Here is a 110,703-nt window from a genome sequence, read left to right on the forward strand (position 1 = left end):
ATCAGCAGCGTCGACGCCCCGTTCTTTCGCGCCGCACGCTCGGCCGCGAGGCCGGCGGTGCCGGCCCCGATCACCGCGACGTCGCACTGCATCGCCTTCGCCATCATGCGCCGCCGATCTTGATCGACTTCACGTTGACGAACTCCTTCAGCCCCTCGGGCCCGTGCTCGCGGCCATAGCCGGAGTTCTTGACCCCGCCGAAGGGCAGGTCGGGCGAGGCGACGTCGAAGCTGTTGATGAACACCATGCCGGTGTCGAAATGCTTCGCCGCCAGCTCGCGCGCCCTGGCCACGTCGCGGCTGAAGATGCCGCCGCCCAGGCCGTAGCGGCTGCCATTGGCGATGCGCATCGCGTCCTCGTCATCCTTCGCGCGGATGATCGCGGCGGCGGGGCCGAACAGCTCGTCGTCATGGGCCGGCTGGCCCGGGGCGACGTCGACCAGCACGGTTGCGGGGTAGAACCAGCCGGTGCGGTCGGGAACCTCGCCGCCGACCAGGACGCGCGCACCCTTGGCGACGCTCTCCTCGACCTGGCGGTGGAGCTGGTCGCGCTGGCGGCGGCTGACCAGCGGGCCGAGCTGGGTCGCGCTGTCGGTCGGGTCGCCGATGCGGATCGCCGCGAAGCTTTCGGCATAGGCCTTCACGAAGGCGTCGTAATTCCTGTCGGTGACGATGAAGCGCTTGGCATTCACGCAGGTCTGGCCGTTATTGTAGAGGCGGCCGGCGACGCAGGTCTTCACCGCGAGATCGAGATCGGCATCGTCGAGCACCAGATAGGCGTCGTTCGAGCCCAGCTCGAGCACCGTCTTCTTGACGACCTCGGCCGCCTTGACCGCGACGGCGCGGCCGGCGCGATCGCTGCCGGTCAGGGTGACGCCGCGCACCAGGTCGTTCTCGATGATCGCGTCCGACTGGTCGTGCGTGATGACCAGCACGCCGAACAGGCCCTTGGGCAGGCCGGCGCGTTCGAATACATCGCGCAGGAACAGCCCGCTGCCGGTGCAATTCTCGGCATGTTTCAGCAGCACGCCATTGCCCGCCATCAGGCTGGCGATCGAATAGCGCACCGCCTGATAGGCGGGGAAGTTCCAGGGCTGGATGCCGTAGATCACGCCGAGCGGCGCGTGCGTGACATAGGCGGTGGCGCCGCCGCCCTCGCGCGTCTCGTCGGCGAGCACGCTCGGCCCGTGCTTGGCGGTATAGTCGCAGATCGCGGCGACCAGATCGACCTCGTCGCGGCTGTCGCCGATCAGCTTGCCGACCTCGCGCGTAATCAGCCGGGCGAAGTCCTCCTTCGCATCGCGCAGGCCCTGCGCGATGGCCGAGATCACGCGGGCGCGGTCGTCGAGGCTGCGCAGCCGCCAGTCGAGGAACGCGTCATGGCTGGCCTGGACGATGCCGGCGGCTTCCTCGTCCGACATGTAGCTATAGGTCTCGATCACCTGCTCGGTCAGCGGATCGATCGTGTGGAACCGGGTGTCGCTCATCAGGATGTCTTTCGGGATGGGAAGGGGGAACGGGCCGGTCAGCGGTGCCGCGACCGGTGCGCGGCGAGCGTCTTTTCGACATCGGCCAGCGCGCGGGTGACTTCGGAGCGCCAGCCCTGGGCGGGCAGGCGGCGGACCGCCGAATGGGCGGCGCACACGATCGGCGTGCCGTCCCAGCGACGCGCAAGGTCGCGCGCCCAGGCGGCAAAGGCATCGGCGGCATCGGCGCCGGGCGCCAGCGCCTTGCCGAGCATCGGGTGAAAGCGCAGGCGGGACTGGGGCAGGATCCTGCCGAGCAGCCCCGGCGCGGCGAGGACGTTGAGCGTGTCGTCGACATGGACGATCTCGCTGGCGCGGTGCCGCACCAGCACCGATGCGGCATGGACGCTGTCATCGTCGGTGACGAGCCGGAGCCCGTCGGGGACGGCGAACTCCAGGTCTTCGGCGAACTCGGCCTGGGTTGCCGCGTCCTCGATCACCCCGGTTTCCCAGGGCAGTTCGGGCACCTGGTCGCGGTGGCGCTGCGTCCCGATCAGCCGGGCATGCGGCACGAGACGATGCGCCGCCTGGCAGTGCAGCGTGTGGAAGGGATGGACGTTGATGATCGCCTCGATCGCGGCGCCATTGTCGGTCAGCGCCAGAAGGCCGGCCTTGTCGTCGTCGCTGACCGAATAGCTGTCGAGCAGCAGGAACCGACCATTGGCGCGCCGGATCAGCGACATCTGGGTGCCGACATCGAGGATGCCGCCGATCCTGAAGCTGCCGCGAAAATTCCAGAAATCGTCGGCGAGCTGCTGCATCGATCACCTTGCTGTCAGGGGTCAACCGACCCGCAGGCCGCTGTCGGTCAAAAGCCCTGACGCGATCAGAAGGTTCCTTGCGGGCGATTTGATTGTGCGCAATATTCTTGTGAGTGGCTTTGTGCGGATTTCAGGCTATCGTCATGGAGATGCAGCGTCTTTCCCCAGATTTCCTCGGCCGGGCCGGCACTGAAGCTGCGCGACGGGCATGAGCGCGGCAGGACTTGACGCGCCGGTCGAGGCCGACCCGCTGGCGCTCGATCGCCAGCTCTGCTTCCAATTCTATGCGGCGAGCAACCTGATCAATCGCCTCTACGCGCCGGTCCTGCGTGAGTTGGGCCTCACCTATCCGCAATATCTGGTGATGCTGGTGCTGTGGGAAGGCGATGGCGTGTCGGTCGGCGCGCTGGGCCGGCGGCTGCATCTCGACAGCGGCACGATCACGCCGCTGCTCAAGCGCATGGAGGCGCTCGGGCTGGTGCGGCGCGAGCGCGACCGTAGCGACGAGCGCCGGGTCCAGGTCCGGCTGACCGAGGCCGGCCGCGACCTTCGCGCCCGCGCGGTCAGCGTTCCCGCGACCATGTCGCGCGGTCGGGACGCGGGCGAGCTCGATGCGCTTCGCGAAACGATCAGCGGGCTGGTCGGCCTGCTTGCCGAGGCGCAGCCCGCTCGCGGATAGAGGCGCAGCGCCCGAGCGCAGATGGCTTGCCCGCACGCACCCGATTCCACGCGATCAGTGCGCCTGGGTCGCCGCGTCCGTCACTGCCTCGCAACCGGCGGTGCAGGGCGGTTCGCCCGGCTGGGGCTTGCGGACCGCGACCGAATAGGTGAGCCGGTCGGGCGACGCCTTGCGGATCGTGATCTCGATGTCGCGGATGGCGATGCCGGGCTGTCCCAGCGGCAGCGTCTCGGTCTGGCCCGAGCCGGGATGGACGAGGTCGTCGATCGAATAGCCGCGGATCTCGAACCGGATCTCGCCGTCCTTTATCCCCTGAAAGGCGATGTCGTAGATGCGGCCGACCTCGATTGCGGGATAGTCGGCCGGGTCGGGGATCTGCGCGCCCCTGGAATAGTCGCGCGGCGGCACGAGCGGCTGGCCGACCGCGACGGTCTGCACCGTCCCGAAGGTCGCGGGGGGCGGCGCGTTCGACCGGATCACCGGCGTCTCGGGCGACGCAGCCATCCGGTCATGGAGGGCGCGTGGCGACATGCCGTTGCCGGTCGTGCCGAGCAGGGCATCGGTGAAGGCTGCGTCGTCGATCCGCAGCGGGAAGAAGCCGGCGCGCTCGCGTGCGGCGGGATCGGCGCAGGCGAACTCGAGCTGGGCGCGATCGATCGGGGTGGCGGGTGGGGCCATCTCCGCATCGGCGCGGGTCGAGGTGTCGATCACCTGATCGTCGGCGCCGAACCGCTGGATGCCGACCCAGCCGATGCGCGAGCGCGCGCAATCGACCTGCACGAAATCGAGCGTCATCGCGACCGGGTCGCCCGGGCGGCGGATGACCTGCCGGGCGGCAAAGCGGACGACCCCGCCGTCGCGCTCGATCGAGCCGATATCGACGAACACCGCGGAATGGTCGTCGCGCCCGGCATACCACCAGGGCGCAGCACCGGCCGGGGCGGCGGCCAGCAGGCCGACCGCCAGAAGGAGCAGCGGATATCGGCCGCGCCCGGACGGCGAAGGGGGGCTGCGGTCAGGCAAGCACGCGCACCGCGAACGCGGCGGCGGCGGCGAGGCCGCCCTGGTCCACGCTGTGGCCGATGCCGGGCGAGGCATGCGTCTCGACCGCGACGCCGACCGCGGCGAGGTCTTTCCCGGCCAGGTCCATCGAGCGGAAGGGGACGACATCGTCCTGGGTGCCGTGGATCAGCAGGACCGGCGGGCGGCTCTTGATTTCGGCCTCGAGCGTTTCGGGGGCGACCAGCATCCCGGACATGCCGATGATCCCGGCGACCGGGTCGTCGCGGCGCAGGCCGACATGGAGCGCCATCATCGTGCCCTGGCTGAACCCGACGAGCAGGACGCGGTCGGCGGTCAGGCCGGCCGTCTCCATCTCGCGGGTGATGAAGCCATCGAGCGTGGGCGCGGCAGCCGCGGCGCCGGCAGCGCGCTCGGCCATCGAGAAGGTCTCGATCGGCCACCATTGATAGGCGGCGGCCATGCGCGGCAGCTGCGACGGGGCGTTGGGCGCGACGAAGGCGGCGCCCGGCAGCGACGGCTGGATCATCCGCGCCAGCGAGATCAGGTCGTCGCCATTCGACCCATAGCCATGGATGAGGATGACGAGCGCGTTCGGCGTCGAGCCGGACAGCGGGGCGAGGCGGGGACCGTCGAGCGACATGAGAACCTTTCAACCGGGACGCCGCCGACCGGGCGCCTTCGACGCGGATGCGTGACGTGCGGTGTCGAGGATGGCGCAGAGCATGGCAACCGCAAATCCGGTGACCGGTGCAGCGGGCGTCGCCGACACGTGCTCTCAGGTCGAGTGGAACCCAGCTGACCGCCTTGCCGCAACCGGTCAGGCATCGCGGCGACGGGGCGGGCGGAACGGGAGTCGCCCCGAATTCGACCAGATTCCAGTCGCCCCGAATTGGACCAGATTCCAGATGTCAAATTTGAGGGCGGGAGGATTAGCCGATCGACAAGCGAGGATCGGGCTGCGAGGGAATGACAAGCGGTTGAGGGCATCCGCTATCGACCGGGGGATATATGAAAATTTCGATCAAGCGGGCCGCGCCCGTGGCACTGGCTCTTGTGCTTGCCGCGTGCGACGGGGGTGGATCAGGCGGCGGAGTTCAGCCCGCGCCGACCCCCACACCGACACCTATCACTACGCTCAACGTCACCTTGTCGAAGTCATCCGGTGAAACCAGCTTCGCCGATGACGAAAAGGTGCCGCCGTTCGAATTTGATGCGGCCGTTGTTGGCGCGACGGCAGATCCGGTCATCGCCGACCTGCAATATGATCGCACCCGTTTCACTCTTGATAGCGACCTGGCTCGCGGGGCCGATGGAAAATATCGAGTCCGCCTGATACCGATCGCGACGCTCGCGTCCGGCGCTTACGCCGGGACCGTCACATTCCGGTTATGCCGCGATGCAGCCTGCTCGATCGTCTATCCCGGGTCGACGCAGAGCTTCAGCTATCGCTTTACGGCGCGCCTGGCTGACTGGACGACGTTTCAACGAAATGCTGCGCACAATGGTTATGTCCGCTCCACCTTCGACCCAGCGGTGTTTCGCAAGGCTTGGGACTATAAGCCTGCAAACGTCACATACATGAGCACGGTCAGTAGCGCGAATGGGCTGATCTACGTCGGCACGGGCAACGCAGATGGCACGTCGAGTGTCCGCGCCTTGGCGGCGGCCAACGCCGACGAGCGATGGGCGTACAATATGGGCGTAAAGTATTCTTGGAGCGGACCGGCAATCGGCAAGGGGAAAGTGCTGTTAACCAGCATGGTGTCCTCGTCGGATTCTAACCAGATCGTGTCCGTCGATGCAGTGACAGGCCAATATTCTGGTCCGAACATGCGGTTTGCGTCGCAATGGTCCAATTTCCTCCCGCCAACGCCCTATGGCGATGAACTCTACATGTCGGCCGGCTATTACGGCAATGTGCTCTACGGCTTCAGCCTGCTCGGAGAATCCTGGTGGTCGTCGATGGCCGGCGGTGGCCAGATCTGGGACGGCCAGACGCCTGCCGTCGATGCCGACAATGTCTATTACTATTCGGGCCCGGGAGTGGACGTCTATGATCGCATCACCCACAGGCTGCAGCGTCGCCTGGTGAACCCGTTCTTCGATACGATCGGCTATTCATATTACGGTTCGCCAATTCTTGGGATGAACCGAAACGTCCTTGTGTACTCCGGACATCGTAGATCCGAGACGCCGTCGATCCTCGTCAATTGGCTGATTGATACGCGCACGCACACGTGGCGCAGTGTGGATGCCTACTCGACCACTCCGGGCGTCGGCGGCGGGTCGGTCTATCTCGCACGCAACGCCCCCTCCCGGCTCGATGCGCTCGACGAGGTGACGGGGGCAGTGCGATGGTCGTGGACCCCGCCCGCATCCGAGCGCTTCGTCGGTAACACGATCGTCACCGCGACCCTCGTCTTCGTTAGCACCGACAAGGCGATCTATGCGATACCGCTGCAGGGGACCTCGCACGCCCCCGCATGGTCTGCTCCCTCAAGCGGTGAAATGGCTCTCACCGCCGATGGTCTGCTCGTCGTTACGCACCAGGAAGGCGGGTACACCCCAAGGTCGCTAGTCGCATATCGGCTCCAATAGGAGGCAGGTCTGCCCTGATAGCGGGAGAGAGGTCAGCCTCGGTCGAGCGTCTTGCTCAGACGCACCAGCGTCGGATCATCGTCGATCGGATGGCGCTCGAATCCCATTTCGTGCTCGATCGCGATGGCCGAGCGGTTTTCGCGGTCCTCGATCGCCTCGAGCGTGCGATAGCCGCGATCGCGCGCCTGGGTGACGAGGTGGTCGAGCAGGCTCCAGCCGATGCCGCGCTGCTTCATGTCGCCGCGCAGCGCAATGGCCGCCTCCGCCGTATCGCCGGCCTCCTCCCCCGCCAGCATCGCCGCGGCCAGGATCGAGCCGTCGTCGCCCAGCGCGATCAGGCTGAGACTGCCACCGTCATTGGCACGGATCATGTCGGCGAGGCGATCGCGACTGACCTCGCGAATGCCGGTAAGGAAGCGGAACCGCAGATCCTCCGGCGTCACTTGAGCGAAGAAGGCGGCAAGCCCGGGCTCGTCTTCGGTGCGCGCTGGACGGACATGAAGGCGGACGCCGTCACGGGTGACGAGCAGGTCGGTATTGGGTGTCGTCACTGCAGTTTTCCCTCTGACGATCGATCCTGGCCCGATCTGGCATGGGATGCGTTGATCGGCATCAAGCGGCGAGCCACTCGACAGGTTCCCTAGCGCGATGATAGCCTCGACACGTCCAGTAAAAGGAGCGTGGCGTGACGCGAGTCGGTTGGTCTGCCTGCTGGCTGTTCGCTTGTATCTCGGCGGCGCTCCCGGCCCATGCCCAGAGCCAGTCGCTGCCCCTGCGCGATGCGGAGGTGGCGCTCGCCGGCTACGCGGACTGCGTGGTGACGCGAAAGGCCTATCGCGCGCCGGTGACTACCTTCCTGCGCACCGTGCCCGAGAGTCCCGATTTCAATGGCAATGCGATGAAGGCGGCGGACATGAGCTGCCTGAACGCGGCCGCGGCGCGACAGCGCTCGAAACTGACGCTGCGCATTCAGCCCGAGGCCTATCGTGAGGCGCTGTATCCCGCACTCTACCGGCGCGATTTCGGCAAGAAGGGGCCGCCCACCGGCATTGCCGAACTGCCGCCGCTGCAATTGTCTGGCGAGTTCACCCAGGATGCCGCCGCGCTTCCTGAACCCTATCGCCCCGGTCGGGCGCTGGGCGACTGCGTATCGCGTCAGGCGCCGCAGGCGGTGCATGCGCTGCTGATGGCCAAGCCGGATTCGGCGAAGGAAGATGTCGCCGTCCAGGCGCTGCAACCGGCGCTCGGTGCCTGCTTGCCCGCGGGCAAGTCGTTCAAATTCACCCGCGCCACGCTGCGTGCATGGACCGGCGAGGCGATGTACAAGCTGTCGGTCGCGGCGGCTCCGGTCGATTAGGGCGGGCCGCCGCCCGGCTCAGTTCAGGCGATACGCGGTCATCCCGGTGCTGCCCGTGACGATCAGAAGATTGTCGGGCGAGAGCGCGAGGGCACCGCCGGTTGCCGCGGTCCAGACCACCGGATTGCCGCCGGCGAGCAGATCGATCGCGTAGGTCTCGCGCTCGCTCCCCACGAAGAGGTGGCTCTCGGTGGCAATCACATTGCTGGTGAGCTTCGCCTTGGTCGCGCCGACATCGATCGATGCGGTGACCGATCCGGTAGCCGTGTCGATCACGTCGATGATCGTCGAGTTGGAGCGCGGGGCATAGAGCTTTCCGCCGCGCAGCGCAGGATGGCCGACATAGGTGCCGGATGTTCTCCAGACGAACCTGGTCTGATCGAGCGCGAAGGCGATGATGGCGCTGGGCTGGGTCGATCCGCGATTGTCGGAGAAGGTGAAGATGTTGCCCTTACCATCGAGGATCGGGGCGCCATAATAGGACCCGTAATAGCTGAGGCCGGCGTGCGAGAAGAAGGGATCGGGAATGCTCCGGTACACCGTGCCGTCGGCGCGGTTGAAAATGTTCAACGCCCCGCCACTGTAGAAATAGACATAGCGATCATCGACACCCAGACTCTCGCCTTGCTGGACGATGCCGATGCCGTTTCCGGCGTTGCTCGACCAAGTGGAGATACCGGTGGCCGTGTTATAGGCATAAACGACGTTCCCATAATATCCTGCCTGGTGGAACAGGTCGTCTCCTGCCGGTACGGGGGCGCCCGCCTGGGCGAACTGGCTCGCATAGGACAGGACGCGCAGGACGCGTCCGTCATTCGCGTCGATCACCGGCATCGGGACGGAGCCGGACGAACTGTCCATCACCGCGGAGACCACGCGCCCGTTCGCGTAGCTTGGCGCACTCATATCGTGGGACCGGCCCAGATCGTAGCGCCAGCGAATGGCGCCCGTATCCGCGGCGATCGACCGCGTCTCCACGCGATTCGACGTCGGCTCGGCGTAGAAATTGGCGAACACGCTGCCTGCGCGCGCAGCCACGGCGGACGGCCGCGACGTTCCCGTCGAAACCTGCCAGGTCGCGGCCGCGGGGAACTTGCCGGCATCGTATTTGACCGGAACATAGCCGGTGTGCGCTGCATCGCGCTGAAATGTCGACCAGTCCTTCAACTGGACTGTCAGGTTGACCGTGAAGGTCTGCGTCGAGCCGGGATAGACGGTGCCGCACGCGGCATCGGTGCACAGCCGGAAGGTGACGGTGTTGGCGGTCTGCCCTGCGGGCTGAAACTCGGCCGCAGCCAACTGCACCGCATAGCTGGCGCCGGACGCGACCGCGCTGGTCAGCGCGACGCGCCCGCCGCTGATCTGTACGTCGGGCACCACGGTGCCCGACGGCGTTCCGGTATAGCTGGCGGTGAAGCTGATCGGGCCGCGCGTGCCGCCTTCGGCCAGGCTGTAGTTGGTCGAACTTGCCGACAAGGTGACGGGCAACGTCGAGATCGTGGGCGTTGGCGTTCCGCCGGTGTTTCCGCCGCCGCTACCGGTCCCGCCGCCGCTCCCGCCGCACGCGCCCAGAATAGTCGCGACTCCCAGAAACGCGAAAGAATGCGCGCGCGCCATAATGCCCCCGATAATGCCAAGATTAGCCCCTAAGACCTCGTAAGCGGACGATTTCGAGCGCGCAACGATATTCGCAACCAGGCCCGATGAGGATCTTGGACTCGCCTGACTCATCGCTCCCATTTTGAACCGAAGCGGGCGGGTTGCTTGTAGCTGGCAGAAGAGATCGGCAGACGGGCGTCATGATCCGGCATGCCTGCGTTGCGCTCGCCCTGAGTCTATCATCGGCCTCGCATCGGCTCAGCCAGTGCCGGCGCGGCCTGCCGCGTCCCAACCCATGCTGATCGATCTGGTCGGCGGCGAGGTGCAGTGCGATGACGGCATCGCGGGGCGTCTCGTTCGGCCGATTCACCTTGAACGCCGGCCGGGGCGTCATGCCCTCAGGAAGATGCGGACTGGAAGCTGATGCCGAAGCTCACCTTCCGGCCGGGCTTCGCCGGGCGCCGCGTCGAGGGCTGGGCGGTGATCGGCTATGATATCGCCCCTTGGGGAAAAACCGGCAATGTCCGCGTCCTCGCCGCCGAACCCGCGGCCGCCTTTGGCGATCGGGCACGCGAGATCGCGACGGGCGCGCGTCAGGCGCCCTCGGCCGCCGGGCGGAGCGGGTGCGTGGACATGGTGCACTTTATCATGCCGTCACCGGGAGGCGCTGCGCCGGACGGCGGGGCCGACGCGGACTAGACGCGCGACCTCACACCGCCATCGTGTCGTACACCACGACCTTGCGCCACAAATGGCTGCATTTGGCGACGAAGGCCTGGTGGATCGGGTGGTCCTGATAGATCTTCTGGTCGGCGGTGCTGTCGAAGAACATCAGTTCGGACACGTCGTAGCTGTTGTCGACGACGTCACGCTGCTCCGTTGAGGCGGGGACGCCGATGTGTAGGTCGCGGATCACCTCGATCGCCTTGAGCGTGCGCAGGCCGGCGATCAGTTCGGCGCGGTCGGCGGCGGAGCCGGCGTTGTTGAGCCAGAAGAAGACGTGATGGACCAGCTTCGCACCGGCGGCTTGCGGGGCCGGCGCTGGCGCAGCGGCGGCCGGGGTGGCGGCCAGCGCCGTGCCGCCGGCGATTCCGGCCGCGACCACTGACTTCATCATTCCCCTGCGGTCGGCGTCCATCGCTCGTCTCCTGTGGCTGTCGATCGGGGCACAGGTTTGCGGGGGTGGGGTGGGGTCGGTCAAGGACCTTGGGGTCGGGGGTGGGAAGGCGCGCGCGGTGTACAGGCCTCCCCTTGACCCGCCCGGAGGCGGGAGAGAATTCCGGCGAAGCCATAACCTCCGGTTTGACGCCTGCGAAACATTACCGCTGGCTGGCGCCGCACGGCCCGACCATGGATCGATCCGACCTCTCGCAGCGGCGCGGCCGGCGAGAGGCGAGGGACGGGCAAGGGAGAGGGCGGCATGACGGGGCGGAACGCATCGGCGCGGAGCGAGCGAATGGCGCGGGTTCGCATGGCGCTGGCCAGCCTGCTCCTGCTGGCACTGGCGATTGCCGGGCTGCAGGCGGCACGCGCTCAGGGGGTGGTGTCGGCCGCCGATCCGCGGGCATCCGAGGCAGGCGTCGAGATGCTGCGCGCGGGCGGGAGCGCCGCCGATGCCGCGCTGGCGATGATGCTGACGCTGACCGTGGTCGAGCCGCAGTCGAGCGGGATCGGCGGGGGCGGCTTCTTCGTCCATCACGATGCGGCGCGCGGGCTGATCGACACGATCGACGGGCGCGAGCGGGCCCCGGCGGCGGCGCGGCCCGACCGGTTCCTGGGCGCGGACGGCAAGCCCTTGCCTTATGACCGGGCCTATCCCGGCGGGCTGTCGGTCGGCATTCCCGGCAATATCCGGCTGGCCGAGCAGGCGCATCGCCGCTGGGGCAAGCTGCCCTGGGCGCGGCTGTTCGAGCCGGCGATCCGCCATGCCGAGCAGGGCTATATCGTCTCGCCGATGATGGCGCGGTTCATCGCCGGATCGGCCGGGCGGTGGCGCGATTTTCCCGACACCCAGGCGCTGTATGCCCCCGGCGGGACCCCGCTGCCGGTCGGGGCGACGGTGCGCAACCCGAAGCTGGCGGCGCTGCTGAGGCGGATCGCCGCCGAGGGGCCCGATGCCTTTTACCGCGGCGACAATGCCGGGGCGATCATCGGGGCGGTCGGCGGATCGCGGCTCAACCCGGCGGTGATCACCGCGGCCGACCTGGGCGGCTATACCGCGACGCCGCGCAATGCGGTGTGCGTGCGCTACCGCGTGTACAAGATCTGCGGCATGGGCCCGCCCTCTTCGGGGGCGACGACGGTGTTCGGCATCCTGGGGATGATCGAGCGGTTCGATATCGGCAGCATGGGAGCGGACTCGCCCGATGCCTGGCACGTGGTCGCCGAGGCGATGCGCCTGTCCTATGCCGATCGCGGCCAGTATATCGGCGATCCCGATTTCGTCGCGGTGCCGCTGACCGGGCTGATCGACCCCGCCTATCTGGCGCGGCGGTCGCGGCTGATCCGGATGGACCGCGCGATGCCGTCGGTCCGTCACGGTACGCCGCCGGGCGCCGCCCCGCGCGGCGCACCGACCAAGTCGACCGAGAAGGGCACGACCCATTTCTCGGCGGTGGATGCCGAGGGCAATGTCGTCGCGATGACGTCGACGATCGAGGACATCTGGGGCAGCCAGCTGATGGCGAATGGCATGATGCTGAACAACGAGCTGACCGATTTCAGCCTGGCGCCGGTGCGCGACGGGCTGGCGGTTGCGAACCGGGTGCAGGCAGGAAAGCGGCCGCTGTCGTCGATGTCGCCGACGATCGTCTATGACGCGCAGGACCGACCGATCCTGGCACTGGGATCGGCGGGCGGGCCGCGCATCATCATGCACGTGACCAAGACGCTGATCGGCGTGCTGGACTTCGGCCTGTCCGCCGAAGAGGCGATCGCGCTGCCCAATCTGTTCTTCGACGGGAACACGGTGCTGATGGAGCGCTCGGCGCGGACCGGGCCGATCGTCGCGGGGCTTCGCGCCAAGGGTCACAGCGCGCGCCAGGTGTCGCTGGGATCCAAGGTCAATGCGGTCCAGCGCGTAGGCGATGGCTGGCAGGGCGCCGCCGATCCGCGCAGCGAAGGTACTGCATTGGCGCAATAATCCCGGGTGCCGGACAGGGGCGATCGACACGCCGGGGGGAACGGATGGGCGCGCATCCGGTTGATCCCGATCATCCCCTGTTCGGAGAGCTGAATTGAACAAGATCCTGATCGCGCTCGCACCGATGGTGCTGGTCGCCGGCTGCGGCGAGAATGCCAATGAGGCCGCCGCCGACCGGATGGAGGACAATGCCGAGGCGAACGCCGCCGCCGCCGGGCCTATCCCGGTCGCGCTGGGGCTGAGCGAGGCGCAACTGCTCGATGCCAATCTCGTCGGCGCAAACAATGTCGAGCTGGGCGATGTGAACAGCCTGGTCCGCGGCCCGGCGGGCGCGGTCGAGGGGCTGGTGGTCGAGGTCGAGGACAGCAATCCCGAGCGTCATGTCCAGGTGCCGATCAGCGGCCTGACGGTGGTCACGCGCGGCACCGACACCGACCTGTCGACGACGATGACCCGGGAACAGCTGGCGGCACTGCCCGAGGCGAAGCTGCCGGTCCAGTAAGGTCGGGATCACCGGGCGCTGCAACGGGCGCCCGGTGATCCCAGACGGTCAAGTTACGGAAGCAGGTGGTTCGTCTTCACCGTCTTGCCGTCGGGGCTGACCTCGACAAAGCCGCTTTTCTTGACGTCGTTCGAGGCCAGGCGGCCATCGACGTCGAGGCGCAGCATGTGGGTGCTGGTGAACCGGTCCGGAGAGGCGAGGCGGACGCCCGACCAGGCGTAGCTGCTGTAGACGCCGTCCAGCTTCGGCTTCTGCGCGTCGATCACGCCCTTGAGCGCGGCGGCATTGACCTTGGACAGCGGGATCAGATGATCCTCGAGGTTGAACTTGGTCGCATCGCCGCCCATCACCGTGATCTCGACCGGCTTGGGTGTTCCGAACGTGCCGGTCCTGAGGTCGAGCGAGGTGTCGAGCAGCTTCCGCGGATCGCTGGGGTTCTGATACTGGACCGAGCAGACGGTCATCTGGCCCTTGGGCTCGTCGTCGGTGCTGTCGATCTCGCTGCCGGAGCTGAAGAAGGAGTTGATTTCGGACACCTTAACATCGGCGCCGAGGTGCTTGGCGATGGCGCGGAAGCAAACATCAGGGCCCTCCGAGAAGGTCGGCACATTGGCGCTGGCGGTCTCGGTCGATCCCGCCACGGCCGGCGTAGCGGCGCCCTTGTCGGCGGTCGAATTGGACCCGGCATCGCCGCCGCCGCAGGCGGACAGGCCGAGCGAAAGCCCGACTGCGAGGCAAAGCGCGGTGGACTGCTTCCTGGAAATCATGCGGTACTCCCTCTTTTATGCACCGCGATTAACCTATCATGGTTCGCTTGGTTGCATCGGCGTTCCGTCGCGCGGCTAGCGCAGCTTGTCGCTCGACGGCGTAAGGCCGATCATCGCGCGCAGCCGCCACAGCCGGTCGACCAGCCATCGGTCCACCGGCCCCGACGCCTCGACCAGCGGAAGATCGACGACGAAGGTGCGCGACACCCGGCCGGCGTGCCACTCGGTCTCGGCTCCCGCCGCCGCGCCGTAGAGCTGGAGCATCTCGAGTTCCGCGACCCCGCGGATCGCGCCATATCGGTCGCGCAGTACCAGCCAGCCGGGCGCGTCGCTCGAACCGCCGGGCATGGCGAAGACCATCGGCCGGGGACACAGCGTCAGCGTCCAGGCCCCGTCGGGGCTGCGCTCGGGCGGGATATAGGGTTCGGCGCAGGCCAGCCGACCCTCCGGCATCAGCAGAACACCGGCGATCGCCAGCAGCAGCAGCACGGCAAGTGCGATCCGCCGGGCGCGCGGGCGACGAGAGCGGGGTGGGGCGTCTGGCAGGTCGGCGGTCACGGGATCGTCCGGCGCTAGAGGGCACCGGACGATCTACACCGCGCGCGGGTCGCGGCCAATCGCGCGCGATCCGCCGCTATTTCGACGGGGTCGGCGCAAGCAGCCCGGCGAGTGCACCGATCGCCGCCGATCCGATCGCGATCAGGCCGTCGGGAATGTCGCCCTGGGTCTTGACCAGCGCGATCCACATCTGGGCGGCGATCACCGCGAGGACGCTGACCCCCAGCACCACGACCGTCGCCTTGTAGACGAAGGTGTTGGGGATGACGCTGCGCCGGATCGCTTCGCGTTCGGCATCGGCGACGATTTCCTGCACCTTGGCGGGATCGTCGGCCGCGGCCAGATCGGTCGCGCGTTCCTGAAGCGCCTTCGATAAATTGGTGGCGAAGCTTGCCATGGCGATCGCTCCCGATGTCAGCCGTTGGTGGCGAGGACGAAGCTGCCGAACCGCGCATCGGACCACCAGGGCGATGCGGGCACGCCGCGGGCGAAATTGACGCTGCCGGCCTGCGACTGGACCGGCATGGTCACCCGGCCCGAGGCATCGCGCCGCGCCTTCACCGATGCCGTCTCGGGCGCGATGATGACGATATGGCCCGATCGCGCGAGATCCTTGCGCCGCGCGCAGATCGTCGCGATGCCGCCGCGATTGGCGCAGTCCTGAAGGTCGGTGAGCGAGAAGCTGCGCGTCCAGCCGAAGCGCGGGCCGTAATCGACCAGCCAGTTGTGGATCGCATTCGCGTTCATCTCGCGCACCGTCACGTCATATTGCGCAGCGACGCTCTGCCCCGCCTCCAGCGAGGCGATCGCCTTGTCGGTCCACCACACGCGCGGGAGATAGACGCCCGAGGCATAGGCGAGGTCATAGGCGTAGATGTTGCAATAGGTGCGCCCGCCGCCGGGGCGATAGCGGCGGCTCTGCTCGACCTTGAGCCAGGCGATCAGCGTGTCGAGCGCGGCGGAGGCGTGCGGCAGGTTGCGCGGCATGCCCGCCTCTCCCAGCGGGCTGGCCGAGGCGGGGCCGGCGCGGGTCGAGCCGGCATTGCCCTCTCGCCAATGGACGGGCACGAGGCGCGAGGCGCTGGCGAAGGACACCGCGTCCGCCGGGGCCAGATACTTGCCCGACACCCAGCCGTCGAACGAAGCGCCGTCCAGTTTGCCGGTGACGCGGCACCATTTGCCGCTGCGGTCGTGAATCTCGACCTCGCACCCCTCGGGCAGGACCGCCCGTTCGTTGCCCGGCTCCTGACGGGGTTCCTTGCGCAGGAACAGTCCGTGCGCGGTGACCTTGTAACGCATGAAGAGTCTCCCCGGATTTCGGTCAGGCGACGCCGCGCAGGCTGCGCAGCAATCCCTCGACGACGGTCTTTTCCTCTTCGGCGATGCGCTGGACCGCGGCGTCGAACTGCACGGTCGCGGCATCGCGCCTGGCGATCAGGTCGGCGAGGCGCGCGCGGGTGTCCTCGGCTTCGGCGCCGGCCTTGACGTCCTCGAGCTTGCTCAGCGCCTGGCGCGTCATGGCGATGCCCGGCTCGAATGCGCCCGCAATCTCGTCGCGCTTCATCTGGATCTGGGTGCGCATGCAGGTGAAATAGGTGCTGGCCGAGCCGGCGATCCGCTCGCGCGCAGAGCCGAACAGCGTTTCCTTGGTCGCCGCGATCTCGGCCTGCATCTCGGCCGCCTTGTCCTCGGCGTCCTCCTTCAGCTCTGCGGCCTCGACACTGATGCTCTTCACCGTGATCTGCGGCACGTCGAACTTCAGCTGCTGGGTGCGCATCGCGAATTCGGGCACGTCGAGCTTGAACTCGGTCCGGTCCATCCGGACCTCGGGAATGCCCATGACGATCTCGTGCTGCTGCATGAAGGTCTCAGGCACGTCGGCGTAGATGTTCTTCCACTTGATCTTGAAGCCGTGAAACTCGGGATATTGACCGATCTTCCTGCGCACCATCCGGATCGAAGGCGTGTGGAAGACGATGCGCTTGTCCTTCATCGTCACCTGCGGCAGGTCGAGCGACCAGCTCTGGAGCGTCATCGTCACCTCGGGCAGGTCGAGCGCGATGGTGATCGTCTCCCAGTCGATGTCGACCTCGATGCCCAATTTGGCATCGATTCCGCCGCCGTCGGGCGCATCGTCGCTGATGCGGTCGAATTCGGGCTGGTAGCGGTCGCTGATCGCCCGGATCGAGGTGGAGAGGGCGCCGCCCAGATCCTCGACCAGGGTGTGGAGCGTTTCTCTCTCGGCTTGGCAGGCTTCGGCCATGACGGGTCCTTTCGGTGAACTGAGGTCCTCCGACTAGGCGTCGCGGCGCCCGCCTTGCGTGATGGCGGCGTCGCGGAATCGTGAAAAATGCCCGGCCCGGGCGGCGATGCCATGCGCGTCAGCCGCGCACCGCCGCCTCGAGCGCGTGGGTGAACAACAGGCGGTCCTGCTCGCGGCGCAGCATGTCGATCAGTTGCAACCCGCCCCCGTCGAGCAGCGGCCGGGCCAGGCTGCGCGCCAATGCGTCCTGGCCGGCAAGCTGCGCGGCGACGCACAGGCCGAGATGGGTCGGCGGAAAGTCGGCCGTGGCGCGGTCGGCCTCGATCAGCAGGCGCAGCGCGCGGTGCGGATCGCCCTGTTGAAGCGCGGCATAGCCGATGCCCGTCAGCGTCTGGCCCTGGACACCGCTGAGCGGGTTGATGCGCAGCGCGAGTTCGAGGCGTTCGGTGGCGCGCGCCGGCTCGCCGCGGACGACATCGACCCAGCCGCCCCAGAACAGCGCCGGCTGGTGCGAGGGCAGCAGGTGCAGCGCGCTGGCGATGATCCGGTCGGCCATGTCCATGTCGCCGCGGATGTTGACGAGCGTGCCGGCGCAATAGCCCAGCGCCTCGACATTGTCGGCGCCGTAGCGCATCGCCGCCTGGTAGTAGAGGATGGCCCGGCGCAGCACCGCCTCGCGATCGGGGCTGTGGTGCAGCATCCAGTCGATGCTGTTGCAATAGGCGGCAAGCGAGGTCGCCCAGGGGCATGTCGGGTCGGTCTCGACCAGTTCCATGCTGAGCGCGATTGCCTCCGCGATCGACTCGCGGTCCCAGCTGCGCGAGACGGCGTTGGCGCGCCAATAGCGTTCATAGTCGCCCGAGACCGGTCCGATCCAGCGCAGGCCGCGCTGGCGCTCGGCATGGTCGACCCGTGACCAGATCTGGGGCGCGATCCGCTCGGCGATCTGGTTCTGGAGGGTGAAGCTGCCATCGGCCTCGCCAATGAACGAGCCTGCCCACATTTGCTCGCCCCCCGCCGCCTCGACCAGGGCGACCGAGACGCGCAGCTGGCCCGCATCGCGCAGCACCGACCCCTCGAGCAGATAGCGCACGCCGAGGCGCCGGCCGATCTCGGGCCGGGCGACTTCCTGTTCGGCAAGCAGCCGCGCGGCATTGCTCGACACGATGAAGAGCTGGGGAAAGGCGCTGAGGCAGACGCTGACCTCGTCGGCGATCCCGGCGCCCAGCCAGGCCTGTCCGGCATCGTCGACGACCTGGAAGGGGAGGACGGCAAGCGACGGCTTGGGGGGCAGACGGGGGGCTGCCTCGGCCAGGGCCTCCTCGGCGTGCGGGACGGTGCCGCCGAAGACCTCGCTCGTGCTGGCGGCGGCCGCCGGTTCGGGCATGTCGAGCTCGATCATCGCGCGGACCCGCTCGCGCTCGTCGCGCAGCCAGTCCTCGAACTCGTCGCAGTCGGGCAGATCGAGGCCTTCGAGAAAATCGGCGCGACGGGTGCGGCGATCGGGCGGCCCGAGCCCGAGCGTGAAGATGTCGACATCGATCCGGTCGATGGCGACAGCGACCCGCTTGGTCTCGGTGATCAGCAGATGGCCGGCATCGGAGGCGGCAAGCAGGCCGCGCAGGTTGGACAGTTCGCGCCGCAGACTGTCCTGCGCCTGCTTCTGCCCGCGGCTTCCCCACAGCATCGATTCCAGCTTGCGCCGCGACCGGACCCCGCCGGGCGCGACCACGACCAGCGCGAAGAGCGCCATTCCCTTCTGGCTGCTGATCTCGATCCGTCGGCCCTCAGGCGCGAACAGGCCGAACGGACCCACCAGGTTGAGCCGGTATCGTGTCATCTTTTCCCCCGCGAAAAGCTTATTCCAATTTTCGCCGCGGGCAACTGAGGGGTTTCACGCTTTTCGGACGAGGGCAGCGCCAGGAATCGCCGGAAGATCCGAATTCAAGTCTCACGCCCGTCCGCCAGGAGCATGTCGATGCCGTCCATCCGCTACGACGACCATGTCGCCTGGTCCAACTACCACCTGACGCTGGGCGCGCGGTCGGCGGCGCGGCCGGTCCCGTCGATGACGATCGAGCGGCTGGCCCGGATCGAGGCGGGCGATGTCGCGGCCCAGCCGGGGCTGGCGCGATTTGCGGCCACGGCAGCACCGTTGATGCAGCATCTGGCGACGGTGCGATCGGACCTGGGCGGGCGGAGGCCGCCGGGCCCTGCCGGGATGACCGGGTGCAGCTGGAGCTTCAGCCCGGTGATCGGGACGCCGGCGTCGCAGCTGGCGTGCGACGGGTTGTCGGGGGCGGCGGGGCTGGACGAGGGCGACCGGGATCCCGCCTGCACCGTCGCCGCGGACCGGATCGCACTGGTCAGCGGGGGGACGCGGCTGCGCAAGCTGGTGGACTGGGGCAGGCCGCTGGGGCTGACCCTCATGACGAGCGGGACGCATCTGGGCGCGACCGTGGCGGGATCGGCGGGGACGGCGAGCCACGGGTCGCGGCTGGGCTATGGCGGGATCCAGAACATGGTGCTGGGGATGCACCTGATCACCGGCGCGACCGACCATGTCTGGATCGAACGGTCGTCCGGTCCGGTGCTGAACGCCCAGGGTGCGGCACGGCTGGAGGTGGCGGGGGCGAGGCTGCGCGTCGTTCGCGACGACGACCAGTTCGAGGATGCGCTGGTCCATCTGGGCTCGATGGGGATCGTCAACGGGGTGGCGATGGAGATGGTGCCGATCGAGACCTTCGCGCTGCTGCGGCGGCGGGCGACGCTGGATGCAGCGTGGCTGGACGATCTGGCACAGGGCGAATTCGACCGGGCGGCGGCGCGGCTGCACTGTCCGGTGGTGCCGGCCTTTTACGAGATTACCCTAAACCCCCATGCGCCGTTCGCCGACGAGGCGACGCACCTGATGTACGTGCCGCGCACGGCAAGCGCGCTGCTGCCGCCGGGCGATGCGGACATCGTCCGGCCTGCCGATGCGATCGGCCTGCTGGGCCAGTGGCTGACGCGCAGCGACGCGACCCGCCCGTCCGCCGCGGGGAATGCGCTGGTCGGGGAGCGGGACGATCCCGGCGGCGCCGTCCGGCGTGTGCTGCGCCGGCTGTTGAAGGACGAGAGCTCGGCCTTTGCCTATTATCGCGCGATCGGGAAGTTCGAGGCGAATTCGGGACCGTTCGATCCGGAGGACCCGGCGCGACCGGGCTATGACTGGGGCGCGCTTCACGGGGACGAGATCACCGGCAATACGCCGGGCGCGCTCTACAATGCGTCGTTCGCGATCCCGCGCGACCATCTGGCGGCGGCGATCCCGGCAATCTGCCGTGCCGTTGCGCATCTGGAGCCCTCGTTCGTATTCTCGATCCGCTTCGTCGCGCGGCCGGCGGGGACGCTGGCCTTCACCCGGTTCGAACAGAATGCGGTGATCGAGATCGATGGGCTGTCGGGACTGATCTGTGAAGTCGCGGCGGCGGGGATCGATCCGTCGGAGCCGCATGCGGGCGAGATGCTGGCAGCGCTGCGCGCGCTGTCGACGACGCTGGAGAAGGGCGCCGTCGCCGTGCGCGCCGCACTCGAGGCGGCGCGGATCCCGAGTTCGATGCACTGGGCGAAGCTGGGCGACCTCGACAAGGCGAAGGTGCAGGCCGACTTCGGACATCCGGCCGATCCGGAATCGCTGATCCGCCGGTGGCGCGACACGCGCGACGCGCTGTTGCCCGAGGAGTCGCGCGCGCTGTTCTGGAACGACCATGTGGTCGCGCTGGGGCTGCTCGACCGGATTGGCACGGCGAAGCGCTGAACGCAAAGAGCGTGATGCGTTCGACCGATCGGAAGCGCATCCCGATTCCGGCGCGACCACCGGTCCCGCGATAGCCGTCGGCGACCCGGCCATTGGCCTTGATGAACCCGATAGTCCTGGGGCCGTCCTGTCGTCCGCGATGCCTCGCGGGGATTGCCGGCATGGGTTTGAACGTCTCGATTATGTAGGCACGTTGCTACGTTGTTGCGGCCTGGCAACAGGATGGCAGGCAGCGCGGGAATTCGTTCAAGCGGCCATGATCGCAGGCGAAAATCCGCTTGTCTGCGTGCCGCCGGCTCCCTTTTATCCGCGTTGCCGCCCGTCATTCAGCCGCGATTGATCGCGTTGTCGGACCCGGCGTCAGAACCAGGAGGGGGTTTATGAGTCTCGGCGAATTGAGCGTCGCATTCTTTCTGCAGATTTTCGTCATCGTCGCGGCGTGCCGGGCGATGGGCTGGATCATGAAGCGGTTCTTCGATCAGCCGCAGGTGATCGGCGAGATGATCGCGGGCGTGATCCTGGGGCCGTCGCTGCTCGGCCTGTTCGCGCCCGACATCCAGGCGATGATCTTTCCCAAGGAAAGCAAGCCCGTGCTCTATGTCTGCGCGCAACTTGGCGTGGGACTGTACATGTTCATGGTCGGACTGGGATTTCGCACCGATCACTTCCGGCTGAACGCCAAGAGCGCGGTCGCGGTGTCGCTGTCGGGCATGGCGGCGCCGTTCCTGGTCGCCATCGCGCTGACGCCCTGGCTGGTGAGTCTCGACCTGTTCGGTCCGGGGTTGAGCAATCTTCAGGCGACGTTGTTCATGGGGGCCTGCATCTCGATCACCGCCTTCCCGGTGCTCGCGCGGATCATCCAGGAGCGCGGCCTGACCAAGACGCCGCTCGGCTCGCTGGCGCTCTCTTCCGGCGCGATCGACGATGCCGGTGCCTGGACGGTGCTGGCGATCGTGCTGGCAAGCTTCGGCGGGGGACCTGAGGTCGCGCTCAAGGCGATCGTCGGCGGCGGGCTGTTTGCCGGGTTCATGGTCTTTTTCGGTCCCAGGATGTTCGCGCCGCTGGCGCGCTGGGCAGAGCGCGAGGGCAAGATCACGCCGCCGATGCTGGCGGTGGTGGTGATGCTGTTCGGGCTCAGCGCCTGGGCGATGGATGCGGCGGGACTCCATTCGGTATTCGGGGGCTTCCTGCTGGGCGTGGCGATGCCGCGCGGCCTGCTGACGCGCGAGATCAAGCGGCAGATGGAGCCGTTCACCATCGCGTTGCTGGTGCCGATGTTCTTCGCCTTCTCCGGACTCAACACGCAGCTGACCATGGTCAACAGCTGGGATCTGGCAGCGATCGCGGCAGTGATCCTGGTCGGATCGATCGCGGCCAAGGCGCTGGCCTGCTGGGCGGCGGCGCGGGCGACCGGGCAGGACAATCCGACGGCGATGGCGGTCGGCGCGCTGATGAACGCCCGCGGCCTGATGGAGCTGATCATCATCAATATCGGCCTGCAAAAGGGGATCATCGGGCCGGCATTGTTCTCGATGCTGGTGGTGATGGCGATCGTCACGACGCTGATGGCGTCGCCGCTGTTCGAGCTCGTCTATGGCCGCAAGGCACGAGCCAGCGGCCAGCTGGGCCAGCTCAACGAGGAAGAGGACGAGGAGGACATCCCCGTCCGCGGCGGCGCCCGCACCCGCACCGTCTGAAACCCTGCGGCCCGGTGCCGTTGCGGCACCGGGCCTGCGCTCCGGATCGGAACTGGATATGCAATCAGTCAGGCAACCCGTCGGCGAGCGGCTGGTAAAACGCGTCGTCGTCGCGGGCGGGGGGACCGCCGGATGGGTCACGGCGACCGCGCTGGTACGTCATCTGGGCCCGCTGATCGACATCACCCTGGTCGAATCGGAGGCGATCGGGACGATCGGGGTCGGCGAGTCCACGGTGCCGACCTTCCGTGGCTTCCACAACCTGATGAAGATCGACGAAGCAGGCTTCATGAGCGCCACCCAGGCGACGGTGAAGCTGGGCATCGAATTCAGGAACTGGGGCCGCATCGGCGATCGCTATATCCACCCGTTTGGAACCTATGGACGCAAGTGGAGCTGGATGGCGGATTTCCATCATTTCTGGCTGCACGCCAGTGCGCGGGGATTTGGCGGAGCGCTGAACGACTATTGCCTGGAGTCGGTGGCGGGCGAAGCGGATCGCATGTCGCTCGCGCCGCCGCTGGCACCGAGCTACGCCTATCATATCGATGCCGCGCGCTATGCGCGTGCGTTGCGCAGCCTGGCGGAGCCCGCCGGCGTCCGGCGGATCGAGGGCAAGATCCGGACGGTCGAGCTGAATCCGGAGAGCGGCTTCATCGACGCGCTGGTGCTGGACTCCGGGTCTCGGGTCGAGGGCGACCTGTTCATCGACTGCACCGGGTTTCGATCGCTGCTGCTGGGTGAGGCACTGGGCGTGGCGTTCGAGGATTGGGGGCACTGGATCCGCACCGACAGCGCCGTGGCGGTCCAGTCGACATCGAACGGCCCCGAGCAACCCTATACGTCTGCGATCGCGCACGAGGCGGGGTGGCGCTGGCGCATCCCGCTTCAGCACCGCGACGGCAACGGCTTCGTCTTTGCCAGCGAATATATGTCGTCCGACGAAGCCTGTGCCCGGCTGCTTTCCGAAATCTCGGGCGAACCGCTGTTCGATCCCTGGCTGATCCGGTTCAAGACCGGAACGCGCGCCAAGGCCTGGCACAAGAACTGCCTTGCCCTGGGGCTTGCCGGAGGGTTCATCGAACCGCTGGAATCGACGAGCATCCATCTGATGATGGCGGCGGTGACGCGGTTGATCGAGGATTTCCCCTTCCAGGGCTTCGACCCGGCATTGTTGTCCTATTTCAATGGCAAGTCGCGGCAGGAGTTCGAGAATATCCGCGATTTCATCATCCTCCACTATCATGTGACGGAGCGGGAGGATTCAGGCTTCTGGAATCGGTGCAGGACGATGGCGATTCCCGACAGCCTCAGCGAGCGGCTGGCGCTCTGGGAGGAGACTGGCCGCGCCTATCAGTTGCCGCACGAACTGTTCCGGATCGACAGCTGGGCGGCGGTGCTGCTGGGCCAGCGGCGCCATCCGCGGGGATATCATCATGTGGCGGAGATGATGCCGGAGCAGACACTGCGCGACGAGCTGGCGCGGATGAAGCGCGAGATCGCCGGCCTGGTCGATCGGATGCCCAGCCACCGCGAGTTCCTGAACGCCTATTGTCCGGCCGAAGCACCGGACTGATCGGGCGGAGCGCCGATCGGTCCGGCGGTGCCGCGATCATCCCAGCGGCGCGATTTCGGGATTGAAGGTGATGGTCGAGCGGATCTCGAGCGTGTCGGGGCCGATCGACATCGGGCAGACCACGCCCGGCATCGCGGCGACGTCGAACAATTCGGTGATGAAGCCGTCGAGCTTGATCCATTCGACGATGTCGCCCGAGGCGAGGTTCACGACCAGCACGCCGCACCAAGGCTCGGCGTCGCGCTCGGTCATCGCGGCGTCGAGCGCGAGGCCGGCGAAGGTGCCGTTGCGCGGCTTCGACACCGTCACCAGCGCGTGGCCGTTGTGGATCGACATGCCGCGCAGGAAGCCGGGACAGAAGGCGATGTCGGTCCGGTCGCCGGTCGCCGGATCGACGCGGATGATCTGGCCGCGACCGGAGTCGAGTGCCAGGACATGGTCGCCATAGACGCGCGGGCTGTGCGGCATCGACAGCTGGTCGGTGACGATCCGGTCGGTCTCGACATCGATCAGCACGCCGCCTTCGTGCCGGCGCTCGCGCCAGCCGGTCAGGATGTCGCTGCGGCTGACCGCGGTGACGTAGCGCGGCTTGCCCTTGTCCATCGCCATGCCGTTCAGGTGGCAGCGATCCTCGGGCGCCAGCTTCGAGATGAAGGGCGGCTTCCAGATCGGGCGGAAGCTGTCGTTCAGGTCGAGCGTGGCGAGGCAGCTATATTTGGTGTTCACGAAGATGACGCGGCCGGCTTCGTCGGTGCCGACCTCGTGCACATCGACATCGCCGGTGGTCTGGGCATTGCGCGGCACCAGCACCATGTCGAAATTGCGGTTTCCGAGCTGGCCGGGGCGCAGCATGTTCTCCAGCCGCCAGATCTGGTGCAGCGCGCCGAGATACAGCCGGCCCGGCTTGTACGACACGCCCATCGCGCGGGTGAAATTCTGTTGATTGAACGACACGGTGCCGTTCGGCATCACGCCCACCAGGAACAGCTGTCCGGTCTGGTAGGAGGTGAAGGCCAGGCTCAGCCGGTTGGCGCGCAGCCAGTCGGCAAAGCCGCGCGAGACGGTCAGGTTCGTCGCCGGCTGCTTCGCGGCGGGCGCCGGCGCGTCGGCGGCAGCATTCGGGGCCGCCGGGTCCGGCGTGGGTGCCGTGGTCATATCATGTTCCACTTCCATCGTGGCTGCAGGTAGCAAAAGGGCCCGCGGGTGTGACGCCGCGAGCCCTGTTGTTAGGGGCAGGGCCCCCAAGGTGCAAAGATCAGAACTTGATCCGGATGCCGGCGCGACCGCCGCCACCGCTGTAATCGTCATTATATTCGCCGTGGGCTTCGATGAAGCCGGTGACGCCGCTGGTCGTCACGATGTTCAGGCCCAGCGTGCCCTGGCCATAGGTGCCGAGGCGATCATTGGTCAGGCGAACGGTCTGGCCGCCGCTGGAGAAGAGCAGGCCGTCTTCGCCCTTGAACTCATGAACTGCCGCAGCCCCGGCGTAGAAGACCAGGACCGATCCCCCGCCGATCTCGGACGAGCCGCCGATCCGTGCGCCGGCCTTGCCGCGCAGGCCGGTGAAGTCGTCAAAGTCGAAATCGCCGCCCAGCACGCCGTAGCGATCCACATCGGTGCTGGTGTAGGCGAGGCTCGCCGCCGGCTCGACGAAGAAGCTGTTCGACCCGAAGCGGAAGCCCGCCTCGACCTTGCCGCCCCAGGTCTGTGCCTTGGTATCGAGGTTGAAGCTGGAGAACGGTGCGTTGCCGCGGCTATCGACCCAGGCATAGTCATATTTGGCCAGGCCGTTCAGGAACAGGCCGCCGGCGCGGAAGCCGGCATAGATCGTGCCGTTGACGGCATCCATCTGGAGGCGATCGTTCCCGGCGAAGTGCATCGTCGAGCTGGCGTAGCCGCCCGAGATGCCGACGGTGAAGCCGCCGGTGTCGCTGCGGTTGGACAGGAGATCGAAGCCGATCTGGCCACCGAACGCATCCTGCTTGTAGCCGAGGTCGACGTCATTCTGGGCCAGGCCGTTGAAGCCGAAGCTGCGCGTCTCTTCCCGCTTGTTCACCTCGCCGAACATCTGGAGCCAGATGCGGCCCGAGGAGTCGGTGGTGGGGCTGCCCCAGCCTGCGTCGCGATCGGCGGTGAGATGCGCGGTGATCGCATCGGCCGAGCGGTTCCACAGCGAGGAGAGACCCTCGCCCAGCTTTGCCTGGCGATAGACCGTGGCATTGGGCGCGCTGATCAGCTGATAGGCGAAGCTGGTCGGATTGTAGACCAGGCCATACTGGATCAGCCCGTTGAACTGCGACCCGCTGGAGAGGGTGAAGGCAGTTGCCGTGGACGCGGCGCTTGCCTGGATCAGCGTGGTGGTCGGGATCAGCGTCGCCGGGCCGTTGAGCGGGTTGAGCACCACCGTGGTGCTGCCCGTCGCGGTCGTCACGTTGAGGCGATCGACCGTCGGGGTCGCGCCGAACGCGATGTCCAGGCCCAGCGTGGCTGCACCGCTGCCGGTGTAGCCGCCGATGGTCAGACGGTCGCCCGCAACGCCGTTGCGAAGTTCCACCAGGCCGGAGTTGGCGAAGCTTTCGAGTCCGAGCAGCGAGATGTTCTGCGCCGCCGCGGCCCGGCCGAAGCGGACCGTGCCGCTGTTGGTCAGGAGATCGTTGCCGCCACCGAAGTCGCTGTCGCCGACCAGGGTGAAGGTGCCCGAGTTGGTCAGCGTATCGGCATTGCCGGTCAGCAACAGGCGGCCGGTGATGCTGCCGATGTTGGTGATGGTGGCAGCGCCGCCGCTCGCCTGGATGGCGTAGCCGGTCCCGCCGATGATCGAGCCGCGATTGGTGACCTGGGTGCCGTTCAGCGCGGTGGCGGTGATCGCGTTGGTGCCGCCGCGCACCGTGCCGTTGGCGCCGACCAGGACGCGGGCGATGCCGTCATTGGCCGGATCGCCGACTGCCGGGCCACCGGCTCCGCCGGCGCCCGCCGCGAGGATGGTGATCGCGGTCCCGTTCGTCGAGCGGACCGCGCCGGTCACCGAGACATTGGCGCCGCCGCCGAAGCCGTTTGCGCGGATCGCGGTGGAGTCGGTGCCGCTGACGAGCACCGAACCGGCCGCGACGGTGACGTCGCCGCCGAAGCTGACCGCATCGATGCCGTTGGCCGACGCACCGGTGGTCGAGACCGTGTTCGCGGTCACGTCGACGCTGTAGAAGCCGCCGGCATTGATCGCGTTCGAATCCGCGCCCGCGGTGCGGACCGTATCGACGGTGACCGAGACGCCGCCGCTGGCATAGGCATCGATGCCCGATGCGAGGCCCGTGGTCGTCACGGTACCGGCGGTGATATCGACCGCGCCATAGGAGCTGCGCGCGAAGATGCCGGTCGAGAAGTCGCCGGTGGTGGCGACCGATCCGGTCCCGCTGATCACGACGTCACCGAACACCGCCTCGGCGTTGATGCCGTTGGATTCGACGCCGCTGGTGCGGATCGTGCCGTTGTTGACCACGGTCGCGTTGTTGTCGACGGTCGTGGGGCCGAGGCCGACCGCATAGACGTTGACCCCCGGAGCATAGTCGCCGCTGGTGGCGACGGTGCCGTTCACCGTGACCGATGCGCCATAATAGCCCTGTGCATCGGCTCCGACCGAATAGTCGCCGCTGGTCGTGACGTTGCCGACGGTGATGGCAGTGCTGCCATAACGCGACAGGCCATAGGCGCCCTTCGACGTATCGCCGGTGGTGGTGATGGTGCCCGCGGTGATCGAGACGTCGCCGCCAAAGAGAGAGGCGCCGACGACGCCGGGCGCGTATTGGCCCGCGGTGCTGACGGTGCCGACATCGATGGTGACGTCGCCGATCAGGCTGACGCCATAGACGCCCGCAGCGTCTTCGCCCGTTGTCACGACCGACGTGCCGGAGATGCTCACATCATCGACGCCCTGAGCGAACACGCCGAACGCGTTCGTCCCTGCGGTCGTGATGGCGCCATGGGTGATGTCGATCGTGCCGCCCGCGAACGCCGTGGCATTGATGCCGTCGGCATTGTCGCCAAGGGTGGCGATATTGCCCACATCGATGGTGATGTTGCCGGCAGTGTAGTTGGAGTTGTTCGTCTCGGCCAGGACACCGGCCGCGCCGTCCTCGGTCGTCGCGATGTTGCCCTGGGTGATGTCGATATTGCCGGCGAAGCTGTAGGCGTCGATGCCGGTGCCGCTGGACGAAACCGATCCGGTGCCCGTCACCGCCACATCGCCATAGGCAGCGACGTTGATGCCGGTGCTGCCCAGGCCGGTCGTGGTTACCGATCCGTTATTCGCGACGGTGGCATTGCCGGCGATCGCGAGGACCGCGACGCCGGTCGAGTTGGCACCGCTGGTCGAGACGTCGCCGTTGATCGTCGCGGAGGCATTATAGCCATAGACCGAAACCGCCGGCGAGTTGTCGCCGCTGGTCGATACGTCGTTCACCGTGACGTCGGCATCGTACAGTCCGTTGAACGAACCGGCGTAGACGCCGATCGAACCGTCTCCCGCGGTAGAAACCGTCCCGGTGCTGGTGACCGATGCATTGCCATAATAGCTGAGCGCCACGACGCCGGCCGAATTGGCGCCGGTCGTCGTCACGTCGCCGACGGACACGTCGACATCGCCGAACAGCGAGCGGACGAACAGGCCGCGCGAATTGTCGCCGGTAGTGGTGACCGAACCCGTACCCTCGACCACCGCGCCGTAGATTCCGGTCGCCAGGATGCCGACGCTGTTGTCGCCTGCGGTCGAGACGGTGCCGTTATTGGTGACGGTCACGGTCTGCGCGGCGAAGGCGTCGACGCCGCGCGAGGCGAGGCCCTGGGTCGAGACGTCGCCGTTGATCGTCACGGCGACGGTGTCGCCATCGGCATAGACGGCGGTCGAATTGTCGCCGGCGGTCGAAACGTCGTTGACGGTCAGGGTCACGTCGCCGCCATTGAGAGCGACGCCGACGACGCCGAGCGAGACAGCGCCGGTGGTCGAGACCGACCCGGTCGAATTGACGGTCACGTCGCCGCCGCCCGATGTCAGGACGATCGCACCATAGCTGTTGTCGCCGGTGGTCGAGATCGAGCCGACGTTCAGTGTCGCGTCGCCGCTCGCCTGGACGAAAGCGCCGTTCGAGCCATAGCCCGTGGTGCTGATCGAGCCGGCCGTGACCGTCGCGGAATCGCCATAGAATGACACCGCGCGGACGCCCGTGGAATAGACGCCGGTGGTCGAGACCGCGTCGACCGTGACGTCGATATTGCCATAGATGGCAGTGGCATTGATCGCTGCCGACGTGACGCCGACATACCCACCGTCGGCGGTGGTCGCGACCGTGCCTGCGTTGATCGTCACATCGCCATAGGCCGAATAGGCGACGACGCCGCTGGCGGCGAGGCCGTCCACATTCACCGTGCCGGCGGTGACATCGACGTCGCCGGCGAAGGAATTGGCGTTGATGCCCGCCGATCCATTCCCGGTGACCGTCGTCGTGCCGGCGTCGATCGTGATGTTGCCCGCGTTCGAATTCGCGATGATCCCACCCGAAGCATCGCCGGTCGCGGTGATGCTGTCGGTGTTGATCGTCAGGTCACCGTAATTGGTGAGGCCGAGCACGCCGATCGCGCCGACGCCGGTGACGGCAATCGAGGTGTCGCCGAAGGAATTGAGCGTCACCGCGCCATCATTGAAACCGATCACCGCGACGCCGGGGTTCGTGCTGCTGTCGATCGCCACGCCGCTGCCGAGATTGACCGTCAGGTCGTAAACCGGGGCATTGGGATCGAGGCCCGGATCCTGGAGCGGATCGACGGCCGGTGTCGAATATTCGATTCCGTTGGGATAGGGATTGTCGGCGGCGGTGCAGGTCACCGTGCCCTGGGTCGTGGGGCCGCATTCTTCCTGGGCGTGGGCGGGAATCGCAATCAGTGCGCAGGCCGCGGCACTCGCCAGTGCAGTGCCGGAGAGCAGGCGACGTGATACGCCGCCGCCAGTCTTTGCCAGTTTCGTCATGAAAAACCCCTGTTACTATATCGTGACAGGGGTAAACCGCGAGTCCACGCGTCCGTCAACTGCCGTGGATTAGGCAAGTCGGGTAACCTACGTAATTTCTGTTTCGCTCCGGGTCATGTCGATATCGTAACGATCGCGGTTTTGCTGGAGTCCTGATGGAGAATACTCGAAGCAGCGCTCGCAAAAGGATGAAATGATGCTGTCATTTATTTTTGCGGTGGCGTCCTGCGCAAGCGCTGCACCGCTCGATACTCCGCAGGATCGTGCCGTTCCGACAGTTCAGGCGGCGCCGACGGTGTTCGATGCGGTGGCGCAGCGCATGTCGGATCAGGGCCGGCCGATCTTCCGCCGATATATCGAGCAGGTGCTTCAGCCCAGGGTGCGGGCGGACGCCGATGCCGAGCGGCACTATCGCGTCGCGTTGCGCACCCTGATTGCCGCGCCGACGCTGGATGTCGATGCGGTGGAACGGTTGATCGCCGCGCGTCGCCAGGCAGAGGCGACGCTGACGGCCTCGATCCGCAGCAGCGCCTTCGCGATGATCCGCACGCTTCCGGCCGCCGACCGCAAGCTGGCGCTGACCGCGATCTTCGCCGACGCCCGCATGCCCGCACCGCCCCGGGCAGCGCCGACGCCTCCGCCGGCGAAGTAGGTCCGCCGGCGGCGACTGGCCCGATCAACGGCCCTGTTCAGAAACGGGCGAACAGGTTGACCGCCAGGATATGGTTGATGCGGTCGGGGCCGATCCGGAAGATCGTCTGGTTGAGATAGCCGGGCTCCGCGCTGATGCCCTTCGCAACCGGCACGCTGACGCCGAGGAAGGTGCGGACCTGATCGACGCCGGGATGGCGATCCCATTCGGTCGTGTTCAATCCCACGAACGTCTCGTTCCACACCACCGCACGGACCTTGCCTGCCGACGAGAAGGGGATTTGCGCAGCGAAGCTGCTGGCGCAGGCGCCAGCCGGTGCCGCTCGCATCCGGCCGGAACCGCTGCTCCATGCGTGTCCGGCCGGTCACCGCCAGTCCGGTCCCCGCATCCTGGCGGAAGGTATAGGCGACCTGTTGCCACGCGCGGTGTTCGTCATTCGCGACCGTGCCGGCGAAGCGGGTATGGGCATAGGCATAGCCGGCCGCGGCGGACCAGCCGTTGCCGAGTTTCAGCGTCAGGCTCGGCCGGACCAGCGTCTGGCCCAGCCGCGACACGTCGTCGGTCTGCCGGCCGTGCAGTTCGAGCGTGGCGTCGATCCGGTCGGACAGGGCCGTCGTCGCCGTGACCGAGGCCCAGACCTGTTCGTCCTCGTCGGAAGCGAACGCGGGTGCCGCGCTGGCGAGGGTGAAGGCGACCGCGGCCGATGCGCCGGCCAGGGTGCGGCGCGAGCGCCAGGTGTCGAGCATGAAGCGCGTCTCCTTGAGGCGATCGGCCGATCGCCCGGGTTTCGAGGACTGCGAGGTTCGCAGAAGGGAGGGCGCCCGACCGCACCTCATCGGGACGCACCGGACCCGGCCTTAGCCGGAGACGATTGCGATGTGGAGGGCAACGCGCCGGGCTGTGACCGCGGCGCGAGCAGGCGAGGGGCGCCACCGAACGGGCGCCCCGATCGAGGATGCCGGGAGGCCAGACAGGTCGTCACCCCCTGCCCGTGTCGGTGCTGCCTATTTCGGCATCCCGCTCAGCCCGCTGGCGGAACGCAGCTCCGCACCCTTCAGCCGATAGCCGTCGAGGAACACCAGTTCGACCTGGCGCAGGCGGGTGATGTCCTTCGACACGTCGCCGTCGACCAGGATGATGTCGGCATTTTTGCCGGGTGCGATCGATCCGGCGACGCCGTCCATGCCGGTGATCCGGGCGGGAATGATCGTCGCGGTCTGCAGGGCCTCGGCATTGGTCAGGCCCGCCTGCTGATAGAGTTCGAGCTCGCGCACCAGTTCCAGGCCATAGCCGTCGGTGCCCGCGACGATCCGAACGCCCGCCTTGTGCAGCCGTCCGACGAGGTCGACCATCTTGCGGAAGCTCTTGCGATAATCCTCGCGCGTCAGTCCTTCGGACAGCGGATAGCCCGAGACCTTCCAGCCGCGCGCGACCGAGGGCGGCGCGACCTCGGCGAAGGGCGCATATTCGGGCGGCATCGCGGTGCCGTCCGACGTCATCAGCGGCTCCCAAACGGTCAGCGTCGGGTCGATCACCGTGCCGCGCCGGGCGAGATCGGCGTAGAAGGCCTTGAGCTCGGGCGAGTCCAGGTCGACATCCTTGCCGTAGCGCGCCGGGCCCTCCAGCCGCGCCGCGGTGTTCGCCTTGTCCACCACCGATTGCGGCATCGCCTGCATCATGATGAAGTTGATGTGGGTGACCTCGTCATAGCCGGCCCGCACCGCATCGAGCGGACGCATGCCCGCGGGGACATGGCCATGGACCCACAGGCCCAGCTTGTGCGCCTCGGCAGCCGCGGGGGCGATCCAGGCGGGATTCATCGAGGTGTAGAATTTCACGCCCCACATGCCCGCCGCCTTCACCTTGCGGACGGCCTCGATCGCCTCGGCTTCCGACGAGACGGTCAGCGCGCCCTGGGCGGCGAGCGGGTCCTTGCGGTCGATGATCACCGAGATCCGCCCGTCGGGCGCGAGCAGGTCGCCCGCGGCGCGGCGCTTCAGGATGCTCTCGGCCTCGTCGATCAGCGTGCCCGGGCTGCGATAATTGGTCATGCCGGTGGCGAGGTTCTGGAGCAGGTTCCAGTCGTCGCCGACATGCTGGTGCGCATCCCACAGGCCGGGCAGCAGCGTCTTGCCGCGACCGTCGACCACCGTCGCGCCGGCCGGCGCCTTCACCGAGCCGGCGGCGCCGACCGAGACGACCTTGCCGTCGGCGATCAGCACCGCCCGGTTGGGCAGATAGGTTCCGGCAACCGAATCGAAGAGCAGGACATTGTCGATCAGCGTCGGCGTCCGGTTGGCCGGGCTGAGGAAGCGATGGGCGATGTCGCGGGTCATGTCCGCCGTCGCCTGTTCCTGGATTTCCTTCAGCTTCGGGCCCGCCGCCTCATAGCCCTCGGGCAGCAGCGAGATGCCGCCGGCATTGCCGAAGAACCGGTCATTCTCGTCGAGCCAGACGGGAGAGGGCGAAAAGCCATAGCCGGTGATGAAAGCCAGCTTGACCGTCTTCTTGCCCGCCGGGCCGTCGATCTGCACCGACTTGCCGATCGTCAGGCTGGCATGGCCGGTGGGCAGCAGGTCGATGCCCGCCGGACCGGCGGCGACCAGCGCCTCGACATCCTTTTCGCCCGCGAGCCACGGTCCGCCATAGCTGTTGTAGCGCTTGCCCGCGATCGGCGCGGAGCCGGCATCGACCGAAGTCTTCCACCGGCCGATGCCGTTTGCGTCCACGCTGAATTGTTCGTCGGCGCCGCCGGCATCGGTAAAGCCGCGGATCGCGATCGCCACCGGACGCTTCTGTGCATCCAGCGTCGTCACCTGGTCGGACTCGGTCACCCAGCCGCGCAGCGACATCGACATGCGATAGGCGATGCGCCCGTCGGGCAGCGTCCAGGACCAGACATCGCCATGCTTCCCGGCGGTCGAGCTGATCGTGTAGTGGCGCGCGCCGGCGGGCGCGGTCATCAGCTGATCCTTGGGAGTCTGGGCAAGGGCGGCGACCGGGGCGGTCGCGGCAAGCAGGACGGCGAGAAAGAGTCGGCGCATGGCGGTGGGTCCCCTTAGAGGTGACTCACCTTGGCAAGACGGTTGCCGCCGCGCAACGATCAATCGAGGTCGATGCACCAGCACTGCGCCGGCGATTGCGCGACCGGGCATGCCCTGTCATCCTCGGCGCATGGCTGTGTCGGCACTTCAATCCCTGCGGCGCTCCGGGTGGCTCGGAATATTGGGGCTGTCGATGGCGGTCGGCGCTCTGCCGGTGCGAGCCGGTGGCCGCCACGCCGAGCCGGTGCGCTATTATGCGGTCGGCGCGCGGGCCGAAGGCGCGATCGCCTTCGACATGGAAAGCCTGAGCGAGGAAGGCGGTATCCGGTCGATCCGGGTCTGGGAGTTCAACCCGACCCCGGAGCTGACCGAGACCGGGTTCAAACTGGGCAGGGTGCAGAGGATCGCACTGGATTGCGCCGGCGAACGACTGCGCCTCTACGAGCACGGCGTTTTCGCCGCGATCGACCGTGTAGAGCTTCAGCCCGAGCTGGCGCCTTACTGGCTCGACTATCGCCCCCCGACCGGTGCGCCCGATGCCTCGCTGGCGACGACCGCGTGGCAGCTTCTGTGCCGCGGGCAGGTTCCGGCATCATGGGTCGCCTATGACGCGCTGGACCTGATCGCGAAGGATTACTGGTCGTTTCTGCAGCCGGTCCCCGATCCCGGTCAGGATCCGCATGCGGTGCAGCCGCCGTCCTGGGCAGGGCCCAACGCGACCGAGCCGACCGGGCCGCCGCTGCCAGAGCAGGCCATCCCCTGGTAGCGACGCCTGGCGCCGGGCATGCGGCGCCTAGGGCAGCAGCAGCGACCCGTCGCCATAGGAATAGAAGCGATAGCCGTCGGCGATCGCATGGGCATAGGCCGCCTGCATCCGCTCCAGCCCCATCAGCGCCGACACCAGCATGAACAGGGTCGAGCGCGGCAAGTGGAAATTGGTGATCAGGCCGTCCACGCCCTTGAAGCGATAGCCGGGGGTGATGAAGATCGAGGTGTCGCCCTCGAACGGGCGGATCACATCGTCCTCGCCGGCGGCGCTCTCGATCAGGCGCAAGCTGGTGGTGCCGACCGCGATCACCCGTCCGCCGGCGGCGCGCACGGCGTTGAGGTGATCGGCGGTGGCCGCGTCGATGCGGCCCCATTCGGCGTGCATCCGGTGCGCGTCGGTGTCCTCGGCCTTGACCGGCAGGAAGGTGCCGGCGCCGACATGGAGGGTGAGTGTCGCATGGCCGATCCCGGCGGCGTCGAGCGCGGCGATCAGTTCGGGGGTGAAGTGGAGCGCGGCGGTGGGCGCGGCGACGGCGCCGGGTTCGTCGGCGAACATCGTCTGATAGTCGTCGGCGTCGCGCGCGTCGGTCGGGCGCTTCGAGGCGATATAGGGCGGCAGCGGCATCCGGCCGCAGCGCTCCAGCAGCAGCTCGACCGGCTCGTCTCCGGCAAAGTCGAGCGCGAAGCTGCCGTCCTCGGCCCGGTCGCCGGCAGTGGCGGTGACGCCCTGGCCGAAGTCGATCCTGTCGCCGTCGCGCAGCCGCTTGGCGTTGCGGATGAAGGCGCGCCAGCGGCGCGGCCCCTCGCGCTTGTGGAGCGTCGCGCCGATCTTCGCGTCGCCGCGGCGCCCCTCGAGCTGGGCGGGAATGACGCGGGTGTCGTTGAAGACGAGCAGGTCGCCGGCGCGCAGCAGGCCGGGCAGGTCGGCGACGGTCGCGTCGCGCGTCTCGTCGCCGCGCAGCACCAGCAGCCGCGCGGAATCGCGCGGGCTTGCCGGCCGCAACGCGATCCGCTCGGGCGGGAGATCGAAGTCGAACAGGTCTACATTCATGGGGCGGCGCCCCCGCGCATCACTTGCGCGGGGCAGTCTCGGGCAGGACGACCGGGGTCTCGCCCGGGGGCAGCTGCATCGGCGCCGGCGCCGCATTCTGATAGGCGGGGGGATTGTCCGACTGGATATAGGCGTGGACGATCCGCGTCGGGTTCGCCGGCGGTTCGCCGCGTTCGATCTTGTCGACCCACTCCATGCCGCCGACGACGCGGCCGAACACGGTGTAGTTGCGGTCGAAGCCCAGGCGCGGGCCGAACATGATGAAGAACTGGCTGTTCGCGCTGTTCGGATCCTGCGCGCGGGCGGCCGAGACCGAACCGCGGACATGGGGCAGGTTGTTGAACTCGGCCGGCAGGTTCGGGAGGTCCGAGCCGCCGGTGCCGTTGCCGCGCGGATCGCCGCCCTGCGCCATGCTTTCCGGCGCGTCGATCACGCGGTGGAAGATGGTGTTGTTGTAGAAGCCGCGGCGGGTGAGCGTCTTGATCCGCTCGACCATCTGGGGTGCGGCGTCGGGCCGCAGGCGGACCAGCACGCGGCCGCCGGTCGACAGGTCGAGCACCCAGGTGTTCTCGGGATCGGCGGGAACGACGATCGGTGCGGTGCGGATCTCGGGCTCGGCCGGCTTGGCCGGGGCCGCCGCTGCCGGGGCGGCCTCGGCACCTGCTGCAGGCGCGGGTGCCGGGGTCGGCGTCGGCGTGGGGGCCGGCGCAGGCGCAGGCTCGGCGGGCGCGGGTTCGGTCGGTGCGGGTTGGACCGGCGCAGGCGCGGCGGTGGGTGCCGGCTCCTGCTGGGCGGCTGCGGGCAGGGCAGAGAACATCACGGCCATGGCGGCCATCGTGGCAACGAAACGCATCGACTCTCCAGTTCCCAGATCGGGGGCGGGGGCAGGTCTAGTGCAAGATTGTGGCAGGTCAAAGCCCGCCGGGGCGGGTCAGCTGCCCTTGCGTCCGGTTTCCGCCACACGCTTCACCACGTCGGCCTTCACCTCGGGGCTGACGAACTTGCGGATGTCGCCGCCATAGACGGCGATTTCCTTGACCAGGCGGCTGGCGATCGGCTGAAGCGAGACGTCGGCCATCAGGAAGACCGTCTCGATCCGGCCGTTCAGCTGCTGGTTCATGCCCGCCATCTGATATTCATATTCGAAGTCGGCGACCGCGCGCAGGCCGCGCACGATCATGCTGGCGCCCTGACGCTCGGCAAAGTCCATCAGCAGCGAGTCGAAGCTGACCACCTCGATCCGGCCGGCAAGGTCGGCGGTCTCGCGCACGACCATGGCCATGCGTTCCTCGACAGAGAACATCGGCGACTTGGACGGATTGGTGGTGACCCCGATCACCAGCCGGTCGACCAGCTTCGCGCCGCGGCGGATGATGTCCATATGGCCGAGGGTGATCGGATCGAAGGTGCCCGGATAGACACCGATACGCGTCGTCATTCGCCTGCCTCTCCCCGCCACTCGCGACGGCCGCATTGCTGCGGCTGCGAAGGCTCCGAGTCAAGCATGGCGTATCACGGGCGCGCGGCGTTCCAGTCGACCCGCCCCTCGATTCCCGGCACCCGGCGGAAACTGGAGGCCTGCCAGATCGACCAGGGCCGCGCGGCCCAGTCCGGTTCGAGGAAGATGCCGCGCAGCCACAGGTTGCGCGGGACGCGCGCGCTGACGCTGTAGCCTGCGTCGAACTCGCGGGTCAGGTAGAGGATCACCCGCTGCCCGTAATGCGCCTCGACCGCACGGATGAACACCATCAGCTCGACCAGGAATGCGTCCGGCGTCGGGCGGCCCGCGCAATTGCCGCCGAATTCCAGGTCGATTGCGGGCGGGAGCATCGCGGGCGTCTTCGGAACCGCGGCGATGAAATTGGCGGCCTGGGTGTCGCCGGGGCTGCACAGGGTGAAGAAATGATAGGCGCCGCGCGCAATCTCCGCCTCGCCCGCCGCCGCCCAGTTGCCGGCGAAGCGGCGGTCGCGAAGGTCGCTGCCTTCGCTCGCCTTGATATAGGCGAACTGGACCTGGTCGCTCTCGGCGACCGCGACCCAGTCGATCGCGCCCTGATGGTGCGAGACGTCGATTCCCTGACGCGGATAGCGCGCCGGGTCCGGCCGCCAGCTGATGGCCCATTGCCAGATCGCGACGCCGAGCAGTGCGAGGACCAGCGCGCCGATACCGGCGCGCCGGGGGGTCACTGATCGCGCTCCAGCGTATAGCGGGCGATGTCGCGCAGCACGTCGGCTTCGGGACCATATTGGTGAAGATGCTCGATCGCCTGGTCGACGAGCAGATGCGCCTGTTCGCGGGCGCGATCGACGCCGAGCAGGCTGAGGAACGTCTCCTTGCCGGCGTCGCCGTCCTTGCGCAGCTTCTTGCCCGCCAGCGCCTCGTCGCCCTCGGCATCGAGCAGGTCGTCGGCGATCTGGAAGGCGAGGCCGACGTCGCGGGCATAGCCGCGCAGGCCGGTGCGCCCCTCGACCGGGACGCGGCCGAGGATCGCGCCCATCTCGACGGCGCAGGCGATCAGCGCGCCGGTCTTCATCGCCTGGAGCCGGGTGACGGTGGCCAGGTCGAAGCTCGATTTCTCCGCCTCCAGGTCCATCATCTGGCCGCCGGCCATGCCGGAGGGCCCCGACGCATGGGCAAGCGCGCCGATCAGCTCGACGCGGACGAAGGGATCGCCATGCGTCTCGTCCTCGGCCAGGATCTCGAACGCCAGGGCATGGAGGCAGTCGCCGGCGAGGATCGCCGTCGCCTCGTCGAAGACGCGGTGCACCGTCGGCTTGCCGCGGCGCATATCGTCGTCGTCCATCGCCGGCAGGTCGTCATGGATCAGCGAATAGACATGGATCGCCTCGATCGCGGTCCCGGTGCGGGCGATGCAGACGCGATCGACCCCGAACAGGCGTGCCGTCGCCGACACCAGCAGGGGGCGCAGCCGCTTGCCGCCGCCGATCGCCGCATGGCGCATCGCCTTGTACAGATTGGCGCGCGCGTCGTCCGGCACGGGCAGCAACGCGTCGAACTGGCGATCGATCTCCTCCGAAACCTCGCGCAGCGCGGAGAGCAGGGCGGGGCTTGCTTCGGCCATGGCGGTGCCTCTCAACCGGCGGAGAAGGGCTGGGTCGCGGCCGGACGCCCTTCGGAATCGAGGCGGATCGCCTCGATCCGCGCCTGGGCCGCGTCGAGACGCTCGGCACATTTGCGGCGCAGCTGGTCGCCGCGCTCGTACAGGTCGATCGCTTCCTGCAACGCCGCTTCGCCGCTTTCGAGGCGGCTCACGATACGTTCGAGTTCCTTAAGGGCTTCCTCGAAGGAAAGCCCGGCGATCTGCGCGTCCTCTGCCATGGCGCCGCTATGCGGCAGCGGGGCGGGGAATTGCAACCGGGTGACGCATTAATGGACCGTTTCAGGCGGGCAGCACTTCGGCGATTAGATCCTTTCGGCTCAGCTTGCCGATCATCGTCTTGGGCAGGCTGAGGCGCACCACCACCTCGTCGACGCGCTCATGCTTGCCAAGCTGGGGGTTGAGCCAGGTGCGGATCGCCTCGCCGGTGTCGGCAGCGTCGTCGTGGAGCGTGACATAGGCGCGCGGAAGCTCGCCATGATAGGGATCGGGGATGCCGATGACGAGCGCCTCCTTCACCGCGGGGTGATGGTAGAGCACCGCCTCGATCTGGCTGGGGAAGACCTTGAACCCGCCCACGGCGATCATGTCCTTCAGCCGGTCGACGATGCGGATGAACCCGTCCTCGTCGATCGTCGCGACGTCGCCGGTGCGCAGCCAGTGGTCGTCGACGAAGACCTTGGCATCGGCATCGGGGCGGTTCCAATAGCCCTTCATGATCTGGGGGCCGGAGACGATCAGCTCGCCCGGTTCGCCCGGGGGTACGGAGCGGGTCGGATCCTCCTTGTCGACCAGCCGCACGCGGGTCGAGCGGATCGGCTGGCCGATGGTGCCCGGCTTGTTCATCGCCTCATAGGGGTTGCACGAGACCACGCCCGAGCTTTCCGACAGGCCATAGCCCTCGACCAGCCGGGCGCCCGTCGCCTCCTCGAACCGCGCCTTAAGCTCCGCCGCCAGCGGAGCGCCGCCCGAGATGCAGAAGCGGACCGACTGGAAATCGGCGCGCGCCATGCCCGGCGTGTCGAGCAGCGCCTGGTACATGGTCGGCACGCCGGGCAGTGCGGTCGGGCGGGTGCGGCGCAGCGCGGCCAGCGTCTGCTTCGCATTGAAGCGCGGCAGCATCACGATCTCGCCGCCGGTCACCACGGTGCGGTTGAGCACGCAGGTATTGGCGAAGACGTGGAAGAAGGGCAGCACGCCCATGATCCGGTCGACGCCCTGGCCCGCGCCGGGGTCCATCGCCGCGACCTGGCGCGCATTCGCCGACAGGTTCTGATGCGTCAGCATCGCCCCCTTCGGCGTGCCGGTGGTGCCCCCGGTATATTGGATCAGCGCCAGGTCGCGCTCGGGATCGAGCACCGGCGCGTCGCAGATACCGTCGTTCCGGATCAGCTCGGAAAAGGCGGAGATGCGCGAATCGGCGGGGCGGGGGGCGACTTCGCTGCCGCGGAACAGGCGATAGAAGAGCGACTTGGCGGCCGGCAGCGCGCCCGCGACCGAGCCGACCACCAGGCGTTCGAGATGGCTTTTCTCCAGCACCGCGAGCGCGGTCGGCAGCAAGGCGGTGGCGGAGAGGGTGAAGAGCAGCCTGGTCCCCGAATCGGCGACCTGCTGCGACAGTTCGTCGACCGTGTAGAGCGGCGAGAAGTTCACCACCGTCGCACCCAGTTTCAGGATGCCGTAATAGGCGGCGACATAATGGGGAACGTTGGGCAGGAACAGGCCGATCCGGTCGCCCGGGCCATAGCCCATTGCCCTGAGGCCGCAGGCGACGCGATTCGCGCCGTCCATCGTCTCGCCATAGCTGTACTTCCGGCCGAGGAAATCGAGCAGCGGAGCGTCGGGACGGGCGGTCGCGCTGGCTTCGAACAGCTCGACCATCGACAGCGGCGGAAGAACCTGGTCCCAGGGACCGGGATGAAGATAGGCAGTGCGCCAGGCCGTTTCGGGGTCGCTCATTTACACAGGTGTAAGCAACGACGGCGGGCGTCGCAAGTCGATCAGCGACCGAGCTTCGACGTCCAGGTGTAAAGGAAGGAGAAGCCGATCATGCCGACCTTGATCGCGGCCTGCATCTGGTGCGGGTTCGCATCCTGACGGTCGTGCGTCAGGATTTCGATGCGGGCTTGATGGGACGGTGCGGCCCAGGCAGCGAGCATGAAGGCCGCGACGACAGCGATCATGACGAACTTGCGACGGCCCTTTTCCATGGCGGGTTTCATACGCCCGTGCAGGGATTCCCGCAAGACATCCTCACCGATGAAATGCGGGGTCGTAACGAAAAACCGGGGTCACGCCGCCTTGCGATCGGCGGCGGCGCGGACCCGGTCACGCCCGGCGGACTTGGCATCGAACAGCGCCCGGTCGGCGCCGCGATACAGCGCCTTCCATTCCGCCTCGGTCCGCAAGGGGCCGCTGCAGGTGCCGATGCTGGCGGTCACCCGGACGTCGAACGGCATTCGGGTGCTGCGCAGCCGGGCGAGGATGGTTTCGGCCTCGACCTTCTCGTCGGGGCTGGCCAGGATCGCGAACTCCTCGCCCCCCATTCGCGCGACCAGCGCACCGGTCGGCACGGCGTTGCGCAGCAGGCGGGCGAAGACGCGCAGCACCTCGTCGCCGCCGTCATGGCCCAGCGTGTCGTTGACCTGCTTGAAATGATCGAGATCGGCGATCTGCAGCACCTGTCGGCCCGGGCGACCGATCGCCCGTTCGAGGAAGGCGCGGCGGTTGAGCAGGCCGGTCAACGGGTCGGTATCGGCCAGGCGGCGGGCATATTCCTCGCCCTCCATCGCCCGGTCGCGCTCGCGGCTGAGCAGGCGGATGCGATAGGCGATGGCGACGCTGGACATCAGCGCCTCTGCCGCCATCGCGACGATCGTCGAATTGTCGAGCCAGAAGCTCCACGGGATCAGGTGGAGATTGCCGAGCGTGCGCAGGATCGCGGCGATGATCGGCGCGCCCCAGGCGATCGCGAACACCCACAGATAATTGCTGCGCGCCCGCCACGCCCGCCACAGGGTGGGCAGGACCACGACCGCCAGTCCGGTGAAGACGCAGGTAAAGGTCAGGTCGGCGACACGGACCGCGACATCGGGCGCGAGCAGGAACAGCACGCCCGATCCCGCCATCAGTGCCGCGACGATCTGGGCGGCGCGGCCCAGCCAGCCGCGATAGATGCGATCCTCGAAGAAGGTCCGGGCGAACATGATCGCGGCGCCGCCCACCGCGCCGAGCAGCAGGTAGTTGAGCCGGATGCGATCATTGTTGGCGATGTCGGGGAGCAGCCATGCCAGCGCACCCGATGAGGTGACGCAATAGCCGAACAGGCCCGCGGTCATCGCGCTGTACCACAGCTGGAACCGGTGCCGAAGCGCGACCCACAAGGCGAGGTTGTAGACCAGCAGCGCCAGGCACAGCCCGGCAAAGGCGGCGTAGATCGCGGCCATCAGCAGGTTCGAGCGGACGCTTTCCGCCTGGGTGGCGAGCCGGGGGCCGAGCACGATGCCGCGCATGTTGGCAGCGCCGCGGACATGCCACAGCACGCGGGTGACCTTGGCCGCCCGGCGCGGCAGCGCATGTTCGGCGACGGACCCCAGTTGAAGCCAGGGCGTGATGCCGCGATCGTCGGTCCGGGCCGTGACGATCTTGCCATCGTCATACAGGGTGTGGATGTCGACGCCCGCCTGCCACAGGCTGGTCCAGCGGATGCTGAGCGGCATGCGCGACCGCGAGCGGATTCCGATATCCCGGCTGATCACCCAATAGTCGCCGGGGCCGAGGCGATGCTGCTCGACGCCGCAGTCGAACCGCCCGGGCTGGTGGATCAGCAACGCCGGATCCATCCCGCCGCCGTCGCGAAGCACGCAGACGTCCAGCGGCATCCCCGTATCCCGCTGCGCCGAGGCGGGCGTCGCCGCCAGCAGTCCGGCGCAAAGCAGCCAGGCGCCGATGGCCAGGATCAGTCGAAACCCCATTGGCTCGTGCTAGGCGGGCAATCGTAACATCGGGTTAAGGTCTGGCTGTTGCTGCACGAATTCGCAGGGCAATCGAACGCACGCCGGGGGTTTCGCGATCGCGCCGCATCCGTCTAAAGCGCCGGGCAGCAAGTTCGGGAGCAGGCATGACGGATGGCGAGAAGCAGGCGGTGACCCCCCAGGTCGCGAACGCGCGGCTCGACGTTGTCGACGTGCTGCGGGGATTCGCGCTGGCGGGGCTGTTCCTCGTCCACATGATGGAAAGCTACGAGCTTTACTGGGCGCATCCCGACAAGAGCCGGCTGGTCGATGCGGTCTATCTGCTGCTGATGGGCAAGTCGTTCACCCTGCTCGCTCTGTGCTTCGGCTTCAGCTTCTTCATCCTGATGGACCGCTCGGCGAAACGCGGGGTGGATTTCACCCGGCGCTTCGCCTGGCGGCTGCTGGTGCTGGCCGGGATCGGCTATGTCCACGGGCTGATCTATCGCGGCGACATCATCATGGTCCTGGCAGGCATGGGCTTCCTGCTGCTGCTGGCGAACCGGGTGAAGGACAATCGCCTGCTGATCGCGCTGGCCGTCTTCTGTTTCCTGGGGCCGACGCTGATCGTCCAGTTCCTCGCCGCCAATGCGGGTGCCGCCTGGGCCAACCAGGCCGCGGGATCGTCGGTCGATCCGGGCATGCCGGTCTATCTCTCGGGCAGCTGGCTCGATGTGCTCACGGTCAATCTGTGGCCGGGCCAGGTGCCGAAATTCCTGTTCTTCATCGAATATGGCCGGTTGCCGCAGATCTTCGGCCTGTACCTGCTGGGCATGGTGCTGGGCCGGATCGGCTTCTTCGAGCGCCCGGGCGCGTTCTGGAAGGGGCGGGCGATCGCGCTCGCACTGGCGATCGTCCTGACGCTGGCGCTGTATTTCGAGCGCGAGCCGCTGCGGCTGCTTGCGGGGACGATGGGGTACAACCCGGCGGCACAGCGCGCCTTGTGGACGCTGACGGGCGTGTGGCTCGACCTGGCAGCGACCGCGGTGTGGGCGCTGCTGCTGATCGCATTGTGGCAGGGCTGGGGACGGCGGTTGCTGAGCGTCTTTGCGCCGATGGGGCGGCTGACGCTGACCTTCTACATCGCCCAGTCGGCGATCTTCGTGCCGATCTTCTACGGTTTCGGTCTGGGCGTGCATGACGACTGGGACGCCGCGACGCGCTTCTGGGTCGGCATCACCGCAATCGTCGCGCAGATCCTGCTGGCGAAGTGGTGGCTGGCACGATTCCAGTACGGCCCGATCGAGTGGCTGTGGCGCGCGGCGACCTATACCAGCTGGAAGGTACCGTTCCGGCGGAAGCCGGCATCGGCCTGAATCGGGACGGTTCGCCGATCGAAGGGCGCTGCCGCTCGATCCGTCGATCGCTATGATCGGCAAGATGGAGGAGGCTCGATGATCCGGACGATGTTGCTGGCCGCCGCGCTGATCGCGACCACGGGTGTCGCGCAGGCGCAGCGATGGGAGGACCGCTATGAGAGGCGATCGATCCCGGTCGAGGCGGCCGATCTCGACCTGTCGAACGACGCCGGCATCCGGACGCTGGAGGGGCGGGTCGCAAAGGCGGTCAACCGCATCTGCGGCAGCGACCGCGACTGTCGCGACGAGGCCTGGGCAAGCACCGACGACCAGGTCGCCTGGGCGATCTCCCGCGACCGGTGGACGCGGCGGATGGCCGAGGAGCGCGAAGCGCAACTGCGCGACTGCGGCTGGGACGGGTGCGAGCGGCGCGGCGAAGTAATCTACGAGCCGGTCGAGGACGACTATCCGCCGCCCGCACCGCCGCCACCGCCCGCAGGCGGCGTCCATGTGGTGATCGTGTATTCGACCGCACCCCCGATCGAATATCGCCGGTAGGGACGAAATACGTCCTGCCTGCGCGTCAGCGCAGCCTGGCGATGTTCAGGCCGTCGAGCTTGGCGCGGTCCTTGATCGATTCCTCGCTGCGGGTCAGCGCCTTGGCGATCGACTTCAGCGGCATGCCCTTCTTGGCCAGCGCGTGCAGCTTCTGCAGCTCGTCGGGGCGCCAGGGCTGGCGGTGGCGTTCGAATTTCTCGCTCATCGTACTGCCTTAGCGCAGCGCGGCGATCCAATCGAGACAGGCTTTCGCGACATCTTCCCAGCCAGGCTCGTTCAGCAGGAAATGCGACCGGGCGCCCAGGTCGAGATAGTCGGTATCGGCCGCCGAGCGCCGCTGGATGCGAAAGGCGGCGCGCGACAAATGGGGCGTGACCAGCCGGTCGAGACTGCTGCCGGTGATCAGCAGCGGCCGGGTGCGTCCGCGCGGGTCGATGCGGGTGCCGATGCCGGTCGCGGCCTGATAGAAGATGCGGCCCGGTGCGGGGATGACGAAGCTGTCCCAGGCGGCATCCGACTGGGCGCGCGGCGCGCCATTGGCGAAGCGGCGAAACCAGCGGTCGCGGGTAAAGGCATAGGGCCGGCTCCAGCCCCCCGGCCGCAGCACGATCGGCAGGATCGCGCCGATCGGGACGGGGCCGGGCAGGATCCCGCCGATCGGCACCGGATTGATCGCCAGACCGGCGCGGCCGACCCCGCGATCGAGCAGCATCTGGGTCAGCAGCCCGCCGAAGCTGTGACCCAGCAGGATCGCGCCGGGCGGTATCTGCTGCTGGAGATGGTCGGCGATGCGCCCGACGGTCAGGCTGCCGAAGCCGGGCGGCGGGGCGGCGTTGATCTCGGCGGCGCTGCGCCCGGCAAGGCCGGGCCATGTCGGCAGATGCACGACATGGCCCGCTTCCTCGAACGGTCGGCGGAACGCGTCCCAGCTGGCGGCCGTCACCCAGGCGCCATGGATCAGGGCGATGTCCGCCATGACGGTCTCAGGCCGCCACGGCCTGGCGAATGTCGGCGGTAGCGAAGGCCAGCAGGTCGGCGTTGAACCGGTCCTGCTCGGTCGCGGTCAGGCCGTGGGCACCGCCCTGATAGATCTTCAGTTCGGATCCGGGGACCAGCGGATGCGCCTTAAGTGCGGCAGCACCGATCGGCACGATCTGGTCGTCGTCGCCATGGATGAACAGCGTCGGCACGTCGATGCGCCGGAGGCCTGTGGTGTAATCGACCTCGGAGAATTCGTGGATGCAGTCGAGCTGGCCCTTCAGTCCGCCCATCATCCCCTGAAGCCAGAAGCTTTCCCGCACGCCTTCGGAGATCGTCGCGCCGTCGCGGTTATAGCCGTAGAAGGGAAGCGAGAGGTCGCGGTAGAATTGCGAGCGGTCGTCGAAGGTCCCCTTGCGGATGCCGTCGAACACGTCGATCGGCAGGCCCTCGGGATTGGCGTCGGTCTTCGCCATCAGCGGCGGGACCGCCCCGACCAGCACCATCTTCGCGACGCGATCGGTGCCGTGCCGCCCGACATAATGGGTGATCTCCCCGCCGCCGGTCGAATGGCCGACCAGGATGATGTCGCGCAGGTCGAGCTGGTCGATCAGCGAGGCGAGGTCATCGGCATAGCGGTCCATATGATTGCCGTCCCAGGCCTGGTCGGACCGACCATGGCCGCGGCGGTCATGCGCGATGACGCGAAAGCCGTGCTGGCCCATGAACACCATTTGCGCATCCCAGGCATCTGCGCTGAGCGGCCAGCCATGCGAGAACAGCACCGGCTGTCCGCTGCCATGATCCTTGTAGAAGATAGTCGTGCCATCGTCGGTCGTGATGAACGCCATGATCAGTCTCCTGTACGGTCGTAAAACAGTGCCCGGACGACGGAGAGGGGGCTGTCGTCCGGGCGTTCGCAGGGCGGGCCGGGGGTCAGGCCGCCCTGGAAATCGAGCGCACGCGCGCGGGCCGGGCGTGCTCGACGGCCCAGTCGAGCGCCAGGTCGGCCACCGCCTCCCAGCCCGGATCGATTCCGGTCCAGTGCGAGCGGCCGGCGAGTTCGCGATATTCGGTCGGCGACGGTGCCTGGCGCTGCTTTTCATAGATTGCGCGGACCATCGACGCGTCGGCGATCAGGTCGAGCTCGCCCGAGATCATCAGCAGCGGCGCGCGCTTCGGGTTCTTCCAGTCGATCGCGATCTTGCCGACCACGCCGTTCCAATAGACGCGCCCCGGGGTCGGCACGATGTATCGATCGTACATCGCATCCGCCTGATCCTCAGGCACCGTCTGGGCGAAGCGGGTGCGGAAGAAGCGGCGCGACATCGTCTTCGCCTTTCGCCAGCTGAGCGGATCGAGAAACACCGGCAGCGCCGAGCGGATCGCATGCGGGCCAAGGCCGACCCCCGGGGTGGGGGCAGGGTTGATCGCCACCCCGGCAACCCCCAGGCCCCGGTCGAGCAGATGCTGGACCACGACCGCGCCCAGCGAATGGCCGATCAGGATCGGCTCCTCGGGCAGGGTGCGGATGACGTCCTGACAATGATCGATGATCTGGCTCTGGCCGAGAAACTTCAGCCGGGGATCGGGGCTGGCGCGCAGCAGGGCGGGGTCGCGGTCGTCATAGGGCCAGTCGGGGGCGACAACACGATAGCCCTGCGCCTCGTAGCGTGCCTTGAAGCCTTCCCAGCTCTTCGAATTGAGCCAGGCACCGTGAATGAGCATGATCGTCTTCGACATGGGGCCGGTCCTCCGCTGCTTGGCGGACGGTCAGAACGCTGACCCGTCCATGGCTGCAGAATGATGCAGGCAGGGCGGGGGCGATATCCTACGCGTGGCGCGCGGCGTAACACGTTGGTATGACCGCCTCCGCGCAGGGGCGTAGCGGCGGGTCAGGCGGCGGGGAGCGTCACCGTGAACCGGGCGCCGCGATCGTCGCCGTTTCGCGCGACGATGGTTCCCCCATGCGCCTCGACGATGCTGCGGCAGATCGGCAGGCCCATGCCCATGCCGCTGGCCTTGGTGGTGTAGAAGCTTTCGAACAGCGCGTCGGGCGTATCGCCCAGGCCGGGGCCATTGTCCTCGACAACCAGGACGAGGCAGTCGCCTTGCGAACGGGTGGTGAAGCGCAGATGGGGGTCGGGGGTGCCGGCCTCGGCCATGGCCTGGGCGGCGTTGACCGCGAGGTTGACCAGCACCTGCTGCAACTGGGTGCGGTCGGCCGGCGTGTCGCGCAGGTCGGGCGTCAGGCAGCGCTCGACCGCGACCTGGCGGCCCTGAAGGTCGTGCGCCAGGAACATCAGCGCTTCCTCGACCACGGCGTTGAGCGACAGCGCGATTCGCGCGGGCTCGCGCCGCTCGGCCATGGCGCGGACGCGCGCGATGATGTCGCCGGCGCGTCGCGCATCGGCGACGATCCGCTCGGCAAGCCCGCGCACCTCGTCCAGATCGGGATCGTCGTTGGACAGCCAGCGCGACGCGGCCGATCCGCTGGTGGCGATCGCCGCGAGCGGCTGGTTCACCTCGTGGGCGATCGACGCGGTCAGTTCGCCCAGCATCGACACGCGCGCGGCATGGGCGAATTCGGCCTGCACGCGGCGCAACGCCGCCTCGGCCCCCTTGCGCGCGGAGATGTCGACCACGCCGATCAGCATCACCCCGCGCTTGCGGTTCTCCGGCGAGAGCGAGACCGTGAACAGCACGTCGACCTGGCCGCCGTCGACGCGGTTGAGCCGGGTCTCGGTCACCAGCCAGGGCTGGCGGGTCATCGTCGCGACCAGCGCCTCGATATAGACGGGCTCGCTTTCGCGCGGCCAGAAGGCAGCGATCGACCGCCCCTGGATCTGGTCCATCTCGGTAGCGCCGAACATCTCGAGCGCCTTGGGATTGAGATCGCCGACAAAGGCGTGGTGCATCGTATCGCGCAGGAAATCGCGATTGGCATGGAGGTGGGCGTGCAGGTCGGTCACGCCCTGGTCGCGCAGCGGGATCAGCATGCGCCCGACCCCGGTGAAATCGACTTCCCAGAACCCCACGGCCATCGCCTGGAACATGTTGCGATAGCGATATTCGCTCATCCGCAGCGCATCCTCGGCCGTCTTGCGCGCGGTGATGTCGCGCGCGGTCTCGATGATCCGTACCAGCCGGCCCTCGGCGTCGCGCTCGACCGTCCAGCGCACGTCGAGGATGCGCGGCGCGCCACCGGCCGCGGTGCGGGTCAGTTCGCCCTCCCAGCTGCCCCGGGCATGGAGCTGCGCCTCGAGGTCGGCGATCGGCGTATCATGGGCGGTGGCGAGCAGCGTGTGCAGCTTGCGGCCCAGCGCATCCGCACGGGCGATGCCGTACAGCGCCTCGCTCGCCCGGTTCCACGACAGCACATGGCCCCAGGCGTCGCGCGTCACGACGCTTTCGTGAACCAGGTCGAGGATGTCGGTCCGGCGCCCCACAGCCGTCCTTGTCCGCGACGGCGGCTCAGGAGTCCAGTGCGCGCCGGATGCAGTCGGCCAGCGTGTCGGTGTCGAACGGCTTGCGCAGCAGGCAGCGCACGCCCGCAGCCTCGGCCCGCACGTCGATGCCGCGTTCGGTGCGCGCGGTGACCAGGATCACCGGCAGCCGGCCCTGCATCCGCGTGCTGAGGTCGATGCCGTCGATGCCGGGAAGCTGATAGTCGGAGACGAGACAATCGGCACGCGTCGACGCATCGCCGTCGAGAAACGCCTCTGCCGAGATGAAGCCTTCGCCGTCATAGCCGAGCGACCGGACGAAGCCGATCAGCGCGGGACGAAGCGAGTCGTCGTCCTCGACGATGGCGATCAGGGGTTTGTTGGGCACGCGACCGGACTTTCCATGCGACATGACGGTTCGGATGCCGTCCTGACGCCCTTGTGCGCCTCGGCCGGGGCCGGCGCTATCACGCAATGGTGTTACGGGATTTTACGCGATCCTACCCCAACGCCAGGCCCAGCTTGCCGGCCATGCGCACCAGGTCGGGCAGCGTCCGGGCGCCCATCTTGCGCATCGCCGCACCGCGATGGATCTTTACCGTCACCTCGCTGAGATCGAGTTCGAAGGCGACCTGCTTGTTCAGCTTGCCGGCGGTGACCAGCGTCATCACCTGCCGCTCGCGCGGCGACAGCGTGGCATAGAGCTGGCGCAGCCCGGCTTCGTCGCTCGCCTCGGCGCGGCGTTTCAAATCGCGTTCCATCGCCGTCGCGACGGCATCGAGCATGTCCTGGTCGCGGAACGGCTTCACCAGGAAATCGACTGCCCCCGCCTTCATCGCGCGCACGCTCATCGGGATGTCGCCGTGCCCGCTCATCAGGATCGCCGGCAGCGCGATGCCGAGTTCGTCAAGCCGGTCCTGGAAATCGAGCCCGCTGCTGCCCGGCATCCGCACGTCGAGCACCAGGCAACCCGGCGCATCCTCACGCTCGGCCGCCATGAACTCTGCGACCGACGCATGGCCGCGTGACTGCAGCCCGACCGAACGGAACAGGCTCTGCAGCGCTGCCCGTAGCGAGGCATCGTCGTCGACGACATGGATGATCGCGTTGTCGGCCATCCGTTCCAGATACGGCCAGTCGGATCGGGCCGCAACGCCGCGACCCTTCCGAAAGGCTCCGATACCGGTTAAATCGGGTAAAGCCGTGCACGCCTCCGGCCTACGGGACCCTGTTCAATGCTGATCGCGCAGATCACCGACCTTCATCTCGGCTTCGGGCCGGTCGGACAGGATTATAACGAGACTCGCCTGCTGCGCGTGCTGGAACAGATCGTCGACGGGCCCAACCGGCCCGACCTGATGCTGGCGACGGGCGACCTGTCGGAACATGGCGACCCGGCCAGCTATCGCCGCCTGGCCGAACTGCTCGCGATGTGCCCGTTTCCCTGCCACGTCATTCCCGGCAATCATGACGACCGCACCAGCCTGTCGCGCGCCTTTCCCGACATGCCGACGCCGGGCGGCTTCATGCACTATGCGGTCACCGATCTCGACGGGCTGCGCATCCTGATGCTCGACACGACGGAGCAGGGGCGTACCGGCGGCGCCTTTTGCGCCGCCCGCGCGGACTGGCTGGCCGAGCGCCTGGCCGAGGCGCCCGAGGTGCCGACGCTGATCGCCTTGCATCATCCGCCGATCGATGTCGGGATCGAGTGGCTGCGGACCGATCCCCAGGAGGGCTGGGTGCGGCGGTTCGCCGGTGCGATCGAGGGGCAGTCGCAGGTCAGGGCGATCCTGAGCGGCCATGTCCATCGTCCGATTGTCGGCCGGTGGCGCGGGGCGAGCGTGGCGATCGCTCCGTCAATCGCGCCCGGCGCCGCTCTGGACCTGCGGCCGATGGATATCGAAACGCCCGACCAGCGTGCCCTAGTCGTTGCCGATCGGCCCGGTTATGCGCTGCACCGCTGGCATGACGGGGCGCTGACCAGCTTCTTCGCCTTTGCCGAGGATACTGCGCCGCTCAGCCGGTTCGACGCCCGGACTCAGAGGCTGGTTCGCGAGATGGCGGCGGAGCGACGGTCGGGCTGAGGCGTCAGCGGCGGCGGATCACGAGGTTGCGGATCTCGGTCATGTCCTGGATCGCAAAGCGCACGCCCTCGCGGCCCAGCCCCGATTCCTTGACCCCGCCATAGGGCATGTTGTCGACGCGGTAGCTGGGCACGTCGTTGACGATCACGCCGCCCACTTCCAGCCGGTCCCATGCGTCGAGAACCTGGAACAGGTCGCGGGTGAAGATGCCCGCCTGCAGTCCGAACTTGCTGTCGTTGACGATGTCGAGCGCCTGGTCGAACGTATCGAACGGGATCAGGAACGCGACCGGGCCGAACGCTTCCTCGCGGTTCAGCCGGGTGTCATCCGGTACGCCCTCCAGCAAGGTCGCCTCGAGCATCGCGCCGTCGCGCGATCCGCCGCACAAGATCGTCGCGCCCGCCGCCACCGCGTCCTGGATCCAGCCGTCGAGCCGCGTCGCTTCCTTTTCCGAGATCATCGGGCCGATGAACGTGTCGCGATCCTTGGGATCGCCCGCGACCAGCGTCTTCGTCTTCGCCACCAGCATGTCGCGGAAGCGGTCGTACACCTCGCGGTGGATCAGGATGCGCTGGACGCCGATGCAGGACTGGCCCGACTGGTAGAAGGCGCCGAAGATCGTCCGATCCAGCGCGTCGTCCAGATCGGCGTCGCGGTCGACGATCACCGCGGCGTTGCCGCCCAGTTCGAGCACGACCTTCTTGCGGCCCGCCTTCGCCTTCAGGTCCCAGCCGACCGCGGGCGATCCGGTGAAACTCAGCAGCTTGAGCCGGTCGTCGGTGGTGAACAGGTCGGCGCCCTCGCGGTGCGCGGGCAGGATCGAGAAGGCGCCCCTGGGCAGGTCGGTCTCGGCCAGCACCTCGCCCATGATGATCGCGCCCAGCGGGGTGCGGCTGGCGGGCTTCATCACGAACGGGCAGCCCGCGGCGATGGCGGGCGCGACCTTGTGCGCGGCCAGGTTGAGCGGGAAGTTGAACGGCGAGATGAAGCTGCACGGGCCGATCGGCACGCGCCGCCACATCCCCTGATAGCCCCTGGCCCGCGCCGAGATGTCGAGCGGCTGGACCTCGCCGGTGATCCGAACCGATTCCTCGGCGGCGATGCGGAAGGTGTCGATCAGCCGCGTGACCTCGCCTTCGGAATCCTTGATCGGCTTGCCCGCCTCGACGCACAGCGCGTAGGCGAGCTCCTCGGACCGTTCGGTGAAGCGGTCGACGCAGTGCTGCAGCACCGCCTGGCGCTGATAGCTGGGCAGGCGCGCCATCGGCCCGGCTGCGGCGACCGCGCCGGCGATGCCGGCCTCGATGATCTCGGGCGTCGCCATCGCGACGCGGAACGCGACCTCGCCGGTGAACTTGTCGGTCACCTCCAGGTCCGCATTGGGGAAATGTGCCTCGTTGTTGAGGTACAGCGGATAGCGATCCTTGAGCTGGGTCATGATGCCTAGATCGGTCGCGGACGCGCGCGCGGCAAGGGCATGGACGCAGGCGGAGCGTTGGGGCACGCTTCGCGCCATGGAACTCGCCGCCTATTTCGACCGGATCGGCTATTCCGGGCCGCGCATGCCCGATCTGGCCACGCTGAAGGCGGTGATGCGCGCGCATGTCGCCGCGATCCCGTTCGAGAATATCGACGTGCAGATGGGGGTGCGCAGCTCGACCGCGCTTCCCGGCATCTTCGACAAGCTGGTGGTTCGGCGGCGCGGCGGATGGTGCTACGAGAATAACGGGCTGTTCGGCTGGGCGCTGGGCGAGATGGGGTTCGACGTGCGGCGCGTGTGCGGCGGCGTGATGCGGATCGCCCGGGGCGACGCCGCGCTGGGCAACCATTTGACGCTGATCGTGACCCTCGACGAGGCGCCATGGCTGGTCGATGCCGGGTTCGGCGGATCGCTGGCGGGTCCGATTCCCCTGGCGGAAGCGACGCGGCATTATCCGCCCTTCGCGGTGGCACTGGCGCGGCAGCCCGATGGCTATTGGCGGTTCGAGGAGCGCTATGGGACGGCGGAGCCGTTCAGCTATGATTTCCTGCCCGATCCGGCCGACGAGGCGCTCTTCTCACGCCAGTGCCTGACCCAGCAGACCGATGCGGCTTCGGTGTTCGTCCAGAATCTGGTGGTCCAGCAGCGCCAGGGCGACCGGCATGTCAGCCTGCGCGGTCGCGTGCTGCTCGAGCGGTGGACGGACGGCCAGGCGACGCGGCGGCTCCGGAACGCGGGTGAGTTCGTCGACATGCTGCGCGGGCAATTCGGGCTGGAGGTGCCGGGGGTGGAGCGACTGTGGCCGCGCATCGTCGCGCGCCATGCCGAGCTGTTCCCGGACGAGGCGACGGAAGCGGTCGCCTGACACGGAAACGGCCGGGGCGATGCCCCGGCCGCTGCCTTGCCTGACGCATGGAAAGCGCGGGCTTACTTCTTGAACGGATCCACGAAGCCATAGGTCTTGGCGTGATCGGTGACGCCCTCGGTCTCGGTCGAGACTTCCTCGCCGCGGCTGGCGGCGTCGCGCTCGGCGCGCAGCTGTTCGATCAGTGCCTCGCGGTCGCCTTCCAGGCGATTGTCCGGCTGTGCCTCGATGCCGGCCGCCTTGGCAGCCTTGGCGACGATGCCGTCCAGCTCGCGCTGCGAGGTGAGGCCCAGCGTCACCGGATCCTTGGGCACGATGTTGGCGATGTTCCAGTGGCTGCGGTCGCGGATCGCGGCGATGGTGGTGCGGGTGGTGCCGATCAGCTTGCCGATCGCGCCGTCCGAGATTTCCGGGTGATGGCGCAGGATCCAGGCGATGCCGTCCGGCTTGTCCTGGCGCTTCGACACCGGGGTGTAGCGCGGGCCCTTGGTCCGGCGGACCTGATCGGGGCCCTTCAGCATCTTGAGCTTGTAGTTGGGATCTGCCTGACCCTTCTCGATCTCGTCCATCGTCAGCTCGTGCGCGCGGACGGGATCGCGGCCGGTCAGCTTGGTCGTGGCAGTGTCATCGGCAATCGCCTGGACTTCGAGAATGTGAAGGCCACAGAATTCCGCGATCTGGTCGAACGACAGCGAACTATTGTCGACCAGCCAGGAAGCGGTCGCATGCGGCATCAGCGGCTGGGCCACGGGACGTCTCCGAAACAGCGTAAAACAATAAGGGCCGCCCCTTCCGGAGCGGCCGTCTAGCGCACCGATCTAGTCTGCATTGCCCGCCGGGGCAAGGATTTTGGGCATCGCCAACCTGTCAGGCGGCTTCGGCCTCTTCCCCGATGGGACACAGGGCGTGCAGGAACTGCGCCGCGCTGGCTTCCCAGGTGAAACTGCGGCCATATCGGGCGCAGGCGTCGCGGTCGCGAGTCAGCGCCCCGGCGATCGCCGCGGTGAGGTCGGTGTCGAGCGCGCCGGTCTCGGGCGTGACGATGTCGATCGGGCCGGTCACCGGATAGGCGGCTACCGGCGTGCCGCAGGCCAGCGCCTCGATCATCACCAACCCGAACGTGTCGGTGCGGCTGGGGAACACGAACACGTCGGCGGTGCCATAGGCGGATGCCAGTTCCTCCCCGAACATCGCGCCCAGGAACCTTGCGTCGGGATAGCGCGCCGCCAGCGAGGCACGCGCCGGGCCGTCGCCGATCACCACCCTGGTGCCCGGATGATCGGTCTTCAGAAAGGCTTCCAGATTCTTCTCGACCGCCACCCGGCCGACATAGAGCTGGATCGGCCGCGGGAGGTCGGCCATCGCCGGATGCGGCGCCAGGCCGACGCGGAAATTGCCGAGGTCCACGCCCCGGCCCCAATGCTTCACCTGGGGGAGCTTGTGGTCGATCAGCGACTGACGGATCGACGGCGTCGACGCCAGGATCGCGTAGCTCGGGCCGTGGAACCAGCGGATGTAGCGCCAGATCCATTCCGCCGGGACGCCCGACCGTGCCGAGACATAGTCGGGGAACTGGGTGTGGTAGGCGGTGGTGAACGGACGGTCGTGGCGCAGGCACCAGCGCCGCGCGGCGACGCACAGCGGGCCTTCGGTCGCGAGGTGGATCGCGTTGGGCTGAAACGCCTCCAGCAACGCGCCGACGCTGCCGGTACTGGCCAGCGCCAGGCGGATCTCGGGATAGGTGGGGCAGGGGAGCGAGCGGAACAGGTCGGGCGAGATGACCCGCACGCTGTGCCCATGATCTTCCAGGACGTCGCGAACCGACTGGAGGGTGCGGACCACGCCGTTGACCTGGGGTTCCCAGGCGTCGGTGACGATGGCGATGCGCACGGGCTCGTGTTCCGTCAGGCGGCCGCTCGCGCCTCCGGTTCCCTGGGTCTCTCCCGTGCCGCTACTTCGTCCGCCCAGTGCAGTATCTCCATCCGGCCGTCGAAATGCTCGACCAGTGCGGTGCAGCCTTCGACCCAATCGCCGTCATTATAGTATTCGATCCCGTGGATCGACCGCATATCCGCAGCATGGATATGGCCGGCGACGACGCCGTCGACACCGCGCGCACCGGCCTCGCGCGCGACGATTTCCTCGAACTTCGAGATGAATTCGACCGCGTTCTTGACCTTGGCCTTGGCATATTTGCTGATCGACCAATAGGGGAGCCCCATTCGCGCGCGCGCCCAGTTGAGGCCGCGGTTGAGCGCCATCATCATCTCGTAGGCCGCATCGCCCAGATAGGCGAGCCAGCGGTGCGAGAGCATGACCGCGTCGAACTCGTCGCCGTGCATCACCAGCAGACGGCGGCCGTCGGCAGTCTCGTGGATCGCGGTGCGGTGAATCTCGACCCCGCCGAAGCTCAAGCCGGAGAACTGGCGGAACATCTCGTCATGATTGCCGGGGACATAGATGATCCGCGTCCCGCGATTGGCGCGCTTCAGCACGCGCCAGACGATGTCGTTGTGCGTCGCCGGCCAGTACAGCTTCTTCTTCAGACGCCAGCCGTCGATGATGTCGCCGACCAGGTACAGCGTGTCGCTGTCGACATGGTCGAGAAAGTCGATCAGCAATTCGGCCGCGCAGCCGCGGGTCCCGAGATGGACGTCCGAAATCCAGATCGCACGATAGCGGCGCCGTTCGGTGATGACGCGCTCCGGAATCGACGGTGTCGACGCGGAAAAATCCGCCGGATCCAGCCCGAACGGAAGCCTGGTGATCGTCGCCATGTCTGCGAACCCCAGAGTAACCCTTGCCCTGGCAGCCCTATGGCGATGAATTGTTACAACTCGTCGGCGTGCGCGAGAAAAGGAACCGCCGGGGGGCTAACGGGCATCGGGCTTGTAGCGCCCCAGCGCAGCATTGAAGGTCTGCTTGAGCACGTCGAGCTTCGCACCCGAGCCGGAAATCTTGGTCGGGGTCGGCTCGCCGGCGGGATAGCGGCGGACCACCCCGATCTCGCAGCTGCGATACTTCAGCTGGTTGGCGCGGGTCGTGAGGTAGAACAGCAGCTCGTAGCGCATGAAGACGTCGCGGAACGGCGCGACGCGCGGATCGAGCAGATAGCGGCTGGAATAGGCGCGAAAGCCGTTGGTCGTGTCGCTGTAGCGCTTGCCCGCCGCCAGGCTGAGCAGCGGGGCGTGGATGCCGCGATTGGCGATGGTGCGCTCCAGCGGCGTATTCTCGGCGATGCCGCCGGGGGCGTAGCGCGATCCCTGGACATAGTCGAAGCCGGCCTCGAGCTTCTCGACCATGGTGCGGACCGCATCGACGCCGTCCTTGCCGTTGCCGTCGATCGTGACGATCCCGGCATAGCCCTGCGCCAGGCACCAGCCATAGGCCATGCGCAGCTGCGCGCTCAGCTTGCCCGGGCCGGTCTTGGTCAGCAGCGCCCGAACCCCGACGCTGCGCAGGAAATCGAGGTCGAGCGACCCGTCGGTCGATCCGCCATCGGCGACGACGACATCGACCGGCAACTTTGCCTCGGCAACGCGGCGAAGCTGCCCGCGGATGCGCTCGCCCTCGTTGATGACGGGGATGACGAGGACATGGTCGTGACGGCGTTCGGCGAGCACGACGGTGTCGTGCGCAGGGATCTGCCAGTCGGCGGGGAAGGACGTGTCGGTCATTTGCGTTCCGTGATGTTGGATGAGCCCCGCGGATGCGCCAGACCGTCACCCCGGCCGCAGACATAGTCGTCATGCGCGTCGCGACAGTCGGGTTCGGTGATGCGCATCAGGTCGAACAGGTCGTAGATATTGTCGATCTTGCCGCCCATGATCGAGGTGATCCGCGACGTCGCGGGATGGCGGTGGAACAGGATCGGGCGGCCGTCGTCGCGCTCGTTCTTCAGCAGCACCGTCTTGATGTCGTAGATCGATCGCTCCCAGCGCGCCTCGCGGATCGAGGGCAGGTAGCGCGCCGCGTCCAGCAGCATGTGGCGAAACCGGCTCTCGCGCGCCTCGCCGTCGCGCAGGCGTTGGGCCGGGTCGATATGCGAGCGGCCGGACCAGCTGAGCTGCGGCGTGTAGCGGACATGGGTCAGCGAATAGAGCCCCTCGGCCGGATAGGGCATGGTCGAGAAGAAGGGGCCGTCCATCACCGTGACGCCAAGGCCATCGAGGCTGGGCGGCGGCTGAACCAGCGCCAGTTCTGCAAGCTCGAACTTCAGCGGCGCGGGCGGCAGGTCGGCCAGGTCGAGCAGCTCGTTGATATGGGCATAGGTTACGTTGAAGGCACGCCCCGCCCGGATCACGCTGCCATCGGCAAGCTCGGCGACAACGCGGTCGCCCTGTTCGGACAAGGCGGCGACCGGCTGGCCGTAGAGCGTCTGCACGCCATGCCGGTCGAGCCGGTCGAGCAGCGACGCCTGGAGTCGCGACCAGTCGAACGCATATTCGCGGCATTCGAAGACCGCCTCGATCGCGTCCGGGTCGAACAGGCCGGACTCGCGCTGGTCGGCCAGGCGGATCGGCGCGTCCATGCTGGCGAACATGCGATGGAAGCGCCCCGCGGACACTTTCGAACGGCGCCGCGCGATCGCGTAGAGCATGCGGAAATCGTCGACGACCGCCTCGGGAAAGTCGGCGACGAAGCGGGTGTGCAGCACCTTCGACTTGACGGCGGTGACGAAGCTGCGCGGATAATGGAAGCCGGTATGCACCCGCGCCTGGTTGACGCGCGAGGCACGCGTCAGCGGGGCGGGCTCGGCCTCGACCAGCACCACCTTGTCGCTGATCGAGCGCAGGAACAGGGCGAGGCAGCAGCCATAGAAGCCGCCGCCGATGATCAGATAGTCGGCTTCGATCGCCGAACCGCTCATCGCGGCGCCCGGGCGATGCCGGCGTCGATGTCGACGTTCAGGTCGTCCTGCCGTCCGAACAGGTCGATCGTACCGATCTCGTCGACGATCAGGTCGTCCGCCGCCGGGTCGAGCCGTTCCATGATCTTCTGCATGCCCGTCGACACGCCGAACAGCGCGAAGCCGAGAAAGGCGGCGGTCAGGCTCTGGACGATCGCGGTGCTAAACCAGCCCGGCTGGACATGCGGCATGAACAGCCAGACCGCGACCGAATAGATGGCGAACGCGATGCCGGCAGCGACGGTAAGCAGCGACAGGATGCCCACCGCGGCCAGCACCAGCGGTGCCGAACTGACCAGCAGGCGATAGGCAAGCGCGACGCGCCGGCCCGACTGGCGGGTCGCGCGGCGACGGCGCGGAACCCGCGACACGCGCTGGCGGCGAACGGCGAAGCCCTCGTCCCGCGGCGGAAAGCGCAGCGCCAGGTCGCGTTCGGGATGGGCGAGCAGCCGGTTGAGGATGGCACGCGGAAAGGCGGCGGTCAGCGTGTCGCGCACCGATACGTCGAACCCGGCGGCGGCGCCCAGCATCGCCAGCGGGCCCTCGATCAGGCTGGCCTCGTCATCGGCGCAGACGATCGCGGTGTCGCCGTCGGCGGCCTGATGCGCGAGTTCGACCAGTTGGGCAGGTTCATGCTCGCCGATTCCGGTCAGGATCACGACATCGCCGATCGCCTCGGCCGCGGCCAGCGCGCGGCGGCGGTAGAAACCCGGATGCGCGCGTACCCGGATCCAGCGCAGGTTGCGCAATTCCTCGCCGTGACGGTCGATGCCGGCGGGCGGCATCTGGTCGCCATCGGCGATCAGGATCAGCTCCCAGTAGCGAAAGGCCTGGTCGATCGCCTGCGCGGTCCGGCGCACCGTCTCGAATTCCTCGGCGGTGATCGCACCTGCCGGGAAGCAGACCGAGACCAGCACGTCCGCGCGGCGCTCGCGTGCCGATGTCATCCCTCTGCCCCCGTCAGCCGCTCCAGCGCGCGGTCGAGTTCGCCGATGGCGTCCTCGCCCGGGTTGCGCATCTCGATCGAGACCCAGCGATCATATCCAGCCCCGCGCAGCGCCCGCAACACGGTGTCGGCATGCGCGCGGGTCGCCGGCGCAGGGGCGAGCTGCGGCTCGCTGACATGGACGTGCGACACGACCGGCAGCATCCGTTCGATCAGCGTGCCGATGTCGCCGAACCGGCCGGTCATGTGCAGCGCGCCGATGTCGAAATTCAGCGTGACGCCCGGATGGTCGACTTGCAGCACGAAATTATGGGCAGATTCCATGTCGGTCAGGAAATTGGTGCCATAGGTGCTGGGATTTGGCTCGATCGCGATCACTGCCCCCTGCGCCACTGCCTGGTCGGCCATCGTGCGGAAGCTGTCGGCGGCAAAGGCCATCGCATCTTCCTGGCTCATGCCGTCGGGGACGATCCGCTGGAGCGGCGATCCGAATACCAGGTTGGGAATGCTGAGCCGTCCGGCCAGCGCGATTGCGCACTCCAGCCCGTTCATCAGCCTGCCATGCTGCTCGGGCGTGCCGAACAGCGCGGCATCCTGGACGCCGAACAGCAAGGACTGCATCGAGACGAGCTGCAGCCCGGCATCGGTGACCTCGCCCAGCAGGCGCGCGACCGTCTCGTCCGACGGCTCGAACCGGTCCGGCTCGCCGTCGAGGAACAGACCGGGCGCGATCTCCAGGCCCGTCGCACCGTGGCGGCGCAGCGTCGCATAGGCCTCGGCGCGCTCAGCTGGCGCCCAAGCGATGTTGGAGACGGCGATCTTCATGCAGTCGAACGCTGGCTTGCGAAGAAGTCACGCAGCCGGTCGAGCGCCGTCGCGCGATCCTGGCTGTAATCCCCGGCACGGCCCCACAAATCGGCATGGCGGGTGCGCATGTTCTCGCGATAGACTGACGCGGTCGAGGGCGGGAAGGCTTCGCCGGTGAGTTCGCGATACAGGTCGGAGACCTCGATCGGCTCGGGAGCGAGATGGAGCACCGGTACGCGATGCTCGATCGCGCGACCGATATCGGACCATAGTTCGGCCAGGCCATAGAATTGGAAGCGGCTCTCGCCATTTGCGAAGGCAAGGGCCGTCGCACCGATCGCGCTCAGCGCCGCGACCAGTTCGTCCTCTCGTCCGCGCCGGCGAAGCAGCGCGCGGTCGCAGCGATACATGGCGAGACCCTCGTCCCAGCCATAGACCGCATCGAGTTCGGCGCGTGCCGCCTCCGGGATCGCATCGCGAATCTCGCTCAGGCGCGCTTCGGTCAGGAAGGAGGGGGCCGGGTTGAGCATGTCGAACAGCAAATTCTTCTTGAGACCCGCGCCGTAGAGCGCCGGCAGCCGCAGGACATGGCAGGTCGGGAAGATTTCCTGCACCGCGACCTCGAGGTGACGGCGATTGCGGCCATAGGCCTTGTCAGTCTCGAAGGCGTCGCTGCCTTCGTCCAGTCCGGCGTTTGCGTCGGCCAGAACCGCGATCGTCGAGATCAGCACGAAGCGCTCCGCCTTGATCCCGCGCAGATGGCCGATCAGCGCATCGATATTCGCCAGGTCGCGGTCGGGATTGCGGTTGGCCTCCCACATCGTCGCCGGCGCGGCGGCACAGACGACGGTGCCGAAGCTGCGCCCGGCGCTGTCGCCGATGGTGCGCGACGCATATTCGGCCGCGAAGTCGTGCGACAGGCGAAGATTGGTGCCGACGAAGCCGGTCGCGCCGATCAGGGCGTCGGGCTGGGGCGTATCCGGGCTGGTCATGATGCCCCTGCTCTGGCTGTGCTAAGGTCCGGCCGCGGCGGGATGCCGTGACGCCCACCGGTTGCGGCATCGGCCGGAGCGAATCAAGTCCTCCCGCTCTTGGCTTGGCCGTCATCGGCTGGCATCTGGCGGATCGGGTCGGTCGATCGTGGCCGGGCAGGGGACTGAAATCATGGCCGAACGACAGGCAAAGGCGGGCAGGCCCATCATCGGGTGGATCGCCGCGGGACTCGTCTGCCTCTTCCTCCTGCTGACGCTCGCCCAGATTCGCGACCCCTGGGGCGACGAGGCGATGCTCGTCACCAACCTCGCCCATGAGGGCGCGGCTGCGCTGTTCCGGCCGATGGCCTATTATGACCAGGCGACCCCGCTGGGGCACCGGTTGCTCGGCATGGTCATGGCCGGCCTCGGCGGCAGCGGCGGCATCATCGGCACCGTCCTTGCCCTGCGGCTGCTGACCGCCGCCGCCGCGGCCCTGGTGGCCGTGTCGGTCTATCGCACCGTGCGGATGTCCAGCACGGCCCTGTTTGCGGCGGTCGCCGCGGTGATCGCGGTCGCCGCGCCCATGCCGCTGCGCTATGTCACCGAGATCAAGCATTATGAATTCGAGGCGGCATCGGCGGCGCTGCTGATGCTCGCCGCCGCGGCGCTGGCACGCGACGCCGCGGGGCGGCGGGAAATCCTGTTCTATCTCGCCGCGGCACTGTTCGCCTGCCTGTTCTCGTTCACTGCGCCGATCCTCCTGGCCGTGTCGGCTGCCGCGGTCGCGCTGACCGTCGCGCTGCGCCGACGGGCCCTGCTGGCGGTACTGGGACAGCCCCGGCTGCTGGTCGCACTGGTGGCTGGCGTGGCGATCGCCCTGCTTCTTTATCTGGGTTATTCGCGACCGGTCACCGTCCATCAGCTATCCGCCTATCCGGTCGCCTATGAGGTGCCGGCGAGCTTTGGCGGTCGCGCGTCGTGGATGGTCGCGGGGCTGCCGAAGCTGCTCCACATGTGGCTGATCCTGGTCGCGCCCTGGGGCGACATGATCCGTCAGCATTCGGTGGCCCTGTCCGGCGCGTTCGGGCTGGTGCTGATCGTCGCGCTGGCGCTTGCCGCGCGTCGCGCGCCCTTCGTTGGCGCCTTCACCGGACTGCTGATGCTGGCGGTGCTGGCCGCGATCCTCATCGGCGTCATCCCGATCACCTCGACCCGACACTTCCTGTTCCTCCAGCCAGTACTGGTCGTGCTGCTGGTGGTCGCGCTCGCCGAGCTTCTCGCGCTGGTCGGGGCGCGTATCCGGTTGCCGCAGGCGGGCGTCGCGCTGGTCGCCGTCGTCATCGCCCTCGGCTATGTCGCGCTGGGCCTGTCCTCGCTGCGCACGCTGAAGGTTCAGGCGATCGCCCCGCTGCTGGCGAAGGCGCGCAGCGAGTCGCCCGACGCTCCGGTCTGGGTCCACTCGGCCGGCCAGCCGACGGCGCGGCTGGTGCGCCCGGACGGCCAGCGGTTCATCGGCAAGCTCGACCCGCGCAGCGTCCCCCAGGGCTGGCATGTCGCGGCGGGCGAGTGGACCTCGCCCCACGACCAGACCGTCCGCACCGACTATTACCGCCAGACCGCCGAGAGCTTCCGCCCCTATCCCGAGCTGTGGATGGTCTTCGTGGACCGCAGCGACGAGGAGCGCGAGCCCATGCTGAACGCGGTCACCGCTGCCTATGGGCGCTGTACCCAGAGCGGCAGGGACATCGGCGCGACGCTGTACCGGTGCACCCGCCGCTGATCAGGCGTCGATCGGCACATGCCGCGGCCGGGCGGCAACGCGCGCCAGCCACGCGCGGATATGGGGATAGGGCGCCAGGTCGAAGCGTCCTTCCTCCGCGACATGGGTATAGGCGTAGAGCACGATATCGGCGACGGTGAAGCGGCCGGCAGCCAACCAGTCGGTGCGCGAGAGGTGATCGTCCATCAGCGCCAGCGCTTCGATGCCCGCGCTCCGCTTGCCCGGCAGGTTCGCCCGCTGCAGTTCCGACAGCGCGTCCTCGCCGACCCAGCCATACCAGAAGCGCAACGTCGCGATGTTCGGCTCGTGATTATATTGTTCCCAGAACAGCCAGCGCATCATGTCGGCATGATCGAACCGGTCTTCGGGAACCAGCGGGGTGCCGTGCGCAAGGTACAGGCAGGCGGCATTGCTTTCCGGCAGGAAGGTCTCGCCGATCTGCAGCGTCGGGATGCGGCCGTTGGCGTTGACCGTCGCCAGGAACCCGGGCGTGCGCGTCTCGCCTTTCAGAATGTCATATTCGCGCCGCTCGATCGGCTGGCCGACATGGGCCGCGGTCAGCCGGATCTTGTAGCAATTGCCCGATGGCGAATATTCGTGAAGCAGCAGGCTGGACATCATGATCTCCCCGTGAAAGCTGCCGACCTCATGCCCGTGGCGCGCGGCCTGTCCAACTGAAAGCGGGGCGGCATCTGCAAGCCTGGCTTATCGATGGCCGGCTCAGATGATGCCCTGTTCCTCGCGCGCGCGGACGTGATGGTGCCAGGTGAGCCATGCCCATAATGCCACTGCGCCGACGAAAACCCAGCCCCACAGATGCTTCCAGAACGGGAAGATCGTGCCGTCGCGCACATCCCGCCCGGCGGCGCGGTTCAGCATCTCGATGCCTTCGTCGCTGAGCGGCATGGCCGTGGTCTCCCAGCGCGTGCGCGTGAACAGCACGTCGCCCATGTCGCGATAGTAGAAGAAGGGCATGCCCAGCAGCGTGATCTCGCGCACCGAATAGCCCAGCCTGGCTTCGCGTTCGTCAAAGCCGCCAGACGGCGGGGCGGTGTTCGCGAGCCCCCGGACCGCGTCGAACGCCCATTCCGCCTTGCTGCGCGGCCGCTCGACATGCACGCCCCACCTCGACACCGCGCTTTCCGGCTCGCTCAGCTCGCCCGGCGGGATCTCGACATCGGCGACATGCGCGACGACCGGCTGGTTGCTCGCCAGCCAGGGCCGGTCGGAAAACAGCATGATCGCAACGAACGCGATGATGATGGCGCTAAGCAGATTCTCCCGCATCGACATTTTCAGCCTCCCCCAAGGTCAGAACGATCTTTCCGATATGTCCGCCGCCGTCCATGCGAGCATGCGCCGCGGCCGCATCCTCCAGCGCGAACGTGCGGTCGATCAGCGGCTTGAGCCTGCCATCCGCGACCATCGGCCAGACGGTGCGATGCAGTTCGTCGGCGACCATCGCCTTGAACGCGGCGTCGCGCGGGCGCAGCGTCGATCCGGTCAGCGTCAGCCGGTTGCGCATGATGTGGAAGATGGGGATCTCCGCGGTCATGCCGCCCTGCGTCGCGATCGAGACATGGCGCCCGTCCTCGGCCAGGCATTTCAGGTTGCGCGGCAGATAGTCGCCGCCGACCATGTCGAGCACGATATCGACGCCGCGGCCGCCGGTGATCGCCTTGACCCGCTCGACGAAATCCTCGGTCCGGTAGTTGATCGCGTGATCGGCGCCATGCGCCAGCGATGCGGCGCATTTGTCGTCGCTGCCCGCGGTGACGATGATCGTGATGCCGAACAGCTCCGCCAGGCTGATCGCCATCGTGCCGATGCCGCTGGTCCCGCCATGGACCAGCACGATATCGCCTTCGGTCGCATAGGCGCGCTCGAACAAGTTGGTCCACACGGTGAACAGCGTCTCGGGCATTGCCGCCGCCTCGATCATCGTCAGTGCCGGTGGCACGGGCAGGCACTGGCCGGCCGGCGCCACGCAATAGTCGGCATAACCGCCCCCGGCGACCAGCGCGCAGACCGACTGGCCGATCAGCTGCGATCCCGCCTCGTCGCCGGCCGAAACGACTTCGCCGGCCACTTCCAGGCCCAGGATCGAGGGGGCGCCGGGGGGCGGGGGATAGGCGCCCTGCCGCTGGACCACGTCGGGGCGGTTCACCCCGGCGGCGACCACGCGGATCAGAACCTCGCCCGGTCCGGGCTGCGGCACCGGCCGCTCGACGAGAATCAGAACCTCGGGACCGCCCGGGGACTCCGGGTCGATCGCGCGCATCAGTGTCGGAAGCGTCATCGGTTCGACCCCATAAGCATGTTGACCCTCCCCATATGGGTCTGTCCCGTTATTGACATCGCCTCCGCGCGGGTCAACGTTGTGACTGCGATGGACCTCGACGAGACTCTCCCGCGCCGCAAGGACGAACTGGTCGCCGAACTGGCGAAACAGGATCTCGATCCTTATTCGGTCGCCGAGCTCGACGATCGGATCGAACGCCTTCAGGCAGAGATCGAACGTACCCGCGCCAAGCGAGAACGGGCCGTTCACCATCGCGCAAGCGCAGACGCGTTATTCAAGCGATGAGCGTTGCACCGGAGCGAAGCGCGAACGCCGCCAACCTCCGGTACCGGGCCGCACCGCTTGATGCGAGCGTCCTCACTCCCGACATATGGGGAAAGCGGACCGCGTATCCCACTGGTCCGACTGGAGTTGTCATCTGATGCCAAGTTTCGCCTCCGCCCTCGAATCGACCCTCCACAAGGCGCTGGAAGCCGCGTCTTCGCGCCGCCACGAATATGCGACGCTCGAGCATCTGCTGCTCGCGCTCGTCGATGACGAGCATGCGTCGAAGGTGATGAGCGCGTGCGGCGTCGATCTGGGCGAGATCAAGAATACCGTCTCCCATTATCTCGATACCGAGCTGGAGGCGCTGAAGGTCGAGAATGCGACCGATCCGTCGCCGACCAGCGGGTTCCAGCGCGTCGTCCAGCGCGCGATCCTCCACGTCCAGTCTTCGGGCCGCGACGAAGTGACCGGCGCGAACGTGCTGGTCGCGCTGTTCAGCGAGCGCGAGAGCTATGCGGTGTATTTCCTGCAGCAGCAGGACATGAGCCGGCTCGACGCGGTCAGCTTCATAAGCCACGGCGTCGGCAAGGGCTCGACCCCGACCGAGGCGAGCACTCCCAAGGGCGCGGACGACGACAAGTCGGCCAAGTCCGAGCCGAAGGGCGCAAAGGGCGAGAGCGCGCTGAAGCAGTTCACCGTCGACCTCAACGAGAAGGCGAGGAACGGCAAGGTCGATCCGCTGATCGGCCGCGGCCCCGAGGTCGATCGCACGATCCAGATCCTGTGCCGCCGCAGCAAGAACAACCCGCTCTATGTCGGCGATCCCGGCGTCGGCAAGACGGCGATCGCTGAGGGCCTTGCGCGCAAGATCGTCGAGGGCGAAGTGCCCGACGTGCTCAAGGAAGCGGTCATCTATTCGCTCGACATGGGCGCGCTGCTGGCCGGCACCCGCTATCGCGGCGATTTCGAGGAGCGGCTGAAGCAGGTCGTCAACGAGCTGGAAAAGCTGCCGCACGCGGTGCTGTTCATCGACGAGATCCACACGGTGATCGGCGCGGGCGCGACCTCGGGCGGCGCGATGGACGCGTCCAACCTGCTCAAGCCGGCGCTGTCGGGCGGCACGATCCGCTGCATCGGCTCGACCACCTACAAGGAATTCCGCAACCATTTCGAGAAGGACCGGGCGCTGCTCCGGCGCTTCCAGAAGATCGACGTGAACGAGCCGACGGTCGAGGACACGATCAAGATCATCACCGGGCTGCGTTCGGCGTTCGAGGGACACCATTCGGTGAAGTACACCCCCGACGCGATCAAGTCGGCGGTCGAGCTGTCGGCGCGCTACATCAACGACCGCAAGCTGCCCGACAAGGCGATCGACGTGATCGACGAAGTGGGCGCGATGCAGATGCTGGTGCCGCCGTCGAAGCGCAAGAAGGTCATCACCGCCAAGGAGATCGAGCAGGTCATCGCCACCATGGCGCGCATCCCCGCCAAGAGCGTGTCGACCGACGATACCCGCGTGCTCGCCAATCTGCAGACCGACCTGAAGCGGGTCGTGTTCGGCCAGGACAAGGCGATCGAGGTGCTCAGCTCGGCGATCAAGCTGAGCCGCGCGGGTCTGCGCGACCCGGACAAGCCGATCGGCAACTATCTGTTCTCCGGCCCGACCGGCGTCGGCAAGACCGAGGTGGCGAAGCAGCTGGCCGAGTTGCTGGGCATCCCGCTCCAGCGGTTCGACATGTCCGAATATATGGAACGCCACAGCATCTCGCGGCTGATCGGCGCCCCTCCGGGCTATGTCGGCTATGACCAGGGCGGCCTGCTGACCGACGCGATCGACCAGCAGCCGCATTGCGTGCTGCTGCTCGACGAGATCGAGAAGGCGCATCCGGACCTGTTCAACATCCTGTTGCAGGTGATGGACAACGGCAAGCTGACCGATCACCACGGCAAGACGGTCGATTTCCGCAACGTCGTGCTGATCATGACGACGAATGCGGGCGCCAGCGACATGGCGCGCGAATCGATCGGCTTTGGCGAGCTGACGCGCGACGATGTCCAGGAAGAGGCGGTGAAGAAGCTGTTCACCCCCGAATTCCGCAACCGCCTCGATGCGATCGTGCCGTTCGACTATCTGCCGACCGGAGTCGTCTCGCGCGTGGTGGACAAGTTCATTCTCCAGCTGGAACTCCAGCTGTCGGATCGCGGCGTCCATATCCAGCTCGACGACGAGGCGAAGGCCTGGCTGACCGAGCGCGGCTACGACAAGCTGTACGGCGCGCGCCCGATGGGCCGCCTGATCCAGCAGAAGGTGAAGCAGCCGCTGGCGGAGGAGCTTCTGTTCGGCAAGCTGATCCATGGCGGCGAAGTGAGCGTGAAGCTGAAGGACAATGAACTTGTCTTCCAGATCACGCCCGCCGCGCCGAAAAAGCCGGGCAAGGGCCGCGGCAAGAAGGCAGTCGCCAAGGCGTAGGCCGGCGCCAATTGCCGGATCGAGACAGCGGGTCGGAGCCAGTGCTCCGGCCCGTTTCCCGTCTCGCGGCGCGCGAAGATCGCGGGCCGGGCGAGAATTGCTTTGATTACAGCGCGATCGCTGGTGCATCCTCGTCCGCGATGTTCAGCACCACCGGATTTCGGATCGACGGCGCATGATAAGGCAGGGCGCGCCTGATCCTGCCCGGTCGATGCGGGCGGACGCCCAGCAGAATCACCGGCGCATCCTGGAGGCCGCGGACCAGGTCTTCCAGCGCGAGGGGTTCGACGCGCCGCTCGACCTGATCGTCGCCGCCGCCGGGGTCGGCCGCACGACGTTCTTTCGCCATTTTCCCGATCGCCAGGCTCTGCTGGTGCAACTGCTCGAACGGTCGGTGGACGAGGTTCACGAGCAGGCCGAGCTCAATCGCGACCGGGATGACGGGTTGCTGCAGATCCTGGCGTTCATGGCCGACCGCATCGGGATGCGCGCCGCGCTGGTCGAATATTGGAACGCGGCAGATCCGTCGCATCCGGCGGTGCAGGCGGCCTTTGCGCGGACGGGGATGATCTTCGCCGATGTCATTGCCCGGGCGACCGGGGCAGGGCTGTGCCGGCCCGACCTGACCGCGACCGATATCGCGATGATGGCGCGGATGATCGCGGCGGCGGTGCATGGCGCGCCCGCGGACGACAAGGCGTCGGCGGCGCGGCGTGCGGCGACGCTGTTGCTGGAAGGCTATGCGGGGACGCCCGGCTGAGCCGCGCATCCCCGCGCCGCCCGCCTCACATATTCTTCATCAGCCGCGGCAGCAGGCTCTGCGGGATCAGGTGCTGGGCGAGTGCCGCAAGTCCCGATCCGGTGCCGGCAAGCACCATCGCCTTGCCCTCGCGCATGCCGTCATAGCCGGCGCGCGCCACGTCCTCGGCGGTCGATCCGCGGCCGCTGGCGAACCATTTCTTGAGCATGGAGGTGCCGTCGAAGCTGTCGATCTTGGCGGTCTCGGCGAACTTGGTCTGGACCGGTCCGGGGGCCAGACAGGTCACGTTGACGCCGTTCGGGCGCATCTCCTCGCGCAGGGCGACGGTGAAGGCGTTCACATAGGCTTTGGTCCCGCCATAGGCGGCGAAGCGAACGGCGGGCACCATGCCCGCGGTGGATCCGACGTTGAGGATCGTGCCGCTGCCGCGCTCGCGCATCCGCGCCCCGAACAGCGACGACAGGGCGGTCACCGTGATCACGTTGAGCCGCAGCATCGTTTCGATCCGCATCAGATCGGTATCGACGACATCGCCGAAGGTCGCGAAGCCGGCATTGTTGACCAGCGTGTCGACCTGCCAGCCCTGCGCGTCGCAATGGGCGAGCAGCGCCTCTGCCGCACCCGGCGCGGAGAGATCCTGCACATGGGTGACCAGCGTGCCGCCGACATCGGCCATCTCGTCACGCAGCCGGTCCAGTTCCTCGGGCAGCAGGCTGACCGCCAGCACATGCGCGCCGTCGGCCAGGAACAGCCGGGTGAAAGCCTTGCCGATGCCCGAGCCGGCACCCGTCACGATGACGTTTTCCTGCCGACTCACGACCGGTCTCCCGTCGCGGCGCCGGATTCGCGCCGCAGCACGAAGAAGAACGGGTTCGCCAGCCCGCGCATGTCCATCGCGCCGACCAGCGTGTCGGGCCCCGCCGCACGGAACACGTCGTTGATCGGCAGCGCGTCGTAGATCATCGTCGCCGAGACGATCCCGCGATACTCGGTCATCCGCAGTCGGGCATGCGGCCTGGACGAGGCGATCAGCCCCGCGCCCAGCTTGAACAGGCCGGCCGCGGCCGAGCTTCGCGCAAGCTCGCCATGTTCCAGTGCGATCGAGATCGGGATGCGGGACGGGTCGATCGAGATCGTGTCGCCACTGCCCTTGTCGAACACCAGCGGATAGGCCTCGTCCGCGCTGTCGAACCGCTTGCCATGCCATCCGAACTGTTCGAGCAGCCCGTCGAACGGATTTTCCGTCGCGATCCCGTTGCCTTTCCAGTTCCCGAGGATCTGCGCCACCGTGACGGCAGGAAGCGCGTCATAAAAGGCAAGCGCGGTCGCCAGGTCGGTGCCCTTCTCCAGCGCGGCGAGGCGGGTTTCGGCGTCTGTGGTCATGTCGGTTCCGTCCAGGTCCATAATGGGAGTAAACGTTAAACGGTACTATCAGTTCCGTTTGTGAGGCGCTCGATCGGCGCATCTCCCACAGGCGAGAGGGCGGTTGCGCGTGGATCGCGGAACCATGACGACGGGCCGGGCGTCGGCTAGCCTGAGCCATCCGACTCGGGAGACCAGCATGAGCGACGACCTGCGCCAGCGCGCGATCCGCATCTATGATGCCTTCACCCACGAGCATCTCGACCGGCGGCGGCTGCTGCGCGACATGACCGGGATCGCCGGGTCGGTCGCGGCGGCGGAATTGCTGATCGCCGGAATCGCGGCATCGCCTGCGGCGGCGCAGCAGGTGCCCGCGGAGGACAAGCGGCTCGTGGCGCGGCGGCACGACTATTCCGCCGACGGTGTGTCGATGAGCGGCTATCTGGTCGAGCCTGCTGGGAAAAAGGCGCGGCGCGGCGCGGTGATGGTGATCCACGAGAATCGCGGGCTGACCGCGCATATCGAGGATGTGGCGCGGCGCGTGGCGCTGGACGGCTTCACTGCCTTCGCCCCCGATTTCCTGACCCCGGCGGGAGGCACGCCCAAGGGCGACGACGACAAGGCGCGGCAGATGATCGGCGCGCTCGACCTGGCGAAGACGGTGCAGATCGGTGTTGCGACGCTGGCGATGCTGCGCGGGTTGCCGGGCACCAACGGCAAGGTCGGCGCGGTCGGCTTCTGCTGGGGCGGCGCGATGGTCAACCGGCTGGCGGTGGCTGCAGGCAAGGGCCTGGATGCGGGCGTGGCCTATTACGGTCCGGCACCGTCGCCGGCCGAGGCGTCGAAGGTCGAGGCCGCGCTGATGCTCCACTATGCCGGCAACGATGCGCGGGTGAACGCGACCGGCGAGCCCTGGGTCGCAGCGCTCAAGGTCGGCGGCAAGCGGGTCGAGGCCTATAGCTATGCCGGTGTCGAGCACGCGTTCAACAACGACACGTCGACCGAGCGCTACAATGCGGAAGCGGCGACGCTCGCCTGGGGCCGGACAATCGGCTTCCTGCGCAAGCATCTGGCGGGATAGAGCGTCCCCCGCAGCCCCTTGATCCTCCGCTCGGCGCCCGATTAAGGAAGGCGGACAGGGGCATGGGGGACATATGCTGAAGAAGATCGAACGCGGTTTCGAAAGCGGGCTGTTCGCGTCGCGCTGGCTGCTGGCGCCTTTCTATGTCGGGCTGATCGCGTCGATCGCGATCCTGCTGGTGGTGTTCGTCCGCGTCTTCCTGGCGATGATCCCCTATACGGTGACGATGAGCGTCGAGGATGCGATCCTCAAGGTGCTGACGCTGCTCGACATCGCGCTGGCGGCGAACCTGATCCTGGTGGTGATCCTGGCCGGGTACGAAAGCTTCGTGTCGAAGATCGATACCGAGGGTCATGAGGACCGGCCGGCCTGGATGGGCACCACCAGCTTCTCCGGCCTGAAGCTGAAGCTCTATGCCTCGATCGTTGCCATCTCGGGCATCCAGCTGCTTAAGAGCTTCATGGCGATCGGCGAGCGGCCGCTGACCGACCGCGAGCTGTTCTGGATGACGGTGATCCACTTCGCCTTCGTGATCACCGCGCTGCTGTCCGCGCTGACCGACTGGCTGTCGAGCCGACAGGGCAAGAAAAGCGTTCCCTGAGGCGGCGGCTTACAGACCGTTTGAAAAATCGCGAAAGGGCGATTTCCCGGCGCCGGCCCGCTCACCCACCCGACCACCCACAGAATATTGACGTTGGATGGTCGGGTGGGGAGCGACCCGGTGCTGCAATGCCCCGACAGGCGCAGTCTCAACGGCCTCTCAGCGCTTCAGCGTTGCCAGCCGGGCGGGCAGTTCGGCCATCACCGCGTCGCGATCGGCCGCGTCGGTGCCGCTCCAGCGCGAGATCTCGCGGATCGTCCGGCCGCACCCCTCGCACCAGCCGGTCGGGCGATCGATCCGGCAGATGTTGATACAGGGGCTGGGGAAGGCTGCGACGAATTCGATCAGGTCGTCCATCGTGCCAGCCAGTCGGCGATGCCCTGCGGCTCCATGATGCGCGCATCGCCCAGCGCGATTTCCTCTCCCCTGTTGCGGATCCGGCCCGTTCGGGGATCGATCACCAGCACCGCCGGGACCGCGCCCAGCCGGTCCATGCCGAACCGCTGCGGGATATCCAGATTGGCGTCGAATTCGCCCACGTCGATCTGGACGAGCTCGAAGTTGCGCGCGATCCACGGCTTCAGCTCGGGATGTTCGAGCACGCCCGCCAGAACGCGGCAATCGACGCACCAGTTCGCGCCGAAATCGAGCAGCAGCGGCTTGCCGCGCGCCTTCGCCCGTGCCCGCGCCTGCGCCACGTCGGCGCGCGCGTTGCGAGTGCCGTCATAGGGAGCGGGCAGCGGCTGGCGAAGCTGGCGCACCGTGCGGATGGTCAGGCGGGGCGCCGCCCCGCCCGGGGGCGCCGATGCGGGCAGCAGTGCCAGCAGCGGCAGCGCCAGGATCGATCTGCGGTTCATGGTGATTGCGTCCCCCCGACAGGCCTGCCGATCATGGCGGGCCGTGCCGGAGCGATGCAAGTCTATTCGACCGCGAAGGTCACGCTGAGGAATTCGGGGATCGGGCCGTTCCAGCCGTCATCGGGACCGTCATCCTCGCCGTCGCGGCGGCGTGAAGACCCGGCATGCGGACGATCGTCTCGGCGGGGGCGTTCCTCGCGCTGCGGACGTTCCTCGCGTTGCGAACGATCGTCGCGCTTCGGGCGCTCCTCGCGCGCGGCGCGTGCTTCGACAGGAGCCTCGGGCGCATCCTCGATCGTGGCGGGCGCCTTGGCCCTGGCCGGTGCCTTTTCCTTGCGCGCCCTGGCCGTCTTCGACTTGTCGCCGCGCTTCGGCTTTTCTTCCTGCGGCGCCTCTTCGGGGGCGGGCGCACCGCCCATGTCGAGCCGCTGGATCTTCTGACCGGTCAGCTTCTCGATATTGTCGAGATTCTCGGCATCGTCGGGCGTGACCAACGTATAGGAAACGCCGGTCGCGCCGGCGCGACCGGTGCGGCCGATGCGATGGACATAATCGTCCGGATGCCAGGGCGCGTCGTAATTGAACACATGGCTGACACCCTTGATGTCCAGCCCGCGCGCGGCGACGTCGGACGCGACCAGGATGTTGATGTCGCCCTTCTTGAACCGGTCGAGCTCGGCCAGGCGCTGCGGCTGTTCCATGTCGCCATGGATCTCGCCCGAGCGGAAGCCCGAGCGCTGCAGCGACTTGTTGAGGTCGCGGACGGTGGTCTTGCGGTTGGCGAAGATGATCGCGGTCTTGACCTCGTCACCGTTCAGCAGGCGCTCGATCACCGAACGCTTCTTCTGCGCCGACACCGGCACCACCCACTGGGTGATGTTGATGTTCGTCGATGCCGGGCGGGCGACCTCGATCGTCCGGGGATTGTCGAGGAACTTGTCGGCCAGCTTCTTGATCGGCGGCGGCATCGTCGCCGAGAACAGCAGCGTCTGGCGGGTCTTGGGCAGCTTGGTGCAGATTTCCTCGATATCGGGGATGAACCCCATGTCGAGCATCCGGTCCGCCTCGTCGATCACCAGCAGCGAGCAGCCGGTCAGCAGGATCTTGCCGCGCTGGAACAGGTCCATCAGGCGGCCCGGCGTCGCGATCAGGACGTCGACGCCCTTTTCCAGCGCCTTGACCTGGTCGCCCATCTGAACGCCGCCGATCAGCAGCGCCATCGAGAGCTTGTGGTTCTGGCCGTATTTCTCGAAATTCTCGGCGACCTGCGCGGCGAGTTCGCGCGTCGGCTCGAGGATCAGGCTGCGCGGCATCAGCGCGCGGGTGCGCCCTTCGCCCAGGATGTCGATCATCGGCAGCACGAACGCGGCGGTCTTGCCGGTGCCCGTCTGCGCGATCGCGATCAGGTCGCGGCCCATCAGCACCGACGGAATCGCCTGCTTCTGAACGGGAGTCGGGTCGGTGTAGCCGGCGCCGGTGATGGCGCTCAACAGTTCGTCGGAAAGGCCGAGATCGGCAAAGCTCATGCGAATGTCCGGAAAAGGGGCACAAAAACTGCGCTCCAGTTGCGCCGCGCGCTCGCGGATTTACCTGCAAAAGTCAAGCTGAGCGTCGCTATTTCGCGGGAATCAGCGCCTTGAACCCGGTGATATTGCAGGTGCGGCCGGCCCGCGAGCGAATCGAGTCGCGCAACGCGCACATTTTTCCGTCGCGATTCGGCTTCACGTAGAAGCCCGAATAGAAGCCAAGCGCCTGGCAGTTCTTGTCCAGCACGGCGCGCCGCATCGACCCGTCGCTCAGCATCAGGTCGACGCTGTCGGGGCGCGAGACCGAGAAGCCGGCGATGCGCTGGACCGACAGGCAGTCATCGGTCTTCTTCTCGCGATAGCTCATTCGCGGCGGCGGCGGGGCGACCGGCGCGGTCATCGTCGAACGGGTGATGATGGTGGTGCGGGTGACCATGACATTGGGGACATGGATCACGATGTGCTGGCTCTGCTGAACCAGAGCGTCCCAGTCGAGCATCGACGCGCGTTCGGGCGTCGCGGCGGGCGACGCCACGAGCAACAGAAGCGCCGGAGCAAGGGGCAGGGGATTCAACATGAACGCGCGACCATTAGGGTGCGGGTTTGAACATGGGATGAACTGCCGGCGCAACCTTTTATGAAGTCCACCATCCGGGGACATTCGTATCGGCGATGCTGGCTGCCACGAACCCGTCATGCTATCGGCCCGCGCGATGATGCCCAGCCAGATGACGCCCGCCCAGCAGACCCTGATCGACGCCGTGCGCAGCCGTTTCGGCGAGAAGGCGGTCACCACCGACCCCCGGGACATCGCCCCCTGGCTCAATGACTGGCGCGGCCGCTATTTCGGCGCGTCGCCTGCGATCCTGTCGCCCGCATCGCGGGACGAGGTGTCCGCGATCGTGGCCCTGGCGCATCAGGCGCGCATTCCGCTGGTGCCGCAGGGCGGCAACACCTCGATGGTCGGCGGCGCCACCCCGCCGGCGGACGGTTCGGCGCTGATCCTGTCGCTGCGCCGGATGAACCGCATCCGCAGCCTGTCGCCGGACGAGAATCTGGCGGTTGCCGAGGCCGGCGTGATCCTGCCCGAACTGCACGATGCGGCTCTGTCCCAAGGGCGGCGCTTTCCGCTGACGCTGGGCGCGAAGGGCAGCGCGACGGTCGGCGGTCTCGTCTCGACCAACGCCGGCGGCACCCAGGTGCTGCGCTTCGGCACGATGCGCAGCCTGGTCGCCGGAGTCGAGGCGGTACTGCCCGACGGGTCGGTTCATGACGGACTGGCCGCGCTCAAGAAGGACAATCGCGGCTATGATATCAACCAGCTTCTGATCGGGGCGGAGGGAACGATCGGCGTGATCACCGCGGCGAGCCTCAGGCTGGTGCCGGCGATCGCCGCCCGCGCCGTCGCCTGGGTCGCGCTGGAAAGCCCGCATGCCGCGCTCGCGCTGCTCCGGTCGATCGATATGCCGGCGATCGAGAGCTTCGAGATCGTGCCGGGCGATTCGCTGGCGCTGGTGCTGAAGCATATTCCCGGCACGCGGGCGCCGCTGGAAGGCGTGCATCCCTGGCACGTGCTGATCGAGGCGGTGTCGTCGGAGGCCGGCGGCGAGCCGCCCGCGGCGCTGCTCGAGCGCCTGCTGGGTCCCGCGCTGGAAAGCGGCCTGGTCCAGGATGCGGTGATCGCCGCCAACGAAACCCAGGCCGAGGCGCTGTGGCGCATCCGCGATTCGTTGTCCGAGGCGGAGCGCGCCAGCGGTCCGGCGGTCCAGCACGACATCTCGGTCCCCGTTTCGGGCATGCCCGACTTCATGATCGACGGCGCGGCCGAGGCCGAGCGGCGCTTTCCCGGCACCCACGCCACCGCCTTCGGCCATCTGGGCGACGGTAATGTCCATTTCCACGTCCGCGCGCCCGAGGGCATGGCGCGTGACCTGTTCTATGCCGAGCTGGCGCCGTCGATCACCGCACTGGTCCACGACATGGTCGTGGCGGCGGGCGGATCGATCTCGGCCGAACATGGCATCGGCCAGATGAAGCGCGACGAACTGGCCCGGCTCGGCCCGGCCTCACGGATCGCGATGCTGTCGGCGATCAAGTCGGCCTTCGATCCGCATGGCCTGTTCAATCCGGGAAAGCTCGTGCTTGCACCCACCGCCAACACTCCATAGACCCCGGCGGCGTTTTCCGCACACAAATGAAGATTCCCTAGGAGATTGAGATGGCCTCCGCGCCGCAGCCGCAGCCGCTTCCGCTTTTCTATAACGACCTGCAGCCGCTTTCGAGCCAGGTCCATGCCGACTGGCGCGTGCGCCCGACCGATCGCGCGAAGTTCCTCGCCAACCATCATGCGATCCCGCTGACGGTCGAGGAATTCCCGCAGGCGCAGCGGTTCATGCCGATCATCTTCTCCAGCGGCCCCGACGCGGTTCCGCTGGCGCTGTTCGGCCTGAACGAGGGCGTGAACGTGTTCTTCGACGAGGAGGGCCAGCTGACCCAGGTCATCCGCGACGAGCAGGGGACCATCATCGAATCGAGCTTCTATGTTCCGGCCTATATCCGCCGCTATCCCTATCTCCTCGCCCGGCTGCAGCCGAACAGCGAGGAACTGTCGCTGTGCTTCGATCCGACGGCCGACACGATCGGCGCGTTCGAGGAAGGCGACAAGCTGTTCGAGGGCGACCAGCCCAGCGAGCTGACCAAGGCGATCCTGGAGTTCAACCGCCAGTTCGAGGAAGCCGGCCAGCGCACCGCCCAGTTCGTCAAGGAGCTGCAGGACCTCGACCTGCTGATGGAAGGCGAAGTCTCGATCCAGGCGGACGGCGCGTCGCAGCCCTTCGTCTATCGCGGCTTCAGCATGGTCAATGAAGAGAAGCTCAACCAGCTTCGCGGCGACCAGCTGCGCAAGATCGTGCAGAGCGGCATGCTGCCGCTGATCTATGCGCACCTCTTCTCGCTCAGCCAGATCCGCGAAGTCTTCGCCCGCCAGCAGCGGATGGGCAAGATCGTGGGTCCGCAGCTGGTCAACCCGGCCTGATCGACTGCCGGCGGGGAGCCGTGCCGCTACCGGCGGCCCAGGGCGGTTCCCCGCCGCGTTCATGTAATTGAAAGATTTCGCTCCCGGGTGCGATAGTCCCGGTCGAGCATCGGTGCGAACGGTTCGTCGCACCTGAAGCGCAGTTCCTCGATTGGCTGTGCAGTCCCTTGAAACCTTCGAACCGCTCATCTATATTGTTCATTGCATGGTCTCGTGTCCCCCCTTTCGCGGGATCGTGCGACACGCCTCCGGGCGTGTCTCCTCCCTGAACCTTGGCCACCCCGTGCTTGCACGGGGTGGTTTTTTATGTGGCGAAGGGCGCCGCCTACTCGGCGGCGAGCTGCCCGGGCAGGGCCTCGTCGGCCAGAGCGTCGATCATGTCGCGCACGACCCCGATGATCGTCGACAGGCCCGCGCCCGGCTGGTCGAGCCGTGCATCGAGATAGAGCGAGCGGTCGAACTCGACCTGGATCGCATGGATGCCGCGGCGCGGATCGGCATGGCGCTGGAGGATATGGCCCCCGGCATAGGGCGCGTTGATCGCGACCGCGATGCCATGGGCGCGCACGACTCCCTCCAGCCGGCTGACCAGCCTGGACATCGCCGACTTTCCGAACCGGTCGCCCAGCACGATGCGCGGCGAGGTCTCGGGCGGGCCCAGCGGCGGCATCGAATGCAGGTCGAGCAGCACTGCGATCCCGAATCGCCGATGCGCTGCCGTCAGCGCCTCCGACAGCGCGGCGTGATAGGGGCGGTGGTCCTCGGTGATGCGCGCCATCACCTCGTCATCGGTCAGCCGTCGGTGCCAGATCTCGCCCGACGCGCCGGCGCGGCGCGGGATCAGGCCCAGCCCGCTTCGCAGCTTCGCCGATTGCGGCTGGCCGCCCATCGGCGCGCCCTCGTCGATGCGCGGGTCGCGCTCATGCTCGCCGCGATTGAGGTCGATCCAGGCGCGCGCACGCTGCGCCACCAGCATCGTCTCGTCCTGGCGGGCCGCGAGCGCCACGGCGTCGATATGGCGATCCTCCAGCGGACGCAGCGCGATTGGCGGGATCCGCAGGGCGCTCACCAGCGCCGAGGGATAGTCGCGTCCGGCATGCGGAACCGAAAGCACGATGGGGCTGGTCGGGCATTCCGGCCCGAGCCGCAGGAAGGATGGCGTTGCCGTCACGGCGAACAGCCTAGATTTCGTGTCGGATCGGGGCAAGCCGCACCATGCTCCGGCTGGAAAATCCACCGGGCGTGAGGCATAGCGTCGGCGCGGGCCGTGACCGCATGGGGATCCGATGTACCGAATTCTGCTGGCCGAGGACGACAAGGTGATGCGCGAGTATCTGACGCGCGCGCTGGAACGTTCGGGCTATGCGGTCAGCGCGGTCGACCGCGGCACCGCCGCGATCCCGCTGCTCGAAACCGAACGGTTCGACCTGCTGCTGACCGATATCGTCATGCCCGAGATGGACGGGATCGAGCTTGCCCAGCAGGCGGGCGAGATGGCGCCCGACATGCGGGTGATGTTCATCACCGGCTTTGCCGCGGTGACGCTGAAGGCAGGCAAGCAGGTGCCCCAGGCGCGGGTGCTGTCCAAGCCGTTCCACCTGCGCGATCTGGTCATGGAAGTGGATCGGCTGTTCGAGCCGGGGAGCATTCCGAGCCGCAATTGAAGATTAAATGATTTTGCCGGTTGCATGGGGAGAACACTCCAGCTAATGCGCCGCTTCCCGTTTCGGCCCTCCGGGGCCTTGGGCGTGTAGCTCAGTGGTAGAGCACTGTGTTGACATCGCAGGGGTCGCAAGTTCAATCCTTGCCACGCCCACCATAAAGGCCCGCCAGCTCAACGAGCTGGCGGGCTTTTTTGCTGTTCGGAGCGCGATCATTCGCGTCGCAGTTCGTAGGCAAGGCGCCCGGTATGGATTTCGCTCGTCGAGCGCGCGGGATCGGCTAACACGGTTACATGAACCCGCTCATCCGCCTTGCTGTCGCGGCAGCATTCGTGCTGTCAGCTCAGCCTATCGCTGCCCAATCGTTCGACGACGTGGCCGAATCGGCCAAGGAGGCCGGCTTCAACGGCGTCGCGCTGGTCGGGCACGGCCGCACGATCGACAATGTGATGGCCATCGGCGTGGCGGATGCCGCCCGTGGCGTCCCATTGACGATAAGGTCGCGGTTCGAGATCGGGTCGGTGTCGAAATGGATCGCTTCGGTCGTCGTCCTCAAACTGGTCGACCAGCGAAAGCTCGACCTCGACGCGCCGATAGGCACCTATCTTCCGGACTACCGCGCGGACACCGGGCGACAGCTCACGCTGCGCCGGCTGCTCAGCCACTCCAGTGGCCTGCCAAACCAGGTTCTCAAAGCGCGGCAGGCGGATCCCTCGATCCGCGCGGTCGAACTGAACCAGGCGGAGGCGGTGCGCCGCTATGCCAGCGGCGATCTCGCCTTCGTGCCGGGCACGCAATGGGATTATTCCCACTCCAACTGGATCCTGACCAAGGCGATCGTCGAGCGCGTGTCAGGGAAGCGGTACGACGCGCTGGTCGATCAGCTGATCGTCAGGCCGCTCAGGTTGAAGGACAGCGGCATCTACAGCGGCGATTCGGGCGGCACACCGGGCATCGCGCTCGGCTATGCCGCGCTTCTGCCCGCGCCTCAGCCAAAGCCGAACCCGATGCCCGGCTTCATGGCGATGGCTGGCGGCTTCTACACCAGTGCGCCGGATCTGCTGGCGATCATGGACGCGGTGCTCGATGGTCGCCTGCTGAGTCCGCGCAGCCGCAAGGAATTGATGACGGTCCATATGCCCGACCAGCATTATGCGCTGGGCGGCCGAGTCCGCACCGCCATGGTGGGCGGCCAGATGCGCGAGCTTGCCTGGGAGGATGGCCGCAATGGCGGATTCCGGATGGTCGCCCGGCGGGTCCTTGCCGACGGGCACACCGTCATCACGCTGAACAACGCCAGCTACGATTATCAGAAGCTGGGCGACTTGGCCGGGGCGCTGCTTGAGACGAGCTATTCGCCCGAGGCAAAATAGCGGCTGACCCGGCGCCCTATTTTCCGCAGGCGTCGCATTCGCAATCATGCTCTATGGCGGCGTGCCGATGCCGTCCGTTTCAACGCCTCTTGTCGCCCTGATATGTCTGGCTTCGGCCGGATGCGCCGCTCCGCCTTCGACGGGTGGCGGTGGGATCGTATCGACCAATCCCTGCGCCGACGCCATTCTCGTCGATCTGGCGCCCGATCGCATCGCGGCGATCAGCCATTATTCGCACGATCCCCAATCCTCTTCGATCGCGCCGGACGTGGCGCGCCGCTTTCGCGCACTTGGCGGGACGGTCGAGGAAGTCATCGCGCTGAAGCCGGACCTGGTGGTGGCGGACGCCTTCGCCTCGCCCGCGGCGCGCAGCGCCTATGCCCGGGCGGGAATCCGCACCGTCTATCTCGACTGGCCGACGACGATCGATCAGAGCAAGCGCGACGTCGTCCTGCTGGCCGCCGCGGTTGGACGCGACGGTGCGGGCAGGGCGATGAACGCGCGGATCGATCGCGCCGTCGCCGATGCTGCCTGGACCGGTCCCAAGGTGCCGGCGCTGCTGTGGATCAGCGGCAACCTGGCCAATGGCGGTGGCACGCTGCTCGACGACATGATGGCGCGCGCAGGCTTCTCGAACCATGCCGCGCATTACGGCTTGCAGTTCACCGGCACCCTGCCCATCGAACGCGTCGTGATCGATCCGCCCCGCGTCATGCTTGTTCCCGATCCGCCCGGCCGTGCCGCCGGGTCGCGCGCCGCGGAGATGCGCGCCCGCGCCATCGCCGCTTCCGGTGTGCAGGTGACCCAGGCGCATCTGCCGCGCGAACTGGTCAATTGCGGCGGGCCGGTCATCGTCAACGCCATGCGCCGCCTGGCCGAGGTCCGGCGGAGCGTTCGATGAGCCGGGTGTCGCTGTCGCTCGCACTGGCGCTGCTGGTGATGCTGCTGTTCGCGGCCTCGCTTGCCGCGGGAAAGGTCTGGGTGCCGTTCGATGCCTGGTTCTCGAACGATCCGCGCTGGTGGATCGTTGCCGAGCTGCGCCTGCCGCGAGCGATCCTCGGGCTGGCGATCGGCGCCGCGCTCGGCCTGACCGGTGCGGTGCTGCAGGGATTCCTGCGCAATCCGCTTGCCGATCCCTCGGTCATCGGAATCTCGTCCAGCGCGGCTCTGGGGGCGGTGACGGTGATCGTCGTCTTCTCGACCATGGCGCCGCTGGCGATCTTTGCCGGGGCGATGATCGCGGCATGCGCCTCGATGCTGCTGCTGGCCGGGCTTGCCTGGCGGGCGGACAGCGCGGTCGCGTTCATCCTGGCGGGCAGCGTGCTCGCGAGTCTCGCCGCGGCGCTGACCGCGTTCCTGATCTCGATCGCGCCCAATCCCTATGCCGTGGCGGAAATCATCGACTGGATCATGGGGTCGCTGACCGACCGCAATTTTACCGAGGTCCAGTTCGCCCTACCGTTCATCGCGATCGGCGCGCTGCTGCTGTTCCTCACCGGCCGGTCGCTCGATGCGCTGACGCTGGGGGAGGCCGCCGCCCGGTCGCTGGGCGTGCGGATCGCCCGGGTCCAGGCGCTCATCATCCTCGGCTCGGGCCTGGCGGTCGGTGCCAGCGTCGCGGTGACCGGCGTGGTCGGATTCGTCGGGCTGATCGTCCCGCATCTGCTGCGCCCGCTGGTCGGTGCGCGACCCAGCGCATTGCTGCTGCCCAGCGCGCTGGGCGGCGCGGCGCTGGTCCTCGCCGCCGACAGCCTGGTGCGGCTGGTGCCCGGCGCGGGCGAGGTGCGGCTGGGCGTCGCCATGGCCCTGCTGGGCACGCCCTTCTTCTTCGTGCTGCTCCTCAGGCTGCGGGGATCGGCATGGAACTGAGCGTCCGCGATCTGGACGTCACGCTGGGCGGGCGGCGCGTGCTGCACGGGGTCGGCGCGGATTTCGCGCCGGGGCGGATCACCGCGGTGCTGGGCCCCAACGGGTCGGGCAAGACGACCCTGGTCAAGAGCATGGCGGGGCTGATCGAGATCGACGGCGGCCAGGTCCGGCTTGGCGAACGGATCATCGCCCGCGTGCCGGTCCGCGAGCGCGCCCGGCTGATCGGCTATCTGCCGCAGGACGGAACCGCGCACTGGAACCTGAACGTGCGCGATCTGGTCGCGCTCGGGCGCCTGCCGCACCGCGCGCCCTTTGCGGGGCCCGGGCCGGAGGACCAGGCGGAGATTTCAGCGGCGCTTGCGGCGACGGATGCGATGCACCTGTCGGATCGCCGCGTGCAGGACGTGTCGGGGGGCGAGCGCGCCCGCGTGCTGCTGGCCCGGGTGATGGCGGGCGCGCCGCGCTGGCTGCTGGCGGACGAACCGCTGGCGGCGCTCGATCCGGCGCATCAGTTCGGCATGCTCGATCAGTTGCGCGGGCTGGCCGCAACGGGAATGGGCGTGGTGATCGTTCTCCACGACCTCGCCCAGGCGGCGCGGATCGCCGACGACATCGTGATCCTGAGGGAAGGGCGGGTGGTCGCCTCGGGCCCGCGGGAAGAGGCACTGACGCCGGAAACCCTGCGCCAGGGCTTTGGTGTCGAATCGGTGATGGTCGAGGTCGAGGCGGGCGTGGTCCTGCCGGTGTTGACCGGGCGCACGCCCCGCCTCGACTGACCGTTCGGCTACTGCGCGGTCTGGTCCTGGTTCTTGACCTCGCCGGCGGTGCCGCTCACCCCGTCGGGGGTGCCCGTCGGTTCGAGCGGCGAGGAGGACGGGCCGCCATCGACTGCCTCGGCGGCGTCGGACCGGGATCCCACCACCTGTTCGAGGTCGGTGCGCGGATCGTCCTTGCGGTCCAGTTCGGTATCGCGGTTCGTATCGCCCATGTCTCTCTCCTTCGGTCCGGATTCGCCTTACCCGATCGGCTGGATCGGCGTGGGTGCCGGCGCGGTTCCCGGCTGCGGGGCGGGGACGTCGATATCGGGTGCCGGCGGGGTGATTTCCGGCGGCAGCGTCTCGGGCTGTCCCGGCTGCGGCGTCGGCGGCGCCTCGGGCTCGGGAACGGCGGGCGGGATCGGGGGTTCGACGGGCATGGAAACTCTCCTTGGTTCGCTGGCACAACGCCGGGCATCCGGGCAGGTTCACATTCGCCGGGCCAAAGGACTGCAAGGTTGCGAAACCTCGCCCTTGCCCTCGCACCCTCGACTGCTATAGAGCCCGCCGACCGGCGGTGCCCCTGCGGGCGTGGCGGAACTGGTAGACGCGCTGGATTTAGGTTCCAGTATCGCAAGATGTGGGGGTTCGACTCCCTTCGCCCGCACCAGCACCGCCGATCCTTGCAGCGTCCGGACGCCGCGATTCCGAATTCATTTTGAAAGCCGTGAAATGCAGACTGTCGAGACGTTGAACGAAGGCCTGAAGCGCGCATATACGCTCACGATCACCGCCAAGGATATCGACTCCAAGGTCGATGCCGAAGTGAAGCGCGTTGCGCCGCAGGTGCGCATGCCCGGTTTCCGCCCCGGCAAGGTTCCCGCGAACCTGGTCCGCAAGATGCACGGCGAGGCGATTGCCGCTGACGCCCTGAACACCGCGATCCAGGACGGCGTCCAGTCGCTGGTCGCCGAGAACAAGCTGCGCCCGGCGATGGCGCCGTCGGTCAGCCTCGAGGACGGTTATGAGGCGGGCAAGGACGCCACGGTCAAGGTCGAGCTGGAAGTGCTCCCCGACGTGCCGATGCCGGCGATCGATGGGCTGAAGCTCGAGCGCCTGACCGTTCCCGTCGCCGATTCGGCGGTCGAGGAGCAGCTGACCCAGCTCGCCGGCCAGCAAAAGGCATGGGAAGACGCAGCCGAGGATCATGCTGCGGCCGAGGGCGACCAGGTCACGATGGACTTCGTCGGCAAGACTGCCGACGGCGTCGCCTTCGAGGGTGGCACCGGCGAGGGCATGGCGGTCGAGATCGGCTCGGGCCGCCTGATCCCGGGCTTCGAGGACCAGATCGTCGGCGTCAAGGTTGGCGACGAGAAGCAGATCAACGTGACCTTCCCGGAGGATTACGGCGCCAAGGAACTGGCCGGCCAGCCCGCCACTTTCGACCTGAAGATCACCGCGGTGAAGACCGCCGGCGAGACGAAGATCGACGACGACTTCGCAAAGTCGCTGGGCCTTCAGGATCTCGCGCAGCTGACCGGCCTGCTCAAGGGCCAGCTGGAACAGCAGAATAACGGCCTGACCCGCACCTATATGAAGCGCAAGCTGCTCGACCAGCTCGCTGCCGGCCATGACTTCCCGGTCCCGCCGTCGATGGTCGAGGCCGAGTTCGAGCAGATCTGGGCCCAGCTGCAGCACGAAGCCGAGCATGAGGACGATGCCGAGGCCGCCAAGGCCGAGCTGGAAGCCGAGCGCGACGATTATCGCGCCATTGCCGAGCGTCGCGTGCGCCTGGGCCTGCTCCTGTCCGAGATCGGCACCGCCAACGGCGTCGAGGTCAGCCAGCAGGAAATGAACATGCTCGTGTCGCAGGCGGCACAGCAGTACAACGCATCGGATCGCGAGCGCTTCATCCAGTATATCCGCCAGGAGCCGATGGCCGCCGCCCAGCTGCGCGCGCCGCTGTTCGAGGACAAGGTCGTCGACTTTCTGTTCGACAAGGCCGAGATCACCGACCGTGAAGTGACCCGCGAAGAGCTGGAAGCGGCGATCGAGTCCGAGGAAGGCGCGATCCCGCACGTCCATGGTCCGGATTGCGGTCATGACCACGGCCACGACCATGAAGAGGCGAAGCCGGCCAAGAAGAAGGCCGCCGCCAAGAAGGCCGATGCCGCTCCCGAGGCGGAAGTCGTCGCCGACGCGGCTGTTGCCGAGGAGCCGGTGAAGAAGGCAGCGACCAAGAAGGCGCCGTCGAAGAAGGACGTCGCTCCCGAGACGCCCGCCGACGCCGACGCGCTGGTCGAGGCCGAGCCGGTAAAGAAGGCAGCCACCAAGAAGGCACCCGCCGCCAAGGCGGAGGCCGCCGAAGGCGAGGCCAAGCCTGCCAAGAAGGCGCCGGCGAAGAAGAAGGCCTGATCCTTCTCACCGACGAAATACCGGCGCTCGCGACCCAGGTCGCGGGCGCCGGTTTCGTTTTGGGGGAGCAGAACGGCGATCGGGAAGGGCCCGCGTACCGGAGTCACGCGCGCGCCTGACTCTGCTCGCCTTGATCCTGTCGAGGGGCACATTCCCAGGGCGGCGCCAAAGGGGAGCAGGCCTTCGACAGGCTCAGGCCGGACGGGGGAGACGTTCTGTCACGATCTCAGCGGCGTCACGGCCCACCGATTAATTCCATCGTTCGCCCTTAGCTTGTCGAGGGCCGGGCATCCACATGCGGACGACTTTTAGAAACGGCTCACTCGAACACTTCGTGCAGTTCTTCCGCAATCATTCGGTTCTGCGCTTTGGTGATCCCGCGGAGGATGGCGATCGCTACTGTCGCGAGGGCAAGCGCCAGAACGGCCACCACCCATAACATCGTCATCACTTGCTCGTCACTTCGAACGAAAATCCAACCTGCGACCCCGTTGGCCAGCCACAATGCCCACCATAAGGCAACAAGGCCGGTGTCCGGATGCTCGGCGTCACCGTGGCTGACCGTCCATAGCTCGCGCATGCCGCGATAAGGCATGACGAGATTGGCGAACGGGACCGCAAACCACCAGACCCTCGATTCTGCCGTGAACTCCAGATCCGCGTGTCCCAGTGCTTCCAGATTTGCGCCGGCAACATAGATCCACCACGCGAAAGCGATAATCGTCAGAACAAATAATGTGAAAAATGCGCCTTCATATGCGTCGCTATTCCGCATGATATATTCTGAGAAAGTCTCGGGAGACAGGATTACCCACCCCAGGGTGATCGGCCTGTTAAGCGCATGAATTGCGACCAGCGTCGTGACCAGAGTGGTCAGGACTCGAAGATCCCTGAACTTCAATTTTCACCCCCCGTTTTGTGCCGGCATCATGGTGCCGCGAGCTTGCGGCGTCAAAGGCGGTCCGGCGGCCTTGCGGAGGCCTCTGGCGCCTGTGCCAAAAATCATCGAATCGAAATCGTTTCGGCCCTATGGCGTGCCCATGAGCCAGAAGATTGCCGTCATCCTGCCCTGTTACAACGAAGAGGCTGCCATCGCGCAGACCGTGGCGGGGTTTCGGGCCGCGCTGCCGGGCGCGGTCGTCTACGTCTATGACAATAACAGCCGCGACCGCACCGTGGAGGTCGCGCGTGCCGCCGGCGCGGTGGTGCGGACCGAGCGGATGCAGGGCAAGGGCAGCGTCGTGCGGCGGATGTTCGCCGACATCGATGCCGATGTCTATGTGATGGCGGACGGCGACGCGACCTATGATGCCGAAGCCGCGCCGGCGATGGTCGCAAAGCTGCTCGACGAGGGGCTCGACATGGTTGTCGGCACCCGGGTTCATGAGGCGGTCGAGGCCTATCGTCGCGGTCATGTGCTGGGCAACCGGGTGATGACCGGGTTCCTCGCCAGCCTGTTCGGGCGCAGCTTCACCGATATTTTCTCGGGCTACCGCGTCTTCTCGCGCCGCTTCGTGAAGAGCTTCCCGGTCTTGTCCTCGGGGTTCGAGATCGAGACCGCGATCAGCATCCATGCGCTGGAACTGAAGATGCCGGTGGGCGAGATCGAGACCGTCTATCTGGCGCGCCCCGAAGGGTCCGAGTCGAAGCTCAACACCTATCGCGACGGTCTTCGTATCCTGGGGGTGATCCTGACCCTGTACCGGATCGAGCGGCCGATGCTGTTCTTCGGCGCGATCGCCGGCCTGCTGGCGCTGCTGGCGATCGTCCTCGCGATCCCGCTGGCCGTCACCTACGCTCATACCGGGCTGGTGCCGCGCTTCCCGACCGCGATCCTGGCGACCGGGCTGATGATCCTGGCGTCGCTCAACCTGTTCGCCGGGTTGATCCTCGACACGGTGGTTCATGGTCGGCGGGAGATGCGGCGGCTGGCCTATCTGGCGCAGCCCGGGCCGCTCCGCGACTGACTCAGCCGCGCTTTGGTTCGACCAGAGCCAGCGCCTTCAGGCTCTCCGCCGTGGCCAGGATCGCCTCCTCGTTGGTTCGCGGCGACCAGCCCAGCGCGCGTGCCTTGTCATTGCTTGCCCGCGCGCGAATGCCCAGACGCGGCACCGCATCGCGTGCCATCGGATTGACCAGCCCGACCAGACGCACGATCCAGCTGGGCAGCCGCGGCGGCAGTTTCGTGCCGGCGCCGCGGTGGAGAATCTCGGCCATCTGGTGAAGCGAGACCGAATCGCCCGCAATCGCCAGGAACCGTTCGCCAGCGGCCTCGGGCGAGGTCATCGCCAGCAGGTGCAGCGCTGCCACGTCGCGAACATCGACCACGCCGAACCACAGGTCGGCGGTGCCCGGCAATTTCCCGGCCATCATCTGGCGCACCAGCTCGATCGAGGTCGACAGGTCGCCGTTGAGGGCGGGGCCGAAGATGCCGACGGGGTTGACCGTCGCCAGCTCCATCGCGCCGCCTTCCTTCGCGACAAATGCCCAGGCGGCACGCTCCGCCAGCGTCTTCGATTTCATATAGGGCTGGACGGCGGGACCCTCGACATCGGTCCAGTCCTGCTCGGTATAGGGCGTCTCGCGGCGACCATGGCCATAGCCGATGGCGGCGAAGGACGAGGTGAGGACCACCCGCTTCACCCCCGCGTCGCGGGCGGCCCGCAGCGCTCGGAGCGTGCCCTCCACGGCAGGCCGGATCACGTCCTGCTCCTCCTTGGGCTGGGTCAGCGGGAAGGGCGAGGCGACATGGTGGACATGGTCGCATCCGGAAACAGCCTCGGCCCAGCCGTCATCGCGCTCCAGGTCGGCGGCGAAGAAGCGGAGGCGGGTGGTATCCGCCCCATGCCGTTCCAGCGTCGCCCGGACCTCGGGCTCCCGCGCCAGGTTGCGGACGGTGGTGCGGACGTCGTGACCCGCGGCAAGCAGCTGGAGGATGACGTGGCCGGCGACGAAGCCCGACCCCCCGGTGACCAGGATGGTGCTCATCGTCGCAACATGTGACCCACGGTGCCCCGCTACAAGGTCGCGCCGCAGTTATGGGGCGAGCGGAAACCAGGGCCGGGGCTCGCGCCGGTCGAGGCCGCAGACGCGGGTCAGACCATGTGCTGCCACATAGGTCCGGATCCGGTGCGGATAATCGGAAAAATCGGGGCCGTAAAACGCCCAGTCGCGCGGGTTGAAGGTGGAGAAGCCGATGATCGTCGGGCGGTCGTAATAGGCGGCCAGCAGCATCGCATCGACATTGTGGCGATAGCGCAGCATCAGGTCGCGCCCGTCGCTATAGCCCCACATCCGCACCACCTGCTCGGCCTCGGGCTCCTGCGCGGTGAAGGGCTGGCGCGCCAGCACGACGAAGAAGCTGTCGCACTCGGCCGGAGGCGGTCCGGCGCTGGCGAGCATCTCCAGCTGTTCGGCGCGGTCGATCATCAGCGGCGCCTGGAGCTGCACCTGCTCGGCCAGAAGGAAGGCGCAGAGCAGCGTGATCGTCACCGGGCCGGCGCGCCAGCGCTGGAGGAACAGCATCGCCATCGCGATCATCGGGATCAGCATGAACAGCAGGATGCGCGAGATCACCCGCACGCCGCTGGCGCCGGGGATCACCGGATAGAGATATTCCCACAGGATCGCGTTGCCGGTCCACCGTGTCACCATCAGCACCAGCAGGATCAGCGCCATGGCGGCCGCCAGCATCAGCCTGGCTTCGCGACGGTGGCGGATTGCCCACGCCCCCGCGACGATCGTCAGCACCAGCAGTCCGATCGGGAAGCCGAAACGCTGCTCGCCGCCGCTCATCGGGCCGAGCAGCCTGCCCCAGACGAGATTGCCCTGGCCGACATTCACATAGGTCGACAGCGTCGGCAGATGGGGACGCACCGCCTGGGCGAAGGGGTGGCGGGCGCCTTCGGCCAGCTTGGGCAGATAGACCATCAGGAACGGGATCAGCGCCAGTGCAGCGACTGCGGCGATCGCCGCCAGGATCGGCCAGTGTCGACGGGCGGCGCTCCACAGGCGCCTGCGCCACACCGGACCTGCGACGATCAGCGCGATCGGCACGAAGGCGAGCAGGAACAGCGAGAAGAACCAGATCTGGTAGAAGGCGTTGAGCGCGGTCAGCCCGAACAGCACTCCGAACCCGGCGCCGTTTGCGATTAGCGCCCGGCGGCGATCCTCGAGCCCGGCCCGCACCCCCTGGATCGCCAGCAGCATCAGCCACGGGATGAGCCCGACCGCGAGCAACTGCGCATGGTAGATGTGGAGCAGGGACGCATTCGCGGTCGCGAACAGCGCCGCGCCCAGCAGCGCGAAGGGCAGCGCGATGCCGAGGCCGCGGCGCAGCAGCGCGGCCATGCCGAGGAAACCGATCGTCTTCATCGCGACATGGGCAAGCAGGGTGGCGATGAACGGATCGCTGCCCGCCATCCGCGCGACGGCATAGAACAGGCCGGGGACGATGTTGGTATCGTTATAGCCGAGCGTGTCGGCATAGGGGTAGAACCAGCCGGTCAGGTTCCAGGTCGCGCCCTTCGCGATCACGGCATGCCAGTGTTCGAGGATCGCGATCTCGATCAGCCCGTCATAGCTGTCGCCATGGAAGCGGGTGAAGCCGCTCAGCACCGGTCCGCGGAAGAACAGGGCGAGGCAGGCGACCAGCACCGCGAGCACCAGTCCGCGCCGCCGCCAGCGTGCCGCCGCAGTCCCGGCGCCGGCACGGTTCGTTTCATCTGCGTCGCGATGGACCGTGTCGCCGCTCATCCCGTAGTCCGTGCCCCCTTGCGCCCCGGCAGTCGAGCGCCGATGTAGTCGGCGGGCAAGAACGACAAACGAGAAATTTTCCCATGCATCCGCTTTCCGGTCAGATGACCATCGATCCCGTCACCGGCGGACTGGTTCCCATCGTCATCGAACAGTCGAGCCGCGGCGAGCGCAGCTTCGACATCTATTCGCGCCTGCTTCGCGAGCGCATCGTCTTCGTGACCGGTCCGGTCGAGGACCATATGGCCTCGCTGATCACCGCCCAGCTGCTGTTCCTCGAATCGGAAAATCCGAAAAAGGACATCTGGATGTACATCAACTCGCCGGGTGGCGTGGTGACCGCCGGCATGGCGATCCACGACACCATGCAGTATATCCGTCCGCGCGTCGGCACGGTCTGCATCGGCCAGGCCGCCTCGATGGGCAGCTTCCTGCTGGCAGCCGGCGAGCCGGGCCTGCGCGTCGCGCTGACCAACGCCCGCATCATGATCCACCAGCCGTCGGGCGGCGCCCAGGGCATGGCGTCGGACATCGAGATCCAGGCGAAGGAAATCCTGCGCATTCGTCAGCGGATGAACAGCCTCTACGCCAAATATACCGGCCAGCCGCTGGAGCGGATCGAGCGTGCGATGGACCGCGACACCTTCCTCGAGGCGAACGAGGCCAAGGAATTCGGCCTGATCGACGAAGTCTACGAGAAGCGCCCGAGCCCGTCCGAGGACACGCCGGCGGCCTGATCGTTGCGCAACCGGCCCCTGCCCGGCGGGCGGGGGCCGCGCTATCCTGCGCCCGCTCGATCGTGACCGGCTTGTGCAGCGCCGAATCCTTGCCCTTGTTTCGGCTCGCCGCATGGGCATATTAGGCGTCTTGTCACGGTTGCCGCAGTATCGGCAGCACGTCTCGCGCGGAAATCGCGGTGACAGCGTACCAAATGGCTCCTGCGGGAGCGCGTAAGGAATATCTATGACGAAGCTGAGTGGCGGCGATTCGAAGAGCACGCTCTATTGCTCGTTCTGCGGAAAGTCGCAGCACGAAGTCCGCAAGCTCATCGCCGGCCCGACGGTCTTCATCTGCGACGAGTGTGTCGAGCTGTGCAACGACATCATCCGCGAAGAGACCAAGTCCGCACTGGTGTCGAAGAAGGACGGGGGCGTGCCCACGCCGCAGGAGATCTGCGACGTGCTGGACGACTATGTCATCGGCCAGAAGCAGGCGAAGCGCGTCCTGTCGGTCGCGGTGCACAATCACTACAAGCGGCTGAACCACGGCGCCAAGGGTGCCGATGTCGAGCTTGCCAAGTCGAACATCCTGCTCGTCGGGCCGACCGGCTGCGGCAAGACGCTGCTGGCGCAGACGCTGGCGCGAATCCTCGACGTGCCGTTCACCATGGCCGATGCGACCACGCTGACCGAGGCGGGCTATGTCGGCGAGGATGTCGAGAACATCATTCTCAAGCTGCTCCAGGCCTCCGACTATAATGTCGAGCGGGCGCAGCGCGGCATCGTCTATATCGACGAGATCGACAAGATCAGCCGCAAGGCCGAGAATCCGTCGATCACGCGTGACGTGTCGGGCGAGGGCGTTCAGCAGGCGCTGCTCAAGCTGATGGAAGGCACCACCGCCAGCGTTCCGCCGCAGGGCGGCCGCAAGCATCCGCAGCAGGAATTCCTGCAGGTCGACACGACGAACATCCTGTTCATCTGCGGCGGCGCCTTCTCCGGTCTCGAGAAGATCATCGGCGATCGCCTGCAGGGCAAGTCGATCGGCTTCGGTGCCTATGTCGCTTCTCCGGAAGAGCGCCGCACCGGCGAGGTGCTGCGCCAGACCGAGCCGGAGGATCTGCTGAAGTTCGGCCTGATCCCCGAGTTCGTCGGCCGCCTGCCGGTGATCGCGACGCTGGAGGATCTCGACATCGAGGCGCTGGTGAAGATCCTCACCGAGCCGAAGAACGCGCTGGTGAAACAATATCAGAAGCTGTTCGACATGGAGTCGGTCCGCCTGGGCTTCACCGACGACGCGCTGGTCGCGGTCGCCAAGAAGGCGATCGAACGCAAGACCGGCGCGCGCGGCCTGCGCTCGATCCTCGAGGCGATCCTGCTCGACACGATGTTCGACCTGCCCGGCATGGACGGCGTCGACGAGGTGATGGTCGACAAGGATGTGGTCGAGGGCCGCAAGGACCCGGTCCGCGTCTATGCCAAGGAAGCCAAGGCGGGCTGAGCCTGGCCGCCTCGCACCCGATCAACGGGCGCCGCGTGGAGACACGCGGCGCCCTTTTCTTATCCGGTCAGCGAAGCGGTGCGGGCCATTGGATGGCGCGCAGTGCCGCCGCGATCTCCGTATCAAGGTCGAGATCGGCGAGATACGTGGCCCGGTACTTGACCAGCCACCGGTCGCCCGGCGCGCAATAGAGATAGAGGTCCGACTTTACCGGCGCGGGTTGCTCGCTGCGCAGTGCCAGGGGGAAGGTGTAGCGGACCTGCCGCGCCGCGTCCGGCGTCGCGCCGTTGGGCGAGGGAAGGCGCCGCTCCGCCCCGAGTTTGGCTTCCTTGTAGGTGCGGGTGATGGCGGCCTGCGCGTCGGTGAAGGTGCCGTCGCAGCCAAGCTCGTTGGCAGGATAGACATAGATGGTGAGGATCGCCGCCAGCTTGCCGTCGCGCGTCAGATCATAGCCGACGCTCGCGTCGCTGCCGTCCTCGTTATATTCGAAAACCCGCCCACGCTCGAACGCGCCCAGCCGCTGGGGAAAGTCGACCTTCGCGGCGCGGTGGCTCCAGGTCGGCGGCGGGTCCTTCACCTCGGTCTGCGCTGCGGCGGGCAGCGCCGTCATCAGGGCCAGGCCCAGGGCAAATGGTGCAAGCCAGCTTCTCGTCATGACGGCCAGTCCCTCCTTCAGTCGCGCGACACCGACCCGCGCATCATCAGCGTATAGAGGATCAGCGCGATTCCCAGTCCGATGAACCACGCCCAGTCGTAAATCGCGGTCCAGGGAGTGCCGATGCCTCCGAAACGGTGCGGAAAGGCGGTCGCCAGGAAGCCGGGCAGGTTGGGCAGCGCCCCTGCGGCAAAGGCGATCAGCGCCGCGGGGTTCCACCCGCCGCGATAGGCATAGGGTCCGTCGGCGCGGTACAGCGCGTCCACGTCCAGCCGGGTGCCGCGGACCAGCCAATAGTCAGCGATCAGGATGCCGGCGATCGGACCCAGCAGCGCGCTGTAACCGGCAAGCCACACGAAGATATAGCCGCCCGACGTCTCGAGCAGCTTCCACGGCATCATCACGATGCACAGCAGGGCGGTGATCGTTCCCCCGGTGCGGTACGAGATTCGCCGCGGCGCCAGCGACGAGATGTCATAGGCGGACGACACCAGGTTCGCCGCGATGTTGCACGAGATGGTGTCGATGCTGATCACCACCAGCGCCAGCAGCACGACCGGTCCCGCGAAGGTGCCCGACAGCTTGACCGGATCCCAGATCGCCTCGCCATGGATGACGACGGTCGCGCTGGTCGTGATGACGCTGGCCAGCGCGATCAGTCCCATCATCGGCGGCAGCCCGATCGTCTGGCCGATCATCTGGTCGCGCTGGCTGCGCGCGAAGCGGGTGAAGTCGGGGATGTTGAGCGCCAGCGTCGCCCAATAGCCGATCATCGCGGTCAGTGCGGGCCAGAACACCGACCAGAACTGCCCTGCCTTCGCGCCGCCCGGGGCAAAGGCGGACGGGGCGGTGAAGATCGGCCCGACGCCGCCGGCGCTGTCGATCGCCCACCACACCAAGGCCCCGCACACCAGCAGCTTGAACGGCGCGGTCCAGGTTTCCAGCCGGCGAATGGTGGTCAGCCCCTTGCGCACGAAGAACAGCTGGAGCGTCCAGAAGGCGAGAAAGGCGGCAAGCTGTCCGCCGCCGATGCCGAGCACGGGCAGCGGCGCGCCGCGCAGGTCGACGCCGATCGCGATGCTGAACAAGGTCAGCAGCGCCTCGCCGCCGATCCAGGTCTGGATCCCGTACCAGCCGCACGCCACCAGTGCGCGGGCCAGCGCCGGAAGGCGCGCGCCGATCGTGCCGAACGAGGATCGGATCAGCACGGCATAGGGAATGCCGTATCGCGCGCCCGCATGTCCGACCAGCAGCATCGGGATCAGCACGATCGCATTGCCCAGCAGCACGGTCAGCGCCGCCTGGGCCGCCGACATGCCCTGCTCGATCAGCCCGGCCGCCAGCATCCATGCCGGCACCGCGACGATCATCCCGACCCACAGCGCGACATAATGATACCAGGCCCAGTTGCGCTGCGCCGCGCTGGTCGGCGCCAGGTCCGCATTCCACAGGTGATCGTCGGCCATGGCCCTGTTCCCCCCAAGCCCCGCGGCGATTGTCCTCGCTTGCGGGCAATGCCGCAAGGGGCGGGTTCAGCGGGCCTTGGCGGCGATCAGCGCGGGCAGGATGTGGCGTTCGATCGGCGCGGTGGTCATCTCGTGCATGCCGCGCTGGTTGTAGTTCGTGCTGAGGACCACGACGACCGCATCCAGGTCGGGGAACAGCACCACCTTGTTGCCGCCATTGCCCGACATGTAGAAGCCGGGCCAGGGCCGCGCATCGCCCGGCACGCGGTAATCGCGGACCCACCACAGATAGCCATAGCCGTCCAGCGGCGTCGCCCGCGCCCGCACGCGCAGCATCTCGCGCAGCCAGTCGCGTGAGACGATCTGCTTCCCTTCGACCGCGCCGCCGCTCAGCACCAGTTGGCCGATCGCCGCGAAGTCATCGGCGCGCAGCCGCAGCTGGCCGCCGGTCTGCACCTCGCCCGAGGGCGAGCGCGTCCAGTTCGCGCCCGTGATCCGCAGCGGATCGAACAGGCGGCGCTGGACATAGGCGTCGAACCGCTCGCCCGTCGCGCGCTCGACGATCCGGCCGAGCAGGAAGGCGCCGGCGGTGCAATAGGCATAGCGGCCCTGGCCGTTCGCATCGCGCGCAAAGCCGGCGAACAGCGGAATGTCGAGCGCGAAGCGGGTCCAGTCGCGCGTCTCGTACATCCGCTCCTCATTGCCCGGACTGGCATCGGTCCAGTCGTCGCAATCGAGCGCCGACGACATGGTCAGCAGGTCGCGGATCGTCATCGCGCGCTTCAGCGGGCCGTCATGCGCGAACGGCTCGCGATCCTTGAAATAGGCGAAGACCGGCTGGTCGACCCCGGCAATCTTGCCGTCCTCGATCGCCATACCGACCGCGATCGCGGTGATCGACTTGCCTGCCGATCGCGCGTCGATGCGGCTTTCGGCGTCGTTGCCGCGATAATCCTCGGCAAAGACGGTCCTGCCGTGCTGGATCACCCGGATCGCCTCGATCCGCTTGTAGGTGCCCGCCCGGATCTCGGCCGACATCGCGTGCAGGTCCAGCGTCTGCGCCATCGCCCCGGCGGGCAGCAGCAGCGCAGCGACGATCGCCGCTGCGCGCGCGATTGCCCCGCGGTTCACGGTTGCCGCCGCTGCACGGCCTCCACCGCCGCGCTGCGTTTCAGCAGGCGTGATGCCGGATCGACCACCACATGCGCGCGTTCCGGCACGTCCAGCGTCGCGGTGCCGCCGGTCATCGGCACCCGCTGCACCTTGCCGTCCACCTGAACCTCGACCGGCAGCGGGAAGGGCGCGCCGCCCGGTGCCTTCCAGCTCAGCGTCAGCCGCGTGCCGTCCCGCTGCTGGACCAGTTCGGGCAGCGCCGCCTGGCGCAGATAGACGTCGAAGAACCAGCGATAATCCTTGCCGGTGACGGTGTTGACCGTCTGGACGAACTCGTCGGTGGTCGCGAAGCGCGGCTTGAAATTGCCCGGCTTCGGATCGGGGCGGCCATAGACCACCCGCCGCGTCACGTCCCAGAAGGCATCGTCGCCGATCGTGTTGCGCAGCGTATGGAGCACCCAGGCGCCCTTCACATAGATGTCGCTGCCCGGCCCGCTGCCCTTGTCCTCATAGACTTCCTCGCTCGTCGGGTTGCCGCCCGACACGATCGGCGCGCGATTGGCGATCTGGAGGCGGAATTCCTCCATCATCACCGCATAGCGGGCCTCGCCCTCGCGCCAGCGGCCGTACAGCGGCTGCATATATTGCGCATAGCCCTCGTGGAGCCAGAAATCGTCCCAGCGCGCCGCGGTCATCTGGTTGCCGAACCATTCGTGCGCGAACTCGTGCTGGAGCAGCCAGTCGAACCCGGTGGCGTCCTTGGCGTAGTTGTTGCCGTACGCGTTGATCGTCTGGTGCTCCATGCCGAGATAGGGCGTCTCGACGACGCCCATCTTCTCGGCGCTCCACGGATAGGGACCGACTACCGCCTCGAAGAAATCCAGGATCTGCGGGAATTCCTCGAACAGGCCGGCGGCCTGCTGTTCGCGACCGGGCAGATACCAGTAGGTCATCGGAAAGCGGTTGCCGAAGCGGCTGCTATAGGTCGCGCTGATCTCCTTGTAGGGCGCGACGTTCAGCGAGACGAGGTAGGGATTGATGCTGGTCGATCGCCAGTGAAAGGTCGTGCGGCCGTCTGCCAGTTGCTCGCGCTTCACCAGCACGCCGTTCGACGGCGCCGACAGGCCGGCGGGCACGGTGATGTGCAGGTCGACGCCGGCCGGCTCGCCCTGGGGAAAGTCGAGGCACGGCCAGTAGAGGTCGCAGCCATAGCCCTGCGCCGTGGTGCTCATCCAGGTCTTGCCGTCGCGCGTCGCGCCCCACACGATGCCGTCGTCCCACGGCGCGCGCACCGCGACATGCGGGATGCCGCCATAGCTGATTTTCACCACCGGCCTCGCCCCTGCGGCCAGCGGCGCGGGCAGGGTGATCGCCAGCCGTCCTTCGGGATTGGTCCAGGCCGGGGGCGCCAGCGCGCGACCGTCGACGCTGATCGCGCTGACCGTCAGGTTGCGGTCGAGGTCGATCAGCAGTCGCGTCTGCGGCGCCGAGGTCGCCAGCCTCAGCGTCGCCACGCCCTTCAGCGCCTTCTCCGTCGGCAGCACCTCGATCGCCAGGTCGGCATGCTCGATTCGCAGCGCCATCCGCTCCGGCTCGATCTCGCCGCCCGTGCGCATCGTCAGCGGGGTGATGGCCGGCTTGCCCGGCGTCTGGGCCAGGGCGGGGGTCGCGATCGCGGCAATGCAGGTCGCGAGCAGCAGGGGTGTGCGAATAAGGAACCTCCTCAGGAATTCAGGCGGGAATGGCGGTCGGCGCAACCGCGCGGCAGGATGGGACGCGCATCGGTGCAGGACCCTGATTGATGCCGCGGCCACACTCCCCATATAGTGGTGGACTGAAGCCCCGTTCGGGCTTGACCGGAGTTCCCATGAAGCAATCCTACCCCGTCCTGCCATTGCGTGACATCGTCGTCTTCCCGCACATGATCGTGCCGCTGTTCGTCGGCCGCGACAAGTCGGTCGCGGCGCTGGAATCCGCGATGGCCGACGACAAGGAGATTTTCCTCGTCGCCCAGCTCGATCCCAGCGAGGACGATCCCGGCCGCGAGGATCTCTACGACACCGGCGTCACCGCCGAAGTGCTCCAGCTGCTGAAGCTGCCCGACGGCACCGTTCGCGTGCTCGTCTCGGGCAAGGAGCGCGGCCGGCTCGACACGCTCGTCGAGGATGGCGCCTTCCTGACCGCCAGCATCGCCCCCGTCGACGAGGACGACCAGAGCCTTGAGGAGGCGAGCGCCGAGCTGAAGGCGCTGATGCGCTCGGTGATCGACCAGTTCGAGAATTACGCCAAGCTCAACCGCAAGCTGCCGGCAGAGACCGCGGTCCAGCTCGCCGAGCTGGAGGATGCGTCGCGCCTGGCCGACGCCGTCGCCGCCAACATCGCGGTGAAGGTCGCCGACAAGCAGTCGCTGCTGATCGAGACCAACCCGCAGAAGCGGCTGGAGATGGTGTTCGCCTTCATGGAAGGCGAACTGGGCGTGTTGCAGGTCGAGAAGAAGATCCGCAGCCGCGTGAAGCGGCAGATGGAGAAGACCCAGCGCGAATATTATCTCAACGAGCAGCTCAAGGCGATCCAGCGCGAGTTGGGCAATGAGGGCGAGGACGGCGAAGGCGACGAGATCGCCGAGCTGACCCAGAAGATCGCCACGCTGAAGCTGTCGAAGGAAGCGCGCACCAAGGCGACCGCCGAGCTCAAGAAGCTCAAGACCATGGCGCCGATGAGCGCCGAGGCGACCGTGGTGCGCAACTATCTCGACGTGCTGCTGGGCCTGCCCTGGGGCAAGAAGTCGAAGGTCAAGAAGGACATCGCCGCGGCGCAGGCGATCCTCGACGAGGATCATTATGCGCTCGAGAAGGTCAAGGACCGGATCGTCGAATATCTCGCGGTCCAGGCGCGCACCAACAAGCTGAAGGGGCCGATCCTGTGCCTCGTCGGCCCGCCGGGCGTGGGCAAGACCTCGCTGGGCAAGTCGATCGCAAAGGCGACCGGGCGCGAGTTCATCCGCCAGTCGCTGGGCGGCGTGCGCGACGAGGCCGAGATTCGCGGCCACCGGCGCACCTATATCGGCTCGCTGCCGGGCAAGATCGTGACGAACCTGCGCAAGACCGGCACGTCCAACCCGCTGTTCCTGCTCGACGAGATCGACAAGCTGGGCCAGGACTTCCGCGGCGATCCGGCATCGGCGCTGCTCGAGGTGCTCGACCCCGAACAGAACAACAAGTTCAACGACCATTATCTGGAGATCGACATCGATCTGTCGGACGTGATGTTCGTCACCACGGCCAACTCGCTGAACCTGCCCCAGCCGCTGCTCGACCGGATGGAGATCATCCGCCTGGAGGGCTATACCGAGGACGAGAAGGTCGAGATCGCCGAGCGTCACCTGGTCGCCAAGCAGGTCGAGGCGCACGGGCTGAAGGACGGTGAGTTCGTGCTCACCACCGAGGGCCTGCGGTCGCTGATCCAGCATTATACCCGCGAGGCGGGCGTCCGCACGCTGGAGCGCGAGATCGCCAAGCTGGCGCGCAAGGCGCTGCGCCGCATCCTGGAGGGCAAGGCACAGAGCGTGACGATCACGCCCGACAATCTGTCCGAATTCGCCGGGGTCCAGAAATACCGCCACGGCCTGGGCGAGGAGGAGCACCAGATCGGTGGCGTCACCGGCCTGGCCTGGACCGAGGTGGGCGGCGAACTGCTGACGATCGAAAGCGTGACCGTGCCCGGCAAGGGCGCGATCAAGACGACCGGCAAGCTGGGCGACGTGATGAAGGAATCGGTCGAGGCGGCGTTCAGCTTCGTCCGCGCGCGCAGTCCCGTCTACGGCATCAAGCCGAGCATCTTCGCGCGCAAGGACATCCACGTCCACTTGCCCGAAGGCGCGGTTCCCAAGGACGGCCCTTCGGCCGGTATCGGCCTGGTCACCTCGATCATCTCGACCCTGACCGGGGTCGCGGTGCGCAAGGACGTGGCGATGACCGGCGAGGTCACGCTGCGCGGCCGGGTGCTGCCGATCGGCGGCCTGAAGGAAAAGCTGCTCGCCGCACTGCGCGGCGGGATCAAGACGGTGCTGATCCCGAAGGAGAACGAGAAGGACCTGGCTGAAATCCCGGCGAATATCCGCGAGGGGCTCGAGATCATTCCCGTCGCCCATGTCGACGAGGTGCTTCGCCTGGCGCTGACCGCGCCGCTCGAATCGATCGAGTGGACCGAAACCGAGGAACTGGCGACCCAGCCGCCCCCCGGCGTGCAGGGAATCGAATCCTCGCAGCGCCACTGACCGATCACCGACCGTGCCTTCGGGGAGGGTCGTTTTCATCACGCTGACGTCACGAATCGGCCCTTGGCAGGTCCGAAGCGGCTGAAATGTTTTGACAGATATGGATGGGCCGTGCTGACTGGATCCTCCGGCTTCGGCCGTGAGTCATCTTTACGTTTTAACGGCTTATCGCAGACAGGGGGACCTCCGGGACATGAACAAGCAGGAACTGATCAGCCAGGTTGCTGACACCTCGGGCTTGGGCAAGGGCGACGCCACCAAGGCCGTCGAGGCAGTGTTTGACGCGATCTCGGTCGCGCTGAAAAAGGGCGACGAAGTCCGCCTGGTCGGTTTCGGTACCTTCTCGGTCAGCAAGCGCAAGGCCAGCACCGGCCGCAACCCGCGCACCGGCGATCCGATGACGATCAAGGCGTCGAACCAGCCCAAGTTCAAGGCCGGCAAGGGCCTGAAGGACTCGGTCAACTGACCCGAAAAGCCAGGGGAGGGCCGCTCCCGCGCAGGAAGCCACTGGACAGGTCGGCCCGCTGCGCTTAAAGGCCCGCTTCCCGTTTCGGCCCAAAAGGCCAATGGGCGCGTAGCTCAGTGGTAGAGCACTGTGTTCACACCGCAGGGGTCGCTGGTTCAATCCCAGCCGCGCCCACCACTTAAGTGCCGGTCTATCCAGTCATTTTTTGACCCTCCCCAGAGGAGGCGGATAGGCCGGCTCCGGTGTTCCTCCGGTGGAGGGCACCCGGAGCAGCGGTCTCGATCTCCGCGATAATCTCATTCAAGACATCGGGGGTGCTCGGGAATTTTTCTCCCGCGACGTAGGTTTCTGCGGTGTCGCCTGGATGGTGGTCCATGTAGCCTTGGACTTCTCACGTCGGAGCGCCGCGCCGCCGGCACATGGCGGCGAGGGGAGTGACGCAGGATGTACGGTTTCCATTCGCGCGTGACGGGAATCCAGCTCGATCAGCATCGTTTCCGAAGCGCGGTCGACCGACTGGATCGGCCGATCCTGGTAGTTGATCATCCATCCGCGATTCGCGCGCATCGGGAGTGGCAGGGCCTGGAATTCCGCCCGCGCGGCGCGCAGCCACTCCTTGAGCAGTGGGAGGACGGGGCGAGATTTCTTTGTCTGGGCGCGGCCGTGCGGGTTGAGGTCGATCGAGGTCGAGCCGGGCGACCATTGGTGCCGTTCGGGGTGGAACGAAATATCGACTACCGAGTCTGGCCGGGCGATCGTGCATACGAAAAACGCCTGCAGCGGTTCGGCGCGGCCGGGTAGCGCATCATGTTGATTAGGGACGGCAGACCGCGGCGGCCGGGACCAAATCAACCAGCAAGGATTTTTCGTCGCGCAGCCATTTATAGACGGATGTCTGGCTGTGGCCGATCAGGCACGCGAAGGCCGACCGCGATGCAGCGCCTCGCGGGTGGGTGGTTCGAGGCGGTGTTCGAATTCCATGATAGCATATATTGGAATATCTTTAGCCGAGATAAAGATAAATTGCAATACCCTCCTATTGGCATTTCGTTAGACCATGCTGATGGCGATAACGGGTGACAGGGTAAGGCAGCGCTTAAAAGAGCTTGGGATCAACCAATCCGAGCTGGCCCGCCGCGTGGGTATTACCCAGGGTACGGTTGCGGCCCTGATCTCCGGGAGGTCGAGATCTTCCGCGCATTTGCATAAGATCGCGCGGGAACTGGAAACCACACCGGCCTGGCTGGCAGGGGAGACCAGCGACCCGACCTCGGCTCAGCCTGATGAGGCCCCTCTGACCTCCGACGAACGCGATCTTGTCGCGATCTACCGCGCATTATCTAGCGTCGATCAGATGGCCTTGCTCCAGGTCGCCCGGGCTATGTCGGGGCCCAAGGAGGGGAGGGGCCCCGCGCAGGTCCCAAAACACTATCGGCCGGATCGGCCGACCCTCCACGACCGGAAAGCTGAGTTCCGGACGGAGAAGGTCGAACCTCGCTGAAAATTTTAGATCCACAATGGAATGAGCCGGCGGGGGCCGGCTGAGGGGGCATCAATGTCAGATCATATCAGCGAAGAATTGCAGCGCCATGCCGATCTGCGCGCGAGCGGCGTGTTGAACGAAAACGAATTCGAAGCGCAGAAAGCGAAGCTGCTGAAGGGTGGCAAGACGAGCGCGAAGACGGGTGGCGGCCTTCGCCGCGTGATCATTTGGGGCGCCATCGGTTTGTTCGTCTTGATACTCATCCCCTTCCTCGTCGGCGGGGGCGGGGACAGGGCGGCCGTCGCGACGGGGAACGGCGCAGCGCCGGCGGCCGCCGCGGGGCCGGAGCCGATCAAGATCACCGCGAAGGAACTGGCTGCCGCCTACGAGAAGAATGAGGCAGCTGCGGCAAAGCGGTTTGCCGACCAACGGCTGTTGGTCGACGGCACGATTGCGAGCGTGGACAAAACGTTCGGGGATCAAATCGTCCTGCAGCTCGAGACGGGCAATTTCATCAACGCCCAGGCCAATCTGAAGGGCGACGCGATGGATGCGGCCGCGAGCCTGAACAAGGGGCAGGCAGTCAAGGTCCTGTGCGAGTCGGTGGATGAGATGATGAGCATCCCGGTGTTAAGCGACTGCGCGCTGCAGTGAGCGGTCAGACTGATCCGATCATGGCGGTGTCGCGATGAAAGAGGGCGGTTGGGTGCTGATTGCGGTGGGCTTTCTGCTCGCCTTCTTCAGTTTCATCTTCGACCCGTCGGTTGATGCGTTGGCGGGTGACCGCATCGTGAATATCGGCCGGCTGCAGACGCAGATGCTCATTTTCGCAAGCGGCGCGGTCCTGTGCCTGATGGGAACGATGTTTGTTGCTGCAGGAAGTATCGTAGAGCGCTTGCCGACGGAGGGTCCCCTTCTGCAGGTCGAGCAGCCGTCAGATGCCAGCACCGCTGCCGCCAGCGAGCCGGATCGCAGTGCGATTGTCGCGGACGAGATCGTCGTCGATCGAGATCTCGGCGACGACCGTCATGGGGTGTTCCAAATGATCATGGGGTTGGTGGCGGTGACAATCATCATCCTCGGCACCGTGGCCCTCTTTGGTTCGTGACGGGAGCAAGGGAATGGCAGGGTGGTCGCGGGCGTCGACAAGGTTGAAACAGTTCAGTCCCGAGCATACCCTCTGTGGCTGCACTCTGCAGTGAGGAACCTTAGCGGGCGATTTGATTAGGGACCGGAGAATATGAGCGCTGACAACAACAGGCCGCAAGCATCACCACCGAACCCGTTGTGGGTTACCGGCGCAATGGTTGGGGCCGTGATCGGCGCGTTCGTCGTACTTGCGCTTGGAAAGTCGCAATGGGTAACGACAAATATTACGTACACCGATCTAGCAGCCGTGATGTTAGCCACCGTTACCATCTTGATCACGCTCTTCGCGATCATAATGGCTGTAGCCGCAGTTTACGGATATCGCGAACTGCAGCAGATGATTGAGCGTCGCGCTGACGAAGCTGCTGCAAAGTACATGGACACGGTGGGGCTTCGTACGATTGAAGCTCGAGCAGACAGCGCGACAGCTAGTTATCTGGAGAGCAAGGGCGACGAGGTTCTCAAGCGCCGCGAAGACGAGATTTTATCCGGCCGGGACGGGGATGACGATGAACTCGACGAGCAGGATCGAGAGTTCATAGACGCGAGAGAGGCCGCTAGGCCGAGCGGAGAAGATGAGTGAGCCGGATCAAAGATAGCTGGCAATGGCAGCAGCTCAGCGACGAGCAGAGAGCTATCATTACCGCCCATCAATCGTCAGTGCCGGTGAACTTGGGTGCGATCGCGCGCGAGTTTGGCGTGCCTGTCAAAGCTGCGACGCTTGGGCCGGGCGTATCCGGCGAAATTCGGCCCAATCCTGACGGTGGATATATCATTCGCGTAAACCGTCATGACTCCCCACGGCGTCAACGTTTCACCGTTGCACACGAGCTCGCTCATTTCCTTTTGCACAAAGATCAGATCGGATCCGGTATAACTGATGACGCACTCTACAGGTCCAATAAATCTAGCCGGATTGAAGCTGAAGCAAATCGTCTAGCTGCAGATTTGGTTATGCCGACCGCAAAAGTCCGCGCGGCGGCCGACGAACTGAGGGCGAGTGATGTCTCAGATCTGAGCGCTTCGCTAGCCGAGCGTTTTGGGGTGTCTGATGCCGCTATGACCATCAAACTCGGGGGTGAATGATGGCGCTACGACAGTTTGGGCTCGTTCCGTACATGCCAGTGCTATCGCTTCGTCCCGCCGAAATGCGGGCGCTGGAGGAACTTCCGGACTCTACGAAAAACCGAATTCTTCCGATTGTGCATCTTCGCGCGTGGATGAGCGCTCAGATTCTAGCGAGCGGTCTTCAAAGACTTCGGGAGGCCTATGGCGACCGCCCGGTCGTGGTCGCTGTTAGTGATCCAGAAGTCGTCGACAAATTGAGGCCGGTTCATCAGGAGCTGGATCGGCTGCGGGTGTCTGACGATGGATACCGAAATTGGTGCAATTTCATCAACGAGACCGAGAATTTCATACCGGCGTTGCAGCTGCGTGATCCCGCTCACCTAATCGCACAGCTCCAACGGTTCTACGCGCTAGGCAGGGGCGTCGTCGTCATTGTTGAGCGGGAGGCTCTGAGCGGGCTTTCGGCAATCGCGCAAGCGGTGCGCGCACATACCCAGGCGGGCGCGGACGTCTGCTTTGTCATCGATCTTGGCCGGGGTTATACGGATCCGCTCGAACGAGCTGCCTTCGTTCGGGGCTTTTGCGACCTGATCTGGGATGCCTGCCCTCTTTCAGCCGTTTCGATCTCCGCCTCGTCATTTCCAGCCGATTTCCGGAACAAGACCGACCAAGAAATTTATGAACGCACCCTTTTCAATGCCGTGCTGCCCCACACTGGGGGGGGGGGGCTGATCTACAGCGATCGCGGGAGTGCTCGCTTCGAGCGGCAGCGGGGCGGCGGCGGGATGCCAGCGCCGCGAATAGATTATCCCTTAGTCGGGCAATGGAAATTCTTCCGCAGTGATCTGACCGGGTTTCAAGGCTACCGAGAGCAGGCTCTCTTGCTCGTCTCCAATGCGGCCATCTTCGACCCACTGCTTCGCATTTGGGGGACACAAATGATCGAGCGAACTGCAGCCGGCGACTCGTCAGCTATCAAAACTCCGGCGCGATCTACGGCTGCTCGGATCAACCTGCATTTACACCGCCAAGCCTGGTTCGGCGACCCGATCGGCCTCTACGACACAGAGGATGATTGGGAAGATTGAAAGCGCACCAGCTTAACCAGCCCGGGCAAGTTCGAGCCCAATACGGCGATTCCAGTCAGCCCAGAAATCGCTCCTTGCTCGATCTTGATCTTGGGCTCTTTGACGATCGGGGAAAAACCGGCTGAGAAGTCGCAGGTCGTCGCGCCCGATACGACGATCCCTCACAGCTGCCCAGAACTCTGAACTTGGCTCGGCATATCGTCTACGGAAAGCGCGCTCGAAGGCCGCCCGTGCGTCGTCGAGCGGCAATGGCTCGACGCCATGCCGACCCGTGAGTCGTTCCGCCGCTCGCATCTCTCGGCTTCGATCTTCCTGTGTCATCAAGCGGAGGAAATCAGCAGGTTTCAGATCATGAGCAACACCTTCGACATGTCGGATCCGAGTGCCGTCCTCGTGCAAAGACCAAGCCGATGCGCCACAGAGATCAAGCGGGCGAAGGTTTCTCATATGACGCGGTGCTGCCACGACGATCGAGTGATCGAAACAACGCGCGTAGCCGGCCATTTGCGAGGGTAGTCTGCGCAGGGTGTCGCCAGCAGATTTGATCTCTACCCCCACGAAGCCATCTTCGGAAAGAGCCGCTAGATCCGCCCGAATGTTGGTCCCGAGAAGCGAAAATTCCAGCGCGATCACCGGCAGAGAGTCCACCGGTGATGCGTCTCTGATCCATGCAAGGATCGCAATTTTGAAATCTGCTTCGTTCATAAACTCGGTCGTCCAGCCTGGCGGCGCGCGTGCCCTCTCAAGGCAATGTCTGTCAACTTCTTAGGCTCTGCTCAAACTTCGGCCGGAAAAAGGCGTCAGCGTGATTGCGCAACGCTTACCGGAATGCGCCCCACGGCATCGAGTTTCGCACAGCGCGAATCCGGAGAGTGAGGTTTGGCTCTAGTGCTCCGATCCGGATCTTCTTTATCGGCGTGTTGGTAGCGGGGGGGGAACCTTTCTCCGCTATAGTAACTGTCGATGATCAACGGGAGCAGCGACGATGGTAGAGAAGCAATCCGATTCTGATGGCGTCAGCGGTCTTACGGACATTTTCATCCCATCGACGAACGAACCATGGATCTACAAGGAGCTGATGGGTGTCTCCTGGATCGGCAGTCCTACTGTAAGCGGATTTGCTGGTGTCGAAACCCTCTGGCAGGTCTACATAAAAAGGGAATTGACCAGAGAGTTTATCATCGACCAGCTAACCCCGATATTCGGGAGGGGGGTGCGGTTTCTCGTTTAAGGCCCGGCACGCGAAGCGGCTCAGGATCTCCGCGCGTTCCGGTGCGAGTTCAGTCGATACCACGACTGCAGTTCAGATTTTACGGGGCCCATCTGCCTCCAGCTTGACCGAATTGCGTAAGCCGCGCTTGTCCAGTTCATGGTTGATCTCGGCGGCGATCCACCCTTTGCCGTCGATCTCGGGCTTGAATCCCTGCAGGGTTACGGCACGCTCGGGATAGAGGTCGGGCCGGCCGTAGGCCAACTGGACCTCGCATTCGGCCGCGCCGCGCCGGGTGCGCCCGGTCTTGGCATTGGCAGCCGCGCGGGCGTCGGCCTCGCTGCGATAGACGCGGCGCAGACGCTTGGGCTTTCCCGCCGCCGTGCCGGCTTTCACGGTCTTGCGCGTCCCGGATCCGCGATCGTGCCAGCGCGCCTCGACGCCGCGGTCGATCTCGCGGTAGCGGGCGCGGCCGCCGTCGCTTCGCCGGATGGTGAGGCCGGCCAAGGTCGTGCCGCCAGCGGTCGTGCCCTTGCCGATCGGCGTGAAAATCAGCGCGCCCTGTTTGACGGTCGCGACTGCGTCATGATCGCGGCCGAGCTTGCGAAGCAGGGCCATGTCGGATTGCTGTTGCTGTGCCAGGACCGGCACGGCGATCGCCGCCAGCTCGGGCGCGACGCGGGCCTCCCATCCGTTGCCGGCCGCGATCTCGCCGACGATAGCGCCCAGGGTGGTGGCGCGCCAGCTGCGCTCCTTACGGATGCGGAAATTGCTGGTCTGATCGGCCGATCGGCCGCGCAGCGAGATCTCGCCGTCATTCCATTCGACCTCGTCGATCTTGAACGATCCCTTGTCGACCAGGCCGAGCGAGGCGTAGCGCCCCTGTTTCCACCCGAGCCGCACCTGGACCATCATGCCCTTCCTCGGCAGGGCCATGGCGCCGTCGCTGTCGTCGAGCACCAGGTCGAGCTGGTCGGCCTCGCCGCCGCGCTTCTCCGAGATGCGCAGGCTCTTCAGCCGCGGTCGCACCCCGGACGAGACGTCCTCGCCGCCGACGATCACGCGGAAATCGGGAATGTCCTGGGCGGCCATCAGTCGTATTTCCGTTCGAGGTCGATCACGAAGTCGACGACGCGCGGGGTGCCATCGGGCATCATCGCGCGCCGGCGCTGGCTGAGCTTGACGATGGCTTCGGCAAGCGATGGGGCAACCAAGCGATGGTCTATTGGTTGATCCCACGCAGCCGGCGAGGTGCGCCCGCCGGATCGCCAATCCAGGAGTGAGAATGAGTGTTTCCCAGGTGGTCGAGTCGTGACCAAATCCGGCATTACCCTGATGATTTCCGGGGTGTCATTGGCAGTGATCGGGACCGTGGTTTCGCCGTCGCTCCATCAACCGATTTTCCCGATGGTGAACGATACTTCCGGATGGCGGGTCGTGGACCGGCTCATCGCCGCGAGCGGCGCCATCCTGTTCTTCGCGGGGATCGTCATGACCGTAGTTGGCGTCAGGACGATGCGTGGACGGCGTCGCGCGCCGACGCCCGCCGGTGACCGCGGAGAGAGTTATCGCTCGCTGATCGAACCGGCGTCGTTGACGCCGACGCCAAAGGCGAGAGGCCAGGAACCTGGCTATGAGATCCTTTCGGTTACCGTCGGGATCATCGGCGCGATTGTCCTGGCGCTGGGCGCGACCGCCATGTTCTTCTTTCGGCAGGTCTAGCCAAGCGCGGCAGAGCGGATCGATCGCGGCATTCGCCAGCGCCCCGCATGGGGTCGAACCCGGTTTCCCCAAACTGGGCACTCGTCGGCAGCCATCTCGTGCAAATGTTATGGCCCTTCGTCGCTGCCTCCGCGATGGGGGTGTCACAAGTTGGTAACCCTAAAAAAAGGTCGCGGGGCGCCAGATCATGATACGTGGTGGTTCAATCCTCATGGCGTCCGGCGTGTCGCTGGTGGCGATCGGCGTTGCCGTCGAGGACTTTCTGTCCGGAACGATTTTGGGCGATAGCATCAACGCGCGCTGGCTCGTCTCTGAGGTGCTGTTTCTCGCCGGGGGCGGGATCCTGTTTCTCGCAGGAGCCATCTTGAGCGCGACCGGGCTTTTCCGCCGGCGGAAATTGGCGGTCTATGGTCGCGACCAAGGGGACGCTGGACGATCGGCGATCCTCGGGCGGGGGTGTTCGCCACTCGAAGAGGTGGGTGTCTATCCTCCGATCGATACGAACGACGCCCTCTTCTATTTCGCGGGTGCCATCGTTGTCTTCATCATGCTGGCCTTGAGCGGTGCCGCCTGGTTCGGGGGATGACGGCTGAGCCGGCAGTCGCTTTCGGATCGGGGGCAACGAACCGCGCGACCGGGATCGTCAGGCCAGCGGATCCAGGTCCGCAACCACGGTGATGCGCGCGTCGGTCGATCCCGTCGCCACCACGTCATGAAAGATATGCGCCGGGAAAATGGTGAGCCAGCCCGGCGCTGCCGCCAGATGGCGTTCCCCCCAGCTTGCGCGGTGGCCTGGCGCGATTTCGTCGCATACGCCCATCGCCAGCGCACCGGCGTGCGGATGCCCGGAACCGGGTTGCGGCACCACGACATGATAGACGCTGGTCAGGCAGGCCTTGGCATGGAGATGCTGGCCGTTGCGCCCCTGGCGGCGCAGGACGACGGTGCCGCAGCCGATCCTTGCCTGTTCGGGGGCGGGGGGCAGGCCGAGCGAGGGCAGGCGATCGGCATAGCTGCGCAACGCGGTGCGGATGAAGGCGCGGAGGGCGTCGAGCGCCGGGCTGTGCCGGATGCGCATCGCATAGTTCGCGTCGACATCGGTCTGGCGCGATTGGCCGGGCCGGTCGCGCAGGATGTCGGCGGCGAGGGTCGCGTTGAACGCGTCGATCCCGCCGAACTCGGCCGGGGGCTCGAACGGGACGCGGCTGGTCATGGCGTCGAGATCGACCAGCCGGTTTGCATCCTCGCCGCGTCCGAGCAGGCTGAGCGCCAGCGCATGGTAGCCGCGGATCGCCGCATTGCCCTGCAGATGGGGGAGCGGCGCCTCGCAATAGCGCAGCAGATGCTCCGCCTCGCGATCGGCCGCCAACGATTCGAGCAGCGCGCGCAGCGCGGCGAAGCCGGAATCGCCGATCGCGACGGCGCGGGCGAAGTCGCTGCGCGCCTCACCGCCCCGGCCCAGCCGGTGGAGCGCGCGGCCGCGCACGAGGTGCCAGCGGCTATCGCCCGGTGCCGCCCATCGGTGATCGCACAGATCCAGTACCGCGTCCGCCCCGCGAGCGCGCAGCATGGCGGTCGCCAGCACCGGCCAGCCGGCGAAGCGATCCCCCTCCGCTGCCAGGGCCAGTTCCGCGGCTCCGATCGCCTCGTCGAACCGGCCGAGATCGAACAGCGCCTCCGCCAGTGCGAGGCGAAGTCGCGAGTCCCGCGGCGCCGCGTCGCACGCCTGGCGCAGCAACGCCTCGCGCCGGGTGGCCGGCGGCCGCGCATCGGGGGTGCTGTCGATCCAGGCCAAGGCCTTGTCCTTGCTGATGGAACCCGACGACTCTGCCCGGCCCGGCTCACCCGTACAAGGGGCGGCCGGGCGCCCCCTGACAACGTTAAACCGCGCACACTTGCGCGGGTGGTGCGGCCGCGTCCATATACCCGCGAGACAACGCGAAACAGGCACCGTTCCGCGGCAGGAGAAAAGATGAGCGGCCGTCCCACGATCAAGGAAGTGTCGAAGATCGCCGGCGTCTCCTTCAAGACGGTCAGCCGCGTGCTCAACAACGAGAAGCATGTCAGCGAGGCGACACGACGCAAGGTCGAAGAAGCGGTTGCGACGCTCAACTTCCGGCCCAGCCATGCCGCACGCACCCTGGCCGGCCGCAAGTCGTTCCAGGTCGCATTGCTCTACGACAATCCCAGTCCTTATTATGTCTATCACATCCAGGCGGGCGCACAGGAACGCTGCGTCGAGCTCGGCTTCCGCCTGCTCCACCAGCCGTGCGACAGCGAGGCAGAGGACCTGACCCAGGGGGTGACCGCGCTGATCGACGAGGCGCATCTCGACGGCGTTATCATCTCGCCCCCGGTCAGCGACGCGATGCCGCTGATCGAGGAGCTGGAGCGGCGCAAGATCCCCTTCGTGCGGATTGCCCCCGGCATCGCCCGCGGGTCCACCTTGTCGGTGGCGATCGACGACGTGGCGGCGGGGCGGGAACTGACCGAATATCTGATCGGTCTCGGCCACCGCGCGATCGCCTTCGTGAAGGGGCCGCCCAACCATATCTCGTCGGAGGAGCGGCACCAGGGCTATCGCGACGCGCTCGATGCGCATGGCGTGGCCTATGATCCCGACCTGGTGGTGCAGGGCGATTACAGCTTCGCCTCGGGACGCAAGGCGGCGGAGTCGCTGCTTGCGCGCACCGATCCGCCGACGGCGATCTTCGCCGGCAATGACGATATGGCGGCCGGCGCGCTCGCGGTGGCGCATGAGCGCGACATCGTCGTGCCCGACGCGCTGTCGATCGCGGGGTTCGACGATACCGACCTGGCGCGCGCGGTCTGGCCGCCGCTGACCACCGTCCATCAGCCGGTGCGCGATCTCGCCTGGTCCGCGGCGAACCTGCTGCTCGACGGGGACGGGAAGCATCGTCAGCTCACGCTCGACCATGTGCTCAAGAAGCGCGCATCGACCGGACCCGCGCCCAAGGCCTGACCTGCGGTAGGCGCTGGCATCGACGCGTCGGCGTTAACCGCGATTCCGCTGGTCGAAATCGTAAACGGGGCGTTAA

General features: G+C 66.9%; 110 protein-coding genes, 3 tRNA genes and 1 pseudogene (1 of these 114 only partly in view). 47 read left to right on the top strand and 67 right to left on the bottom strand.

Going from position 1 to position 110,703, the window contains the following annotated elements; all coding sequences use genetic code 11:
• The 3 genes in view from TPR58_RS17305 to TPR58_RS17315 are tightly spaced (at most 38 nt apart) and all read right to left on the bottom strand, a layout consistent with a single transcriptional unit that may run on beyond the window.
• Window positions 1-104 carry the start of a dihydrolipoyl dehydrogenase gene (locus TPR58_RS17305; protein ID WP_346247990.1) on the bottom strand. The gene continues 1,309 nt to the left of window position 1, outside the view, so only the first 104 of its 1,413 coding nucleotides appear in the window; its start codon is at window positions 102-104; its stop codon lies beyond the left edge, outside the window.
• Window positions 104-1,486: an NAD-dependent succinate-semialdehyde dehydrogenase gene (locus TPR58_RS17310; protein ID WP_346247991.1), complete on the bottom strand. Its 1,383-nt coding sequence runs from the start codon at window positions 1,484-1,486 to the stop codon at window positions 104-106. Before TPR58_RS17310 ends, TPR58_RS17305 begins: the two co-directional genes overlap by 1 nt.
• A 38-nt stretch (window positions 1,487-1,524) precedes the next feature.
• On the bottom strand, window positions 1,525-2,286 hold the full coding sequence (locus TPR58_RS17315) for a hypothetical protein (protein ID WP_346247992.1): 762 nt from the start codon (window positions 2,284-2,286) through the stop codon (window positions 1,525-1,527).
• A gap of 208 nt (window positions 2,287-2,494) precedes the next feature.
• Here TPR58_RS17315 and TPR58_RS17320 point away from each other — a divergent pair, with 208 nt between their 5' ends.
• Window positions 2,495-2,965: a MarR family winged helix-turn-helix transcriptional regulator gene (locus TPR58_RS17320; RefSeq protein WP_346247993.1), complete on the top strand. Its 471-nt coding sequence runs from the start codon at window positions 2,495-2,497 to the stop codon at window positions 2,963-2,965.
• A 54-nt stretch (window positions 2,966-3,019) separates the two neighbouring features.
• On the opposite strand, the gene TPR58_RS17325 is transcribed toward TPR58_RS17320, so the two are convergent.
• Both TPR58_RS17325 and TPR58_RS17330 read right to left on the bottom strand, forming a co-directional pair.
• The gene (locus TPR58_RS17325) at window positions 3,020-3,988 is read right to left on the bottom strand and encodes a hypothetical protein (protein WP_346247994.1); all 969 of its coding nucleotides are present in this window, start codon (window positions 3,986-3,988) and stop codon (window positions 3,020-3,022) included.
• Window positions 3,981-4,628 carry an alpha/beta hydrolase gene (locus TPR58_RS17330; RefSeq protein WP_346247995.1) on the bottom strand — a complete coding sequence of 216 codons (648 nt, stop codon included), beginning with the start codon at window positions 4,626-4,628 and terminating at the stop codon, window positions 3,981-3,983. The genes TPR58_RS17325 and TPR58_RS17330 overlap by 8 nt, the downstream gene beginning before the upstream one ends.
• Before the next feature lie 368 nt (window positions 4,629-4,996).
• Between TPR58_RS17330 and TPR58_RS17335 the strand changes: the two genes are divergently transcribed.
• A complete protein-coding gene (locus tag TPR58_RS17335; RefSeq protein WP_346247996.1) occupies window positions 4,997-6,586 on the top strand; it encodes a hypothetical protein in 1,590 nt (529 codons plus the stop codon).
• A gap of 32 nt (window positions 6,587-6,618) precedes the next feature.
• Here TPR58_RS17335 and TPR58_RS17340 read toward each other — a convergent pair whose 3' ends face one another.
• On the bottom strand, window positions 6,619-7,137 hold the full coding sequence (locus TPR58_RS17340) for a GNAT family N-acetyltransferase (protein WP_346247997.1): 519 nt from the start codon (window positions 7,135-7,137) through the stop codon (window positions 6,619-6,621).
• Between the two features lie 134 nt (window positions 7,138-7,271).
• Between TPR58_RS17340 and TPR58_RS17345 the strand changes: the two genes are divergently transcribed.
• The gene (locus TPR58_RS17345; protein WP_346247998.1) at window positions 7,272-7,943 is read left to right on the top strand and encodes a hypothetical protein; all 672 of its coding nucleotides are present in this window, start codon (window positions 7,272-7,274) and stop codon (window positions 7,941-7,943) included.
• A gap of 18 nt (window positions 7,944-7,961) precedes the next feature.
• On the opposite strand, the gene TPR58_RS17350 is transcribed toward TPR58_RS17345, so the two are convergent.
• Entirely contained in the window at window positions 7,962-9,431 is a 1,470-nt protein-coding gene (locus tag TPR58_RS17350; RefSeq protein WP_346247999.1) for an outer membrane protein assembly factor BamB family protein, read from the bottom strand.
• A gap of 534 nt (window positions 9,432-9,965) precedes the next feature.
• Between TPR58_RS17350 and TPR58_RS17355 the strand changes: the two genes are divergently transcribed.
• Window positions 9,966-10,241 carry a hypothetical protein gene (locus tag TPR58_RS17355; protein WP_346248000.1) on the top strand — a complete coding sequence of 92 codons (276 nt, stop codon included), beginning with the start codon at window positions 9,966-9,968 and terminating at the stop codon, window positions 10,239-10,241.
• A 10-nt stretch (window positions 10,242-10,251) separates the two neighbouring features.
• On the opposite strand, the gene TPR58_RS17360 is transcribed toward TPR58_RS17355, so the two are convergent.
• Window positions 10,252-10,680 carry a Dabb family protein gene (locus TPR58_RS17360; RefSeq protein WP_346248001.1) on the bottom strand — a complete coding sequence of 143 codons (429 nt, stop codon included), beginning with the start codon at window positions 10,678-10,680 and terminating at the stop codon, window positions 10,252-10,254.
• Window positions 10,681-10,962: 282 nt separating this feature from the next.
• Between TPR58_RS17360 and ggt the strand changes: the two genes are divergently transcribed.
• A complete protein-coding gene (ggt, locus tag TPR58_RS17365; RefSeq protein WP_346248002.1) occupies window positions 10,963-12,684 on the top strand; it encodes a gamma-glutamyltransferase in 1,722 nt (573 codons plus the stop codon).
• 94 nt (window positions 12,685-12,778) lie between these two features.
• Complete coding sequence (locus TPR58_RS17370; protein ID WP_346248003.1) at window positions 12,779-13,186, top strand: PRC-barrel domain containing protein; 408 nt, start codon at window positions 12,779-12,781, stop codon at window positions 13,184-13,186.
• Between the two features lie 53 nt (window positions 13,187-13,239).
• On the opposite strand, the gene TPR58_RS17375 is transcribed toward TPR58_RS17370, so the two are convergent.
• The 6 genes from TPR58_RS17375 to TPR58_RS17400 all read right to left on the bottom strand — a co-directional run bounded on the left by TPR58_RS17375 (window position 13,240) and on the right by TPR58_RS17400 (window position 18,614).
• A complete protein-coding gene (locus tag TPR58_RS17375) occupies window positions 13,240-13,953 on the bottom strand; it encodes a hypothetical protein (RefSeq protein WP_346248004.1) in 714 nt (237 codons plus the stop codon).
• A 75-nt stretch (window positions 13,954-14,028) separates the two neighbouring features.
• Complete coding sequence (locus tag TPR58_RS17380; protein ID WP_346248005.1) at window positions 14,029-14,511, bottom strand: hypothetical protein; 483 nt, start codon at window positions 14,509-14,511, stop codon at window positions 14,029-14,031.
• 76 nt (window positions 14,512-14,587) lie between these two features.
• Complete coding sequence (locus TPR58_RS17385; protein WP_346248006.1) at window positions 14,588-14,908, bottom strand: hypothetical protein; 321 nt, start codon at window positions 14,906-14,908, stop codon at window positions 14,588-14,590.
• A gap of 17 nt (window positions 14,909-14,925) precedes the next feature.
• Window positions 14,926-15,810, bottom strand: a complete 885-nt coding sequence (locus TPR58_RS17390; protein ID WP_346248007.1) for an SH3 domain-containing protein — start codon at window positions 15,808-15,810, stop codon at window positions 14,926-14,928.
• A 22-nt stretch (window positions 15,811-15,832) separates the two neighbouring features.
• The gene (locus TPR58_RS17395; RefSeq protein WP_346248008.1) at window positions 15,833-16,774 is read right to left on the bottom strand and encodes a hypothetical protein; all 942 of its coding nucleotides are present in this window, start codon (window positions 16,772-16,774) and stop codon (window positions 15,833-15,835) included.
• Between the two features lie 118 nt (window positions 16,775-16,892).
• A complete protein-coding gene (locus TPR58_RS17400) occupies window positions 16,893-18,614 on the bottom strand; it encodes a hypothetical protein (protein WP_346248009.1) in 1,722 nt (573 codons plus the stop codon).
• A 138-nt stretch (window positions 18,615-18,752) separates the two neighbouring features.
• On the opposite strand from TPR58_RS17400, the gene TPR58_RS17405 reads away from it, so the two are divergent.
• The 3 genes from TPR58_RS17405 (at window position 18,753) to TPR58_RS17415 (ending at window position 23,846) form a co-directional block, all read left to right on the top strand.
• Entirely contained in the window at window positions 18,753-20,573 is a 1,821-nt protein-coding gene (locus tag TPR58_RS17405; RefSeq protein WP_346248010.1) for an FAD-binding oxidoreductase, read from the top strand.
• 380 nt (window positions 20,574-20,953) lie between these two features.
• A complete protein-coding gene (locus TPR58_RS17410; protein ID WP_346248011.1) occupies window positions 20,954-22,270 on the top strand; it encodes a cation:proton antiporter in 1,317 nt (438 codons plus the stop codon).
• Between the two features lie 58 nt (window positions 22,271-22,328).
• Window positions 22,329-23,846: a tryptophan halogenase family protein gene (locus tag TPR58_RS17415; RefSeq protein WP_346248012.1), complete on the top strand. Its 1,518-nt coding sequence runs from the start codon at window positions 22,329-22,331 to the stop codon at window positions 23,844-23,846.
• A 36-nt stretch (window positions 23,847-23,882) separates the two neighbouring features.
• Here TPR58_RS17415 and TPR58_RS17420 read toward each other — a convergent pair whose 3' ends face one another.
• Together TPR58_RS17420 and TPR58_RS17425 are read right to left on the bottom strand one after the other, a co-directional pair.
• Complete coding sequence (locus TPR58_RS17420; protein ID WP_346248013.1) at window positions 23,883-25,001, bottom strand: TIGR03032 family protein; 1,119 nt, start codon at window positions 24,999-25,001, stop codon at window positions 23,883-23,885.
• A 100-nt stretch (window positions 25,002-25,101) separates the two neighbouring features.
• A complete protein-coding gene (locus TPR58_RS17425) occupies window positions 25,102-29,862 on the bottom strand; it encodes a beta strand repeat-containing protein (RefSeq protein WP_346248014.1) in 4,761 nt (1,586 codons plus the stop codon).
• Window positions 29,863-30,058: 196 nt separating this feature from the next.
• On the opposite strand from TPR58_RS17425, the gene TPR58_RS17430 reads away from it, so the two are divergent.
• Complete coding sequence (locus TPR58_RS17430; RefSeq protein ID WP_346248015.1) at window positions 30,059-30,514, top strand: hypothetical protein; 456 nt, start codon at window positions 30,059-30,061, stop codon at window positions 30,512-30,514.
• A gap of 37 nt (window positions 30,515-30,551) precedes the next feature.
• Here TPR58_RS17430 and TPR58_RS17435 read toward each other — a convergent pair whose 3' ends face one another.
• The 3 genes and pseudogenes from TPR58_RS17435 to TPR58_RS17440 all read right to left on the bottom strand — a co-directional run bounded on the left by TPR58_RS17435 (window position 30,552) and on the right by TPR58_RS17440 (window position 33,558).
• Complete coding sequence (locus tag TPR58_RS17435) at window positions 30,552-30,842, bottom strand: DUF2490 domain-containing protein (protein ID WP_346248016.1); 291 nt, start codon at window positions 30,840-30,842, stop codon at window positions 30,552-30,554.
• Between the two features lie 4 nt (window positions 30,843-30,846).
• Window positions 30,847-31,350 (bottom strand): annotated as a pseudogene (locus tag TPR58_RS22665) (DUF2490 domain-containing protein); the annotation flags it as partial.
• A gap of 168 nt (window positions 31,351-31,518) precedes the next feature.
• Window positions 31,519-33,558, bottom strand: coding sequence for an amidohydrolase family protein (locus TPR58_RS17440; protein ID WP_346248017.1), 2,040 nt, complete (start codon window positions 33,556-33,558; stop codon window positions 31,519-31,521).
• A 193-nt stretch (window positions 33,559-33,751) separates the two neighbouring features.
• Here TPR58_RS17440 and TPR58_RS17445 point away from each other — a divergent pair, with 193 nt between their 5' ends.
• On the top strand, window positions 33,752-34,324 hold the full coding sequence (locus TPR58_RS17445; protein WP_346248018.1) for a hypothetical protein: 573 nt from the start codon (window positions 33,752-33,754) through the stop codon (window positions 34,322-34,324).
• 27 nt (window positions 34,325-34,351) lie between these two features.
• Here the strand turns inward: TPR58_RS17445 and queA are convergent, their stop codons facing one another.
• The 9 genes from queA to TPR58_RS17490 all read right to left on the bottom strand — a co-directional run bounded on the left by queA (window position 34,352) and on the right by TPR58_RS17490 (window position 42,470).
• Window positions 34,352-35,377: a tRNA preQ1(34) S-adenosylmethionine ribosyltransferase-isomerase QueA gene (gene queA / locus TPR58_RS17450; RefSeq protein WP_346248019.1), complete on the bottom strand. Its 1,026-nt coding sequence runs from the start codon at window positions 35,375-35,377 to the stop codon at window positions 34,352-34,354.
• 19 nt (window positions 35,378-35,396) lie between these two features.
• On the bottom strand, window positions 35,397-36,230 hold the full coding sequence (locus TPR58_RS17455) for a peptidylprolyl isomerase (RefSeq protein ID WP_346248020.1): 834 nt from the start codon (window positions 36,228-36,230) through the stop codon (window positions 35,397-35,399).
• A gap of 78 nt (window positions 36,231-36,308) precedes the next feature.
• Window positions 36,309-36,815, bottom strand: a complete 507-nt coding sequence (coaD, locus tag TPR58_RS17460; RefSeq protein WP_346248021.1) for a pantetheine-phosphate adenylyltransferase — start codon at window positions 36,813-36,815, stop codon at window positions 36,309-36,311.
• Between the two features lie 74 nt (window positions 36,816-36,889).
• Window positions 36,890-37,564 (bottom strand): GH25 family lysozyme, encoded by a 675-nt coding sequence (locus tag TPR58_RS17465; protein ID WP_346248022.1) that lies wholly within the window; start codon window positions 37,562-37,564, stop codon window positions 36,890-36,892.
• Window positions 37,561-38,460, bottom strand: coding sequence for a polyprenyl synthetase family protein (locus TPR58_RS17470; RefSeq protein WP_346248023.1), 900 nt, complete (start codon window positions 38,458-38,460; stop codon window positions 37,561-37,563). The genes TPR58_RS17465 and TPR58_RS17470 overlap by 4 nt, the downstream gene beginning before the upstream one ends.
• Before the next feature lie 11 nt (window positions 38,461-38,471).
• Window positions 38,472-38,717: an exodeoxyribonuclease VII small subunit gene (locus TPR58_RS17475; protein ID WP_110152387.1), complete on the bottom strand. Its 246-nt coding sequence runs from the start codon at window positions 38,715-38,717 to the stop codon at window positions 38,472-38,474.
• 61 nt (window positions 38,718-38,778) lie between these two features.
• Complete coding sequence (locus TPR58_RS17480) at window positions 38,779-40,455, bottom strand: long-chain-fatty-acid--CoA ligase (protein ID WP_346248024.1); 1,677 nt, start codon at window positions 40,453-40,455, stop codon at window positions 38,779-38,781.
• 41 nt (window positions 40,456-40,496) lie between these two features.
• Entirely contained in the window at window positions 40,497-40,706 is a 210-nt protein-coding gene (locus tag TPR58_RS17485; protein WP_346248025.1) for a hypothetical protein, read from the bottom strand.
• Window positions 40,707-40,787: 81 nt separating this feature from the next.
• Window positions 40,788-42,470, bottom strand: a complete 1,683-nt coding sequence (locus tag TPR58_RS17490; protein ID WP_346248026.1) for a GGDEF domain-containing protein — start codon at window positions 42,468-42,470, stop codon at window positions 40,788-40,790.
• A gap of 146 nt (window positions 42,471-42,616) precedes the next feature.
• On the opposite strand from TPR58_RS17490, the gene TPR58_RS17495 reads away from it, so the two are divergent.
• Both TPR58_RS17495 and TPR58_RS17500 read left to right on the top strand, forming a co-directional pair.
• Window positions 42,617-43,825 (top strand): DUF418 domain-containing protein, encoded by a 1,209-nt coding sequence (locus tag TPR58_RS17495; protein ID WP_346248027.1) that lies wholly within the window; start codon window positions 42,617-42,619, stop codon window positions 43,823-43,825.
• A 78-nt stretch (window positions 43,826-43,903) separates the two neighbouring features.
• The gene (locus TPR58_RS17500) at window positions 43,904-44,365 is read left to right on the top strand and encodes a UrcA family protein (RefSeq protein ID WP_346248028.1); all 462 of its coding nucleotides are present in this window, start codon (window positions 43,904-43,906) and stop codon (window positions 44,363-44,365) included.
• Window positions 44,366-44,390: 25 nt separating this feature from the next.
• Here TPR58_RS17500 and TPR58_RS17505 read toward each other — a convergent pair whose 3' ends face one another.
• The 7 genes from TPR58_RS17505 to TPR58_RS17535 form a co-directional block, all read right to left on the bottom strand.
• A complete protein-coding gene (locus TPR58_RS17505; RefSeq protein ID WP_346248029.1) occupies window positions 44,391-44,570 on the bottom strand; it encodes a hypothetical protein in 180 nt (59 codons plus the stop codon).
• Between the two features lie 9 nt (window positions 44,571-44,579).
• Window positions 44,580-45,341, bottom strand: coding sequence for an alpha/beta hydrolase (locus TPR58_RS17510; protein WP_346248030.1), 762 nt, complete (start codon window positions 45,339-45,341; stop codon window positions 44,580-44,582).
• A gap of 7 nt (window positions 45,342-45,348) precedes the next feature.
• On the bottom strand, window positions 45,349-46,194 hold the full coding sequence (locus TPR58_RS17515) for an alpha/beta fold hydrolase (RefSeq protein ID WP_346248031.1): 846 nt from the start codon (window positions 46,192-46,194) through the stop codon (window positions 45,349-45,351).
• A gap of 85 nt (window positions 46,195-46,279) precedes the next feature.
• A complete protein-coding gene (locus TPR58_RS17520) occupies window positions 46,280-47,086 on the bottom strand; it encodes an alpha/beta hydrolase (RefSeq protein ID WP_346248032.1) in 807 nt (268 codons plus the stop codon).
• Between the two features lie 152 nt (window positions 47,087-47,238).
• The gene (locus tag TPR58_RS17525; protein WP_346248033.1) at window positions 47,239-48,792 is read right to left on the bottom strand and encodes a PAS domain-containing sensor histidine kinase; all 1,554 of its coding nucleotides are present in this window, start codon (window positions 48,790-48,792) and stop codon (window positions 47,239-47,241) included.
• Window positions 48,793-48,817: 25 nt separating this feature from the next.
• On the bottom strand, window positions 48,818-49,177 hold the full coding sequence (locus TPR58_RS17530) for a response regulator transcription factor (RefSeq protein ID WP_346248034.1): 360 nt from the start codon (window positions 49,175-49,177) through the stop codon (window positions 48,818-48,820).
• 112 nt (window positions 49,178-49,289) lie between these two features.
• Window positions 49,290-49,907: a response regulator transcription factor gene (locus tag TPR58_RS17535; protein WP_346248035.1), complete on the bottom strand. Its 618-nt coding sequence runs from the start codon at window positions 49,905-49,907 to the stop codon at window positions 49,290-49,292.
• 117 nt (window positions 49,908-50,024) lie between these two features.
• Between TPR58_RS17535 and TPR58_RS17540 the strand changes: the two genes are divergently transcribed.
• Entirely contained in the window at window positions 50,025-50,876 is an 852-nt protein-coding gene (locus TPR58_RS17540) for a phosphodiesterase (RefSeq protein ID WP_346248036.1), read from the top strand.
• A 4-nt stretch (window positions 50,877-50,880) separates the two neighbouring features.
• Here TPR58_RS17540 and TPR58_RS17545 read toward each other — a convergent pair whose 3' ends face one another.
• Window positions 50,881-52,314, bottom strand: coding sequence for an aldehyde dehydrogenase family protein (locus TPR58_RS17545; protein WP_346248037.1), 1,434 nt, complete (start codon window positions 52,312-52,314; stop codon window positions 50,881-50,883).
• Here TPR58_RS17545 and TPR58_RS17550 point away from each other — a divergent pair.
• Window positions 52,313-53,221 carry an arylamine N-acetyltransferase family protein gene (locus TPR58_RS17550; RefSeq protein WP_346248038.1) on the top strand — a complete coding sequence of 303 codons (909 nt, stop codon included), beginning with the start codon at window positions 52,313-52,315 and terminating at the stop codon, window positions 53,219-53,221. The two genes, TPR58_RS17545 and TPR58_RS17550, sit on opposite strands and share 2 nt — an antisense overlap.
• 62 nt (window positions 53,222-53,283) lie before the next feature.
• Here TPR58_RS17550 and TPR58_RS17555 read toward each other — a convergent pair whose 3' ends face one another.
• The 8 genes from TPR58_RS17555 to TPR58_RS17590 form a co-directional block, all read right to left on the bottom strand.
• On the bottom strand, window positions 53,284-53,955 hold the full coding sequence (locus TPR58_RS17555; protein ID WP_346248115.1) for a DUF1013 domain-containing protein: 672 nt from the start codon (window positions 53,953-53,955) through the stop codon (window positions 53,284-53,286).
• Between the two features lie 133 nt (window positions 53,956-54,088).
• The gene (locus TPR58_RS17560) at window positions 54,089-55,111 is read right to left on the bottom strand and encodes a glycosyltransferase family 4 protein (RefSeq protein ID WP_346248039.1); all 1,023 of its coding nucleotides are present in this window, start codon (window positions 55,109-55,111) and stop codon (window positions 54,089-54,091) included.
• A 14-nt stretch (window positions 55,112-55,125) separates the two neighbouring features.
• The gene (locus TPR58_RS17565) at window positions 55,126-55,998 is read right to left on the bottom strand and encodes a UDP-2,3-diacylglucosamine diphosphatase (protein WP_346248040.1); all 873 of its coding nucleotides are present in this window, start codon (window positions 55,996-55,998) and stop codon (window positions 55,126-55,128) included.
• A 96-nt stretch (window positions 55,999-56,094) separates the two neighbouring features.
• Window positions 56,095-56,898 carry a glycosyltransferase family 2 protein gene (locus TPR58_RS17570; RefSeq protein WP_346248041.1) on the bottom strand — a complete coding sequence of 268 codons (804 nt, stop codon included), beginning with the start codon at window positions 56,896-56,898 and terminating at the stop codon, window positions 56,095-56,097.
• On the bottom strand, window positions 56,895-58,091 hold the full coding sequence (locus TPR58_RS17575; RefSeq protein ID WP_346248042.1) for an NAD(P)/FAD-dependent oxidoreductase: 1,197 nt from the start codon (window positions 58,089-58,091) through the stop codon (window positions 56,895-56,897). The genes TPR58_RS17570 and TPR58_RS17575 overlap by 4 nt, the downstream gene beginning before the upstream one ends.
• The gene (locus TPR58_RS17580; RefSeq protein WP_346248043.1) at window positions 58,088-59,077 is read right to left on the bottom strand and encodes a hypothetical protein; all 990 of its coding nucleotides are present in this window, start codon (window positions 59,075-59,077) and stop codon (window positions 58,088-58,090) included. The genes TPR58_RS17575 and TPR58_RS17580 overlap by 4 nt, the downstream gene beginning before the upstream one ends.
• Window positions 59,074-59,901 (bottom strand): sugar phosphate isomerase/epimerase family protein, encoded by an 828-nt coding sequence (locus TPR58_RS17585; RefSeq protein ID WP_346248044.1) that lies wholly within the window; start codon window positions 59,899-59,901, stop codon window positions 59,074-59,076. Before TPR58_RS17585 ends, TPR58_RS17580 begins: the two co-directional genes overlap by 4 nt.
• Window positions 59,898-60,875, bottom strand: coding sequence for an NAD-dependent epimerase/dehydratase family protein (locus TPR58_RS17590; protein WP_346248045.1), 978 nt, complete (start codon window positions 60,873-60,875; stop codon window positions 59,898-59,900). Before TPR58_RS17590 ends, TPR58_RS17585 begins: the two co-directional genes overlap by 4 nt.
• A 172-nt stretch (window positions 60,876-61,047) precedes the next feature.
• Here TPR58_RS17590 and TPR58_RS17595 point away from each other — a divergent pair, with 172 nt between their 5' ends.
• Window positions 61,048-62,637: a hypothetical protein gene (locus TPR58_RS17595; RefSeq protein WP_346248046.1), complete on the top strand. Its 1,590-nt coding sequence runs from the start codon at window positions 61,048-61,050 to the stop codon at window positions 62,635-62,637.
• On the opposite strand, the gene TPR58_RS17600 is transcribed toward TPR58_RS17595, so the two are convergent.
• From TPR58_RS17600 to TPR58_RS17610, 3 genes are all read right to left on the bottom strand, one after another.
• A complete protein-coding gene (locus TPR58_RS17600) occupies window positions 62,638-63,258 on the bottom strand; it encodes a glutathione S-transferase family protein (protein WP_346248047.1) in 621 nt (206 codons plus the stop codon).
• Between the two features lie 99 nt (window positions 63,259-63,357).
• Entirely contained in the window at window positions 63,358-63,930 is a 573-nt protein-coding gene (locus TPR58_RS17605) for a hypothetical protein (protein ID WP_346248048.1), read from the bottom strand.
• Window positions 63,905-64,936, bottom strand: coding sequence for an NAD(P)H-quinone oxidoreductase (locus TPR58_RS17610; protein WP_346248049.1), 1,032 nt, complete (start codon window positions 64,934-64,936; stop codon window positions 63,905-63,907). Before TPR58_RS17610 ends, TPR58_RS17605 begins: the two co-directional genes overlap by 26 nt.
• Before the next feature lie 90 nt (window positions 64,937-65,026).
• Here TPR58_RS17610 and TPR58_RS17615 point away from each other — a divergent pair, with 90 nt between their 5' ends.
• The 3 genes from TPR58_RS17615 to TPR58_RS17625 all read left to right on the top strand — a co-directional run bounded on the left by TPR58_RS17615 (window position 65,027) and on the right by TPR58_RS17625 (window position 68,439).
• Entirely contained in the window at window positions 65,027-65,224 is a 198-nt protein-coding gene (locus TPR58_RS17615; RefSeq protein WP_346248050.1) for a DUF1192 domain-containing protein, read from the top strand.
• Between the two features lie 136 nt (window positions 65,225-65,360).
• A complete protein-coding gene (gene clpA / locus TPR58_RS17620; RefSeq protein ID WP_346248051.1) occupies window positions 65,361-67,679 on the top strand; it encodes an ATP-dependent Clp protease ATP-binding subunit ClpA in 2,319 nt (772 codons plus the stop codon).
• Between the two features lie 175 nt (window positions 67,680-67,854).
• Complete coding sequence (locus tag TPR58_RS17625; protein WP_346248052.1) at window positions 67,855-68,439, top strand: TetR/AcrR family transcriptional regulator; 585 nt, start codon at window positions 67,855-67,857, stop codon at window positions 68,437-68,439.
• A 25-nt stretch (window positions 68,440-68,464) separates the two neighbouring features.
• On the opposite strand, the gene TPR58_RS17630 is transcribed toward TPR58_RS17625, so the two are convergent.
• Together TPR58_RS17630 and TPR58_RS17635 are read right to left on the bottom strand one after the other, a co-directional pair.
• The gene (locus TPR58_RS17630) at window positions 68,465-69,256 is read right to left on the bottom strand and encodes an SDR family NAD(P)-dependent oxidoreductase (RefSeq protein WP_346248053.1); all 792 of its coding nucleotides are present in this window, start codon (window positions 69,254-69,256) and stop codon (window positions 68,465-68,467) included.
• A complete protein-coding gene (locus tag TPR58_RS17635; RefSeq protein ID WP_346248054.1) occupies window positions 69,253-69,822 on the bottom strand; it encodes a DUF4334 domain-containing protein in 570 nt (189 codons plus the stop codon). Before TPR58_RS17635 ends, TPR58_RS17630 begins: the two co-directional genes overlap by 4 nt.
• A gap of 178 nt (window positions 69,823-70,000) precedes the next feature.
• On the opposite strand from TPR58_RS17635, the gene TPR58_RS17640 reads away from it, so the two are divergent.
• Window positions 70,001-70,882, top strand: a complete 882-nt coding sequence (locus tag TPR58_RS17640; protein WP_346248055.1) for a dienelactone hydrolase family protein — start codon at window positions 70,001-70,003, stop codon at window positions 70,880-70,882.
• Between the two features lie 73 nt (window positions 70,883-70,955).
• Window positions 70,956-71,483 (top strand): TIGR00645 family protein, encoded by a 528-nt coding sequence (locus TPR58_RS17645; protein WP_346248056.1) that lies wholly within the window; start codon window positions 70,956-70,958, stop codon window positions 71,481-71,483.
• A gap of 159 nt (window positions 71,484-71,642) precedes the next feature.
• Here the strand turns inward: TPR58_RS17645 and TPR58_RS17650 are convergent, their stop codons facing one another.
• From TPR58_RS17650 to TPR58_RS17665, 4 genes are all read right to left on the bottom strand, one after another.
• Window positions 71,643-71,840 (bottom strand): DUF1289 domain-containing protein, encoded by a 198-nt coding sequence (locus TPR58_RS17650; protein WP_346248057.1) that lies wholly within the window; start codon window positions 71,838-71,840, stop codon window positions 71,643-71,645.
• Window positions 71,828-72,340, bottom strand: a complete 513-nt coding sequence (locus TPR58_RS17655; RefSeq protein WP_346248058.1) for a thioredoxin family protein — start codon at window positions 72,338-72,340, stop codon at window positions 71,828-71,830. Before TPR58_RS17655 ends, TPR58_RS17650 begins: the two co-directional genes overlap by 13 nt.
• A gap of 62 nt (window positions 72,341-72,402) precedes the next feature.
• Window positions 72,403-73,866 (bottom strand): DEAD/DEAH box helicase, encoded by a 1,464-nt coding sequence (locus TPR58_RS17660; RefSeq protein WP_346248059.1) that lies wholly within the window; start codon window positions 73,864-73,866, stop codon window positions 72,403-72,405.
• Between the two features lie 88 nt (window positions 73,867-73,954).
• Window positions 73,955-74,443: a hypothetical protein gene (locus TPR58_RS17665; protein ID WP_346248060.1), complete on the bottom strand. Its 489-nt coding sequence runs from the start codon at window positions 74,441-74,443 to the stop codon at window positions 73,955-73,957.
• Window positions 74,444-74,561: 118 nt separating this feature from the next.
• On the opposite strand from TPR58_RS17665, the gene TPR58_RS17670 reads away from it, so the two are divergent.
• Together TPR58_RS17670 and TPR58_RS17675 are read left to right on the top strand one after the other, a co-directional pair.
• Window positions 74,562-76,034 carry an FAD-binding oxidoreductase gene (locus tag TPR58_RS17670; protein ID WP_428835733.1) on the top strand — a complete coding sequence of 491 codons (1,473 nt, stop codon included), beginning with the start codon at window positions 74,562-74,564 and terminating at the stop codon, window positions 76,032-76,034.
• A 50-nt stretch (window positions 76,035-76,084) separates the two neighbouring features.
• Window positions 76,085-76,900 (top strand): SapC family protein, encoded by an 816-nt coding sequence (locus TPR58_RS17675; RefSeq protein WP_346248061.1) that lies wholly within the window; start codon window positions 76,085-76,087, stop codon window positions 76,898-76,900.
• A 325-nt stretch (window positions 76,901-77,225) separates the two neighbouring features.
• On the opposite strand, the gene TPR58_RS17680 is transcribed toward TPR58_RS17675, so the two are convergent.
• On the bottom strand, window positions 77,226-78,071 hold the full coding sequence (locus TPR58_RS17680; protein WP_346248062.1) for an N-formylglutamate amidohydrolase: 846 nt from the start codon (window positions 78,069-78,071) through the stop codon (window positions 77,226-77,228).
• A 115-nt stretch (window positions 78,072-78,186) separates the two neighbouring features.
• On the opposite strand from TPR58_RS17680, the gene cpdR reads away from it, so the two are divergent.
• The 6 genes from cpdR to TPR58_RS17710 all read left to right on the top strand — a co-directional run bounded on the left by cpdR (window position 78,187) and on the right by TPR58_RS17710 (window position 82,579).
• Window positions 78,187-78,564: a cell cycle two-component system response regulator CpdR gene (cpdR, locus tag TPR58_RS17685; protein ID WP_346248063.1), complete on the top strand. Its 378-nt coding sequence runs from the start codon at window positions 78,187-78,189 to the stop codon at window positions 78,562-78,564.
• Window positions 78,565-78,644: 80 nt separating this feature from the next.
• Window positions 78,645-78,719 (top strand) — tRNA-Val (locus TPR58_RS17690).
• A gap of 135 nt (window positions 78,720-78,854) precedes the next feature.
• Entirely contained in the window at window positions 78,855-79,934 is a 1,080-nt protein-coding gene (locus TPR58_RS17695) for a serine hydrolase domain-containing protein (RefSeq protein ID WP_346248064.1), read from the top strand.
• A gap of 67 nt (window positions 79,935-80,001) precedes the next feature.
• A complete protein-coding gene (locus tag TPR58_RS17700) occupies window positions 80,002-80,835 on the top strand; it encodes an ABC transporter substrate-binding protein (RefSeq protein ID WP_346248065.1) in 834 nt (277 codons plus the stop codon).
• Complete coding sequence (locus tag TPR58_RS17705) at window positions 80,832-81,803, top strand: FecCD family ABC transporter permease (protein WP_346248066.1); 972 nt, start codon at window positions 80,832-80,834, stop codon at window positions 81,801-81,803. The genes TPR58_RS17700 and TPR58_RS17705 overlap by 4 nt, the downstream gene beginning before the upstream one ends.
• Window positions 81,794-82,579: an ABC transporter ATP-binding protein gene (locus TPR58_RS17710; RefSeq protein ID WP_346248067.1), complete on the top strand. Its 786-nt coding sequence runs from the start codon at window positions 81,794-81,796 to the stop codon at window positions 82,577-82,579. Before TPR58_RS17705 ends, TPR58_RS17710 begins: the two co-directional genes overlap by 10 nt.
• Window positions 82,580-82,587: 8 nt before the next feature.
• Here the strand turns inward: TPR58_RS17710 and TPR58_RS17715 are convergent, their stop codons facing one another.
• Complete coding sequence (locus tag TPR58_RS17715) at window positions 82,588-82,791, bottom strand: hypothetical protein (RefSeq protein ID WP_346248068.1); 204 nt, start codon at window positions 82,789-82,791, stop codon at window positions 82,588-82,590.
• Between the two features lie 27 nt (window positions 82,792-82,818).
• Window positions 82,819-82,998, bottom strand: coding sequence for a hypothetical protein (locus TPR58_RS17720; RefSeq protein WP_346248069.1), 180 nt, complete (start codon window positions 82,996-82,998; stop codon window positions 82,819-82,821).
• A 145-nt stretch (window positions 82,999-83,143) separates the two neighbouring features.
• On the opposite strand from TPR58_RS17720, the gene TPR58_RS17725 reads away from it, so the two are divergent.
• Together TPR58_RS17725 and tig are read left to right on the top strand one after the other, a co-directional pair.
• A tRNA-Leu gene (locus TPR58_RS17725) sits at window positions 83,144-83,228 on the top strand.
• A 62-nt stretch (window positions 83,229-83,290) separates the two neighbouring features.
• On the top strand, window positions 83,291-84,973 hold the full coding sequence (gene tig / locus TPR58_RS17730; protein ID WP_346248070.1) for a trigger factor: 1,683 nt from the start codon (window positions 83,291-83,293) through the stop codon (window positions 84,971-84,973).
• 319 nt (window positions 84,974-85,292) lie between these two features.
• Here the strand turns inward: tig and TPR58_RS17735 are convergent, their stop codons facing one another.
• Entirely contained in the window at window positions 85,293-85,874 is a 582-nt protein-coding gene (locus TPR58_RS17735; protein ID WP_346248071.1) for a DUF4328 domain-containing protein, read from the bottom strand.
• 139 nt (window positions 85,875-86,013) lie between these two features.
• Between TPR58_RS17735 and TPR58_RS17740 the strand changes: the two genes are divergently transcribed.
• Window positions 86,014-86,940, top strand: a complete 927-nt coding sequence (locus TPR58_RS17740; protein ID WP_346248072.1) for a glycosyltransferase family 2 protein — start codon at window positions 86,014-86,016, stop codon at window positions 86,938-86,940.
• 1 nt (window position 86,941) lies between these two features.
• Here the strand turns inward: TPR58_RS17740 and TPR58_RS17745 are convergent, their stop codons facing one another.
• Together TPR58_RS17745 and TPR58_RS17750 are read right to left on the bottom strand one after the other, a co-directional pair.
• Window positions 86,942-87,961, bottom strand: coding sequence for an SDR family oxidoreductase (locus tag TPR58_RS17745; RefSeq protein WP_346248073.1), 1,020 nt, complete (start codon window positions 87,959-87,961; stop codon window positions 86,942-86,944).
• Window positions 87,962-88,009: 48 nt separating this feature from the next.
• Entirely contained in the window at window positions 88,010-89,728 is a 1,719-nt protein-coding gene (locus tag TPR58_RS17750; protein WP_346248074.1) for a hypothetical protein, read from the bottom strand.
• Between the two features lie 83 nt (window positions 89,729-89,811).
• Between TPR58_RS17750 and clpP the strand changes: the two genes are divergently transcribed.
• Window positions 89,812-90,465 (top strand): ATP-dependent Clp endopeptidase proteolytic subunit ClpP, encoded by a 654-nt coding sequence (gene clpP, locus TPR58_RS17755; RefSeq protein ID WP_346248075.1) that lies wholly within the window; start codon window positions 89,812-89,814, stop codon window positions 90,463-90,465.
• 226 nt (window positions 90,466-90,691) lie between these two features.
• Entirely contained in the window at window positions 90,692-91,948 is a 1,257-nt protein-coding gene (gene clpX / locus TPR58_RS17760) for an ATP-dependent Clp protease ATP-binding subunit ClpX (protein WP_346248076.1), read from the top strand.
• 67 nt (window positions 91,949-92,015) lie between these two features.
• Here clpX and TPR58_RS17765 read toward each other — a convergent pair whose 3' ends face one another.
• The 4 genes from TPR58_RS17765 to TPR58_RS17780 all read right to left on the bottom strand — a co-directional run bounded on the left by TPR58_RS17765 (window position 92,016) and on the right by TPR58_RS17780 (window position 96,765).
• Complete coding sequence (locus TPR58_RS17765; RefSeq protein ID WP_346248077.1) at window positions 92,016-92,603, bottom strand: hypothetical protein; 588 nt, start codon at window positions 92,601-92,603, stop codon at window positions 92,016-92,018.
• A 17-nt stretch (window positions 92,604-92,620) separates the two neighbouring features.
• Entirely contained in the window at window positions 92,621-94,069 is a 1,449-nt protein-coding gene (locus TPR58_RS17770) for an NCS1 family nucleobase:cation symporter-1 (protein WP_346248078.1), read from the bottom strand.
• A 66-nt stretch (window positions 94,070-94,135) separates the two neighbouring features.
• Window positions 94,136-95,200 carry a serine hydrolase domain-containing protein gene (locus TPR58_RS17775; RefSeq protein WP_346248079.1) on the bottom strand — a complete coding sequence of 355 codons (1,065 nt, stop codon included), beginning with the start codon at window positions 95,198-95,200 and terminating at the stop codon, window positions 94,136-94,138.
• Window positions 95,197-96,765, bottom strand: coding sequence for a M1 family metallopeptidase (locus TPR58_RS17780; RefSeq protein ID WP_428835735.1), 1,569 nt, complete (start codon window positions 96,763-96,765; stop codon window positions 95,197-95,199). The genes TPR58_RS17775 and TPR58_RS17780 overlap by 4 nt, the downstream gene beginning before the upstream one ends.
• A gap of 284 nt (window positions 96,766-97,049) precedes the next feature.
• On the opposite strand from TPR58_RS17780, the gene lon reads away from it, so the two are divergent.
• From lon to TPR58_RS17825, 10 genes are all read left to right on the top strand, one after another.
• Complete coding sequence (lon, locus tag TPR58_RS17785) at window positions 97,050-99,458, top strand: endopeptidase La (RefSeq protein WP_346248080.1); 2,409 nt, start codon at window positions 97,050-97,052, stop codon at window positions 99,456-99,458.
• Between the two features lie 193 nt (window positions 99,459-99,651).
• On the top strand, window positions 99,652-99,924 hold the full coding sequence (locus TPR58_RS17790) for an HU family DNA-binding protein (RefSeq protein WP_110149345.1): 273 nt from the start codon (window positions 99,652-99,654) through the stop codon (window positions 99,922-99,924).
• A gap of 102 nt (window positions 99,925-100,026) precedes the next feature.
• Window positions 100,027-100,101, top strand: a tRNA-Val gene (locus TPR58_RS17795).
• 267 nt (window positions 100,102-100,368) lie between these two features.
• Window positions 100,369-100,725: a hypothetical protein gene (locus tag TPR58_RS17800; RefSeq protein ID WP_346248081.1), complete on the top strand. Its 357-nt coding sequence runs from the start codon at window positions 100,369-100,371 to the stop codon at window positions 100,723-100,725.
• 262 nt (window positions 100,726-100,987) lie between these two features.
• Entirely contained in the window at window positions 100,988-101,425 is a 438-nt protein-coding gene (locus TPR58_RS22670) for a helix-turn-helix domain-containing protein (RefSeq protein ID WP_428835734.1), read from the top strand.
• 54 nt (window positions 101,426-101,479) lie between these two features.
• Window positions 101,480-102,061, top strand: coding sequence for an OB-fold protein (locus TPR58_RS17805; protein ID WP_346248082.1), 582 nt, complete (start codon window positions 101,480-101,482; stop codon window positions 102,059-102,061).
• Window positions 102,062-102,095: 34 nt separating this feature from the next.
• Entirely contained in the window at window positions 102,096-102,515 is a 420-nt protein-coding gene (locus TPR58_RS17810) for a hypothetical protein (RefSeq protein WP_346248083.1), read from the top strand.
• Between the two features lie 132 nt (window positions 102,516-102,647).
• Window positions 102,648-103,139: a hypothetical protein gene (locus tag TPR58_RS17815; protein ID WP_346248084.1), complete on the top strand. Its 492-nt coding sequence runs from the start codon at window positions 102,648-102,650 to the stop codon at window positions 103,137-103,139.
• Window positions 103,136-103,642: an ImmA/IrrE family metallo-endopeptidase gene (locus tag TPR58_RS17820; RefSeq protein ID WP_346248085.1), complete on the top strand. Its 507-nt coding sequence runs from the start codon at window positions 103,136-103,138 to the stop codon at window positions 103,640-103,642. The genes TPR58_RS17815 and TPR58_RS17820 overlap by 4 nt, the downstream gene beginning before the upstream one ends.
• Complete coding sequence (locus TPR58_RS17825; RefSeq protein WP_346248086.1) at window positions 103,639-104,712, top strand: beta family protein; 1,074 nt, start codon at window positions 103,639-103,641, stop codon at window positions 104,710-104,712. The genes TPR58_RS17820 and TPR58_RS17825 overlap by 4 nt, the downstream gene beginning before the upstream one ends.
• Window positions 104,713-104,724: 12 nt before the next feature.
• Here TPR58_RS17825 and TPR58_RS17830 read toward each other — a convergent pair whose 3' ends face one another.
• From TPR58_RS17830 to TPR58_RS17840, 3 genes are all read right to left on the bottom strand, one after another.
• Window positions 104,725-105,417: a hypothetical protein gene (locus TPR58_RS17830; protein ID WP_346248087.1), complete on the bottom strand. Its 693-nt coding sequence runs from the start codon at window positions 105,415-105,417 to the stop codon at window positions 104,725-104,727.
• A gap of 598 nt (window positions 105,418-106,015) precedes the next feature.
• Entirely contained in the window at window positions 106,016-107,014 is a 999-nt protein-coding gene (locus TPR58_RS17835) for a contractile injection system protein, VgrG/Pvc8 family (RefSeq protein WP_346248088.1), read from the bottom strand.
• Window positions 107,014-107,136, bottom strand: a complete 123-nt coding sequence (locus tag TPR58_RS17840) for a hypothetical protein (RefSeq protein ID WP_346248089.1) — start codon at window positions 107,134-107,136, stop codon at window positions 107,014-107,016. The genes TPR58_RS17835 and TPR58_RS17840 overlap by 1 nt, the downstream gene beginning before the upstream one ends.
• A gap of 97 nt (window positions 107,137-107,233) precedes the next feature.
• Here TPR58_RS17840 and TPR58_RS17845 point away from each other — a divergent pair, with 97 nt between their 5' ends.
• Both TPR58_RS17845 and TPR58_RS17850 read left to right on the top strand, forming a co-directional pair.
• A complete protein-coding gene (locus TPR58_RS17845; RefSeq protein WP_346248090.1) occupies window positions 107,234-107,644 on the top strand; it encodes a hypothetical protein in 411 nt (136 codons plus the stop codon).
• A gap of 187 nt (window positions 107,645-107,831) precedes the next feature.
• Entirely contained in the window at window positions 107,832-108,230 is a 399-nt protein-coding gene (locus tag TPR58_RS17850) for a hypothetical protein (protein WP_346248091.1), read from the top strand.
• Between the two features lie 57 nt (window positions 108,231-108,287).
• Here TPR58_RS17850 and TPR58_RS17855 read toward each other — a convergent pair whose 3' ends face one another.
• Window positions 108,288-109,439 (bottom strand): putative 2OG-Fe(II) oxygenase, encoded by a 1,152-nt coding sequence (locus TPR58_RS17855; protein ID WP_346248092.1) that lies wholly within the window; start codon window positions 109,437-109,439, stop codon window positions 108,288-108,290.
• 177 nt (window positions 109,440-109,616) lie between these two features.
• Here TPR58_RS17855 and TPR58_RS17860 point away from each other — a divergent pair, with 177 nt between their 5' ends.
• The gene (locus TPR58_RS17860; protein ID WP_346248093.1) at window positions 109,617-110,627 is read left to right on the top strand and encodes a LacI family DNA-binding transcriptional regulator; all 1,011 of its coding nucleotides are present in this window, start codon (window positions 109,617-109,619) and stop codon (window positions 110,625-110,627) included.
• The last annotated feature ends 76 nt before the right edge of the window (window positions 110,628-110,703 follow it).

It is taken from the genome of Sphingomonas rustica (assembly GCF_039652585.1).
Lineage (GTDB): Bacteria > Pseudomonadota > Alphaproteobacteria > Sphingomonadales > Sphingomonadaceae > Sphingomonas > Sphingomonas rustica.

Coding starts and splice junctions, on each gene's coding strand:
- TPR58_RS17445 (WP_346248018.1), top strand. CDS start 33,752: ATGGCGGTCGGCGCTCTGCCGGTGCGAGCCGGTGGCCGCCACGCCGAG.
- lon (WP_346248080.1), top strand. CDS start 97,050: ATGAAGCAATCCTACCCCGTCCTGCCATTGCGTGACATCGTCGTCTTC.
- clpX (WP_346248076.1), top strand. CDS start 90,692: ATGACGAAGCTGAGTGGCGGCGATTCGAAGAGCACGCTCTATTGCTCG.
- TPR58_RS17320 (WP_346247993.1), top strand. CDS start 2,495: ATGAGCGCGGCAGGACTTGACGCGCCGGTCGAGGCCGACCCGCTGGCG.
- TPR58_RS17440 (WP_346248017.1), bottom strand. CDS start 33,558: ATGCGCCGACTCTTTCTCGCCGTCCTGCTTGCCGCGACCGCCCCGGTC.
- TPR58_RS17650 (WP_346248057.1), bottom strand. CDS start 71,840: ATGGACGACCTGATCGAATTCGTCGCAGCCTTCCCCAGCCCCTGTATC.
- TPR58_RS17430 (WP_346248015.1), top strand. CDS start 30,059: ATGCTGTCATTTATTTTTGCGGTGGCGTCCTGCGCAAGCGCTGCACCG.
- TPR58_RS17825 (WP_346248086.1), top strand. CDS start 103,639: ATGATGGCGCTACGACAGTTTGGGCTCGTTCCGTACATGCCAGTGCTA.
- TPR58_RS17675 (WP_346248061.1), top strand. CDS start 76,085: ATGGCCTCCGCGCCGCAGCCGCAGCCGCTTCCGCTTTTCTATAACGAC.
- TPR58_RS17660 (WP_346248059.1), bottom strand. CDS start 73,866: ATGAGCTTTGCCGATCTCGGCCTTTCCGACGAACTGTTGAGCGCCATC.
- TPR58_RS17805 (WP_346248082.1), top strand. CDS start 101,480: ATGTCAGATCATATCAGCGAAGAATTGCAGCGCCATGCCGATCTGCGC.
- TPR58_RS17595 (WP_346248046.1), top strand. CDS start 61,048: ATGGCCGAACGACAGGCAAAGGCGGGCAGGCCCATCATCGGGTGGATC.
- TPR58_RS17645 (WP_346248056.1), top strand. CDS start 70,956: ATGCTGAAGAAGATCGAACGCGGTTTCGAAAGCGGGCTGTTCGCGTCG.
- TPR58_RS17555 (WP_346248115.1), bottom strand. CDS start 53,955: ATGCCGCATGCGACCGCTTCCTGGCTGGTCGACAATAGTTCGCTGTCG.
- TPR58_RS17580 (WP_346248043.1), bottom strand. CDS start 59,077: ATGACATCGGCACGCGAGCGCCGCGCGGACGTGCTGGTCTCGGTCTGC.
- TPR58_RS17310 (WP_346247991.1), bottom strand. CDS start 1,486: ATGAGCGACACCCGGTTCCACACGATCGATCCGCTGACCGAGCAGGTG.
- tig (WP_346248070.1), top strand. CDS start 83,291: ATGCAGACTGTCGAGACGTTGAACGAAGGCCTGAAGCGCGCATATACG.
- TPR58_RS17390 (WP_346248007.1), bottom strand. CDS start 15,810: ATGCGTTACAAGGTCACCGCGCACGGACTGTTCCTGCGCAAGGAACCC.
- TPR58_RS17850 (WP_346248091.1), top strand. CDS start 107,832: ATGATACGTGGTGGTTCAATCCTCATGGCGTCCGGCGTGTCGCTGGTG.
- TPR58_RS17815 (WP_346248084.1), top strand. CDS start 102,648: ATGAGCGCTGACAACAACAGGCCGCAAGCATCACCACCGAACCCGTTG.
- TPR58_RS17485 (WP_346248025.1), bottom strand. CDS start 40,706: ATGGAAAAGGGCCGTCGCAAGTTCGTCATGATCGCTGTCGTCGCGGCC.
- TPR58_RS17800 (WP_346248081.1), top strand. CDS start 100,369: ATGTACGGTTTCCATTCGCGCGTGACGGGAATCCAGCTCGATCAGCAT.
- TPR58_RS17790 (WP_110149345.1), top strand. CDS start 99,652: ATGAACAAGCAGGAACTGATCAGCCAGGTTGCTGACACCTCGGGCTTG.
- TPR58_RS17470 (WP_346248023.1), bottom strand. CDS start 38,460: ATGGCCGAAGCAAGCCCCGCCCTGCTCTCCGCGCTGCGCGAGGTTTCG.
- TPR58_RS17425 (WP_346248014.1), bottom strand. CDS start 29,862: ATGACGAAACTGGCAAAGACTGGCGGCGGCGTATCACGTCGCCTGCTC.
- TPR58_RS17765 (WP_346248077.1), bottom strand. CDS start 92,603: ATGACGAGAAGCTGGCTTGCACCATTTGCCCTGGGCCTGGCCCTGATG.
- TPR58_RS17720 (WP_346248069.1), bottom strand. CDS start 82,998: ATGCCCGTCGAACCCCCGATCCCGCCCGCCGTTCCCGAGCCCGAGGCG.
- TPR58_RS17550 (WP_346248038.1), top strand. CDS start 52,313: ATGATGCCTAGATCGGTCGCGGACGCGCGCGCGGCAAGGGCATGGACG.
- TPR58_RS17665 (WP_346248060.1), bottom strand. CDS start 74,443: ATGTTGAATCCCCTGCCCCTTGCTCCGGCGCTTCTGTTGCTCGTGGCG.
- TPR58_RS17625 (WP_346248052.1), top strand. CDS start 67,855: ATGATAAGGCAGGGCGCGCCTGATCCTGCCCGGTCGATGCGGGCGGAC.
- TPR58_RS17400 (WP_346248009.1), bottom strand. CDS start 18,614: ATGACACGATACCGGCTCAACCTGGTGGGTCCGTTCGGCCTGTTCGCG.
- queA (WP_346248019.1), bottom strand. CDS start 35,377: ATGAATGTAGACCTGTTCGACTTCGATCTCCCGCCCGAGCGGATCGCG.
- TPR58_RS17810 (WP_346248083.1), top strand. CDS start 102,096: ATGAAAGAGGGCGGTTGGGTGCTGATTGCGGTGGGCTTTCTGCTCGCC.
- TPR58_RS17515 (WP_346248031.1), bottom strand. CDS start 46,194: ATGGCGTTCATCACGACCGACGATGGCACGACTATCTTCTACAAGGAT.
- TPR58_RS17435 (WP_346248016.1), bottom strand. CDS start 30,842: ATGCGAGCGGCACCGGCTGGCGCCTGCGCCAGCAGCTTCGCTGCGCAA.
- TPR58_RS17520 (WP_346248032.1), bottom strand. CDS start 47,086: ATGTCGAAGACGATCATGCTCATTCACGGTGCCTGGCTCAATTCGAAG.
- TPR58_RS17410 (WP_346248011.1), top strand. CDS start 20,954: ATGAGTCTCGGCGAATTGAGCGTCGCATTCTTTCTGCAGATTTTCGTC.
- TPR58_RS17835 (WP_346248088.1), bottom strand. CDS start 107,014: ATGGCCGCCCAGGACATTCCCGATTTCCGCGTGATCGTCGGCGGCGAG.
- TPR58_RS17475 (WP_110152387.1), bottom strand. CDS start 38,717: ATGGCAGAGGACGCGCAGATCGCCGGGCTTTCCTTCGAGGAAGCCCTT.
- TPR58_RS17360 (WP_346248001.1), bottom strand. CDS start 10,680: ATGGACGCCGACCGCAGGGGAATGATGAAGTCAGTGGTCGCGGCCGGA.
- TPR58_RS17585 (WP_346248044.1), bottom strand. CDS start 59,901: ATGAAGATCGCCGTCTCCAACATCGCTTGGGCGCCAGCTGAGCGCGCC.
- TPR58_RS17740 (WP_346248072.1), top strand. CDS start 86,014: ATGAGCCAGAAGATTGCCGTCATCCTGCCCTGTTACAACGAAGAGGCT.
- TPR58_RS17640 (WP_346248055.1), top strand. CDS start 70,001: ATGAGCGACGACCTGCGCCAGCGCGCGATCCGCATCTATGATGCCTTC.
- TPR58_RS17405 (WP_346248010.1), top strand. CDS start 18,753: ATGCCGTCCATCCGCTACGACGACCATGTCGCCTGGTCCAACTACCAC.
- TPR58_RS17415 (WP_346248012.1), top strand. CDS start 22,329: ATGCAATCAGTCAGGCAACCCGTCGGCGAGCGGCTGGTAAAACGCGTC.
- ggt (WP_346248002.1), top strand. CDS start 10,963: ATGACGGGGCGGAACGCATCGGCGCGGAGCGAGCGAATGGCGCGGGTT.
- TPR58_RS17540 (WP_346248036.1), top strand. CDS start 50,025: ATGCTGATCGCGCAGATCACCGACCTTCATCTCGGCTTCGGGCCGGTC.
- TPR58_RS17395 (WP_346248008.1), bottom strand. CDS start 16,774: ATGGCCGAAGCCTGCCAAGCCGAGAGAGAAACGCTCCACACCCTGGTC.
- TPR58_RS17420 (WP_346248013.1), bottom strand. CDS start 25,001: ATGACCACGGCACCCACGCCGGACCCGGCGGCCCCGAATGCTGCCGCC.
- TPR58_RS17575 (WP_346248042.1), bottom strand. CDS start 58,091: ATGAGCGGTTCGGCGATCGAAGCCGACTATCTGATCATCGGCGGCGGC.
- TPR58_RS17510 (WP_346248030.1), bottom strand. CDS start 45,341: ATGGCGGACATCGCCCTGATCCATGGCGCCTGGGTGACGGCCGCCAGC.
- TPR58_RS17605 (WP_346248048.1), bottom strand. CDS start 63,930: ATGTCGATGCGGGAGAATCTGCTTAGCGCCATCATCATCGCGTTCGTT.
- TPR58_RS17715 (WP_346248068.1), bottom strand. CDS start 82,791: ATGGGCGATACGAACCGCGATACCGAACTGGACCGCAAGGACGATCCG.
- TPR58_RS17330 (WP_346247995.1), bottom strand. CDS start 4,628: ATGTCGCTCGACGGTCCCCGCCTCGCCCCGCTGTCCGGCTCGACGCCG.
- clpP (WP_346248075.1), top strand. CDS start 89,812: ATGCATCCGCTTTCCGGTCAGATGACCATCGATCCCGTCACCGGCGGA.
- TPR58_RS17315 (WP_346247992.1), bottom strand. CDS start 2,286: ATGCAGCAGCTCGCCGACGATTTCTGGAATTTTCGCGGCAGCTTCAGG.
- TPR58_RS17610 (WP_346248049.1), bottom strand. CDS start 64,936: ATGACGCTTCCGACACTGATGCGCGCGATCGACCCGGAGTCCCCGGGC.
- coaD (WP_346248021.1), bottom strand. CDS start 36,815: ATGACGACGCGTATCGGTGTCTATCCGGGCACCTTCGATCCGATCACC.
- TPR58_RS17545 (WP_346248037.1), bottom strand. CDS start 52,314: ATGACCCAGCTCAAGGATCGCTATCCGCTGTACCTCAACAACGAGGCA.
- TPR58_RS17770 (WP_346248078.1), bottom strand. CDS start 94,069: ATGGCCGACGATCACCTGTGGAATGCGGACCTGGCGCCGACCAGCGCG.
- TPR58_RS17570 (WP_346248041.1), bottom strand. CDS start 56,898: ATGACCGACACGTCCTTCCCCGCCGACTGGCAGATCCCTGCGCACGAC.
- TPR58_RS17700 (WP_346248065.1), top strand. CDS start 80,002: ATGCCGTCCGTTTCAACGCCTCTTGTCGCCCTGATATGTCTGGCTTCG.
- TPR58_RS17635 (WP_346248054.1), bottom strand. CDS start 69,822: ATGACCACAGACGCCGAAACCCGCCTCGCCGCGCTGGAGAAGGGCACC.
- TPR58_RS17600 (WP_346248047.1), bottom strand. CDS start 63,258: ATGATGTCCAGCCTGCTGCTTCACGAATATTCGCCATCGGGCAATTGC.
- TPR58_RS17590 (WP_346248045.1), bottom strand. CDS start 60,875: ATGACCAGCCCGGATACGCCCCAGCCCGACGCCCTGATCGGCGCGACC.
- TPR58_RS17745 (WP_346248073.1), bottom strand. CDS start 87,961: ATGAGCACCATCCTGGTCACCGGGGGGTCGGGCTTCGTCGCCGGCCAC.
- TPR58_RS17480 (WP_346248024.1), bottom strand. CDS start 40,455: ATGAGCGACCCCGAAACGGCCTGGCGCACTGCCTATCTTCATCCCGGT.
- TPR58_RS17655 (WP_346248058.1), bottom strand. CDS start 72,340: ATGAACCGCAGATCGATCCTGGCGCTGCCGCTGCTGGCACTGCTGCCC.
- cpdR (WP_346248063.1), top strand. CDS start 78,187: ATGTACCGAATTCTGCTGGCCGAGGACGACAAGGTGATGCGCGAGTAT.
- TPR58_RS17385 (WP_346248006.1), bottom strand. CDS start 14,908: ATGGCAAGCTTCGCCACCAATTTATCGAAGGCGCTTCAGGAACGCGCG.
- TPR58_RS17670 (WP_428835733.1), top strand. CDS start 74,562: ATGCTATCGGCCCGCGCGATGATGCCCAGCCAGATGACGCCCGCCCAG.
- TPR58_RS17705 (WP_346248066.1), top strand. CDS start 80,832: ATGAGCCGGGTGTCGCTGTCGCTCGCACTGGCGCTGCTGGTGATGCTG.
- TPR58_RS17615 (WP_346248050.1), top strand. CDS start 65,027: ATGGACCTCGACGAGACTCTCCCGCGCCGCAAGGACGAACTGGTCGCC.
- TPR58_RS17490 (WP_346248026.1), bottom strand. CDS start 42,470: ATGGGGTTTCGACTGATCCTGGCCATCGGCGCCTGGCTGCTTTGCGCC.
- clpA (WP_346248051.1), top strand. CDS start 65,361: ATGCCAAGTTTCGCCTCCGCCCTCGAATCGACCCTCCACAAGGCGCTG.
- TPR58_RS17375 (WP_346248004.1), bottom strand. CDS start 13,953: ATGATTTCCAGGAAGCAGTCCACCGCGCTTTGCCTCGCAGTCGGGCTT.
- TPR58_RS17495 (WP_346248027.1), top strand. CDS start 42,617: ATGACGGATGGCGAGAAGCAGGCGGTGACCCCCCAGGTCGCGAACGCG.
- TPR58_RS17535 (WP_346248035.1), bottom strand. CDS start 49,907: ATGGCCGACAACGCGATCATCCATGTCGTCGACGACGATGCCTCGCTA.
- TPR58_RS17830 (WP_346248087.1), bottom strand. CDS start 105,417: ATGAACGAAGCAGATTTCAAAATTGCGATCCTTGCATGGATCAGAGAC.
- TPR58_RS17505 (WP_346248029.1), bottom strand. CDS start 44,570: ATGAGCGAGAAATTCGAACGCCACCGCCAGCCCTGGCGCCCCGACGAG.
- TPR58_RS17500 (WP_346248028.1), top strand. CDS start 43,904: ATGATCCGGACGATGTTGCTGGCCGCCGCGCTGATCGCGACCACGGGT.
- TPR58_RS17565 (WP_346248040.1), bottom strand. CDS start 55,998: ATGGCGACGATCACCAGGCTTCCGTTCGGGCTGGATCCGGCGGATTTT.
- TPR58_RS17355 (WP_346248000.1), top strand. CDS start 9,966: ATGCCGAAGCTCACCTTCCGGCCGGGCTTCGCCGGGCGCCGCGTCGAG.
- TPR58_RS22670 (WP_428835734.1), top strand. CDS start 100,988: ATGGCGATAACGGGTGACAGGGTAAGGCAGCGCTTAAAAGAGCTTGGG.
- TPR58_RS17335 (WP_346247996.1), top strand. CDS start 4,997: ATGAAAATTTCGATCAAGCGGGCCGCGCCCGTGGCACTGGCTCTTGTG.
- TPR58_RS17750 (WP_346248074.1), bottom strand. CDS start 89,728: ATGAGCGGCGACACGGTCCATCGCGACGCAGATGAAACGAACCGTGCC.
- TPR58_RS17860 (WP_346248093.1), top strand. CDS start 109,617: ATGAGCGGCCGTCCCACGATCAAGGAAGTGTCGAAGATCGCCGGCGTC.
- TPR58_RS17710 (WP_346248067.1), top strand. CDS start 81,794: ATGGAACTGAGCGTCCGCGATCTGGACGTCACGCTGGGCGGGCGGCGC.
- TPR58_RS17780 (WP_428835735.1), bottom strand. CDS start 96,765: ATGGCGCTGCGAATCGAGCATGCCGACCTGGCGATCGAGGTGCTGCCG.
- TPR58_RS17455 (WP_346248020.1), bottom strand. CDS start 36,230: ATGCGTTTCGTTGCCACGATGGCCGCCATGGCCGTGATGTTCTCTGCC.
- TPR58_RS17695 (WP_346248064.1), top strand. CDS start 78,855: ATGAACCCGCTCATCCGCCTTGCTGTCGCGGCAGCATTCGTGCTGTCA.